We start from the raw sequence: 115,343 nt of genomic DNA, 5'->3' as shown, positions 1-115,343 counted from the left end.
CTGCGGGCTCTCAATTCTGGACTGAGCGCCGCCGGGCATGCGCTTCCAGTTCAGACAGTTGAACCCTCCGATGAGATCGACGCCGGAGGGCAGCCTAATGGGATCGAGATAGCTGTCGTAGCATGCGAACACGCGCCCTCGTCCCGTGCGCGCGAGCTCTACGGCGCGCTGAAGTGTGAGTACCGGTTTGTCCTTCGTTCCTGGGTTCGCATCATCACCGCGGGCCAGGGGACCGCCGACGAACACGCCGCAACCGTCATCAAGCACATCGGCGGCGAGATGCTCGAGACACACCGACTCTGCCGGCGCCTCGCCCTGGCACGCCATCGTGTTATCGCATGGGGCGGGGCCAGCGTCTTGCACGTCCGTCGTCGTGCCACAGCCGACTGCAGCGAGCGACACGACGACGAAGAGGTGAATTAGCAAGGTCAGTTTCATGATTTTTCTCGATGCACCGCCACGCTTGCGAGGCCAATCAATGGGGTGGCTCCGGGTTGGATACATCAAACTGACGCCAGGGCATCGCCCGGCCAAACTCGCCCCTACCCGCGTCGTCGTCGGACGATGCATTGCCCGCGGCTCCGCCATCGCCAGGGGTACCATGCTCCAGGGTGGCATCCGGCCCGAAGCTCACATAGGCGCCGACGGACGCGACGCCGTACGACGGGCCTCCGAGGCCACCGCCAGCATCGCCCCCGCGGCCGCCATTACCTCCAGAGCCGCCGCGGCAACCTTCCCACAGCACACCGGTGGTTCCATCGAAACCAAGCCCGCCCTGGCCACCAGGCCGACCCCTACCGCCCGTTTGACCCGTGCCGCCGACCCCGCCGTTACCGCCCTTCCCAGTGGCCACTGCTGTCGCCTCGAGCGTCAGTGCGCTGCCCTGCAAGGCAACGATGCCGATGCTCGCGCCGCCGTAGCCGCCGCCCTTACCTCCCAGACCACCGCAGCCCCCGCCGCCGCCCGAGCCTCCAGCTGCTCCTCCCTGGGGTCTGTTTGCAGGGCACCCGATCATTTCGCCCCGCGCCTTGCTGCCGCCACCGCCGCCTCCCCCCTGCCCGACGCCGCCCCTCTTTCCATCCTCACCACGAACGCCGACCCATCCATCGATGCTGAGGTGACCTACGCCAACCGCGCCGCCACCCCGACCGGAATCGGCGCCCTTACCGCCCTTGCTCCCGTCGCTGCATCTCGCGATGTCCGCGCCCGTTCCTGCGCGGCCGTTGCCCTCCGGATTCTCGGCCGGATCCGGCTGTCCTGCACCACCATCGCCGCCCAACTCAGTCCCGCCATCGCCCCCATATCCCCCGATGGACTCGGTACCATCTTCGCACACCGTCACGACCGGGAGAGCACCCGTTGCGAAGTCCTCCGTGCAGGCGTCCGCCCCGCCGTTCCCCGTCACGCCGTCCTTCGCCCGCTCTCTGGGCGCGTCCTCGCCCGCCTCGCCATCCTTCCCGTTTCCCGCCTGGACCTCGCTCGCTACCACCTTCACCTTGGCGCCGGGGCTCAAGATCACCGCAATCGACGACTTGCCATCGCTCGCGGACGCATCCGCCGCCATGACGCGCGTGCCGAAGACCGTTGACGTCGCGCCATCATCCCCGACGACCCGCAGCGGAATTCCCAACGGGGGTGCGATGGTGGTCGGGTGATTGGATCCGTCGAACGACCACCCGTACGACCAGTCGCCGTCATCACAGCGACGGCCGCCCCAGAGGTGGACGCCTGAGATGAGGGTCACCTCTTCCTCGAACGTCTCGCCGCAAGCGTAGACGTGGTGCAGGCCTCGCGCTTGCGCCTCCACGATCGCCTGCTGCAGCGAGGTGAACGGTTCGAGCCGCGTGCCGGTGCGCCGACCGTCCCCCCCAGCGCTGGCGCTGACGAACACCCCGCATTCGTCCATCACGGGGCCCACGCTGGGCTCGAGCACCTCGCAGGGCGACTTCGGGGGTGCGAGGCACATCCGCTCGTCGCTGCACTCCTCCGCGTACATGCAGCCCGAGAGCGTTCCCGCGCCGCTCGTCGAGAAAGCAGCAAGGGCGCACAGCCGCCGCAGATATCGCCACCGGGGAAAACGCATGTCCCTGGCTCCTTGGTCACCAAGCGCCATACGCCACGAGTCCCACCTGCTGTGGCGCTGCGACCGGCGAGAACCCGACGCGGCCTCTCGCGGGCTCAGACCGGGTGAACGCGAGATCCGTGAAGAACGAAGCGACGGTCGCGGCCCCAATGACCCCGCTGGCAACCATCATCCCCGTGCCGAGCGCGGCGAACTGGTCTCGCTGTCGTCGGAGACGCGCCAGCTCAGAGCACGTTACAGGCGGCGATGGCTCCCGGCAAGCCCACGAAGTGAATCCGAGTTCATCCAGCTTGCTGTTGTGCTCGTCAAGGTCGCCGTCGGCTGCCCGCGCATGAATCATGAACAGGGCGCCGAAGGACGCTGTCGCCGTGGTCAGGCCGATGCCGGCGATGCGCAGCGTCCCCGGCCACGAAGCCCAGGGCCCGGGAGCGTTCACACGTGCCGTGGAGGAGGTGCTCAAGGGCGCCGGCGTCGGCCGCGCGGCTTGCTTGGAGCTGTCTACCGCACCGCGCGGCAGCTGCATCGAGATCTCGTGCTCCGCGCCCGCCTCGGCGCGCAATGAATGGAGCACCTCCTCCCGGCCCGGCGCTCGGGCCCGCACCAGATGTTGGCCAGGCTCCAAGAACAGCTTGTAAGTCTGCGCCGTCCGGCCGATGGATCTGCCATCAACGAACACCTCGGCATCCGGCGGATCCACCGCGAGGAGCAGCGTCCCGACGTGCGCCGCTGCTTTGCGCAGCCCTTCGCCGAATCTCCTTTGCTGCGCCAGAGGAGGCGCTTCGCGCTGCTCGAGGCTCCAGGCCAGATGTTCGGCCGCATCCCGGTACTGGCGCAGCGCGAGCTCACAGAGCCCGAGCTCTCCGGCGATCTCTGCCCGCTCTCGCTCTCTGCCAGACGCTGCGCCTATTGCCTCGAAGGCCGCCTTGTAGGCGGCGTGTGCCTCGGTCCACCGCCCCGCGTCGCGTGCCCTGCGGGCACGGCGAACATGCTCCTTCACCGTTGCATCGTCGCTCGATCCTGGCTTCGGGTAGAACTCCTCAGCGCTGGCCGAGCCTGTGAAGCTGGCTACGACGCCAAGCGCAAGAAGAATCGAGAACGCGTGCGCAGCCCAACGCATGCATGAACCGTACTTACGCCAGCCTCACGGCGTCAATCCCTCGGAAATCGCCGTTGAAGGACCTTTGGAACGAGAAAAGACAGCCCGAGGATGGAAGCGGTCGTCCGTCCCCCGCATAGGGCACCGTGCAGCGCTGCGCAACACTTGTCCCACATTCCCCCACCGAATTCGTCGCGCCGTGCATTTTCCTGAACCCATCCGGGCGGCTCAGGTGTGCTACCTCCCGTGGGAAAGCCAGCGACCATCTCCACGGGGTTCGCTCTCTTCCGGCGCCTCGCCATGCGCCAGGGCGTCCCGGCGCGAAACGCGGAGGACGTTGCGCAGGAAGCGCTGCTGCGTGGGTTGGAAGCGGACCAGCGGATTGAGGCGGGTCAGGACCCGGGGCCGTACCGCGTCACGATCGCCCTGAACCAGGCGCGCAACCATGTCCGGGCCGCGGGCCGCCGAGGTGAGATCCTGACGCCGTTCGACGAGCGCGAGCTCCAGGGAGAGTGTTCCACGCCCGAGGAACTGCTCCGCTTGCGCGAACGGGCAGCGCTCACGCGGCACCTGATCGCCCAGGTCAACCCGAAGTACCGGGACATCTTGATCAGGCACGAGCTCGAGGAGACGCCGCTCGTCGAGATCGCGGCCGAGCTCGGCCTCAACGTGCAGACGGTGAAGACCCGATACCGGCGGGCGCGCGAGGAGCTGGAGGCGCAGAAGCGACGGTGGCAGGCGCAGCAGCGTTCACGCGGGTGGGAAGAGGAAGCGTGTGTGCCGCTCGCCTTCGGGCTCCGCCGTGACGACTCCTGGCCGGCTTGGCTGCGACATCTCGGCGTGAAGGTCCTCATGCAGGGTGCGCTCGTCACGCTGACCGGCGCGCTCGTCTCCGCGGTGCCGCCCTTGCCCGGCCTGGACCCATGGCTGCAGCCGGCGGCGATCCGCGCGACTGCGACCACGCCCGAAGCGCAGGACGCCATGGCGCCTCCCGCGCAAGACGGCGCGCACAGCGCCGCGGCGTCTGCCCCGCGGCCCGCGGAACCGATCTCGACGCCGAGGGCACAAGGCAGCGCGCGCGCCGACGCCGTGGTGAGCCGCATGCCCGCCCCTTCGGCGGCCACGGCTGCTCGGGTCGCGTCGCCGCGGCGCGCCGATCGACCGGCCTTCAACGAGCGCGAGCGGGGCCTGGTCAACCGGGCCCGAAGGGCGATCGAGGCGCAGACCGCCTTCGCCGCCGTCGAGGCGCGCCGGCTGCTCGAGGCCCATGCGCGGGAGTTCCCGCAAGGGCAGCTCGCCGCGGAGCGCGAAGCGCTGCTCAGGCGGATTCGCTGAGCCATCGGTTGCTCATGAAGAGCGAGTCGTCGATACGGCCGGTGCTGTCTTCGTACAGCATACACTTGGTTCGGTCGCGCGGCATGACACATGGAATCCGAAAGTAAGCGGTTAACCGCGCCAGCGCTTCAGAGTCACCGCGCTCGGCACGCGACGACGTCAGGAAAGCTGAGGTCGACGACCTGGACGCGGTGCGCCAGCAGACCGCTGGGACACGAGGGATCATCATCGCTCTTGGATCGCACTCCAGCGATCCCACATCTGCCTCCCGTGCCAGCTCCACTGCTCGGTCTCCTCTGGCGCCAGGCGAATCGCCTGGATCTCATCCCGTAGGATCGGGAGGGCGAGCCCGGCCTCGTCCCTCGTCATGACGACCTCCCGGAAGCTGATGTCAACGATGCGGACGCGCTGCGCTCTCCACCACGGATCGGCCCACCCCGGCGCCGCTCCGATCACCAGGTCGACGGTCTCGTCCTTCTCGTGAGCGCGCTTCAGCTGCTGGTGGAGGCTCACGTCGCCGGGCAGAGCCCAGTCGGTCGCCAGGGCGTCGTCGACGAAGCCCCAGCGAAGCCGAACGGCGCCATGGAGGACGCCGTACTGGTAGAAGGCGTGGAGCGCCTTGACGTCGCTCTCGAGCCGGCGCGCAAGCCTCTGGTGGTCCCCTTCGGACAGGTAGCGCGCCACCTTCTCTGGATCGCCGAAAGGACGGCGGATGCGGGTGGTCCCCGCGATGAGTAGCTCCGGCGTGATCTGCAGCGTGCGGCCCGCGCGGTTCAGGCGTCTGGATTTCTGTGGCGGATTGAGATCCACAACCCGGCAGCGGCCCGCATCGAACCCCAGCGAGCGTAGCGTGTCGCGGATGTCGAGCCCCGCGATCACATCGAATCGCTCCAGCAGGCCGGCGAGCTCGGCGACGTCGCGACCGATGAAGGCCCTGATCGATCGGTGGCCCACGTCGAGCAACGCCACGGCCTGCGGATCTTCCGCGGAAGGTACCGCGCGAAGGACGGCGCGGCGGGACGAGCGCGCGATCTCGGCGTTGCGTTGCGCCTCCGGGTCGAGCTCCACGCGGCGGACCACGTTGCCCTGCTCCCGTGCCGTGCGGTGCGCGGGCTCCACGAGCACCGGCTGCGGCAGCCCGCGGATCGCCCGCCGCGTCGCGATGAGGCCCGGCGCGACAGGGTTGAGCGTGAGCCGCCCGTCGTTCCCCGTGACGAACAGATCGCTCCTCCCTGGCCCGTTGCGCGGGCCGAGCTTCTCTCGATGGCTCGTGAACCCGGCGAGGAGGGTCTCGATCTCCTCTGCTGCCATCGGCATCTGCCAAGCGTCCAGCACGGCGGCGGCCTGTCGGATCCATGGCAAGCTCGTCACGGAGCGGCCGCGAAAGGCCGCCGCCACCTCCTCGATCGAGAGCGGGACGTCATCACCGGGTACAGGTAACGTGGGCGTCGGGGGCTGCGGCTCCACGCGCTCGTCGGGGGGGTCGGCCGCCCGCAGCAAGGCACGCATCAGGCCGAGGTCGACGACCTTGCGGCGTATCACGTCCCCCAGGATACCGCGCGTGTTCCGGGCGACGGGACGGGGCTGAGGATCCTTCGCGACTCGGGGATTCGGCTTCGCCATGCCTGCGCACCCTACCGCAAGGTCTGTCCCGAGACTCGCGTGATCGGATGGGAGGCAGCCAGTTGCTGATGCGCAAACCGGGTGAGAAAAAAGGCGAGCCCAACCGGAATGGGTCGAAGTTGACAGGCAGCCCCGTGGCGCACCGAGACCACCGGGTGCGGTCCGGGTCGCGTCGGCCGCGACCTCCGGGAGGTGGACGCCGCAGCCCAGAACCACCGCACCCATCCAGTGAACCAGCACACAAACAATTGCACTCTGCTAGCCCGTCTCCTCGGGCGCTCCGAGATACAAAATCGAACCCTCCAAATGGGCCTCCCGGCGGGCGTCCTGCTCACGCGCAACGGCGCGTTCCGGTTCGGTTTTTCGCGGCCGTGGAGGAAGGCATCCCCCATCGATAGACGCTGCCGCCAGAGATACCTTTCTGCGCATCGCCGCAGGCTGCGCGTCAGGCTCGCCTTGAACCGATATCCCGGCGGGCCACGCCCTCACCCCGCGCACGAGCTGCCGGTGGCGCAAGGGACGGAGCCGCTCACGCTCTGCTGGCCACGCATGCACGAGGAAAAGGAACGACGATGAAAGGCGATGCAGCAAGAAAGAACCTGGTCGGGCACGAGGATCGGCCCCTCACGCCCCGCGAGCTCGCGCGTCTCCTCCGCGCCTTCGCGCACATGATCGAAGCCGCTGCGAACGATCCCGGTCCGGAGCTCCCTCGCCCGGTCCGCCGGCCCTCTCGCGCCGCGGCTCTGCCCGCAGCGTCTCCGCTGACGCAGGCCCGGGCCGCGGCCGCGCTGAAGAAGCTCGGCGTGCTACCATGAGGCGCGTATGGGCGAGAAACGCAACGGCCGCCACCTGGTCCGCGTAACCATCAACGGCGAACGCCGCCGGATCGGCTCCTGCGCCACCGGGGAGGAGGCCGAGGAGCTGCGCGCCGCCGTCTAGAGGAGCTGCGCGCCGCCGTCTATTCGCGCGCCGGCGACGTCGCCGGCATCACCCTCCGAGCCTGGGGCGAGCAATGGCTCGACCGCCGAGAGCGCCTCGACGGCATCCGCAGCATCTCGAGCGACCGTGGCCGCTGGCGGACGCATATCGAGAACTCCCCACTCGCCAGCATGGCACTCGTCATGATCACGGCGAACGACGTCGACGCCTGGATATGCGCCCTCCAGAAGAAGCTCACCGCAACACCCTATCGCGCGCCAAAGCCTCTTTCCCCGCCACGGTCAAGCAGGTCATCGGGCTGCTCCGGCAGATGCTCGACGACGCGATGCCGCAGCACATCACCACGAATCCCGTGGCCGCCCTCAAGAAGCGCGTCCAGAAGGCCACCAAGCGCCGCGCCCGCGACGCCACTGTCGAGCCCTGGACCTACCTGGAGCCGGAAGAGCAGCACCGCCTCCGCACCAGCGACGCCATCCCCGAGGCGGACCGCCTGATCATCCTCTTCGCTCTCCTCACCGGCCTCCGCCAGGGCGAGCAGTTCAACCTCGATCAGGCCGATCTCCGCCTCGACGCCGACGCCCCGCACGTCGTGGTCCGCTTCGGCTCGAAGAACCAGCCCCCCAAGAATGGCAAGATCCGCCGCGTCTACCTCTCCGCCGACGCCGTCGACGTCTGCCGCCGCTGGCTCGCTCTCCTCCCGAGCTACGCCCCCCACAACCCCGAGGCTCTTGTCTTCCCCGGCGCCCGGGGCGGCCGCGTCTCGAAGGGCAAGACCCCGCTCATCCGCAGCGAGATGGTGACCCTCCCGACCGGCCGCCGGAAGCAGAAGAAGGTCGACCTCTTCGACCGCCACCTCGCCGCCGCGGGCGTCACCCGTCCGGTCCGCTGGCACGACCTCCGCCACAGCTGCGCCAGCTCGCTCGTCGCCGACTGGTGGGGCCGTCGCTGGACGCTCGAGGAGGTCCGCGAGCACCTCGGCCACACGTCGATCGCCTCGACGCACCGCTACGCCCACCGGAGCGAGACGGCCATCAAGGGCGCCGTCCGCCAGACGCCCGGGTGGGCACCGTTGCTGCCCACCTCCCCCTCGATTCCGCGTGAGCTTTCGGCTCTAACCCCTCGGAATCATTCAGTGGGTCGACAGGGACTCGAACCCTGGACCTACGGATTAAAAGTCCGCAGCTCTACCGACTGAGCTATCGACCCGATTCAGCGGCCGGCGAACCTAGCAGAAGCCCCTGGCAGATTCCACCTTCTCTTTCCGTCCGCCTCCTTGCCCATCCCTCGGCCCGTCGCCCCTTCCAGCTCGCCGCCGCCCCCTTCCCGCCGCCACGCCACGCCGCGTTCCCTTGCGCCCGGCCGTCTCCCGCCGCGCCGCGCCACGCCCTGCGCCCGCCCGCCCGGCCCCCACCTAGTTCCCCCGTCCGCCCCACCTCCCCCTCTCCCCCGTCTCCCCACCCCCGGCTCTCCGTCCCGTCCCTCGCTCCCCTCCCTCGCTCCCCCTCCCCGCTGCCCCTCCCCTCGCTTCCCCCTCACCGCCGCCTTCCTCACGCCCTCGCCTCGCGCTATGAGGTCGCGCCATGTCGCCGTCACGCCCTTCCGCCGCCTCCAAGGAATCGTTCGCTTCGCTCTTCGAGCAATCGGAGGGAGCTGGCAAGCAGCGTCGCCGCCAGTACCACACAGGTGAGACTGTCGAGGTGACCGTCGTCGCGATCGCTCGCGAGGCGGTCTTCGCGGATCTCGGCGGCAAGCAGGAGGGCATGTTCGAGCGGGCGGGCCTCATCGATGGCGAGGGCAAGCTCCGCGTGGCGGTCGGCTCGCGCGTCTCCGCGGTGGTCTCCGGCGTCGATTCGGGCACCGGCCAGGTGCGCCTCACGCCGGTCGTCGTGCGCGCGAGCGACGACGGCGCATCGTCGATCTCCGTCGCCTCGCCTGCCGCGGGCGGCGCGCCGCTGCTCGTCGAGGGAGCGCGGGTCAAGGGCAAGGTGACGGGCATCGAGCGGTACGGCATCTTCGTGCAGATCGCCGGCACCTCGGGCCGCTCGGGCCGTGGGCTCGTCCCGACGGCCGAGACGGCGACCCCGCGCGCGGCCGACCTGAAGAAGCACTTCACCGTGGGTCAGGACGTCGAGGCGAAGATCCTCAACGTGGACGAGTCCGGCAAGATCCGCCTGTCGATCTCCGCCCTCCGCGCCGACGAGGAGCGCGGCCAGTTCGAGTCGTACGCCAAGGCCGAGCGCTCCGGCGACGCCGGCGACAAGGGCGCCAAGCAGCCGACCCCGCGCAATTTCGGCACGCTGGGCGACCTGCTCGCAAAGAAGGTCAAGCGCTAGCGCGCCGCTTTCCCATCTCCCCGCCCCGCGTTCCCGCGCCGTCTCCCGCCTTCCCGCACCGTCTCCTCGCCCTTCCGCACCGTCCCGCTCGCCCTCCCCACCCGCCCCACCGGCAGGACATTGCATCTCCCCCTCGGTTGAGCGTACACCTCGCCCGCTCAGCCCCTTGCAACCCCTGCGTTCGCTTCTCCTCGCCCCCTGGTCTCGCGCCCGCGCCCGAGCCCACGCTCGCACCCGCGGCCCAGCTCGCCCTGCCTTCGCCTTCGCGCCGCCGATGCTTCCCCTCGCTCGTGCTCGTGCCTCCGCCCTCGCCTTGCTGGCCGCGGCCTGCTCTCCGGCCCAGGATCCCCCCGGCAGGGCGACCGACGATCACCGCGCCGGCTCCCCTGAAGCGACGGCCCCGCTCGCCCTCCCCGCCGCCTCCGCCGCTCCCGGCTCCTCCGCGGCCGACCCCGCAGCGCCCTCGGCGGCCGCGCTCTCGCCCTCGCTTCGCCCGCTCTCCCCTGCGCTCGCGGGCCAGGCTTCCTCTCCGGGTTCCCCTGCTTCCCCTGGCTCCCCCGCGCCCGGCGCAGTGTCTCCTGCGTCCCTCACGTCGGCGGTCGCCTCCTCCCCCGCCGCGAAGGAGGCCACCCTCCCGGGCCAGGGCGCGAAGATCGCCAGCATCGCGATGCGCACCTGGATCTACGTCGCCCCCGACGAGCGCTCGACGAAGCTCGGCTACCTGCGCGCCGGCGCGGTCGTCGATCGGGCCGAGCTCCCCGCGGGCACCGACGGCTGCGCCGGCGGCTGGTACCGGATCGCGCCGCGCGGCTACGTCTGCGTCGGCAAGGGCGCCTCGCTCGCGCTCGAGCACCAGGTGGTCGCCGCCGCCGTGCGCGGCCCGCGCCGCGGCGCGCCCGTGCCGTACCACTACGTCATGTCGGGCTCGCCCCCGCCGCACCTCTACTTCCGGCTCCCGACCCTCGAGGACCAGCGCCGCGTCGAGGGCTCCACGCTCAGCGTCCACCTCGCCCGCACCGCCGGTGCGCCCTCGACGTTGCCGCTCGACCCCGTGCCCGACTTCCTGCTCGCCGGCCGGGATCTCCCCAAGCCCTACGGCGCCGAGGAGAAGCTCCACTACTCCGTGCACACGGGCCGCGCCAAGGAGAGCTCGGCGTTCGGCCTGATCACCACCTTCGAGTGGACCAACCGCCGCTTCGGCCTCACGACCGAGCTCGACCTCATCCCGCTCGATCGCACGCGCCCCGCGCGCCTCAGCGCGCTGCGCGGCGTGATCATCAAGGACCTCGACGCCGACGTCGCCGACGCTCCCGCGAGCGCCTCGGACGCCGCGCCTCCGCCCGGCGCGCCGCCCCCGGCCGCCGCGCCGCCCCCGCCCGCCGCGCCGCCCCCCGCCGGCAGCGCCTCCCCGATCGCCAGCGCCCCTTCCTCCCCGGCCGCCCCGCAGACCGACTCCGCGAGCTTCTCCATCGCCGAGCGCCCGGCCGACGAGCTCCCGCCCGCGCCGCCTGGCACCGACCCGCGCGTCGATCCCAGCCTGAAGGGCGCCCCGGCGTTCGTCCGCGTCCACGGGGCGAGCCGGCAGCGCGTGTCCGCCTCGGGGCGCGCGCTCGTCGACGCGGGCGCTGCGCCGTTCCGCTCGGGCTGGGTGCTCACCGGCCGCACGCGCGGCGGCGCCAAGGGGCTCGTCGAGACCACGGAGGGCTCATGGCTCGCCGGCGGCCACCTCGTCATCGCCGAGCTGCGCAAGGACCCGCAGGGGTTCGCGCGCGACGGCAAGAAGTGGATCGACGTCTCGATCCGCCGCCAGATGCTCGTCGCCTACGAGGGCACCCGACCCGTGTTCGCGGCGCTCATCTCCAGCGGCCGCAGCGGCATGGCCGACCCCGAGGAGACCGACGCCACCGTCCGCGGCTCGTTCTACATCCACGCGAAGCACGTCTCGACCACCATGGACGGCGACGACGAGGCGGCCGAGGCGTTCGATCTGCGCGACGTGCCGTACACCCAGTACTTCCACGAGGGGTACGCGCTGCACGGCGCCTACTGGCACGACGAGTTCGGCAAGGCGCGCAGCCACGGCTGCATCAACCTGGCGCCCGCCGACGCGGCCTGGCTCTTCGAGTGGACCGAGCCCGCCGTCCCGCCCGAGTGGCACGGAGCCGTCAACATCGAGGGCGGCGGCACGCTGGTCTACGTGCACGGCTGAGCTACGCGCACGGCTGAGCTGCGTGCGCGGCTGAGCTGGCTTCGCGCAGCCCAGCGCGCCGGAGGCCTCCGGCGAAGGGCCGCGCGCCGCCAGCTCGCCCGGCGCACGCGCTGGCTCTCCCGTCCCGGATACTACTGGCAGCTCGCCGGCATCTGCGCGCCGAGCAGGAGGCCGCGCAGGGTCGAGAGCGCCTGCCGGCCCTGCGGCGAGTTCGCCAGGCCGTCGCAGGCCGAGGCCGCCGCGAGGTAGCCGCCCTGCTGCTCGGGCGGCGCCGACTTCGCGTTCTGGCGCAGCGCCGCGCAGCACTTCCGGATCCCGCTCGGATCGCCCGTGGCGACCGGCTTCTTTCCGGCGTCCGCGTCCGCCGTGTCGGCGTCCGCGTCCGCCCCGGCGTCCTCTTCGGGCACGATCTGCGTGGTGGGCGTCGGCGTCGGGGCCGGCGTCACCGCGGCCGGCGCCGAGGGCACCGGCGGCGGCTCCTCCTCCTCCTTCTTGCACCCGTTGCTGACCAGAGCCACCGCAAGGGGGAACGTCAGCGCCCCCAGAACCGTGAAGAGCCGTGTAGATTTCATCTCACCTCAAGTATCCGATTCGCGTTTGCGTGGGAACTTCTGTTCGACGAGGAACGCCCCGATCGCAACCAACTTCCCCGAGCGCACGCGGTCATGATACCCGCCGACTGCACGCCCTCGGCGATCCGAGCGGTCGAAGTATGGGCGTCGCGAGCCCGGTCGCAAGATCGCGAACGCCGCCGACGGCCACGCCTCAGGTGCGCCCCGACCTCGTCTGCAGGCGCCTCCGCCGCCGCGACGCGCGCGACGCGCACGACGCATGACGGCGCGCGTGTCGCGACGCACGACGGCGCGCGCGCAGGGCGGAACCGAGCGCAGCGACGCGCGACGGCCGCCTCGAGAGGCGATCCCGCGCGCGCCCCTGGCCCAAGCGCGCGCTCGTGCGCATGTCCAAATCACGAAAGGACACGCCGACCGGCCGCCTGAGCGTCACGACTCCAGCGTTCGACCGATACGGCTGAAGCAGAAGCAACCATGAGGAGCACGCAGCACAAGGAGTGGAAGAACGAACACCCATCCGTTGTCAACAGCCCCGCAGACGACACCTCGGTCACGTTCTCGATCGACGCTCCGGCGGCCGGTGACGACACCGCCGACGCGACCTCGCCCGCGGCGCGGGCCGCGAACGACGACCGCGACGTGCCCTCGGGGCAGATCGACCTCACCGTGCTGAGCGCCGGCGCGGCAGGCGCTCCGCCCAAGGTCCTCGACGTCTTACCTATCTTCCCGTTCGGCGAGCCGCCCGCGTCCACGCGCGGCCCCGCGTCCATGCGCGGCCCCGCGTCCGCCCGCACGCCAGCGGCGCCGTCGCCCGAAGCGCCGAGGCGCGCGTGGCGCGTCCGCTCGGCCGCCGCCCTGCTCGCGGCCGCCGCCGCGGTTGCGGCCCTCACCGCGGGCATCTCGACCCCGGACACCGCCCCCGGCCCTGCCGCAACGGCCGGGCTCGCGGCCGCGGCGCGCGCGATCGAGGCGCGGCTCCCGCGCATCGAGCCGACCGCCGTCGCGGCGACGGCCGTCGAGGCGACCGCCGCCGCGCCGGACGCGGCGGCAGAGCGCGCGGCCGCCTCGACCGACGCGCCCGGCGCCGCCATCGCCTCGCACCGCGCGCCCGAGGGCCGCGCGCGGTCCACCGGCGCAGCCGCCCCGCCGCGCGCCAACGCCGGCCCCGCGGCGCCGAGCTCGACCGACCGCCGCGCCCCCGCCGACCCTTGCGGCGGCGACCTCATGTGCGCCATGCGCCGCGCGACCGGCGGCTGAGCCGCCGCAGCGGAAGCGGCGCGCGGGCCGCTGCTGAACGACGCCGATCGGTCGCTCAGCGGCGGCCCCTCCTTCACCACCGCCCAGCGATCCCCTCCACCGCCGCCCCGCGGCCTCTCCTCCACCGCCGCCCCGCGGCCTCTCCTCCACCGCCGCGCGCACCTCCGCAGCCGATCACCTCAGGCCGGGATCCCGCCCGGCCCGGCCCGACCGGCTGCGCCGCTCAGGCCGAGGCCGGGCTCGGGCCGCACGCCGAGCCGGCGTGCACCGCGATCGAATCGAGCAGGCGGTTCAGGTCGAACGGCTTCGCGACCGACGCGCACGCGCCGACCTCGCGAGCCCAGGTGCCGGCGTCCACCGCCGCCGTCATGACCAGGATCGGCGCGCGCGGACCGGGGCACGACGCGTACGCCCGCGCGAAACCCCAGCCGTCCATGACCGGCATGCGCATGTCGAGCAGGATGAGGTTCGGCCTGTTGCGCTCGAGCAGCGCCAGCGCGGCCTCGCCGTCGCTCGCCGAGAGGACGTCGTACCCCTCCTCCATCAGGGTGATCTCGAGCATTTCCCGGATCTCCTGGTCGTCGTCCACGATCAGGATCTGCTTGCGCCGTGTCACGCGGCTCCTTTCGGTCTGCAGCTTGGATCCATGCTCGGCGCTCGCCGGCCTCTCCGCCCCGGTTTGACAGGTTCCGTCTGCCACGAGTTTCCCCCCGCACAGGCGCTCCCCGTGCGATCTCCACCCAGGCAAACGATGTCACGCCGGCGTCCCACGTCGCACGTGACAAGCGCAATCTCGATCGCGGCGCCCGTTCGGGGCAGAAGGTCACGGCCGCGGACGCGCGCCGGCCAGCGAGGACGCCGCGCGCTCCCCCGCGATCTCCATCCTGGGCACGAGCGACGCGTCGAGGTCCGTCCTCCCCTCGCGCGCGAGCTGCTCGATCGCGCGCGCCGCGCGGGCGACGTCGCCGGACAGGAGGCCCACCGCGAGCCCGCCCATGCCCTCCGGCACGCCCGCGAGCCGCGCGTGCGCCTTGTCGAGCAGGCGCACCGCCCCCGACGGGCTCCGCATCCGCGTGAGCTTGTGCAGGGCGGCGGCGACGAGGATGAGCCCCTGGAGGAACGCCTTCCGCACCGGGTCCGGCTCGGCGCGCCACCCGTCCTCCCACAGCTCGTGCGCCTCGTAGAACAGCCCGGCGCGGTAGGCGAAGAGCCCCCGCTGCACGATCGCTTCGAGCTCGGCGTCGGACGGGTTCATGGCGCGGACCGGCGAGAGGAGGCGCGGAGAGGCCGGCGGAGGCCATCGACGATAGCACGCGGGCCGGCGCCCCCGCGCTCCGGCCTTCCGGTGCTACGCTCGGCGCGTGCAGCGGTGGATCCTCGTCGCGGTGATCGCTGGGCTCCACCTCGTGGCGTTCGCGATCGGCCTGTTCCTGCGCCGCCGCCGCCGGCGCCGCGCCGAAGCAGCGCGCGCCGCCGCCGCACCTCGCCGGGCTGACGCTGCGCGCGCCGCCGCCGCACCTCGCCGCGCGCAGCGCTGACGCTGCGCGCGCCTCGCCGCGATCGGCCGCGCTCAGCGCGCGAGCAGGCTGCGCAGCCGGTCGAGCGCCGCCGGGTGCGCCCGCACCGCGAGCCGGCCGCCGGCGTCGTCGTACTCCTCCGAGAGCACGCGCGCGTTCTCGTAGATCTCCCCGATGAGGCTCTGCTTCGCGTACGGCAGGAGCAGCTCCGCCTCCACCATCGACTGCTCGAAGAAGCCGATGATCGCCTCGCGCAGCGCCGCCACGTCGCCCGGGATCTTCGCCGACAGCAGCGTCGCCTCGGGGAACTCGAGGCGCAGCGCCTCCCGCTCCTCCTCGGAGAGCCGGTCCACCTTGTTGAGCAGGAGCCGGCTCGGCACCTCGCTCGCGCCGATCTCCGAGAGCACGCTGCGCGTCACCCCGAGCTGATCGCGGAACGTCGGGTCCGACGCGTCGGCCACGTAGAGCAGGAGCGACGCCTCGAGCGCCTCGTCCAGCGTCGACCGGAAGCTCGCCACGAGATCGTGCGGCAGCTTCTTGATGAAGCCGACCGTGTCCGAGACGAGGATCCGCGGGCGCACCTCCGGGTGGAGCGCGCGCACCGTCGTGTCGAGCGTCGCGAAGAGCTTGTCCGCCACGAGCACCTCGCTGCCCGTCAGCGCCCGCATCAGCGAGGACTTGCCGGCGTTCGTGTAGCCGACGAGCGCCACGCGGCGCTGCCCCTGCCGGAGCGCGCGGCGCGTCGACTGCTCGCGCTGGACCCCGGAGAGCTCCTGCTTCAGCTCCGCGATGCGGTCGCGGATCTTGCGCCGATCGAGCTCGAGCGCGCTCTCGCCGGCGCCCTTGCCGCCGATGCCGCCGCGCTGCCGGTCCCCGCCGCCGCCCGTCTCGCGGAGCCGCGGCGCCACGTAGTTGAGCCGCGCGATCTCCACCTCGAGCTTCGCCTCGCGGCTCCGCGCGTGGCGGTGGAAGATCTCGATGATCACGCCCGCCCGATCGAGCACCTGCGCGCCCGTCGCGCGCTCCAGGTTGCGCGCCTGGCTCGGCGAGATGTCGTGATCGACCGCCACGACCGTCGCCCTGCGCGCCTCCCGCCCGCCCGCGTCCGGCGCCGCGCCGCCGCCGTCCTCATCCGCGTCGTCGACCTCGTCCTCGCCGAGCTCGCCGTCGTCGCCTTCGCCGCTCTCGGCGGCCCGGCGCGCGCGCGCCTTGTTCTTCCGCTCCGGCGCGCCCGACGGCACGACGCCGCTGCCGCCCGTGAGCTCCGCGAGCTCCTTGAGCTTGCCTTCCCCGAGCACCGCGGCCGCCGCGAGCGCGCTGCGCCGCTGCGACACGGTCGCGATCACGTCGAAGCCGAGCGTGTGAACGAGGCGGCCCAGCTCGGCCAGATCCGCGGCGTGCTCGACATCGTCGACGCCGGGGAGCTGAACCCCGACGAGCACCGCGAGAGGACGTTCCTGTTGAGTCGTGGTCATACGGTGGTGTTTGAGGGCGGGAGCTTCGCCTCATCCCCCCCCGCGACGCAAGCCGCCACGCGCTCTCCGGCGCGCGCCCCGGGCCTCCCTGCGGCGTTCCCCGCGCTCCCCCCGGCCCTGCCACGACGCCGCGCAGGTCCCCCCTGACGCCCTTCTACCCCTCCGCCCGGCCGCCCCGTCTCCCCGTCTCCCGTCTCCCCTCTCCCGTCTGCGTCTGGCCTCCGCGTGCGCGTGCGCGTGCTCGTGCGCGAGCCGCTCCGGCATGACTTCGCCGCCCGCACGCCCTCACCCCCGCCCGCCGCTCACCCCCGCCCGCCGCGCTCGCTCCGCCTCACCGCCCTCGGGCCGCCTCGCGGTGCAGCCGCGCGGCCTCGATGGCCATCGACGCGAGGCGCCCGAGCTCCGTCGCGACGCTCGCGTCCTCCTGCCGGAGCTCGCGCTCCACCGCCCACAGGCTCAGCAGGCCGAGCCTGCGGCCGCGCGCCGCGAGCGGCACGAGGATCGCCGAGCGGGCGCCGAGCTCCCGCAGCGCGGCCAGGTGCTCCGGCCCGCGGGCGATCCGCTGCAGCCACGGATCGGTGACCAGCGGGATCAGCGTGGCCTCGCGGCGGGCCGCCGCCTCGGCCATGGGGCCGGCCTCGCTGAGCAGCAGCGGCGGGTGCTTGAGGAGCCGCGGCACGAGCGCCCGCGCCTCCGGCAGCCGCGCCGACGCGACGAGCCGCGGCAGGCCGCCGTCGTCGTGGTCGAGCGCGCACAGGTCCGCGAAGCGCTCGCCGCCGAGCCGCACCAGATGCTCGACCGCCGCGTCGTGATCGGCCGACTCCGCCAGCGCCGCGCTCGCCGCGACCAGGAGCTCGCGGCCGCGCTCGGCCTTCCGGGCCTCGGTCACGTCGTCGACGATCATCACGGCCGCGGTGATCCGCCCGTCGGCGTCGCGCACCGGCGTCGCGCTGAAGCTCCCGAGGCGGCGCTCCCCGTCGCCGCGGACGAACTCGAGCTCCTCGCGGGCGACCGTCTCGCCGCCGTGCAGCGCCCGGAAGAGCAGCCAGCGCGCGCGCTGGTCGTCGTCCGCCTCGCTGAGCAGCGTCCGCAGCGGGGCGTTGCTCGGGGTCTCCTCGGGGCCGCGGACGATCTCCGCGAAGCGCCGGTTGCTCAGCGCGATCGTGCCCCCCGTCCCCTCCGCGACGGCCACGCCGACCGGCAGCCGCTGGATCGCCGTCTCGAACCGGCCGCGCTCCGCGGCGAGCTGCTCGCGCAGCTGCGCCTGGGTCGCGAGCGCGGCCGCGCGCTCGGCCGCCTTCCGGAAGAGCAGCCGGTCCCCCTCCGAGAACTCGGACACGCGGCGCGAGCTCACGACCGCGACCCCGACGAGGCGCCCCTCCGACAGCATCGGCACGCCGTAGAGCGCGTGCAGCGCGTCGCTCGGGCGCTCGCTCTGCGCGCCCGACTCGGGCCCGGCCGCGCCGCCCCCGGCGTCGGTGGCCAGCGGATCCGGCGCCGCCGAGCGCAGCGCCACCGGGCGGCGCTCGCGCACCACGCGGCCGACGAACCCCTCGGCCAGCCGGTAAGCGCGCAGGCCCCAGAGCGCCTCGTCGACGCCCATGGCCGCGCGGATCCGCAGCACCTCGCCCTCGATCAGCAGCATCACCGCCCAGTCGACCGAGCGCGCCGACTCGAGCAGCACCTCGAGCAGCCGCCGCAGCAGCCGGTCGATGTGCACGCTGCCCATGCCCTCGGCCGAGACGCGATCGAGCGCCCCGAGCGCGCGCTCGCGGCCGGCGGCGCTCCGCGTGGCCGGATCGATGATCACCTGATCGAGCGCCTCGTGCAGGACGGTCATCTCGAGCCACGACGCCTGCGTGCCGGTCCGCTCGAGGAGCCGGAGCACGCAGCGGCGCAGCACCGAGTACTGGGCCGTCACGTCCTCCAGATCGAACCCGTCGCGGAGCCGGTCGAGCACGCGGAAGCCGAGCAGCGGCTCGGGGAAGTCGGTCGACAGCGACTCGACGCCGGTCCACGAGTCGCGCGCGTCGTCGCTCTGCGGCACGACCGCCGACGACACGGCCGCGTCGAGGCGCTCGGCGATGCGCTCGAAGACGGTGGGCAGCTCCTCGCGCAGCGCGAGGTAGCCCGGGGACTGCTCGCCCGGCGCGCGGCGCCGCTCGGCGCGCTCCCACGCCTCCAGGATCCCTGCGCCGTGGGTGCGGAGGAAGGCGGCGAGCGGCGACTTGGGAAGGTCTCTGGGAGCCATTCACGCGCTGGCCGGAGCCTAGGCCCTCTCAGTCTACGCCAGCCCGCGAGGGCGTAGATCCAGAAACGAACCGGACGCGGCCTTCAGCGCCGCCCGCCCCGCTCCCGCACGGACGGCGCGGCGCCGGGACCGAGCGCAGCGCCCGGTCGCTTCGATCGGCGCTCGGGCCGACGCTCGCCGCGCCCTTCCATAAGCGGTTGATGAAGCCGCGCGCGGTCGTTCGCGCGGGCACGGCCTCGCTCGCCCGCCGTCGCGCCGCCCTGCTTCAGCCCGCGCGCCTCGCGGGCCCGCGTGCGCTCGATCGCGCGCGGGCCCGCGAACGCCGCGCCAGCGCGAGCGCGCCGGCGGCCGAGAGCGCGAGCGCGAGCGCGCGCCGGCCGCCGGGCGGCGCGGCGGCGTCGGCGCTCGCCGCGCCCGGCGCGCCGAGCTTGCACCCGCACCCGCCCGCCTCCTCCGCGGGCCCCGCGGAGGATCCGCCGCTGCCGGCGCCGCTGCCGCTGCCGCTGCCGGCGCCACCGCATTGACGGGAGCCGATGGTGAGCTCGGTCGCGCCCCAGAGATCCGTGCAGGTCGAGGCCGCGCCGCTCTCCGGCGCGCACTCGATCGGGCCGCAGAGCCCGTCGAGGTGCAGGAGGGGCTCGAAGCTCTTTCCCTCGTCGATCGAGCGGCCGACGGTGAAGCCGTCGACGAACTCGTCGCCGCAGGCGAAGAGCGCCGCGTCGGTCCAGGTCAGGCACCGCGCGCCGATGCCCGACATCCTCGTGAACTCCAGCGAGCTCGCGGCCGCGCGCCAGATCCCGTCCTGCGGGCCGCCCACGAGCACGGTCGCCCCGTCCGGCGACAGCGCGAAGCCGAGGAGGTCGCCCTGGCTCTCGAACACCGTCGCGAAGCTCTGCCCGCCGTCGCGCGAGACGAGCAGCGCGTCGCTGGGATCGCCGTCGAGGCGCACGTAGATCGTGTCGGGGTCGGCGGGATCGATCGCGCCGATGTACGGCAGCCGCTTGTCGTCGCTCCCCGGGATGTCGAAGCGCTCCCAGGTCGCGCCGCGGTCGTCGGTCCGCTGCAAGGCCCCGGCGTAGTCCGGCCCGCCGAAGCGGCCGCTCAGGTAGATGCGGTCGCGGTTCGAGGGGGCCGCGTCGACCGTCTGCGCGAGGAAGTCCTCGGGCAGATCGGCGCTCGACTTGGTCCAGCTGTCCGCGTTGTCGCTCGTCTCCCAGAGCTGGGTCAGGAACCGCCCAGCCCCGAGCCCCGAGCTGATGACGAGCACGGCCCGCGAGGGGTCCTCGCGATCGGCGGAGAGGTCGATGACGTAGCTATCCGAGAGCTCGCCCGGGGCGAACGACCAGTCGCACCCGCCGTTCTTCGACGCGCTGAGCCCCTCGAAGACGCCGGCGATGATCGTCCCGTCGGCGAGGAACGCGACCATCGGGTCCTCGTTCCCGCCGAAGCCGACGACCGGCTCGCAGATCCAGCGCCACTCCTCGCCGCCGTCGCTCGTGGAGAGCAGGCCGTAGGTCGCGCGCACCAGGAGGCGCGACGGATCGCTCGGGTGGCTCGCGATGAGGCCCGCGGCCGGGAAGCGGCCGTTCGCCGAGGCCGGCGCGGCGAGCCCCAGCGCCGCGACCAGCGCCGCGGCCGACAGCGCGAGCCGGCGGCCCCGCGGCGCGCTCGTTCCCCTTCGCGGTCGAGGCGTCTCCTCTGCTGAGCTGTGCACGGGGCGGAAACTTAGTACACCTCGAACGAGAATTCCGCCTCGTCGATGAGGGACGCGGCCAGGGCGCGGAACTGCATGTCGTAGGTGCCGGTCATCGAGAACGGGACGTTGGCCACCTCGTACAGGCCCGGCTCGATCTCCACGGCGTCGTGCACGGACTCGTGCCGCATGCCGAGCATCGTCGAGTAGACGCGGAGCTTGATCCGCTGCACCGGCTTCCTCGAGTCGAGCCAGGTGAGCCGCACGTGGAAGGTGTTGGCGCCGACCGCGAGCGGCGCGGTCGACGCCACCGAGAACTCGATGCGCCCGTTCATGCCGGCGTCCAGCCGTCTCCCGGGATCCGGCTCCCACCCCTCGGCGCCGCAGCCCTGGAGCGCGAGGAGGGCGAGCGCCGCGACCGCCGCGAGCGCCGCGCGGCGTGCCCGCGCCCCGCGGCGCTCCCTGGGTGATCTCGTCGACGGCCGATCGCGCGGTTCAATCATGTCTCCCCCACACGTAACGGAGGCCTGCGGACAGGGCGGCGAAGGCGCCCTCGCTGCGGCCGATCCCCGCGATCGGCACGTCCACCTGGAGGTTGCCGACGGCGGTCCAGCGCGCGCTGACGTCGTGGGCCAGCACGGCGAGCAGCGCGGTCCGCTCGTGCGCGCCGCCCTTGCCCGGGCGGCCGGCCTGGCGCGCGTATCCCTCGCGCTCGTAGACGCCGCCCACGCTGAGCGAGGTGCCGGAGGCCCACACGGGCCCCGCCGCGGCGAGGAACTGCATGCGCGGCGCGGCTTGCACCTCGCGATCTCTCGCGGCGTAGTAGCTCGTGCGGACGCTGGTCGAGAAGGAGAACAGTGCCTGGAACGAGCCCCACGACTTCTCGAGGAGGATCCCCGGCCGGAACTCGGCCACGCCGAGGCCGGTCGTGTCCGCGCTGGCCGCGCCGAGGCCGATCGCGCCGGCGCCGCCCGTGCCCACGCCGGTCGCGCTGACGCCGACGGGCTCGATCGCGTCGTTCTGGCCGTGTCCGGTCGGGAGCGTCACGCCGAGCGTGAACGCGGCGGACGGGAGCCACGGGGACATGACGCCGTCGACGAGCGCGACCCGACCCGAGGCGCTGATGTCCCCGACGCCGCCGCCCGCGGCCGTGTCGCCGGGGCCGGCCCCGGCCCACGTGCGCAGCAGCGGGACGGAGATGCCGAGCTGGAGGCGCTCTCCGGCGCGCACCGTCCACCCGACGTCCGCCCGCAGCTCGCGGTGGTAGACGCCCTCGCCCTGCGTGGTGAAGTCCCGCGCCGGCGACCAGCTCCCGAGCTGCTCCGTGAACCGGAGCGAGAAGCTCGCCGCGGCGCGCTCCGAGGGCGCGAGCCACTGGGCGATCCCGTGCCCGGTCCCGCAGCAGGCCGACGCGCGCGCGGTGCCCGGAGACAACGCGAGCGAGAGGAGGAGCGCGGCGCCGGCGACGGCTCTGGGCAGCACGGCCGCTGCTATAGGCGACGCGGATGGCCGGCGACAATGCGTCATGTTGTCGCGCGGGAGGCGCCGCAGCGCGCTCGGGCCGCCCCTTTCCGGCGCGCCCTCGGCGCCGCGCGTCTCGCGCTGCCGCGGACGCTCCGCTGTCCGGCGCGCCCTCCGGCGCCGCGCGTCTCGCGCTGCCGCGGACGCTCCGCTGTCCCGCGCGGGCGCTCCGCCCCGGCGCGGGCGCTCCGCTGTCCGGCGCGGGCGCTCCGCTCCGGCGCGGCAGGATCAGCGGGCGAGCGCCTGCCGGTAGACCTGGACGTAGCGGCGCGCGGGCCGGTCCCAGCCGAGGTCGAGGCGCATGATGCGGCGCTGGACCGCGGGCCAGCGGGGCGACGTCAGGGCCGCGAGGGCTCGCTGCACGCCGCCGACGAGCGACGTGGCCGTCGGCTTGTCGAACAGGAACCCCGTGCCGGTCTCCAGGGCCGCGTCGAGGTCGACGATCGTGTCGACGAGGCCACCGGTCCGGCACGCCACCGGGGCGGCGCCGTAGCGCTGCGCGTACAGCTGCACGAGGCCGCACGGCTCGAAGCGCGACGGCACGACCACGAGGTCGGCCGCGGCCATGAGCCGGTGGACGACGGCCTCGCTCACGCCGCCGAGGAACTTCGCGCGCTCGGGCGCCTTGGCGGAGGCGGCGGTGAGCTTCTCCATGAGCTCGGGGTCGCCCTCGCCGGCCACGACGACGCTGACGTCGCCCTTCAGGATCTTCGGCAGGGCGCTCGCGAGCAGGTCGCTGCCCTTCTGCGCGACCACCCTGCCGATGGACACGAGCAGCGGCCGATCCGGCCGGATCTCGAGCCCGATCTCCTGGAGGAGCGCGCTCTTGCAGCGGCCCTTGTTGCTCACGTCCTCGGCGTCGTAGCGCGCGATGATGGCCGGGTCGGTCATCGGGTTCCAGACGGCGTAGTCGATGCCGTTGACGATGCCGGTCAGCTGGTTCGTCCGGGTGCGGAGCACGCCGTCGAGCCGCTCGCCTTGCTTGGGCGTGAGGATCTCGTTCGCGTAGGTGGTGGAGACGGTGGTGAGCGCGTCTGCGGCGAGGATGCCGCCCTTCAGGAAGTTGAGCTGGCCGTAGAACTCGAGCCGGTCCGGCCGGAAGTGGTCCTCGTCGAGGCCGAGGGCCCCGAGCGTGTCCTTGGGGAAGAGGCCCTGGTGGGCGACGTTGTGGAGGGTGAGCACGGTCCGACCGGGCACGGACTGCTGGTGGCGGAGCAGGTACGCCACCATGGCGGTGGGCCAGTCGTGGGTGTGGACGATGTCGAACGGCGCGCCGGACCTGGCGCGCTGGCGGACGAGCTCGACGACGGCGCGGGAGAACAGGGAGAACCGGCGCGCGTTGTCCTCGTAGTCGCGCCCTTCCTCGCCGTAGATGCCGGGCCGATCGTGGAAGCCGGGCACGTCGAGGACGATGAGCTCCACGCCCGTGCTGAGCCGCCCGTCGAAGAGCGTCACCTGGATCGGCCCGCCTGGCGACACCTTCGGGTCGACCTCGAGCGGCATCGGGGTGAGGCGGCGCGCCATCATCAGCCCGCTCGAATCGAGGGCCTGGTAGCGGGGCAGCGCGATCGTCACCTTGTGGCCGAGCAGCCGGAGCGCCTTCGAGAGCGACGACACGACGTCAGCCAGCCCGCCGACCTTGACGATGGGCGCGATCTCGGAAGCAGCGAAGAGGATGTCCATGCGGGCGCCGTGTGTAGCACGAACCGGGGGGCGCACGGGGCGGCTTCCGCACACCGGGGGCGGGGGCCGGGGGGCGGATCCGGCCCCTGCGACGGTCGGCCCGCTGCGCGTCAGCGGGAGTTCGCGCGTCGGTGCTCACTGAGTGTCGTCGTCATCGCTCTCGCTGGGAGATGCCCGGGTGCCCTGGCGGGCGCGGTACGCCTGCTCGGGATGGCTGGAGCTCTCGGGGTGCGTGCGCAGCAATCGCCCCTCGTTCACCATGGCTGACAAGTGGCGCTTGGTGAGATTGTCTGGCCGCATTCCGAGCAGGACTCCGAGCTCCGCCGGACGTAGCGCCCGCCAGGCACACAGCCGCTCGATCGCTGCCCGGAGCGGTCCCTGCCGTGGCCGCTCCCCGAGCGCCTCGATCATGGCGCTCAGGTCGTCCGGAAGCTCCGGTCGATCCGCCTCCAGCCCCGGTCGATCCGCCTCCAGCCCCGGTCGATCCGCCTCCAGCCCCGGTCGATCCGCCTCCAGCTCCGGTCGATCCCGAGCGCGCTCGTCCTGAGCGTGTGACCGTTGCTCGTCAGCAGACCGCGAGGAAACGTCCGTGTCATCCTGATCGCCGGCTCCAGCTGCTTCGGTTCCCTGCTCGCGAGTGCGCAGCTCGTAGAAGCTCGCCGCGCCTGCCGCGTGCAGCCTCAGGAGACCGCGATCGCGAAGTTTCCGGAGCAGCTGGCTCGCCCCCAACGTGTCCAGTCCTGAGATCTGCCGCATGCGAGCGTTGTCGATCCGGCCGTGCCGGTGCGCTTCGAGCAGCGCTCGGAAGTCCAGGTCCGTCAGCTCCTCGTCGGCGAGCGAGGCGACGAAGGTCCGATCCTCTGCCGTCAGCGTCGGCGTGTTGCGGAGCGTGATCCGGAACTCCCGCGGCGACGGCTCCAGCAGGGGCGCCGGCAAGAAGAGCCCCTCCATCTCCGCGAATATCCGCGGAATTCCCTCGCCCTGATCGCGCATGAAGCCAAGGTCGACAAGCGCGCGCACGGTACGCGGGTTCCTGCTCACGTGGACGCGACGCAGGCTGAGCAGATCCTCGAGGGCGATGTCGGGAACGAGCCCGCCCGGGTTGGTCACCTCGAGCCGGTCGTCGAAGAACCAGACCTCCGTGGTGCGTCCCTCCGTGGTGTAGTCCCGGTGCGCAACGGCGTTGAGGATCGCCTCTTTCCAGGAAAAATCCGGATATTCCGGTACCGCGCGGAAGCGGTTGCCGATGAGGCGCGAGGGCCGCCGGACGAGCCCGTCGATCGCCGCAAAGACCGCCGGCAGAACCTGGCCGAGGTTCCCCTCGATCCGCGGGCGCTCCTCGACGTTGTGCTCGGCGCCGAGCCGCCGCTCGGTACCGACCACCCGGAAGATCCGCACACCGGCGTTCGGATGATCCGGCCCATCGATCGCGAAGAGCAGCTCGGCCCCTCGGCGCAGCGCGATGTCGCGGCCCCGGCGATCTGCGAGCTTGCGTTTGAGGAGGTACTCCTCGTCGGAGATGGTCCCGAGGCCGCTGCCGGTCTTCGCGCGCGCGAGCAGCGCGGGATCGAGATCGGCCAGCGTCATGCGCGACGGACGAGACTCCCAGCTCTCGACGAGCCCGCGGAACTTCAGCCTCTGGATCTGCGATTCGCTGGCCTGCACCGTCTTGTCGCCGATGCGCAGTGGGAACCCATCGCCATCGACCTGCACCGGGACGTCGGAGATGGGTACGTCGAAGACCAGGAGCTCGACCCCCGCATGGTTGACGAGGAAGCCTTCGGGTTGAGGCGGGCGCAGGCGCGCTCGCGGCGTGTCGAGGATCGCGCGCACGGCGTCCGCCGGGTAGCGGTGGCCGGTCGAGGTTCCATCGTCCTCGAGGCCGAGGACGAGGACGCCTCCCTCCGCGTTGGCGAAGGCGGCGACGTACTCGGCCACCTGGTCGCGGACGCTCCGCCGGTCGCGAGGGCGCTTCTGCCCCTCCGGGCCTTCGAAGAGCGACTTCCGATCGAAGTGCTGACCTTCGTCCTGGCCGATGAACGGCCCGACCTCGAAGGGGGCACGCGTCACACCAGCCGCTCCTTCGCAGCGTCAATCCCGACGGTTGCCGCGACGGCGAGGGGTACCGGGAAAGTCGCGAAAGAAGGTGGAGCGTGCGGGCGGAGCATGAGCGCGCCTCGATTTGCGGCGGACCCATCGTAGTCCTGGCCGCTGGCGCTTGCACCGGAAGAAGTCGATGCGGCCAAGATGTGGGCCGGAGCAGCAGATGCTCATCGTGACAGGGCAGCGGGAGGCTCAGCTGAATCGCCCGCGACCCGTGAGGAACGAAGCCGCAGCACGAATCAGGGCGTCACACCACCCCCTCACCCCCCGCATCGGCAGCGCCGCCCCCGCCCTCGCCCGCCTCCTCCACCGCCTCCTCGTCGAGCTCCTCCTCCGGCTCCGCGCCCGCCTGCGCCGCGTGCGCCCGCGACAGGAGCCGCGGCGTGATCTGCTCGAAGTCGTCCCCGTGGAAGTAGTACCCGATCTTCCGGACATGCGCGTACCGCTGCACGACCAGCGTCCACAGCCGGTCTCGCGCGTCCTCCGCCGGCCCCTTCTCCCGCTTCTTCGGCTCCGCCCGCGCGCCGGTCGGGGTCAGGTTCTCGAGCAGCCACTCGCTCGTTCGCCCGAGCTTCTCGATCTCCTCCCGCGTGAACGGGTGCAGCCCCTTCAGCGCCTCCGCGTGCGCGGTGAACAGCGCCGCGAGCTCCATCCCGTCCCGGGCCGCGTCGTACTTGCCGGAGCCGGCCCGGATCTGCGCGACCCGCTCCCGGTCCAGCAGCCCCCGCCGGGCGAAGAGCTCCGCCTGGGTGAGCAGCTCCTCGCGCGGCCCGCTGATCTCCGCGAGCGCCTTCTCGATCTCCTTCGGGCTCGCGACCCGCGGCAGCGCCTCGCGCGAGGCGAAGAGCAGCGCACGGGCCATGTCCGGCAGCTCCTGCACTTGCTTCACCGGGATCTTCGGCAGGTGCTCGCGCACGGCCTGCACCTGCTCCTTCGTGCCGAGCACCGCCGCGACGCCGCGCTTCGCGTTCACGAGCACGAGACGCGGATCCGCGCGACAGACCTGCACCTCCTCGGCGCGGAGCTCCGCGCCGATGGGCTGGTAGTGCTTGTAGAGGGCCTGGTAGCTCAGGACCCGTTCCTCTCCCGCCGCACGCGCCGACGGGGCCTTTTCAGGTCGGTTGGTAGGTTTCGCCATGGTCGCCGAAGCTAACCAGGGTCGCTCATGGCACCAGATTCCCGGCACGAATCGGACACTCGGCGCTCCGCACCCACCCGCCGCAGCAGCAGGACATGCTCAACACACTCCCGCCGCGGCGTCCGGACACGCTCCGCACCCACCCGCCCCTGCGCCGGCACGCATCGGACCGCCGCCGCACACAAATTTGTAAGCTGAACTGCATACGGGAGTTCCTCCCGTACACATTTCTGAATGATGGCTTACTTCCAGGTGCAGTTTCGCAGACACTTCTGTATGATTTTTTACTTCAAACTCGACCCGCGCAGACCCTCCTGCATGTTGCGCTACTCCCAGGTGCCCCTGCGGACGCGCTCCTGCGCAACCGCCCGCTCCGAGACGCAGCCATGAAGACAGCGCTGCGCGCTGGCCGGCGCCCGGGTGTCGCCGCAGGGGTGGCGCTGCGTTCTCCGCGTGGAGCATCTTTCCACCCGCGCCGCATCCGCCGCCGGGGTCGTGCGCGGCGCAGACACGCCGTCCCGGCCTGTGTATCTTTACCTCGTGAGCAGCACACTTATCTTCCCCAGGCTCTCTTGGTCCCTCGCCCTCGTCGCCGCCGGCATCGCCTTGAGCTGTAGCGGCACGAACGACGGCGATTCCTCCTCCCAGGGCTCCGGCGCCTCGAGCGGCATCAGCGGAAGCGGCGGCGGCGCGACCACCAGCGGCGGCGATGCGACGGGCAGCGGCGGCGAGGAGCCGATCTTCGTCGGCAGCGGCGGCGGCCTGCTCGCCACCAGCGGGAACGGCGGCGCCGGCGGCAGCTGCCAGCAGCTCGACATCGCCTTCGAGCCGCAGACGCCGACCGTCATGATCGTCGTCGATCGCTCCGGCAGCATGTACGACAGCGGCTTCTGGGACCCGCTGAAGACGGCCGTGCTCAACGTGGTCGAGAGCCTGCAGGCGAAGGTGCGCTTCGGGTTCCTCACGTTCACCGGGATCGCCCCGGATCAGTGCCCGCTGCTCGCCGGGACCGACGCCATCGCCCTCAACAGCCACGCCGACATCGCGGCCGCGTACGAGTTGGCCTCCATGCGGCCGGGCCAGAAGCTCGAGACGCCGACCGGCATGACGTTCAACGAGACGATCATCCCCGATCTCCTCGCGTTCGGAGAGCCCGGCCCCAAGTACATCCTCTTCGTCACCGACGGCGAGCCCGATCGCTGCGACGACGGGCCCTCCGTCTGCGCGCGCGACGACGTCGTAGGCGCGGTGCAGTCGGCGTACGAGCAGGGCATCGGGACGTTCGTCTTCGGCCTCGGCGACGGCGCGTTCGCCGAGCACCTCCAGGACCTCGCGAACGCCGGCGCCGGCCAGCCGGTCCGGCGACCGCAGAACACGACCCAGTCCTGCTTCACCGGCGCCGGCACCTACGCCGACGTGGGCGGCACCGCGATGTACTACACGCCGGACCCCACCAACGCGAACGCCCTGGAAAACGAGCTCAACGCGGCCATCTCCGGCGCCAAGAGCTGCACGTTCGACCTCCAGGGCTCGATCGCGGTCGATCTCGATCACGCGTCGGAGGGCCAGGTGCTCATCGACGGCATGCCCGTGCCCTACGACGCGCAGAACGGCTGGACCATGGAGAGCCCCACCCAGCTCGTCCTCGTCGGCGACGCCTGCGAGAAGCTCAAGGCCGCGACGCAGGGCATCTCGTTCAACTTCCCCTGCGAGATCATCGACCCCCGCTGAGCGACGCGCCGCCGCGCGCTCGACGCCGCGCGCGCCGCGCACGCCGGCGGCGCCTTTTCCGCGCACGCGGGCGGCGCTTTTGCTAAAGCCGTACGCCAACCTCGACCCATGACCAGGATCAGCGCGCGGGAGCTCGCCGGGACGAGCGGCCCCTTCGGCCGCGGCACCCAGGTGGTGCGGCCGGAGGAGGTGCCGGAAGGGTCGGTCGTCACCGTGCTCCGCGTGCCGCCCGAGTCGGCGGGCATGCGGCTCGACCGGTTCGTGCAGTCGCAGCTCAAGCGGACCAGCCGCACGCGCGCCGCCGAGATCGTCGCCCGCGGCGCCTACTCGCCCGAGGCGCGGCGCCTGCGCGGCAGCGATCGCGTGCGGCCGGAGCAGTGCATCCTCCTCTGGCGCGCGCCGTGGGACGAGCAGGCGCCCGACACGGCGATCCCGGTGCTCCACGAGGACGACGCGCTGCTCGCGGTGAACAAGCCGCCGAGCCTGCCCGTGCACCCCACGGCGCGCTACCACAAGAGCACCGTCATCAAGATGATGGAGGCCGCGCGCCCCGGAGAGCGGCTGTTCCTGGCGCACCGGCTCGATCGCGAGACGAGCGGCGTGCTCCTCCTCTGCCGCACGCCCGAGGCCGATCGGACGGTGAAGGCGCAGTTCGAGGAGCGCACCGGCGTCCTCAAGCGCTACGTGGCGATCGCCTGGGGCTGGCCCGAGCGCGACGACTTCCGCGTCGAGCTGCCGCTCGAGCTCGACACCGGGAGCCGCTACAAGGTGAAGATGCGCGTCGCGCCGCCGGGCCGCGGCCTCGCGTCGGCCACCGCCTGCGAGGTGCTAGGCCGCCGCGCCGACCCGCTCACCGGCCGGCGCTACTCCATGATCCAGTGCACCCTCGAGACCGGCCGGCAGCACCAGATCCGGGTCCACCTCGCGTCGAGCGGCCTGACGCTCGTGGGCGACAAGCTCTACGGGCCGGACGAGGGGCTGTTCGCGCGCGGCGCCGACGGCGAGCTCACCGACGACGACCGCCGCGCGCTCGAGCTCGACCGCCACGCCCTCCACGCCGCGCTCCTGGAGCTCACGCATCCGGCGACAGGCGAACGCGTGCGCATCGAGGCGCCGCTCTCGGACGATCTGCGCACCTTCTGGGACGCGCTCGACGCTTGATCGGCGCCGATCGGCGCTTGATCGGCGCGCCAATGGGTGGACGACGACGATCGCGGCGGGCGAGCGGCCGCGGATCTTGTGCCGTCGCGCCGACTTACGTACGATGGCCCGGATGACGCGTGCGCGAGACGACCTCGAGGCGCTGCGGGATCCAGCGCTTCGGTCCACACCGCTCGAGGCCGAGAGCACCGCCCAGAGCACGACGTCCGGTCCGGTCGAGACCGGTCCGGAAGAGACACGGCAAACCGCTGGGGCGCCCGCTCCGGAGGAGCGCCCGCGCGCGGAGGGCGAGCCCCCCGAGACGGACCGGCCGCAGCAGGCGGGCGCGGAGCAGGCGAGCGCGGAGCAGCCGGGCTCGGAGCGGATGGAGCCGGCCTCGTCCGCCAGCGTCGGGCCGCTCTCCGTCGAGCCGCGCTCCCGGGGCGACGAGAGCCTGGATCGGGAGCGCTACGAGCGGTACGCGATGCCGGCCAGCGACCTCCCCGCGGCGAACGTGCAGGCCTTCCGCGGGGACGCGGGCGGGGTGCTCGCGATCGTCCGGCGCGCCGTGCAGTCCGTGACGCGCGATCCGGCGCGCCACCGGCGCCGGCTGCCGAAGTCTCGCTTCGACGCGATCCGCAGCTTGCCGGAGCTCGCGATGGCGCTCGACTACGCGGTGGCGCGGATGCAGCCCGAGAGCGCGCCGCCGGCCGAGGTGACGGAGCGGCTCGACCAGCTCTACGAGGCGCTGCGCCCGACGCTCGCGGCGGCCGAGGCCTGCTTCCCGCGCGGCATCGTCCCGGAGACCTACGGCATCGTCCGCCGCGCGCTCGTCGCCGGCGATCCCGCGAGCGCGGCGGCCACCATCACCAACCTCATCCTGGACCGGTGGAACCACGTGCAAGGCCGGATCTCCCTCACCCGCGACGAGGTGACCCGGATCAACGGCACCGCGAAGTGGCTGCTCAGCAACACCCGCGCGCCGGAGCGCCTCGACTCGCGCGACATCCGCGATCGGCTGTGGTCGCTGCTGCGCGAGCGCTACGAGCAGCTCCGCGCGATCGCCCAGGAGGTCTCCGGCGACGACTCGCGCGACTACGCCCCCGAGCGCCTCGCCGCAGACTGAACACCTCCCCCACCCCGCCGTAGGCCCCCGGGGAGGGGGCCGGGCCGCTCTTCGTAACCACGGCCTACATCGCGACAGACACCTTGGTCTGCGATGGAGACGAGTGCACGCCCGCGGGCATGTTGGCGTTCGTGCCGTTGTGCGCGGTCATGCACGTCTGGAAGACGACCGGCTGCCCCTCCACCTTGACCTTCGCCGACCCCTGCTTGAACTGCACGGGGCCCTTGATCGTGCCGGAGACCACGCCGCCCGCCGCCCCGGCCTCGTCGCCGGCGCTCATCGGGATCACCGTCTGCTTGGTGATCACCGGCTGGTTCAACACCTTCACCTTCTTCGCGCAGGTCCCCGGGTTGGCCTGCACGAGCTGCGCGGTGTTCGGGTAGGGCACCGGCACGGGCGGGGCCGGCGGCGCCGGGGTCTTGCACGTGTCCGGGAAGGCCTCGCACGTCCCTCCCTGCCTCGTCGCGATGGGAAACATCGGCCCTCCTCCGCTCACCCGAGGTGGATGCGCTTGCCGTCGATCTTCACGTCGTCCTCGGCCTCGATCGAGGCGTGACCCCCCTTGACCGAATAGGCCCCGGAGACGCGCGCGCGCACGCGCCCGGCCAGGAGCTCGTCGAGGTCCTCGACGCGGCGGAAGGAGCGCTTGAGCCGCTCGAAGACGTGGGCCGCGACCGTCTCCATCCGGTCCGCCACCACCTTCACCTGCTCGACCGCCGCCGAGAGCTGGACGCCTCGATAGCTCGCCTCCGCGAAGAGCACCTCGGCCCGCTCGCCGACGAGCTTCAGCGCGCGGGCGCCGAGGCGCGCCTCGGTCTGCCCCAGCGCGAGCGACGGCCGCGCGCCCGCCTCCCCGTCGCCGGCCTCGAGCGTCACCCCGCCCGCGCCGCGGCACCGGATCGCGCCCCCGGCGACGAGATCGATGTTCCCCTGCGGCGCGGCGAGCGCGAGATCGCCGACGGGCACGGAGAGCAGGCCGCGGCCGAGATCGGGGCGATACTCGAAGACCAGGCGCCCGCCCGGGTCGCGCACCTCGATGCGCTCGCGCTCGCCGTCGGCGGACACGGCCGCCGAGGCGCCGGACCGCGTGGTGAGCCGCCGCTCCGAGGCAGGGACCGCCTCGTCGCCGAGCACACCGACGACGTAGCAGCGCTCGAGGTCCTCTCCGGTCACCAGCACAGGATGACCCGCCTCGAGCCGGGGCAGCGGGGACATCGCCACCACCGCGCTCAGCTCGAGGGCGCGGCCCTCGTGCTCGACGCGCACGACGCATCGCCGCTCGCTCGCGACCTCGACCACGGCGGCGCGCCTCACGTAGCTCGCGGTCGCTTCCTTCGGGCTCACGCTGGACAAGGCAGGCTTCGACATCGTCCCTCCGCTTCGGGTGACTACGCGCTGGGCGGCTGCCAGTCCTCGGCAGCGGCCAGCTCCGGATCGGTGCCCCGGGCCTGCTCGCGGTCCGCGAGCGCCCAGAGCGCGCCGGGATCGTCGATCCGGTGCAGGTTGGCGCCCGCCACGTCGGCCTGCGCGAAGTCCGCGTCCGCGAGCCGCGCGTGCGAGAGATCGGCGTAGCCCAGCCGGGCCCTGCAGAAGAGCGCGCGCGGGGCGTCGGCGCGCACCAGGATGGCCTCGCGCAGATCGGCCCCGGTCAGGTTCGCGCCCCCGAGCGCCGCGCCCTCGAGGTACGCCCTGCGGAGGTTCGCCTCGCGCAGGTCGGCCTGCTGCAGCTTGCTCCCGCTGAAGTTCGCGGCCCCGGCGTCGGCGCGGCTCATCGCCGCGCGGTGGAGCGCAGCGCCGCTCGCGTCCGCGCGGGTCAGCGTGGCGCCGTGCAGCCGCGCGCCCGTGAGATCGGCGCCGGAGAGATCGGCGTCGGTGAGATCGGCGCCCGACAGGTCGGCGCCGCGGAGGTCGGCGCCCGCGAGGCGGCAGCGCACGAAGGCGTTGGCCTCGAGCTTGACCTTCGAGAGATCGGCGCCCGTGAGATCGACGCCCGTGAGCCTGGCCCGCCGGAGATCGGCGCCCGCGAGCTTCGCGCCCGCGAGCCTGCTCGTCAGCAGGCGGGCGCCGGCGAGGATCGCGCCCTCGAGGACGGCGCCGCTCGCGTCGCACCCGTCGAGCACCGCGCCCTGGAGGCTCGCGCGCGAGAGCTTCGCGCCGGTGAGCGTGCCGTCGGTGAGCGCCGTCCGGTCGAGGACGGCGTCGGTCAGGTCGGCCCTCGTGAGATCGACGCCCTCCGCCGAGATCCCGCGCAGCTCGGCGCCGGCGAGGATCGCGCCGGTGAGGTCGGCCCCGTCCAGGATCGCGCCGTCGAGCCTGGCGCGCGAGAGCTTCGCCGCCGACAGCGAGGCCTTGGCGAGCCGCGCCCGCCGGAGGTCGGCGCCGCCGAGGTCGCAGCCGCGGAGGTCGGCGCCGGTGAGATCGACGCCCGCGAGCTTCGCGTCCGCGAGGTCGCTCCCCGCGAGCTCGGCCCGGGCGAAGCTGCCGCCGGTGAGATCCATGCCGCGGAGGTCGCAGCGCGCGAGCCGGCCGCCGCCGTGATCGCCCGCGAGCGCGCCGAGCGCGGACAGCGACGCGCCCCCGAGCCGGAGGCGGTCGACCCGCGCGCCCGCGAGCGGCGGCGCCGCGGGCGTGACCTCGACGAGGGCGGCGCCGTCGAGGTGCGCTCCGCGGAACGACGCGCCGCCGAGGTCGCAGCGCTCGATCCGGACGGCGCGGAGGGTCGCGCGGTCGAGGCGCGCCGCGGAGAGGTCGCAGCCCGAGAGCGCGGCCTCCGCGAGGTGCGCGCCGGAGAGATCCGCGCCGGCGAGGTTGCCGTCGCTGACGGAGGCCCGGTCGAGCCGCGCTCCCTCGAGCGACGCCGCGGTGAGGGTGCAGCGCTCGAGGATGGCGCCGGTGAGATCGGCGCCGGCGAGCCGCGCCCCGGCGAGATCGACCCCCTCGAGCACGGCCCCCTGGAGCCGCGCGCCCGTGAGATCGGCGCCCCCGAGGTCGAGGAGCCGGCGCTGCAAGCCGCGCACGCCCGCGCCGGCGAGCGCGTCGACCTGCTCGCGCGCGAGCCCGGCGGCGTCGAGCGGGACCTCCACGACGGCCTCGCGATCCACCGCCACATCGAGCGAGCTGAAGACCGCGCCCGCGAGATCGGCGCCCGCGAGCTTCGCGCCGTGGAGGTCGCACGAGATGAACATCGCCCCCGCGAGCCGCGCCCCCGAGAGATCCGCGCCGGCGAGGCGGACGCGGTGGAGCGCCACCTTCTCGAGGGGCGCGCCGCGCAGGTCGGCGCCGGCGAGATCGATCTCCGGCAACACCGGAGGGCCCGGCGCCGGGCTCGCGCGGAGGCGGTCGAGCAGGGCCGCCACGTCCTTGCCGGGGGCGACCGCGGTCATCCCGCGCTCCGCCCGGCGAGCTTCGTCGCCTTCAGGTTCGCGCCGTCGAGCCGCGCCTCGGCGAGGATCGCGTCGAGCAGCTCGCACCCGTACAGGTTCGAGCCGCGGAGGTCGGCGCGGGTCAGGTTGGCCTGCTCGAGCGTGGCCTGGAACAGGTTGACCGCGGTGAGCAGCGCCGCGTCGAGCTTCGCCTTGCTCAGGTTGGCGTGCTTGAGGACGGCGCGGTGCAGGTTCGCGCCCGACAGGTCGGCGCCCGAGAGATCGGCGCGGATCAGGGTCGCGCCGCGCAGATCGGCCTCGCGGAGCGACGCGCCGGTCCAGCTGGAGCCGTCGGCCCTCGCCGCGCGGAGATCGACGCGCCGGAACGACGCGCCGTCGACGGCGCGCGCGCCCGTGAGATCGGCCTCCGCCATGGAGACGCGCTCGCCCGAGGCGCCGTAGAGGGAGGCCTCGCGCAGCGACGCGCCGCCGAGCTGCGCGCCGTCCAGCGCGCAGCCCGTGAGATCGGCCGCGTCGAGCGAGGCGCCGCGCAGGTCGGCGGCGGTGAGCCTCGCGCCGCGGAGGCGGGCCCCTCGGGCGTTCGCCCCGCGCGCCCGGACCTCCGCGAGGTTGGCGCCGCCGAGCTCGGCCTCGCGCAGCGACGCGCGCTCGAGGTTCGCCTGCGCGAGCGTGGCGCCCGTGAGATCGGCCTCGTCGAGCCTGGCGCCCGGGAGCGCCGCGCCGCGGAGGCCGGCCTCCGAGAGGTTGGCCGCGGAGAGGTCCGCGCCCGTGAGATCGGCGCCGAAGAGCTCGGCCTGGACGGCGACGGCGCGCGCGAGCGAGGCGCGCGTGAGATCGGCCCGCTCGAGGCGGGCGCCCGTCAGATCGGCGCCGTCGAGGCGGGCCTCTCGGAGGCGCGCGCCCGTGAGATCCGCGCGCGTGAAGGCGAGCCCGCGCAGGTCGAGCTCCGACAGATCGAGGCCCGCGAGCCTCGCGCCGGCGAAGCTCCGCCCGCCCTTCGCGCGCGCCGCGACCTCCTCGCGCGTGAGCGCCGCCGCGGCGGCGGACCGGTCCTCGGGCCGCGCCGGCTCGTCGAGCAGCGCGGGATCGTGGCCGTGCTCGACGAGCAGCCGCCGCGTCTGCTCGCGCGAGTCGCGCTCGAGCCGCGCCGCGGCCTCCGGATCGTGCCGCAGCTCTCCGATCACGATCGCGAGGAACGCGTCGGGCGAGGTGACGCCGCGCAGCCGCTCGATCACGTCGCGCGGGATCCCGGATTTCTCGAGCATCGCGCGCGCCTGCTCGAGCCCGGCGATGATGTCGGGGTCGACGTCGCCGGGCTTGCCCGGCTCGCCGTCGGGCGCGCCGGGCACGCCGGACGCGCGCGGCTTCGCGGCGACCTCGGGCGCCTCCGGGCGCCGCCACCACGCGGGCTCGCGGTAGCGAGAGGCCGGGAGCGGCGGCTCCGCGAGCGGCTCGGCGACCAGCAGGATCCGGCGGAGCTCGTCGTGAGCGCGCGACGCGATCGGGGTGAGGCCGCGCCAGACGAGGGCGAGCCGGCCCGCGTCCATGTCGATCCACAGCGTGTCGAGGTGGAGCGGCACCTCGCGGATCTCGGCCCTGCCGCGCGCCGCGGCCTCCACGAAGCAGCGCGCGCGCAGGCCGGGCAGGCGCGATTCGTAGCGCGGGAGCTCGGGGTGCAGGTTCTCGAGCGCGATCGCCTCGTCGCCGCGCAGATAGCCCGCGATCTGCTGATCGTGCGGGGCGGCGTTGAAATAGCCCCAGTCGAAGTCCTCGGGGAGGCCGGGCCAGCGCTCGGTCAGCCAGCGATCGTCGTAGGTGCCGACGCCGGCGGTGCGCTGCGCCCACGTCCGCTCGATCGGGCCGAAGCCCGCGGGGTCCGGGGTCTGCCGCGGCGAGTCGATCAGGCTGCCGGGCAGCTCCAGGTTGGGCAGCGGCCAGCGCTCGACGCCGGCGGCGGTCTTGACCTTGCCGCGGCCGCGCCCGAGCGGGTTCTTCGCGAAGCCGTCGCCGCCGAAGCTCAGCTCGTACCGGAGCGGCATCGCGTGGAACGGCCGCGGCTCGGTGGCGACCTCGCCGTCCCAGACCCGGTCGCCGATCACCGCGATCCGCTTGCGGAGGCGGCCGACCTCCAGCGCGGCGTACGAGACCCGCTGCGCCTCGCCGCGGGGCGTGCGGCAGGTGCCGACCAGGAGGACGTCGGCGCGCGGCTTGAAGTAGGCGAAATCGGAGGCGTAGACGAGGCTTTTCCCGGGGTCGCCGTCGAGGTGGCGATCGCCCTCGAGCAGGAGCCGATCGCCCGGCGCGGCGAGCGCGGCCGGCGCGTTCGGGGCCAGCGTGAAGGTGCCCTTGACGATCACCGTCAGGCTGGGCGCAGGCGGTCGCACCCGGCCCACGAGCCAGCCGAGCTTGAGACCGGTGTCGTTGAGGATCTCCACGCGCGGCCTACTGGATGGTCAGCGCGTTGTTGGCGCCCAGGGTGATCTGTCCCTGGATGTTGGCGCTCGAGCTCTTGAGCCGGATGTTGCCGCCGGTCATCAGCTTCAGGATCGCCTTTCCGTCCTCGGTCTGGAGGTAGATATCCTTCCCCGCGTTGACGACGATGTCCGCGTCTGGATCGAGCTCTAGATAGGAGTCCTTGGAGTTCGCGAGGACCACCGCTCCTGGCCCGCCGTCGTGCTTCCCCACGTAAACCCCGCTCTGCGTCGCGCCCGTCGCGTCGTTCTGCCGGATGAGGATCCCCTCCTTGTCCATCTTGATCTCGGCCTGCGACTTCGGGTCCCCGGCCTTGTCCTTCAGCGCGACGACCACCGAGGCGACGAGGCCGACAGCGAACGCGGCCGCCGCGCCCCCGAGGCACCCGGCGGGGACGGCGGCCACGCCGCTGCTGTCGACGGTCCCCGCGGCGGTGCACCCCGAGAGGACCGCCACCGGGACGGCGGTCGCGGCCGCGATCCCCGCGAGCACCGCGTTCCGGCTCCCCCCGACGCCCTCGTGATCGGCCTTGATGCGCAGGTGGATCTCCTCGCGCGCCTTGAGCTCGTGATCGCCCGCCGTGCTGATGTCCTTGCCCGCGACGTTCGAGTACTTGAGGCCCGCGCCGAACTCGACGGTCATGCCCACGCTCGCGGTCAGCGCCAGCGCCAGGCTGAGATCGATCTTGCCGCCGAGGAACACCGTGTTCGTCATGCCGAACATCGCGTCGAACTTGTAGCCGCCGTAGAAGCTCTCGGTGTCGCCGAAGGTGTAGCTGTCGCTGGAGTTGTGGCCCATCTCGCGCTTGCGCCAGGTCTTCTTCCCGGCCGCGTACACGTCCTGCTCGAAGAACTCGACCCGATAGACGGGATCGGCGTTGTACACCTCGAGCGTGCCGGCGCCGAGGTTGAGGCGGTACTTGCCGGCGACCGTGTCGGTCTTGTTGCCGCCGATGAGGACCGTCTCGTCCAGCTGGATGCTCTCCCGGTTGTTGCCGCGGACCACGAGCGTCCGGTCGCCGTCGGTGTACTCGAACCAGCCCGGGTACGTCTTGGCCGGGTCTCCGGCGCGGAGGTCGTCGGCGTTCTGCACGCCCGGCTGCGTCTTCGCGCTGTCCGCGGGGTCGGGGTGCGTGAACGAGTCGAGCAGGGCGTTCTCGGTGGTCGAGTCCGACGCGCCGATGCGGAAATAGCTCGTCTGCGTGCCGGTGGCGTCGTCGTAGTCGGGGGTCTTGAGGATGAGCCAGGTCCCGGTGACGCTGAATTTCACGTACTCGATCGACGCGCTCACCACGCTCGACTCGTTCCCCGCGCTGTCCTGGAACTGGGCGCTCACCGTCTTCTGGCCGTAGCCGTCCGAGAGCGTCCACGACGCGCTGGCGGTCGCGGCTTGCCAGGCTCCCCACTCGCCCCCCTCGTTCTTGAGCCGCATCTTCGCGACGGGAGAGGTCCCGTCCGTCGCGTCGAGCGTGAGGGCGACCTCCCGCGTCGCCGTGTCCGCGGCCCCGCCGTTGATCGCGATCGAGGCCGCCGTCGGGGCCGCGGTGTCCAGCGTGATCGAGGCCGACCCGGAGCCGAGCACGGTGGACCCGCCGTCGCCGAACTCCACCGAGACCGTCTTCGCGCCGTCGCCCGACGGCAGGGCGTAGCTCGTGGAGGCCGAGAGCGGCGCCCACGCGCCGAAGGTCGCGCCGTCGCTGCTGAACCGCATCTGCGTCGCGCCCGCGGGCGCGGCGAGGGTGAGCGTGACCGACGTCGAGTTGGTGTAGCTGGCGCCATCGTTGATCGAGATGCTCATGGCCTGCTCCTCGGGGGTCCTCCGGTCCTCGCGGCGCCTATCCCTGCGCCTTCGGCGCGCCGGAGGGCGGCCGCGGCGCGCCGGCGATCATCCGCTCGATCCGGTCGCACGCCTCCTTGATCTGCCCGAGCGCCGGCGGCGCCACGTAGATCGTCGTGCGCTCGTCGCGGCCCCCGTCGCGCAGGCGCAGCGTCAGCACCGCGAGCGGCGCGTCGAGGTGCACGCCCCGGTCCGAGCCGGCGATGCGGTCGACCCGCCAGTCGAGCCCGACCAGCACCTTGCCGTGATCGAAGATCGACTCCTCGACGATGCCTCGCCGGATGACGGCCTTCGCCGCCTCGTACCACGAGAGCACGACGACGCCGCGCGCGTCGTCGCCCGAGAGCGCCGCGACGTCCTCGGCGACGTCGGTCGCGGCCAGATCGAGGCTGCTGGCGCGCGACAGCACGAAGCGGCACACGCGCAGGCTCGCTTGCAGATCCGGCGCCGAGAGGTCGTAGAGCCGGCAGAACGCCTCCGCGCGCTTCTCCATCGCCGCGTCGACGGCGCCGGCGAGGCTCGGCGCCAGGATCTCCCAGAGGCCCTGGCGGGCCTTGTCCGGCAGGTCGAGGAGCCGCCTCCAGTCGCGGACGACGTCGGCCGGCGCGGGCTGGCCGTCGAGGCAGCGGAGGCGCGCCTCGGGAGGGGCGGGGGCTCGGTTCATGCGGGGATCCTCCATCTCGTGTCAGCGTCGGTCGCGGATCTCGATCGTCGCCCCAGCGGCCGTCGTGATGCGGTGGCGATCGGCGACCGCGGCGTTGACGGCCGACGGCGCCGCCGCGTTCGGGACCGCGCCGACGATGATCGGCCGATCCGGATCGCCGTCGGCGAAGACGAGGAGCACCTCGGCGCCGGGCCGCAGCGGGAAATGCATGCTGTGGTTCGGCCCGGCGAAGGGCTGCGCCATCCGCACCGGGTGCGAGCTCTTCTGCTCCCCCGGGAGCGCCGTGTCGAAATGGAACTGCACGGTGTAGCGGCCGTCGCCGTCGAGGCGCGCGACGCCGCCGGCCTCGCCCTCGGGGCCGGGCTGCACGACGCCGGTGACGAACCCGTGGATGCGCGGCCTCGGCGTCCGCCGCGGGGGGCGGTAGTGGATGCTCGCGGGCACCGCCGTGAAGGTGTTCGCGTACGACGCCGTCACGTCCGCCTCGTCGAAGGCGGGCAGCGTCGCGGTGTGCTCGACCGCGACGAGGAGCAGGCCCTCGGGCGCCTCGAACCGCGGGTGCTCCCGCAGGAGGGTGCGGTGCCCGGCGCTGAGCTCCGGCCGCGCGCTCTTGCCCTCGTAGACGCGCTGCCCCGAGAGGCGCTCCTCGGCGCGGATCTGGGCGAGCTCCTTCGCCTCCTCGGCCGTCTTGACGTGGCTACCGTACTCGACGATTCCCCCGCCCGCCGCCCCCTCGAGCGTGTGATACGCGGCGAGATCGAGCAGCGGCTTGCGGTAGTTGTAGTCGTGCACCACGTACGCCGAGGGGACGAGCTTGCGGGTCACCTCGATGGCGAAGACGTCGGACGCCTCGCCGCGCGGCCGGAACTGCACCTCCGCGGCGCCCTCCACGGGGCGAAAGCCCCCCGGGTGGTCGGTGAAGACGAGGACGTCGCGGTCGCCCCGGTGCTCGAAGTAAAAACAGATCCCGAGGTGCTCGGCGAGGCGGCTGATGAAGGCGAGGTCGCTCTCCTTGTACTGCACGATGAGCTCGCGCAGCGGGTACGCCTTGAGGAGGCGGAGCTCGACGTCGCCCGCACCGAGGCCGTGCCGCTCGAGCTTGCGCCGGATCACGTCCGGCACGCTCGCATCCACGTAGATCTCCTGCGTCTCGACGAGCGTCAGCTTGAACGCGCGCGGGACGACGCGGAGGCGGTAGGCGCGGCGCTCGGCTTCCGGGTCCAGGCGATCGAGGATCTGGCCGAGGATGCCGTGGATCCGGCGGATCTCCTCGCCCTCGATGAGGACGACGACGCTGATCGGCGCCCCGGGCACGGCGTCTTCGGGCAGGTCCCGCTGCGGATCGCACACCACGTCGAGGTCGAACGAGAAGACCCGGGAGATCTCCTCGCGCCCCGCGAGCGCGCGGACCCGCACGCCCGCCCACGGGGCGCCGGCGGTTTCGACGAGGATTTCCATGGCTCGGCTGGCTCCCTTGAGCGTGGAGAAGGACCGCCGCCTACCGGCGCCCCTTGCTGGACCCGTAGATGACCTGCTGGATGTCGAGCTTCTGCGGCTTCGGGGCCTTGCGAGGCGGCGCGGGCTCGATCGTGCGGTCGCTCGCGGCGCCGCCCCAGGGCGACCGAGGCGCGGGAGCGGCGGCGGGCGCCGGCACGGGAGCGCCCGCCGCGGGCGACGGAGCCGCAGCGGCGGCAGGCGGCGCAGGAGCTGCGGCCGGTGGCGCGGGAGAAAGCCCGGTGCGTCGAAACGGGAGGAGGCTCTCGGCGAGGGCGTGCTCCTGTTCGCCGGAGGAGAGCGAATGGGTATCCGCGACGGAACGCCGCTGCGGCGGGCGAGGCGCCTGCGGGCTGGGCGCCGCCGCGAGCGACGGCGCGGCCCCCGGCCGGAACGGGAGCGGGGCCGCCGACGCGGCGGGGGCTCGGCTCGCCTGCGCGGCGGGAGCCTCGAGGCGCCGGGCGGGGCCGCGCGGTTCGCGCGCCTCGCCGTCCTCGCCGGGCAGCTCGACCGTCGCCCCGGCCTGCTCGGGCGTCGCGCCCGCGCGCGGGGCGACCATCGCCATCTCGGCGGGAGCCAGCGACGCGGGCGGGGCGCCCGGCAGCTCGACGCCGACGACGACACGCACCGCCGCGAGCGCGGCTTCGCCCGCGAGCGGGAAGCTGCGGCGCCAGAGCAGCGAGCACGCCTGCCGGTCGCCGTCGACGTGCAGCGTGTCGAGCACGAGCTCGAGCGGCTGCCCCTCCCTGACGCCGAACGCGGAGAGGCCCTGGACGCGCGCGAGGGCGCGCGCCCCGGGGAGGCGCGTCCGCAGCACCGGGAGCGTCGGGTGGAGCCCCTGGAGCGCGAGCCACTCGTCGCCGCACAGGGCTTCGACGCGCTGATCGGGGGGTGCCGCCTGGAAGTAGCTCCAGTCGAAGTCGTCGGGGATCTCGAGGATGGGCGCCTCGAGCGCCTTGCGGCTCGTGCGCCCGAGCAGCCGCGTGCGCGACGGCCACACGCTCCCGAGCGGCGCGAAGCCCGCCGGGCGGTCGCGCCGCGCGGGGTCCAGGACGGTCGGGGAACGGGTGCCGAACGGGTTGTCGGCCATGCCGATCCCCCCGAACGCGCGCTCGTAGGCGAGAGGGATCGCCCTGTCCGCGCCGCCGGGCTCGATCGAGAGCGCCTTGTCGAGGATCGGGCGCTCGCCGGCGAAGAGCGCGAGGCGCACCGAGAAGGGCCCCGCAGGCAGGCCCGGCGGCGCGTGCGCGTGGCCCGTGAAGAACACGTCGACGCGCGCGAGGTAGGGCGCGAGGTCGCTCGTCAGCCGGACGCTGCGGCCCGGGTTGTTGTGATGGTGGATATCGGCGTGGATGATCCCCTGCGGCTCGACGGGGATCATCTTTGCGCCGTCGACGAAGGCGAAGGTCGCCTTGGCGATCACCGTGAGGTTGAGCCGCCCCCGCGCGCGCCACGCGACCCCCGCCACGGCCACACCGGGAGGCGCCGCGATCGCGCTGGGAGTGAGCGAGGCCTCCGGCTTCACCGCACCATGAAACCACCGGCGCATCGCGAGGGTCAAGCCTGCCACCGACGACGCCGACACGCCGTCGCGACGTCCGCCCGGCCGCTCGCCGACGACGTTCCTCGGCCTCGCAGCGCGGGTGACGAGGGAGGGGCCGGCGACGACGGCAGGCTCCGAATCCGGTGAGGCGTCCAATCCATCCATCGGTGTTGGACATCGCTCTCTGTCGGACATCGCTCTCGGCGACAGAGCACCCATGTCCGACCGATACCGCTGGCGGCGCGCGATCGACGTCGGTGCCGGCACGCAGGCGCCCCCTCGCCGCGCTGGGCGACGCGGCGCCGCTCGGGTGTACGGCCGCGCGCGCCTGATCTAGACTGCCGCCGTGCAGGAGCTCCGCAAGACCGTCTGCAACCGCGACTGCCCCGACGCTTGCAGCATCGTGGCCACCGTGGAGGACGGCCGCGTCGTGCGCCTCGGCGGCGACCCGGACCACCCGATCACGCGGGGCTTTCTCTGCTACCGCACGTCGCGCTTCCTGGAGACGCAGTACTCGCCCGAGCGCTTGACCACGCCGCTGCTCCGCAAGGGCGGCGAGCTCGTGCCGGTCTCCTGGGACGAGGCGCTCGACACCGCGGCCGAGCGCCTGCTCGAGATCCGCCGCGCGTCGGGCCCGGCCGCGATCTTCCACTACCGGAGCGGCGGCTCGCTCGGGATCCTCACCGGGATGGCCGACGCCTTCTTCGCGCGCTTCGGGCCGGTCACGGTCAAGCGCGGCGACATCTGCTCCGGCGCGGGCGACGCCGCGCAGCTCGCCGATTTCGGCGAGGAGGACAGCCACGACCTCGCCGACCTGAAGAACGCCCGGCACATCCTCCTCTGGGGCAAGAACGTCTTCACGTCGAGCCCGCACACCCTGCCGGTGCTGCGCGAGGCCAAGGCGCGCGGCGCGGAGCTCGTGCTCATCGATCCGGTGCACCACAAGACGGCGTCGCTCTGCGCGGCGTTCTACCAGCCGCGCCCGGGCGGCGACTTCGCGCTCGCCATGGCCGTCGCCCGCGTGCTCTTCGACGAGGGGTGGCTCGATCCGCGCGCCGCGGAGTACTGCGATCACCTCGACGAGCTCCGCGCGCTCGCGCGGCGCCGCTCGGTCGCCGTATGGTGCGGCGAGGCCGACGTGCCCGAGCGCGCCGCCCTGGACCTCGCGCGCCGCCTCGCCGACCGGCCGACGGCGATCCTCGTGGGCTGGGGCATGGGCCGGCGCACCTCGGGCGGGGCGATCGTGCGCGCCCTCGACGCGCTCGCGGCCGTGAGCGGGAACCTCGGCATCCCCGGCGGCGGCGTCTCGTTCTATTTCAAGCGGCGCGGCGCGTTCGATCTCTCGTCGTTCCAGGGCGACCGCCCCCCGCCCCGCACGGTCTGCGAGCCGCTGTTCGGGCAGGAGGTGCTCCGGATGAGCGACCCGCCGATCCGCGCCGTCTGGGTGACCGCCGGCAACCCGGTCGCGATGCTGCCCGACTCGCGCGCCGTCGCGGAGGCGCTCGCGACGCGCGAGCTCGTCGTGGTCGCCGACTCCTTCCTCACGGACACGGCGCGGTTCGCCCACCTCGTGCTGCCCACGCGGACGCTCCTCGAGGCCGACGACGTGCTCGGCGCCTACGGCCACCACTACCTCGGCGTCGCCACGCCCGTGGTCCCGCCCCCGGACGGGGTGAAGAGCGATCTCGAGATCATGCAGGCGCTCGCGCGGCGCGTGGGCCTCGGCGACGCGCTCGACGGCAGCGCCCGCGACTGGAAGCGGCGGGTCGCGGAGCCGAAGCTCGCGCCGCTCGGCGTCACCCTCGAGGCGCTGGAGCGCGGGCCGGTGCGCAACCCGCTGGCGCCGAAGGTGCTGTTCGAGGACCGCAAGTTCCCGACCGCGAGCGGGCGGGTCAACCTCATCACCGAGGCGCCGGAGGAGCGCGAGGATCCCGACGCGCGCGAGCTGCCGCTCTTGCTCATGGCGCTCTCCACCGACAAGTCCCAGTCGTCGCAGTGGGCGAGGCCCGCGCAGGGCCCGGCCGTCGTGACGGTCCACCCCGACGCGGCGGGCGGCGTGGCCGACGGCGCCGTCTGCCGGATCGTGTCGCGCGTCGGGGCGATGACGGTGCGGCTGCGCCACGATCCCGCGCAGCGCCGCGACGTGGCGCTCATCCCGAAGGGCGGCCACCTCCACGACGGCCGCTGCGCCAACGCGCTGATCCGCGCCCGCACCACGGACATCGGCGAGGGCGGCGCGCTCTACGAGGAGCGGGTGCGCATCGAGCCGATCGCGCCGGCGGATCGGCCCGAGCCCGCGCCGTAGGCGGCCCCGTCCGCCGTCGTCCGCGGGCATGACGGCTCCCCGGCTTGACACCACCGCTCCGGTTCAGGAAGGTTGTCGGGATGTCCTCGATGGTGGCGATGCCCCCGATGCCGGCGAGCTCCACCGCGACCGCGGACGAGGTGGTCGGGCCGGACGTGTCGGCGCTCGTCACCGAGGACGACGCCTTGGACAACTTCCCTTCCGAGAAACAGCAGCGGCTGCTCACCGAGGCGCTCTACAGCTCGTGGTCCGGTCCGCCGCCGGCGCAGGAGGGCGAGCGGCGGAGCTTCCTCGCAGCGGCCAACGTCGGGCTCTTCGCCACGACGAAGGAGCCGCCGCTCGTGCCGGACGTGTTGCTCAGCCTGGACGTCGCGCTGCACGAGGCGTGGTGGCAGAAGGAGCACTGGTCTTATTTTCTCTGGGAGTTCGGCAAGCCGCCCGACGTGGTCATCGAGATCGTCTCGAACCGGGAGGGCGACGAGCTCGGCCTGAAGCGGCGCCGGTACGCGTGGATGCGCGTCGCTTACTACGTCGTCTGGGACCCGGCCGGCCACCTCGGGGGGCCAGCGCTGCGCGCCTTCGAGATGCGCGGGCACACGTACGCGCCGATGGAGCGGGCCTGGTTCGAGGCTGCCGGGCTGGGGCTCTGCCCGTGGGAAGGCGTCTACGAGGGCCGGCACGACCGCTGGCTGCGCTGGCACACGGCCGACGGCAGCGTGGTGCCCACGGGGGCAGAGCGCGCCGAGCGCGAGCAGTCTCGCGCCGAGCGCGAGCGGGCGCGCGCCGAGCGGCTCGCGGCGCAGCTGCGGGCGCTCGGCGTCGAGCCGGACGAGAGCGGCTCCTGACCGCGCGGCGCGCCGCCGCTCAGTCCTCCTGCGCGGGCGCCCGCATCGGCTCTCGCGGCGTGGCGCGCTCGGGCGGCGGCGCGGCCGAGCCCTCCACGGCGTCCCCGATCTCGCGCGCCACGTCCTCGACCGTGCGCAGGCTGATCCGCCCGGCGAGGACCAGGGTCGCGCCGATCTCCCGGCAGTCGATCGGATCCAGCCGCACGGGCGACGCGAACGCGTTGACGGCCGCCATCTGCCCCGCCGCGTAGTCGAAGCGCGCGCCGAACACGAGATCGCCGAACCGCGTGTAGGACACCAGGCCGAGCGACGCGTGCACGCCGCTCATCCGCTCCAGGAAGAGCTTCGACTCGGCGGACATGGGGCCGCGCAGGCCCGACAGCGCGTTGAAATCGGTGACGGCGCCGCCGAGCAGGCTGAGGTCGCGCGTGAGGAACACCTCGGCGCCGAGCCCCACGTTGACGATGGGCGCCGCCCCCTCGACGATGTCGAGCCGGCTCCGCCTCCGGCTCGTCACCGCGCCCCCGTCGACCGCGATCTCCTCCCGATCGATGGAGGCCCGCACGAACTCTCGCTGGCCCAGGTAGAAGAAGCCGTCGAGCTCCAGGCGCAGCCTGCTCCACTCCGCGCTCGCGCCCACCGCCAGGCGCGCCGGCGACGGGGCCACGAACTCCCCTTCCCCGGCCCAGGTGCGGACCGCCGCCGTCCCGGTGGCGCGCGTGTCGTGATAGCTCGCGTCCAGCGAATCGAAGAGGTGCACGCTGGGCGTCCGCACGCTGATCCCGGCGGAGAACACAGGGCTCAGCCGGTACGTCACCCCGAGGTGCGCGAGCCCGTCCCAGGAGTCGCCGGAGAGGGCGGCCTGGTACGTCACGCTGCTCGCCGAGCCCGTGCCGGTGTCCTCCACGAGGCTGGCGACGTCGAGCGCGCTCGTGTAGCGGGTGCGCACGGCCGAGAGCGAGACGCCCACGGCGAGGCGCTCGGTGGCGCGGTAGCTCCACGAAGGGCCGGCGCTGAAGCGGCCCCACGCGTAGCGGAACGTCTGCGCCTGGTTCACGCGGCGCGAGGCGGACTCCCCCGAGAACCGGAGCGCGTCGAACCCGAACTCGTTCTCCTCGGTCTTCGCGAGGCAGGCGGCGAAGGTCTGGCGGCCGACCCGCGCCCGCCGCGGCTCCGCGTCGCGCGCGCCGCGCTTCCAGTCGAAGAAGTAACACGTCGCGTCCGGGAGGGAGTCCAGGCCCTGATCGGTCACCGTCGCGCGATCGAGCCGGAGATCGCCGTACAGCGCGGCGTCGACCGGACCTGGCTGGTGCCACGCCTCCAGCGTGCGGTGCGCGTAGCGGAAGAACGCCGACGAGAACGCGATGTTGCGGTCCTCGATGCGGATGATGGTGGCCGGGTTCAGGAAGGGCGCGGCGCCGTCGACCCCCAGCACGACCCCGGTGCCCCCGAGGAGCGCCGACCGCCCGCCGAGGAGCGCGGACTCGTACCGCCCCTGCGCGTGCGCCGCGGAGGCGCCGAGCGCGCCGGCGACGCCGAGCAGCGCGCCGGCGACGCCGAGCAGCGCCCCGCGCGCGCCGGAGCGGCGGACGCGGGCGCGCGGGCTCGGCGGCATGGCGGGCGCCAGCATGGATCGCGGCGCCGCGACGGCAACGGCAGCGGCGCCCCGCTGTGGCAGGACGCGACGTGCGCGCTCCGGGATCGGCACTAGCGGCGCGCCGCCAGCGCGCCCAGGCCGAAGGCGATCGCGTCCTCGGCGACGGCGGCGAGCGGGCCGGGGATGCGCGTCCCGCGGCCGAGCCATGTGCGGGCGCGGTTCCCGACGAGCGCGCCGATCGCGGCGGCCGCCGCCCCGATCACGGCGCCGGCGACGCGCATGTTCTTCTCGGGGCTCTGCGTGCCGACGGCGGCGCCCAGGACCGCCCCGATCGCGAGGCGCGCGCCGAGCGGACCCGGGGCGAGCCGGCTCGGCGCCGAGGGCAGCTTGTCGAACAGCAGCTCGCCGCCCGCGAGGACGCTCAGCGCGCGCTGCGCCAGCGGCGAGCGGATCGCCCGCCAGAAGCTCCCGCGCTGGCCGTCGAACGCGCCGCGCCGCGCGCTGGCCGCGAGGATCCTCACGCCCAGCATGGAACGCATTCCCGTCACCAGCCCGAGCCCCGCGGCCTGCCCCAGGAGAAGAATCTCCGAGGTGCGCGACCGCCGGGCGCCTCCCACGACCGTTGTCGTCTCCATGGAGGTACCGCAGAAGCAACGCATATGCCCTGGTTGGCCTGGGGCGCGCGACGTACATTGCGAGGGAGAGCTCCCCCGAGCTCGGAGACCGGTCCGCCATGCCTGTGACCCCCCTCGCCACGCTGAAGACCGTCGATCTCGAGGACGAGCGGCTGAGGCGCCTGAACGCGCTCAGCCACTTCCTGGACAACGCGATCCGCATCCCCGGCGTCGGCTACCGGGTCGGCTACGACGCGGTGATCGGGCTGATCCCGGGGGTCGGGGATCTCGTCGGCTTCGGCCTCTCGATCTACATCGTGCTCGCGGCGACGCGTTACCGTCTCCCCGCCTCGACGGTGCTGCGGATGATGCTCAACGTGGGCCTCGAGACGCTGATCGGCACGATTCCCGTCCTGGGTGACCTGTTCGACGCGACGTACAAGGCGAACGCGCGCAACCTCGACCTCCTGCGGTCGCACCTCGCCGCGCGCGCCCAGGGCGGCGCGCGGCCCTCGGATCTGGGCTTCTACGCGGGGCTGGCGGTCGCGGTCGGGGGCGTCCTCGCGCTGACGGGCCTGCTGCTGTTCTCGCTGGTGCGAGCTCTCCAGGGTCTCCTCGGCGCGTGACGCGTGGGCCGCGCCCGCGGCGGCGGCGCGACCGCGCTACCGGGTCGACACCGACAGGTGGGCCTGCAGCGAGATCATCTGCGGCGTGTCCGCGCCGTCTCTCGGCTCGAGGGACGTGAAGTAGCCCTTCCAGGAGGGCCCGGCCGCCCAGTAGGTCCAGCCCACGTAGACGTCCTTGTTCTGCTCCAGGTAGATCGCGACGTTGGCGATGGCCTTCAGGCATACCGCGCTGGAGCCGCCGCTGAACTCGCCGAGGAATCCCTTCTTGCGGTGCTTCCTGAGCCATTCCGTGAACACCTTCAGGCGCTCGACCCCGACGGTCTCGCTGACGCAGGTGGGCGACTTTCCCGAGGAGTCCTCGTCGAGGTGCTGGTGGACCTCGAACGCGACGTATCCTTTCGGGTCGGCGATCTTGAGGAGCGCCTCGGCGTTCGAGGTCCCGTAGAAGGTCGCGTTGAAGCTGTGCGCGCCTGACCACCCGTTGCCGGGGACGAGGATGAGGTTCGTCGCCCCGGCGTCGCGGATGGAGACGATCGCGGCATTGGCCGCCTCGATCCACGTCTCGGTCGGCATGTCGTGCGGCTCGTTCATGAGGGCGAACACGACCTTCGCGTTGCCCTTGAACTCGACGGCCAGCCTCCCCCAGAACTCCGCGAAGTCCGCGATGGGGATCTCCGCGCCCACGACGCCCGTCCCGTAGCGAGCGTAGTTGTGCACGTCGAGCACCACGTAAGCGCCCTTGGCGGTCAGGGTGTTGACGGTGGTCGTGAGCCGGTTCAGCTCCGCTGCGTTGAGCGGCTGATTGCGCGCGGGCTGCAGGCGTTCCCAGCGGAACGGCACCCGGAAGGTGTTCATTCCTTTGGCGATGAAGTAGTCCGCGGACGTGTAGCCCTTGGAGAGCGCGGGATCGGGGTAGATGTAGTGGACCCCTGGCGTCCCTGGCAGGCTCCCCTTCCCGAAGGCATCCACCCCGAACTCGGCGCCAGCGAGGCTGATCCCACGCAGCGAGAGCGGCCTCTCGAGGAGCTCCGCATTCCCCGCGCCTTGCTTCTTCTCAGCCCCCTCCCCCCGGCACCCTCCCAGAGCAGCCCCGATCCCCGCCACCAGCGCCCACGCGACCGCTCTCCTCACAGGCCCACCTCGGCCCCGATAAGACCCCGGCCCCCCCACGACTGCAAGCCTTCCCACTCCGGTGCATCCCCCCACGAGCGCGACGGCGCCCGTCCCCGCGCCCCGCCCGTCTTCTTCGCTCGTCAAGACGCTGGCCGAGCGGCGCGCACCCGCACAGGAGACGGGCCCAGATCGGCGTTTTCGGCGCGCAGGCGTACTCCTGTACGCCGAGCACCGAAAACGCCGAGGTGGGCCCGTATCCGCAGCGGGTGCGCGTCGCTCAGTCGCGGGAGCTGGTGAAGAGGCGGAGCACGTACCAGAACAGCATGGCGACGGACGCGAAGAGCTCGAGCGCGGCGCCGACGTGCCGGTCCTCCGGGAAATGGTGCAGGACGTTCGACGTGTCGTAGAGGATCGCGGCGCCGGCGAACGCGACCATGGCGACGCTGAAGAACGTGCCGAGCTGGAAGCCGAACAGCAGCGAGGCGCCGATGAGGACGAGCGCGCAGATGCCGCCCCAGCGCAGGAGCGCCCCGAGGAACGAGAAGTCCTTGCGGGTCACGAACGCGATCGCGGTGAGCCCGGCGAAGCCGACCATCGTGACCATCGCGGCGCTCTGGATCGCGCCGGGCGCGACCATGTCCGCGATGTAGAGGAGCGGCACGAAGATGATCGCCTGGGCAACCACGTAGCCGACCAGCGCCGCGTATTGCACCGGCTTCGACATCGCGGTGTGCGCCGCGCGGCTGGCGAGCCAGCTCACGAGCATGAACGCTCCGAGCACCACCAGCCAGCTCGTGCCCATCATCGCCCTGGCGATGACCGAGGCGGCGCCGGTCTTGAACAGCGCGACCTCGATCCCGGCGAAGAGCACGATCGCCCCGAACAGGTGATTGTACGTTCGCACGAGGAAGCGCTCGCGCGAGTCCGCGGCGGCACGGATCACCGACGAACGGCTCCCGTATCCTACGTAGTTCTGGTCCATGTTCCCTCTCTGGTAAGCCTCGACGTTCGGCGCTAGGCTTTCGGCTTCGGCTTTCGAAGCTAGCACGGGGCATGCCCGGCCCGCACGCAACACGCCCGCGACACGGCGGCCCGCTGCGGACGCGCAAAGCCGCGACGCCGTGAGCAACGGCGCCAGAGCCCAGCGCTCCGCCGCTCGCCCCGAGGCAGGCCGGGACCGCCCCATTTTGCCCCACCGGTACCGCAGGGCACCGGTACGGCTCGTCCGGCGCCGCGGCGCGATAAGGAAAAGCCGGGCCGCCCCATTTTGCCCCACCGGTGCCGCAGGACGCCGGCACGGCCCGTCCGACGCCGCGGCGCGATGAGGAAAAGCTGGCCTCGATGTCTTCGCCGCGTCGAAGTCCCCTGAAGGATCGCTTAGATCCCCTTGGGGATCTTGTCGAGGTCCACCTGGGAGAGCGCATGTCGGATCAGCGCGCTCCGGTTGGCCTTCGTCATGCCGCGCGCCTTGAGGGCGCTGACCATCTCGTCCAGCCTCTCGAGATCCTCGGTGTACATCGAGATGCAGATGACCTTGTAGTGCTGCGGTCGCTCGGGCGGCGGCGCAGCCCCCGGCTCGGCCGCAGCGCCGGTCGCCCGGCCCTTCGCGCGCGAACGCGGCGCATCCGTGGGTGTATAGAACGCCCCCGACAGAACCCCTTCCACCTCGTCGCGATCGAGCAGCGCCCGCGCGGCGCCCCCGAGATCGCCTTCGCTCTTCATTGCTTCCTCCAGCTCCCTGCCCGGTCGGGGCGCCGCGAGTGCGGGCCCTTCATCCAGCGGGACCCCGCGGTCGCGGGTCCCTCCCTTCAGCGGGACCCCGCGGTTGCGGGTCCCTCCCTTCAGCGGAACCCCGCGGTCGCGGGTCCCTCCCCTCATCGGGACCGTGCGGCCCCGGATCCCTTCATGCGCCGGCCGCCGCAGCGCCCGGCCGCTCTGCTGCCGCGTCCGCCCGATCGACGCTCCACGACCCCGCGTCGCGCGCCGCCCCTGCCTCCGAGCCCGTCACGCCGCGCTCGCGGCTCTCGATGATGCGATCGACCACCGCCAGGTAATCGTCGGCCGCCGGCGTCCCCGGCGCGTACTCGAAGATCGTCTGCCCCTGCGCGGGCGCCTCCTTGACCTTGATCGCCTGCCGGATCGGCGCGAGGCAGCGCTCCCCGAAGTGCTGCTTCATCGTGCCGACCGCCTCGCGCGCGATCTTCGCGCGGCCGTCGAAGAAGGTCGGCAGAACGCCCCAGATCTGCACCGGGTGGTGCAGCAGGGCGTTCACGTTCTTCACCGTCTTGATCACCTGCCGGACGCCGACGAGCGACAGGTAATCGCACGCGACTGGGACGAGCACGCTGTCGGCGAACACCAGCGCGTTCTGGTTCATCAGCGACAGGCTCGGCGAGCAGTCGAGCACCACGTAGTCGTACGCGGCCGCCGCTGCGGACAGGCGATCCGAGAGCACGCGATCCCGGTTCTGGCGGCCCGCCAGGTAAAGCTCGGCCGCGGCCAGCGTCTCGTTGGAGGGCAAGAGATCCAGGTTCGGCCGCACCGTCCTCGTCGCGTCCGCGATCCGGAGCCCCATCACGAGCACGTGATAGAGCGAGCGCTCGGCGCTCGCGCCGAGCGAGACCGAGACGTTCCCCTGCGCGTCGGTGTCGACGAGGAGCACCCGCTTGTCGCGCGCCGCGAGCCCGGCCGCCACGCTCACGGCCGTCGTCGTCTTGCCCGTGCCGCCCTTGTGGTTGAACACGGCCAGATACCGCGGCACCCCGGCCGGCCGCTGCGGCGGCCGCTTCGCGCCCATCGCGGGCGACAGCGAGACCGCGACCGCCCCCTGCGCCCTGGGCTCGCCAGCCGGCGCGGCCGGCGGCGCGGCCGACACGGCCGGCGGCACGGACGGCTCCGCCGCCCCGCCTGGCGCGCCCGCGCGCGCCGCCGCCGCGGGCGACGCCGGCTCGCCCGTCTCCCCGGCAGCGCCGGCCGCGCCCCCCGCGAGCGGCGCATCGCGGCGGGTCGGCGGCAACCCCTCGGCCGGCGGCGCGGCGGCCGCCGAGGCCGCTGCCGCGATGTCGCCGAGCCGCGCCCCCTTGGCCTCGCGGACCAGCTGCGCCCGGCACTCCAGCGAGCACGCGTAGTTCCGGCGCCCGGCCACATAGAGCACCTGAGACACGAGCTGCGGGGAGAAGCGCTTGGCGCACGCGTCGCACGTGGCGAGCGAGGCGCCCCCGTCCCCGCCGAGCTGGCTCTTCTCCAGGCACTTCTGCGAGCAGAAGAAGGAGAAGCCGCCGTCCTTCTCCTCCATCTGGTACCGGAACTGGACCTCGAATCCGGTCCCGCACACGCTGCACGTCTCGCTGATTCCGCCCACAGCTCGCTCCTTCGCGCCGCGCACAGCGCTTTGCCCAGGCGCAGCCTTGACCATCATCACAGTCAAGGCACAAAGGTCAACTTTTCTGCGAGCACGGCTCACCCTTCCAGCACAAGGGTGGGAGCGCATCCCGGGAGGGGCCCGGGACGAGGGCCAGTCGGGGCGGGACCGGGGCGGCAGGCTCAGTGACGGAAGTGCCGGACCCCGGTGAACACCATCGCAACCCCCGCCGCGTCCGCCGCGGCGATGACCTCCGGGTCCCTCACGCTGCCTCCAGGCTGCGCGACCGCCGTGATCCCGTGCTCGGCGGCGAGCGCCAGGCCGTCCGGGAACGGGAAGTAGGCGTCGGACGCGAGGACGCTCCCGCGGGCCCGCTCTCCCGCCTTGCTGCAGGCGATGCGCACGCTCTCGACCCGCGACATCTGCCCGGCCCCGACCCCGACCGTGCTGCCGGGCACCGTGAGCACAATCGCGTTGGATTTCACGTGCTTGCAGACGCGCCAGCCGAGGTCGAGCGCCTCGAGCTCCTGCGCCGTGGGCGCCCGCTTCGTCACGACCTTGCCGCCGCGCACCTCGCCGCCCGCGGTCGCGTCCCGCTCCTGGACCACGAGGCCCCCGCCGACGCGCTTGAACGTGAGCTCCCGGTGATCCGCGGGCAGGAGCGCGCCGGTCGCGAGCACCCGGAGGTTCTTCTTGGTCCGGAGCACCTCCAGCGCCTCGGGGGCGTAGGCGGGCGCGATCACGCACTCCAGGAACGTCTCGACGAGCACCTCCGCGGCCGCGCGGTCGACCTCGCGGTTCAGCGCGACGATCCCGCCGAAGGCGCTCACCGAGTCGGCCTCGCGCGCCGTCCGGTAGGCGGTCGCGAGGTCGCCCGCGACGGCGACGCCGCACGGGTTCGTGTGCTTCACGACGACCGCCGCGGGCTGGGTGAACTCGCGCACCGCCTCGAACGCCGCGTCCACGTCGACGAGGTTGTTGAACGAGAGCTCCTTGCCGCCCGCGCCCAGCGACTCCGCGAGGGCGAGCGACCCCGCGGCCGCGCCGCGCTCGCGGTAGAAGGCGCCCGACTGGTGCGGGTTCTCGCCGTACCGGAGCGGATAGGCCCGCTCGAGGGCGAGCGTCAGGAAGCGCGGGTACGGCTCGCGCTCGGCGGCGTTCGGCTCGCCCTCCTCCGGCAGCGACGAGAGGTAGCCGGCGACCATCCCGTCGTAGGCCGCCGTGTGGGCGAACGCCTTCGTGGCCAGCCGGCGGCGCGTCGCGCTCGACACCTCACCCGCGCCGTCGATCTCGGCGAGCACGGCGTCGTAGTCGGCCGGATCGACCACCACCGCCACGCGCGCGTGGTTCTTGGCCGCGCTGCGCACCATCGACGGCCCGCCGATGTCGATGTTCTCGATGATCTCGGGGTGCGTGACCCCCGGCCGCCGGACCGTCGCCTCGAACGGGTAGAGGTTGCACACCACGAGATCGATCGGCTGGCCCCCGAGCCGCGCGAGGTCGTCCTCGTCGATCGCGCCGCGCATCAGGATGCCGCCGTGCACCCGGGGATGCAGCGTCTTCACCCGGCCGTCCATCACCTCGGGCGAGCCGGTATAGGCCTCCACGCCGACGACCGGCACGTTGGCGTCCTGGAGCGCCCGCTGCGTCCCCCCGGTCGAGAGGATCTCCACGCCCTTTTCCGCGAGCCGCCGGGCCAGCGGGAGCAGCCCCGTCTTGTCCGAAACCGAGATCAATGCGCGTCGAATCATCGCGACGCCAGCTAGTGCGTCTCGGCCCCCGCCGCCAGCCGATCCGTCATCGCTGTCCGCGGCGCGGCGCACGCACGCGCCGCGCTCGCGCGCTCCCCGCTCAGGCGCCCGGCGGGGCGGCCGGCGTCGGCTCGCCGGCCGCGGCCGGCGGCGCCTTGACCGGCGCCTCCTCGGTCACGAGCTCGCCGTCACGGTACTCCAGGACGCCCTTGGGCGGCCCGAAGACCGCGTAGGCGTCGGGCAGGATCAGCGCCTCGCGGAGCACGTCGTCCACGTGCTCCACGAGCACGAGCCGCAGCGCCTTCAGCACGCGCCGGGGCACGTCCCGGAGATCCTTCCGGTTCTCCTTCGGCAGGATCACGGTCGAGATGCCGCCGCGGTGGGCCGCGAGCAGCTTCTCCTTGAGCCCGCCGATCGGCATCACCCGGCCGCGCAGGGTGATCTCGCCCGTCATCGCGAGATCCCGCCGGACCGGCACCTTCATCAGCGCGCTCACCAGCGCGGTCACCATGGTCACGCCCGCGCTGGGCCCGTCCTTCCGGACGAAATCGGGGAAGTGAATGTGGACGTCGACCTTCTGATAGACGTCCGCCTCGAGCCCGAGGCGATCGAGGCGCGAGCGCACGTAGCTCATCGCCGCGTGCCCGCTCTCCTCCATCCCCTTCTCGAGCAGCCCGGTGATGACGAGCTTGCCCTTGCCCGGCACCACGGTCGCCTCGGCCGGGAGCAGGTCGCCGCCGACATTGGTCACGGCCAGGCCGTTCACGAGGCCGACCTCGTCCCGCTCCTCGCGCCGGCCGAGCCGGTACTTGGGGACGCCGAGGTACTTCGGGATGCTCTTCGCGACGACCTCGATCGGCTTGTCCTTGCCGTCGGACACGACCTTCCGGGCCACCTTGCGGCACACGCTCGCGATCTCGCGCTCCAGCGAGCGCACGCCGCTCTCCTTCGTGTAGTGGTGGATGATCGTCCGGAGCGCCCCCTCCGTGAAGTCGAGCGACACGTCCTCGAGGCCGCACTCCTTCCGCTGTCGGGGCACGAGGTACTTCACCGCGATGTTCAGCTTCTCGAACTCCGTGTAGCCCGAGAGCTGGATGACCTCCATGCGGTCCTGGAGCGGCACCGGGATGCCCGACAGCGTGTTCGCCGTCGTGATGAACATCACGTCGGAGAGGTCGTAATCGAGATCCAGGTAGTGGTCATTGAAGGTGTGGTTCTGCTCCGGATCGAGCACCTCGAGCAGCGCCGCCGCCGGATCCCCGCGGAAGTCGGTCGACATCTTGTCGACCTCGTCGAGCAGGAACACGGGGTTGTTCGTCCCGACCTTCTTGAGCGACTGGATCAGCTTGCCGGGCAGCGCGCCGATGTACGTCCGCCGGTGGCCGCGGATCTCCGCCTCGTCGCGCACGCCGCCGAGCGACAGCCGCACGAACTTGCGCCCGGTCGCGCGCGCGATCGACTTCGCCAGGCTCGTCTTGCCGACGCCGGGCGGACCGACGAAGCAGAGCACCGGGCCCTTCAGCTTCTTCGTCAGCGCCTGGACCGCGAGGTACTCGAGGATCCGCTCCTTGATCTTCTTCAGGCCGTAATGGTCCTCGTCGAGGATCTTCTCGGCCTCGACGAGGTCATACCGCTCCTCGCTCTTGTCGTACCAGGGGAGCTCCAGGATCCAATCGATGTAGTTGCGCACCACGGTCGCCTCGGCGCTCGTGGGGTGCATCATCTTCAGCTTCTTGAGCTCCTTCTTGACCTTGGCGGCGGCCTCCTTGCTCATCCGCTTGGTCTTGAGGGCCTCCTCGATCTCCTGGATCTCGTTCTTGAACTCGTCGCGCTCGCCGCCGCCCAGCTCCTTCTGGATGGCCTGCATCTGCTCGTTGAGGTAGTACTCCTTCTGCGTCTTCTCCATCTGCTTCTTGACGCGACTCCGGATCTTCTTCTCCACCTGGAGAATCTCGATCTCGGCCTGCATCAGCTCGATGAGACGCTCGAGCCGCTTCTGCGGCTCCTCCATCTCGAGCAGCGCCTGACGGTCCGTCAGCTTAATGGTCGGCAGGTTGGCGATGATGGTGTCGGCGAGCCGCGAGGCCTCGTCGATGGCCTGCACCGCCATCAGGACCTCGGGCTGGATCTTCTTGTTGAGCTTGACGTACATCTCGAACGTCGACTGGACCGAGCGCATCAGCGCCTCGACCTCGACGCTCGCGACGGAGCTCTCGACGATCTCGTCGTACTCGATCAGGAAGTACGCATCGCTCTGGACGTAACGGCGGATGCGCGCCCGGCGCTTGCCCTCGATGAGGACCTTGACCGTCCCGTCCGGCAGCCGGAGCAGCTGCATGATGGCGCCGACCGAGCCGACGCCGAAGATGTCGTCCGGCGTCGGGTCGTTCGTCTTCGCGTTCCGCTGCGCGGCGAGGAAGATCTCCTTGCCGCGGTTCATCGCCTCGTCGAGGGCGGCGATGCTGCGCTCGCGCCCGACGAACAGCTGGGAGACCATGTGTGGAAAGACGATGATGTCGCGCAGAGGGAGCAACGGGACGATGCCGCGCTCGGGTGCGTTCTTGCCGCGATCACTGTCGTTCTTGAAGAACATCCGCCGTCTTTCCGGGAGTATCGGGAGGCCGGGGCAGCCCCGCCTCGGTTGTCACACGTGGCTTGCTTGACTGCTGTACTTGCGCCGGAGCGGCGCGCGCCCCACGGGGGACGCGCGCGGCGCCGGCATCCTCGGAGGAGGCGCGCCCGACAAGGGCGCGCCGGACGCGCGCCGTCCAGCGCGGCGCGGGCCTGCGCCGCGCGCCCTGGACAGCGGCCCCCCTGGGGCGAGCGCTACGCGAGCTCCGCCTCCTTCGTGTACACGATGAGCGGCGGCTCGTGCTTGACGATCACGTCCTCGCTGACGACGACCTCCTTGATCCCCGTTCGGGACGGGACGTCGTACATGATATCGAGCATCGCCGACTCGAGGATCGCGCGCAGGCCGCGGGCGCCGCTGTTCCTCTCCAGGGCCTGGCGGGCCACCGCCACGAGCGCGCCCCGGGTGAACTTGAGCTTCACCCCGTCCATCTCGAAGAGCTTCTGGTACTGCTTGACCAGGCTGTTCTTCGGCTTCGTGAGGATGTCGATGAGCGCCTCCTCGTTGAGCTCGTGCAGGGTCGCGAGGATCGGCAGGCGGCCGATGAACTCGGGGATGAGCCCGAACTTGAGGAGGTCCTCCGGCTGGACGACGCTGAGCAGATCGCCCAGCTTGAAGTCCTTCTTCGCCTTGATGTCGGCGCCGAAGCCGAGCGTGTTCTGGCCGATGCGCCGCTGGATGATCTGATCCAGGCCGACGAACGCGCCGCCGCAGATGAACAGGATGTTGGTCGTGTCGACCTGCAGGAAATCCTGCTGCGGGTGCTTGCGGCCGCCCTTTGGGGGGACGTTGGCGATCGTCCCCTCGATGATCTTGAGCAGCGCCTGCTGCACGCCCTCGCCGGAGACGTCGCGCGTGATGCTCGGGTTGTCGCTCTTCCGGCTGATCTTGTCGATCTCGTCGATGTAGACGATGCCGCGCTGCGCGCGCTCGACGTCGTGATCCGCGTTCTGGAGGAGCTGGACGATGATGTTCTCGACGTCCTCGCCGACGTAGCCGGCCTCGGTCAGCGTCGTCGCGTCCGCGATCGCGAAGGGGACGTTGATGATCTTGGCGAGCGTCTGCGCGAGGAGCGTCTTGCCGGAGCCCGTCGGGCCGAGCAGGAGGATGTTCGACTTGGACAGCTCCACGTCGTCCGAGGAGACCCGGCTGTCGATGCGCTTGTAGTGGTTGTGCACCGCTACGGCGAGGATCTTCTTGGCGCGGTTCTGGCCGACGACGTACTCATCCAACGTCGCCTTGATGTCGGCGGGCTTGGGGACCGGGGTCGACCCGGCGTACGGCTCGTCCTTCTCGACCTCCTCCGCGATGATGTCATTGCAGAGCCCGATGCACTCATCACAGATGTACACCGTGGGGCCCGCGATGAGCTTCTTCACCTCTTTCTGCGACTTGCCGCAGAAGGAGCAGCTTAGATTGCCATTCGAGTGATCGTCCCGCCTTCGCTCCACTTCGACCCTCAGTGCGGTCTGCCAACGCTTCCGCTTCGATGAGCGGTGGGGTCACGCCGCGGCGGCCCCTTCCGCTCGGGATGGGGACGGCTTCCACCGTCCCCTGGATTTTCAGCGATGCGCAGCCAAACGCCGCGCTCGGATTCTAGTCCGGTGCCCGTACCGTCGCAAGCTAACGGGGGTGGTCTCCAGCCTGTGGCCGAAGTCAGGGAATCGCCCGATGGCGCCGCGACGCGCGCCGCCGATGAGGCTGCGCGCCTCGGGAAAAGCAGCGGATCGAGCGAGCGCAGCGCGGCGCGCTCGACCAGCACGGCGCGCTCGCCGCCGCTCGCCCCGCCGCTCGCCCCGCCGCGCGCACGCGCACGCGCGCCGCGCCCGGCGCGACGTGGCGGCGACGCGCGACACCGCCGCGCGCGGCGCAACGCCGCGGCCCGACGCGGCTCCGCGCCGGCCCTCCGCCAGAGCACGCCCGCCGGACGAGGGGGCGCGGGCACCTACTTGTTCCGCTTCGGGAAGACCTCGTCGATCAGGCCGTACTCCTTGGCCTGCGTCGCGCTCAGGTAGAAGTCGCGCTCGATGTCCTTCGCGAGCTCGTCCCGGTTCTTGCCGGTGGCGTCGACGAGGATGTCGATCAGCGTCTCCTTGATCTTCTTGATCTCGCGCGCCTGGATCTCGATGTCCGTCGCCTGGCCGCGCGCGCCGCCGAGCGGCTGGTGGATCATCATCCTCGCGTGCGGCAGCGCGAAGCGCCGGCCCTTGCGGCCCGCGCTGAGCAGCACGGCGCCCATCGACGCGGCCTGGCCGATGCACATCGTCGACACCGGGCAACGCACGTACTGCATCGTGTCGTACATCGCGAGCCCCGACGTCACCACGCCGCCCGGGCTGTTGATGTAGACCTGGATCTCCTTCTCGGGATCCTCGCTCTCCAGGAAGAGGAACTGCGCGATCACGGCGTTCGCGACGAAGTCGTCGATCTCCGTGCCGATGAAGACGATGCGGTCCTTGAGGAGGCGGCTGAAGATGTTCCACTCCCGCTCGCCGCGGTGGGTCACCTCCGTGACCGTCGGGAGGATGTAGGCCTTCTCGCGTTCGAGAAACTCGATGGCTTGGGTGCGGGTTTCGACTCGTCGGGTCATCCGGTGCTCCGGGGGGTTTCCTGCCGCGCGGCAGGGGTTCTACTCCTGGGCCAGACTGCGTCCGATCGCAAGACCGAACGCGCCCGAGGTTACCGGAAAATGGCGACCGCCCGCTGCGGTCGCGCACGGAACTAGCGCCGCGCCCGCGCCCGGCGCTGGCGCGCCGTTCGCTCGACGTGCGCTCGATTTTCGCTCAGCGCGCGCTCGACCTACGGGGTGCGGCGCGATGAGGGCGCCGCGCGCGTCCTGTGCGCGGGCGCGGCCGCGCGACCCGGACGAACCGCGCCGCCGGCGCCGAGCCGGCGGCGCGGCGCCGCGGCTAGCCCGCGTCGGTGACCTTCGCGGCGGCCTCGATGATGTCGAGGATCTTGTCCTCGAGGATCATCCCGGCGAAGAGCTCGCGCTTCTGCGGCTCGCGGTACTCCGCCTTGATCTTCGCCACGTTCTTGCCGGTCTGCTCGGCCAGCTCCTGGTAGCCCTTCTCGAGGTCGGCCTCGGTGATCTTGACCTCCTTCGCCTTCGCGATCTCGGCCATGACCAGCCCCGCGCGCACCTTCATCTCGGCGTCGAGCCGGACGCGGGCGCGGAACTCCGGCGTCGGATCGACGCGCTGACCCTGCCGGCGCGCCGTCGCGAGCAGCTCGCGCTCGGCGAGCTGCGCCTGCTGGTCGACGAGCGACGGCGGGACCGGGATCGGGTTCGCCTTGCAGAGCTCGACGACGAGCTGCTCGGCGACCGCGTCGCTCGCCCGCTGCGTCAGCTCCTTCTCGAGCTTCTTGCGGAGCGACTCGCGGAGCGCGGGGAGGCTCTCCTCGCCGCAGTCCTTCGCGAACTCGTCGTCGACCTCCGGGAAGATGCGCTCCCGCAGGTCCTTCAGCGTGATGTGGAAGACCGCCTGCTTGCCCCGCAGATCCGCGTTCGAGTGCTGCTCGGAGAACGTGACCGGGACGTCCTTCGCCTGGCCGGGCGTCATGCCGAGGAGCGCGTCCTCGATCTCCTTGAAGACCTGGCCGCTGCCGAGCTCGGTCTCGATCTCCTGCTCCTTCGTGTCGCGCAGGGCGCCGGCGACCTCCAGGGTGAAGGAGATCGTCGCCATGTCCCCCTTGGCGGCGGGGCGCTCCGGCTCCGGCGCCTGCAGCGTCGAGTGCTCGCGCCGGAGGGCGGTGATCTCGGCGTCGATCATCTCCTCCGACGGCGTCGTCGAGGGGCGCTTCACCTCGAAGCCCTCCCACTTCACCTCGGCGATGTCGGGCCGGACCTCGAAGCGGGCCTTGTAGGAGAACGCGTCGTCCGGGCGGAGCTCGGCGGGCGCGATCGCCGGCTGGGACAGGGGCTGCACCTGCTTGTCGGCGAGCGCCTGGTTCAGCGTGGCGTCGACGAGCCGCTGGGCGACATCGGCGTGGATGCGGCCGCCGTAGAGGTGCGCGAGCACCTGGCGCGGCGCCTTGCCAGGCCGGTAGCCCCGGACCCGGGCCGTCCGCTGGAGCGCCGTATAGGCCTTGTCGACCTCGCTCCGGACGCGGTCCGCGGGGACCTCCACCTGAAACTCCATCAGCACGGGAGAAAGCTTTTCGACGTTGACTTGCATGGCGTTTTTTTCGAAGGGCGGCACTCGTGCCACGCGCCGCCGGGGGGGTCAAGACGGCCGAAAGGACGCTGCTTTAAAAAAAGGAGCCCCGGCGGAGAGGCGGCCGCCGGGGCTCGGGGATCCCGGGAGGGATCGTGCAAGCTGATGCGGAGCGAGAGGCTCGCGCCGGTGCGGACGCCGCTGCGGCGCGCTTGCGCGGCAGCGGCGTCCGCACCGGCGCGAGCGCGGGGCCTGCGAGGCTGGCCCGCGCCGCGCGGCCGCGCTCAGTCGTCGTCCGAGACGTCGAAGGGGTCCTTCTCGAAGTCGAGCTCGGCGTCGAACGACGACTCCTCCTCGACGATGTCCTCGAGCGAGAAGCCCACGCGGTTCGGGCGGAGAATCTCCCGCTCGAACTCTGCAAAGTTCTGATACGACCTGGGAAGCGGCATCTGTCCTCCTCACATGTGCCGAGGCGACGTCGGGGCGTCGGTCTGCTCGGCGAAGCTGGGCACCACGTCCGTGAGATCCTGGGCGGTCAGCGCCGGCCCTCGACGCGCGTCGAGGGCGGACGGCGGCGCGAACCGAGCGTCGACCTGCGTTGAAGCGAAGGCGAAAGCACGAGGACCTGCGCGGGCGCGAGCAATGCAGGCTCGCGCCCGTCGCACCAGAACGCGCGGGCGAGGACCCGATCGACCGGGCCGGCGTCGCCGCAGGGCAACAGCGCCCCGTTGAGGCCGAAGCAGCGGCTCCGCCTCGAGGCTCGCCCGCGGGCCAGCGGCCCCGTCGTTCGTTTACCTACACCCACATCAAGCGACATGTGGGTCACTGTAGACGCCCCCGCCGTTCAGGCCAACAATCCGGCGAGCGAACGGTGAATCGGGCGTAAACGGGCGTGAACCGCGCGTGAACCGCGCGTGAACCGCGCGTGACCCGGGCGTGAACCGGGCATGAACCGGTCGTGCACCGCTCATGAATCGCGCGCGGATGAGCGGCGGGGACGCGTGCATCTCTCGACGTGCCGATGGGGGTCGTGTAAGCAGCCGGGTCGGACGCGACACAGCACGATGCCACCGCCCAACCAGGGGGGCGCGCCCGGCAAGACCGGCTCCGCCTCCAAGCCTTCGCCTGTCGTCCTCGCCGTCGCCAACCAGAAGGGGGGCGTCGGCAAGACCACGACCTCGGTCAACCTGGCCGCGAGCTTCGCCGCGGCGGAGTGCCGGACCCTGCTCGTCGACTGCGATCCGCAGGGGAACGCGTCGAGCGGCGTCGGCGTGCGGCGGGGGAGCTTCGAGCTGTCGCTCTACGACGTGCTGATCGGGCGGGCGGCGCTGAAGGAGGCGACCGTCGCGACCGAGGTGCCGCTCCTCGACGTGGTGCCCGCGACGCAGGATCTCGTGGCGGCAGAGCTCGAGCTGGTCGACGCGGACGACCGCGCGACGCGGCTGCGCCAGGCGCTGCGCCCGCACCTCGACGGGTACGCGTTCGTCGTCCTCGACTGCCCGCCGTCGCTCGGGCTGCTCACGCTGAACGCGCTCACGGCGGCCCACCGGGTGCTCGTGCCGCTCCAGTGCGAGTACTACGCGCTCGAGGGGCTGACGCACCTCATGGCGACGATCGACCGGGTGCGGAGCGCCTTCAACCCGGAGCTCACGCTCGAGGGCGTCGTCCTCACGATGTTCGACGGGCGCAACTCGCTCACCCACCAGGTGGCCGACGAGGTGAAGGCGCACTTCCGCGTGTTCGACGCGATCATCCCGCGCAACGTGAAGCTCAGCGAGGCGCCGTCGCACGGCAAGCCGGCGCTGCTCTACGACGCGCAGTCGAAGGGGGCGCAGGGCTACCTGAGCCTCGCGCGCGAGATCCTGGACGGCCCGCCCGCCGCCGCGGCCGATCCGAAGAAGCGGCAGCGCGGGGACGCGGAGGGGGAGCCGCAGGCCGAGGCCACGACCACCACCGGAGCGCGCGCGAGGGACGCACGACCGAGATCATGAATGCCGATCAGAAAGGGGCGCGGCGCGCGCTCGGACGGGGGCTCGACGCCCTGCTCCCGGCGGCGCCGCCGGCGACAGCGACGGCGGCCGAAGGGCGCAGCGTGTTCGTGTGCGCGATCGAGAAGATCGTGCCGCAGAAGGGGCAGCCGCGGCAGCACTTCGACGAGGCCGAGCTGGAGGAGCTCACCGGGAGCATCCGCGAGCACGGGCTCATCGAGCCGCTCATCGTGCGCAGGACGCAGGCCGGGAACGACAGCTTCGAGCTCATCGCCGGCGAGCGGCGGTGGCGCGCCGCGCAGCGCGCGGGGCTCCGGGAGGTGCTCGTCGTCGTCAAGGACGTCTCCCCCAAGGAGGCGTTCGAGCTGGCCCTCGTCGAGAACGTGCAGCGGGCAGACCTCAACCCGATCGAGATCGCCGAGGCGTTCGACCGGCTCCTGCGCGAGCACAGCTACACGCACCAGACGCTCGCGGAGCGCGTCGGCAAGGACCGCACCACGATCGTCAACTCGCTCCGGCTCCTCCGGCTGCCGCCGCGCATCCGCACCATGGTGATCTCGCGCGAGCTCAGCGAGGGCCACGCGCGCGCGCTGCTCGGGGCGCCGAGCGACAAGGTGATGGCCGACGTCGCCGAGCGGACCGTCCACGGCAAGCTCCCCGTCCGCAAGGTCGAGGCGCTGATCAAGGCGGCGAAGGAGAAGGAGAGCCGCGCCGCCGGGGACGGCGAGGATCCCGGCGAGAAGAAGCGCGCGGGGAAGTCGCCCGCGATCAAGGACCTGGAGGCGCGCCTCATGCGGCGGCTCGGGACCCGCGTCGAGGTGCGCGACGAGGGCGGCCGCGGCGAGCTCGGGATCACCTACGGCTCGCTCGACGAGCTCGACAGGATCATCGCGCTGCTCGGCGCGTGAGCCGCCGCGGGCGGGCGCGCGCTCGCCCCCGGCCGGCGAGCGGGATCGCCCCCGGCGGGCGGGCGCGCGCGGGCTCGCGCCGCGACCGCGCTACTTGATCCGGGCGCTGAGCTCCTTCACCTTGGCGCGGGCGCGCTTGCCGATCTCGGTGTCGCCGCCGTGCTTGCCCGCCTCGGTGAGCGCCGCGAGCGCGCTCTGCGGCCTGCGCTCGGCCAGGAACGACAGGCCGAGGTAGTAGTGCGCGGCCGCGAACTTCGGGTCCACCTTGATCGCGGCCTGGTAGTCCGCGCGCGCCCCCGGCTCGTCGCCGAGCTCGTGGCGGCACGTCCCGCGGCGCACGTGGAACTCCGCCTCCGGCCTCAGCTTGATGGCGCGGTCGAAGGCCGCCACGCAGTCGGCGAACGCCTTCGCCGGCCCGAGCATCCGCCCGATGGTCGCGATCGTCGCCACGTCGTCGCCGGTGGCGGCGAGCGCCTTCTTCAGCTCCGCCGCGGCCCGGTCGAGCTCCTTGGCCTCGAACAGCATCGCGCCGTAGGCGAAGCGCGTCGCGGCCGAGTCCTCGGCCTTGAGCGCCGCCTCGTAGTGCTTGCTCGCGTTCGCGACGTCGCGCTTCAGGCCGTACGCGTAGCCCAGGTTCTGGTGGAGCGCGGCGCGGCCCGGCGCCTGCTCGATCGCCTTCGTGAGCACCGCGATCGCCTCGTCCGGCCGCGCGGGCTCGTCCAGGTAGAACGCCGCCAGGTTCAGCGCCGCGGCCTCCAGCTTGGGATCGCGCTCGAGCGCCTTCTTGTACGACGCCTCGGCGCCGGCGCGGTCGTTCGTCTTCTCGTGCGCGAGCCCGAGGTAGTAGTGCGCCTCGGCGTTGCCCGGCTCGTGCTCGATCGCCCGGAGGAGGTGCGGCTTCGCCTCCTCGTACCGCTCGTTCTTGATGTAGGCCACGCCCCGATCGAGCGCGCTCGTCGACGTCCCCTTCGAGGTCGCCGCGTCGCTGCCGTCCGGCGGATCGGCGAGCAGCGGATCCCCGAGCTGCTCGCGCGGGGCCTCCTGCGCTCCACCACACGAGACGGCGCACGCCGCGACCGCCACCACCGCCACGCCCCGGCGCGCGGCGGCGGCCGCCGCCCGCGCCGCGCGCGAAAACCACCCCTTGTTCATCCGACACTCCCTTCGCCGTCCAGGCCCTGGAGCACCGCGTGCAGCCGCTCCTCGACCTCTTGCATCCGCTTGCCGTTCGCGATCTTCGTCCCGTCCGCCTCGCTCACATAGAACACGTCGGCCACGCGCGTCCCCTCCGTGTTGATCTTGGCGACCGAGATCGACAGGCCGAGCTGGTAGAGCGCGTCGGAGATCGCGAACAAGAGGCCCGGGCGATCGCGCGCGAGGACCTCGATCACCGTGTGGTGCGACGCGCGATCGTCGATGGAGATCTGCGTCTTGACCTTCGGCGTCGGGCGCTCGCGCAGGCCGCCGCCGCGGCGCTTCTTGGCGACGTCGGCGCCGGAGATCTGGCCCGAGAGCACCGCCTGGATGTCGGCCACGAGCTTCGGGATGGCGCGGGCCACCCCCCCTACCCCCTCGCCGCGGTCGCGCACCCAGAACAGGTCGACCGCCTGCAGGCGCACGCCCGCGGGCGGCGACGACCCGGTCCTCACGCGGAGCGCGACGCCGTCGTCGTCGCACGCGCGCGAGTGGATCTGCGCGGCGTGGACCTCGAGGCGCGAGGACGCGAGCGCCGCCGTGATCGCCGCCAGCAGGCCGGGGCGATCGGGCGCGACCACGCACACCTCCGCGGCCTCCGGGTGGCGCGACGGCACCAGCGCGACCGAGACGCTGTTCCCGCTCGACTCCTGCTGCCGGGCGAGCTCGGCGTGCGCCGCGATCGCGGCGGGGCTGTTCGCGAGGAGGTAGCGCTCGGGCATCGACGCGAGGTAGCGCGCCAGGAAATCGCGCTGCGCGCGCCGCTCCGCCTCGTCCGCGGCCGGGAGGTCCTCGAGGGCGCCCACCGTGCCGCTGATCGCGCGCGCCATGCGCTGATCGTCGATCCCGAGCGGCCCGCTCTCCCCGCGCGCGCCGCGCAGGGCCGCGTCCGCCGAGAGGTAGAGCTCGTCGAGCATCCGCGCCTTCCACGACGTCATCGACGTGGGGCTCGTGGTCGAGATGTCGGCGACCGTGAGCAGGTAGAGATCGCGCAGCCCCTCGCGGCCGTGCACCTCCTGGCAGAACTCCGAGATGGTCGCCGGGTCGTCGAGGTCGCGCCGGGTCGCGATGAGGTACATCACGAGGTGCTTCAGCACGAGGTGGCACGCCTCGTCGATGTCCTCCGGCGGGAAGCCGAGCCGCTCCAGGATGTCGCGCGCCATCTCGGCGCCGCGCCGGCTGTGGTCCTTGCCCCCGATCGCCTTGCCCACGTCGTGCAGGAGCGTGGCGAAGAACAGCATCGTCGGCCGCGTCGCCTCGGCGGCGAGCCGGCACGCGAGCCCGAACTCGCCCGCGAGCTCGCCGCGCACGAGCGCCGCCAGCCGATCGACCGCGGCGACCGAGTGCACGTCGACCGTGTACACGTGGTAGACGTCGTGGTGGACGCGCCCGACGACCGGCGAGAACTCGGGGATCATCGCGAGCAGGAGGCCGAGGTCGTGCAGCTCGCGGACGACCGAGCCGCTCTGGAGCGCCGTCTCCTTGCACGTGGCCACGAGGGTCCGGAACAGCGCGGCGGCCTCGGGGCTCTCGCGGAGCGCCGCGCAGAACGCCGCGTCGCCGGCGGCGCGGACGATCGCCCCGCGCGCGTAGGGCAAGAGCGGGACGCCGCGCTCGACGGCCGCGGCGACCAGCCGCAGCGCGATCGGCGGGTCGGTCCGGAGCAGATCCGGATCGCTCATCGTGATGCAGCCGTCGAACAGGCGGATGCCGCCGCCGAGGTCCTCGTCGCGGCGGCGGCGCCGCGTGAGCGTCGGCGTGGCGCGCGAGACGATCATGTCGAGGGCGCGCGAGATGGTCCGGGCGCTCCGGTAGTAATCGCTCATCATCCGCTCGATCGCCTCGGGCGACACCGAGGGCTCGTCGGGCGGCGGCGCGGCCTTCCGGGCGGCCTCGGCCGCCTCGTTGTAGCCGAGCACGCCGGCGACGAGCTCCTGCTCGTCGAACGTCAGCCGGTCGGTCCGCCGGCCGGAGTGGGCGTGGAGGAGGTTGCGGATGCGCCAGAGCATCTCGGCGGCGCCCTGGATCTCCTCCGCCTCGCGGGCGACGAGCGCGCCGAAGCGGACCAGCGCGGCGAACTCGCCGACGCCGTAGCGCGCCTTCGCCGCCCAGCGGGCGACGTCGAGGTCGCGCAGCCCGCCGGCGCCGTTCTTCACGTCCGGCTCCAGGAGGTAGACCGAGCCGCCGAAGCGCTCGTGGCGCTGCGCGATCTCCTTGCCGAGCCGCTCGATGAAGCGGGGCAGCTCCGAGTGCGCGAAGAGGCCCGCGGCGGCGCGCTGCCACAGCGACTCGGAGAGCGACGCGTCGCCGACGACGTGCCGCCAGTCGAGCAGGCTCGTCGCGGTGGGCAGGTCCTCGCGCGCGCCCTCGACGAGGTCGTCGATGGTGACGACCTGGTGCCCCACGGTGACCCCCATGTCCCAGAGCGGGTAGAGCAGCGCGTCCGCGATGGCGCTGGCGCGCTGGGCGTCGCGGGCGAGGATGCGCACGTCGAGGTCGCTCCGCAGCGCGACGGCGCCGCGGCCGTAGCCGCCGACCCCGGCGATCGCGACCGCGTCCCACGCGGCGCGGCTCGGGGCGCCGGACTCGCGCAGGAGGTGGAAGAGGCGCGTCAGGAGATCGTCGAGCAGGCGCGCGTGGCGCCGGCCGAGGGCGACCCCGAGCGCGGAGGGATCCGCGGCCGGCGTGGAGCCGCTCGGCACGGCGCGGTCGAGCCCGGCGCGCTCGCGCGCGTAGGCGGCGCGGAGCTCGGCGAGCCCGCTGGGCCTGGACGTGGGGGAGAGATCGACGCTCATGCGGAGGGCTTTCGCTTTCTCAGGCGCCCGGGGCGCGGAAGGCGGTGACGTGGGCGTTCACCCGGACGGGGGTGAGGCCGGCGCCGCAGAGGCGCGGCGCCTCGCTCGCGGCGGAGAAGAGGAGCCCGCCGGGGCCGAGCTCGGCGGCGAGGCGGCGGGCCACCGCGTCGCCCGCGGGCTCTGCGAGGTACAGGAGGACGTTCTTGAAGAAGATGATCTGGAAGCCGCCGCTCGGCACGGCGTGGACCAGATCGCAGACCTCGAAGGAGACGACCTCACGGAGCTTCTGGGAGACGTGGAGCGCGCCGCCCTTCTGCTCACAATAGCGCTGAAGCAGGGCCGGCGGGAGCTGGTCGGCGGCCTCGGCCGAGTAGACGGCCTCGCGCGCCGCGTCGATGGCCGGGGCGGCGCGGTCGACCCCGAGCACGCTGAAGCGGCGGCCGGCGCTGGCGAGGACCATCCCGAGGGTATAGGCCTCCTCGCCGGTGCTGCAGCCGGCCGAGAGGCCGGCGATCGGGACGTCGGGCGGGATCTTCGGCAGCACCGCGGTGGCGATGGCCTCCCAGATGATCGGATCGCGGTAGAACCGCGTCTCGCCGACGCGGAGCGCGCTGACGATGTCCTCGACCGCCTCCCTGTCCTCGTGCAGGCGCTCGGCGGCCGCGAACGGGGACACGCCGTGCCGCGCGGCCACGCCGCTCAGCACGGCGAGGACCCGCTCGCGGACCCACCCCGGGGCGGCGAGGCTGCGGCCCAGGCCGAACCTGCGCTCGAGCTCGGCGAGCGCGAGGTCGACGGCCCGCTCGGCGGAGCGCGCCGCAGGACCTCCTCCCGCTCTCGGCGATCTGGCCATCGGGGGCGCCGCGGTCAGCCGAGGAAGCCGGCCTTCCTGGCCTGGGCTCCCTTGCCGCCGCCGTCGAGGGCGATGGCGAACACGTCCTTCAGCGCGAGCACGAAGGTCTCGCCCTTGGTGCTGCGCGCCTTGAGGAGCCCGCCCACGCTGAGGACCGCGTCGATCTTGGTCACCGGGAGCGACACGCCCTCGTGGGCGGCGTAGAGCGTGAGCACGCGCCCTTCCGGGAGCTCGGCCCAGCCGTCCTTGTCCGTCTTGGCCTCGGCCGTGTCGAGGGCTGCTTTGAGGATGTCGTCGGTCATGAGCAACGTTTCCGCCCCGCGCCCGGCCGCGTCAAGCGCGTGCTGTCCCTTACTGGATTGAACGGCGATCGGGGTCGTACGGGACCTCGTCCGTGGTACCGTAGTGCGCCGATGTGGAGAAGGCCTCCCAGCCAGCCCCCCCAGGACGGGGCCGCCTCCGGGGCGCAGCCGGGGGGCGCGATGCCGCCGGGGTGGGAGCCCGGGGACCACCTCTTCGTCGACGACATCAAGAAGTCGTTCGGGCCGACGAAGGTGCTGCACGGCATCACCATGCACCTCAGGCGGACCGAGACCGCGGTGATCATCGGCGGGTCCGGCGCGGGCAAGACCACGCTGCTCCGGCTGCTCATCGGCCTGGAGCGGCCGACCACCGGGCACATCTGGGTCGACGGCGTCGATATGGGCGCGCTCGGCGACTACGAGATGAACCGGATGCGCCAGCGGTTCGGGATGGTGTTCCAGTACGCGGCGCTGCTCGACTCGCTCACGATCTTCGACAACGTGGCGTTCCCGCTGCGCGAGCACCGGAAGCACATGTCGAAGCGGGACATCCGCGACAAGGTCGTGGGGATGCTGAACTCGCTCGGGCTGGAGAACAAGGAGGACCGGATGCCGTCGGAGCTGTCCGGCGGGCAGCGCAAGCGCGTGGGCCTGGCGCGCGCGCTGATGCTCGAGCCCGAGATCCTCATCTATGACGAGCCGACGAGCGGTCTCGATCCGCTGACGAGCCGGATGGTCGACGATCTGATCGAGGAGACGCGGGCGCGCTTCAAGGTGACGAGCGTGGTGATCTCGCACGACATGGCGAGCACGTTCCGCATCGCGCACCAGGCGTTCCTCGTGATCCAGGGGCGGGTGGTCGCGTCGGGGACGCCGGACGAGCTGGCGTCGGGCGACAACGAGCAGGCGCGCCAGTTCATCGCGGCGGCGGGGGTGGCGCCGGAGAAGGTGTCGCGGGTGAACCGGCCGGCGCTCGCGGACAGCACGAACGGCGACGGCGGGCAGGTGATCGAGTTCCGGAAGGCGGCGGAGTAGGTCGCTGCGGCGCGCGGGGCGCTGCGCGCGGCGGCGCCGCTACAGGCGGAGCACCGCGGCGCGGCGGCCTCGCGGCGTCGTCGCTTCGGAGAACCGGGGCGCGCTCCGGGCGAGGCGCCCGCGGGCGTCGAAGATGACGAGCGTCCCGCGGCTTAGCCGCAGGCGCGCGAGGTACTCGTCGAGCTGGGCGAGGCCCTCGCGGAGCGGGTCCTTCTGGCCCTTGCGCCACACCTTGAGCTCGAGCGCGCGCCGCTGGACGGCCCGGGAGCCGTCGGGCTTGCGGTAGGGGAAGCGGACGAGCAGATCGATGCGCCCGCGGCCGACGCCGTACTCGCGATCGATGAAGCCGCCGCCATTCACCGCACGCTGGAGGAAGGCCATGAGGACGAGCTGCGGGGCGACCTCGGGGTACGGCATCCCGGATGCGAGCACCTCACCGTGCTCGTGCCAGAACGCGGCGAACGCGCGGAGCAGGCGCCGGAAGGCGAGGCGGCCGTCGGACAACAGGAAGCGCTGGCGCGGGGCGTCGATCCGCTCCTCGGCCGATGACGAGAGGACGCGGGCGATCACCTCGCGGTAGATGGGGTTCGCCACGCGCAGCGGCTTGCCCTGGGCCACGAGGCCGAGATCGCGGACGTAGGAGGCGTCGTCGTCGTAGGTGTCGCCGCCGCCCTCGTACGTTCCCGCGAGGATGGGCTCGAGCACGCGGCGGACGCGCGGATCGGCGAGCTTGCTGACGAGCGAGTCGAGGTGCGTGGCGCGCGCGAGGATGAGGCGCTCCTTGGCCTGCTCGACGTGCGCCCGCGTGATGGCCTCGCCGGGCGGGACCGCCATCTCCTCGACGATCTCGCTGCCGAGCGCGTTGACCAGCCAGGGCTGGCCGGCGGTGAGCTCGAAGGCCCGGGCGAGCGCCGCATCGTGGAAGACCTGGCCGGTGTCCTCGGTGTGCTGGGCATACAGCGCGCGCAGCTCTTCCTCGGAGAAGTCTCCGAGCCGGAGCGACTTGACCTTAATGTTGAACGGGCTCGCGGTGCCGAGGCGCTCGGGATCGCCGCCGCTCGCGGCCTTGTAGTCGCGGACGTCGCGCAGCCCGCAGAGGATGACCGAGGCGGGGAAGTGGTCGGGACGGCTCGGGAAGCCGGCGCGGAGCTGGCGCAGGATGCTGAGGAGGCCCTGGCCGCGCAGGGAGTCGATCTCGTCGAAGATGAGGACGAGCGGGCGCGGGCAGGCGCGCGCCCAGGCGGTGAGCGCCGCGGAGAGGAGGCCCTCGTCGCCCTCGAGCGAGAACGGCGGCGGCTGGAGCTCGGGCGGCAGCGCGATCTCGGCCGCGCGCGCGAGCTCGCGCAGGACGGCGCGCTGGGCGGAGCCGTAGTCGTCGCCCGCGGCGCTGCCCTCCTCGCAGGAGAAGAGGACGGCGGCGTGGCGGCCCGAGGCGGTGAGCCGCTCGGCGACGGCGCGGAGGGCGGTGGTCTTGCCGGTCTGCCGGGGGGCGTGGACGACGAAGTAGCCCATCTGCTCGACGAGGCCGGGGACCTCGGGCAGCCGGCTTTCAGCCGGGATCATGTAGTGCAGATCGGGACGGCAGGGGCCGGTCGTGTTGAAGCGGCGCTTCACCCGCCGAGCCTTGGGCCAGCGGCCGGGAAGAAGCAAGGGAGCAGCCGACGAGCACGACGGGCGCGATACAGTGAAGCGAATGGAGCGGTGGTTCTGGATCGGGCTCGGCGGCGCGGCGGGAACGCTGGCCCGCTACGCGCTGTCGACGTGGTGCGAGGAGCGCTTCGGCGCCGGGTTCCCGTACGGGACGCTCGCCGTCAACGTGCTCGGGTCGTTCTTGCTCGGCGCCATCGGCGAGGTCGCCGCGACGACGGCGCTCCTGTCGCCGACGCTCCGGCTCGGCCTGAGCACCGGCGTCATGGGCGGCTTCACCACGTACTCGAGCTTCAACAACGAGACGATCAGGCTCATCCACTACAAGTCGTTGGCCGCGGGGCTCGTCAACATCGCGATCACGCTGGTCGGCTGCCTGCTCGCCGGCGTCCTCGGGATGGTCGTCGCGAGGCGGATCGTGGCGAGCTAGGGCGCCGGAGGTCGGCCGTGTACCGCTGCGCGCGGCGTGCTTCGCCCCTGGGCCAGGGGACGAGGATCAGCCGTCGGCGCCGAGGATCGGCGTCGTCTCTTCGTTCACCGGCACCGGGGGCGCGTCGCCCTGCGCTCCACTTCCGCTTCCGCCGGGCGGGGGCTTCTGTCCCGGGGGCGGGGCCTTCTTGCCGGCGCTGCCGGAGCGGGCCTCGAACATCCAGGCGGCCTTGTTCAGCTCGGGAACGAGGATGGTTCCATCGACCCGGCGCGCCGCCCTGAAGGCGCGGAGGATCTTCTCGATCACGACCGCGACCCTCCCGTCCTGCAGATCGAGCGCCCGCTGCGTCACCCGGCGCCCGGCGGCGACCTGGACGCTGGCGATCCCGCGCACCCGCTGCGCCGTGGCCCGGAGCGAGGCCGCGCAGTCGGCGCCGACCCCGTAGTCCTCGAGGAGCTGCGCGTCCTGCAGCGGATCCGCCCGCCGGGTCTCCTCGATGAAGCTCGCGAGCGCCTCCAGGCCCTTGGCGAGGCTCTCCGGGGAATCCGCGCGCCCCACCACGGCGTCGACCCGCGCCATGCGGCGCGCGCCGAGCGCGTTGCGCAGGCCGTCGTAGCAGAGGTCGCGCTCGCCGATGCCGTCGCGCATCGCGCTCCGCCCCTGCACCTCGAGCGCGGCCCGCGCGCCGGCCGCCTCGGTCGCCTCGGCGTCGTGCGCCCGCTTCATCGCCTGGAGCCGGCCCGCCTCGGCGACGAGCAGCGGCAAGAGCGCGTCGGGCATGCGCACCTTGGCGCGCTGCGATCCGGAGAGCGAGCCCAGGATCCGCCGCGCGGACGCGACGAAATGCGGGGCGTCATCGATGAGGCTCTGCGAATCGATGCGCGTGCCCTCCGCGACGAGGTCCTCCTCGGGGATGCCCGCGTACGTCCGCGCGGCGAACGCGCCGTCCGCAGGGCCGAGCTCGCGCGCGAGCGCGTCGAGGGTGATAGTGCTGGGTGAAACGATGGGTGCCTCGGCCGGCGAGGTCGCCGGCGCGGGCTTCTTGGTCTTGGAAGTGGCCATGGGAGGAGAAGCTACGGGAGAGCGTCAACGAAGGGGAAGCGGGCACACCCGCTGGGCAAGATCACGTCGCGACGATGCGCGCCCGAGTACGCACGCCGGCGGGAAGGCGACACGAGGCAGGCGCCCGGAATGCGCACGACAGAGGGCGGCGCGCACGGCACACCGGGCAAACGGCGCCACTACGGCGGACGACGTGCGCGGGGCCGGCGGGGAAAGCGCGCGAGCCGGCGATCGGCAGCGCACCACCGGGCCGAGGGGCGCGCACGGCGCCGCGGCACGCACGCACAGGAGGAGCGGACGCTCATACTGCACAGGCGTGCCGCGCAGGAAGCCGCCCGCCCCCGCCGCGCCAGAGACCTCGGGGACGCGCACGACGCGCCAGAACACGCGCACGAGACGCCAGAACACATGCACGACGCGCCAGCAACGCACGCATGACGCATCAGGGACACGCACTCAACGCAACGCGTCAACTCTGCAAGCCTCCCCGATACATGGCAAACACTGCGAAGCATCGCAGCCTGCAAGGAATCAGAGCGAGCGCTCTGCTGCGCGGAGCACTTCGTCCCACGCGGGCACGCCGAGACCGCCAAGGGGCCGGGCGAGCGTCACGGCGCGTTGCGCGGCAGCTCGCGCATCGGCGGCACCGGCGCTCGTGAGGCGCCGCGCGAGCTCGCGATGAGCCGCAACGGCAATCACGCGGCTCATGTGGTCCTCCGCGGTGTCGCCAAGGAGCGCCTCGGCCTGATCGACGACGTCCCGCGCCGCCGCAAGCCAAGGCTCGCCTTGGGGCTGGACCGCGGTCCAGAGGAGCGCAACGGCCGCCTGCGCGCGCATGCGCGAGCGGAAGTCCAGGCCAGAGCGCCCCCACTCGGCGATGTGGCGGAGAGCGCGCTCGAACCACGTTGATGCGCCCTGAGCATCCTGCGTGACCCACGCGAGAATACCCGATGCAAGCGCATGGAAGGCGTCCGCCCGGCTACCACCGTCCGGCTCGCTCTCGAGAGACGGAAGCGACGACGCATTCATCGGGCGCGCGAGGAGCTTCGACGCCTCTTCTTCGTCCCCGCGGATGGTCTCGATGATCGCGGCGGTGACTTCACAACGGGCAGCGAGCCTTGCGTAATCCTCGAATAACGATGCGCTCGCGTCGTGGAATCCGGACCGGAGGGACGCGAGGCCAAAGCGCGCGGCCTCTATCGCACCTCTCACAAGGAGGACGTCGATGTACACGATCAGCGAGGCGTCTTCTGGGAACGCTATCAGCCGCGGGGGCGAGGGGAGCGGCCCGGGACCGAGCAGCGTCTCCGCAGCGCCCATCTGGCCGAGCTCTGCCAGCCGAAGGGCGCGCGAGAGGACACGCGCGCTCGATGGCTGGCTCACGAATCCCAGTGCCCGATCGAGCTCCTCTGCCGCGGTGAGGTGACCAAGGCACCACTGCACGAGCGCATTGGCGCGCAGCGCACGAGCTGTCACGTCGGGTGGCAAGCGCGCTGCTAAGTCATCTCCGCCGCGCTCGAAACCGACCAGCGAGAGCGCCCGAGCTCCGTGCCCGGAAGCCTCGGTCGCTCGGCCCATCGCGGCGAGCGCAATGGAAAGACCCGAGAGCGCGTGGGTCGTGAGCACTGCGTCGTCACCGTCAGTGCGAGCGACAAGCTCGGCGTAAAGCTCCTCGGCCTCGTTGAATCGCCTCGTGGCAAGCTTCCAGTCGGCAAGGCGTAGCTTGCGCCGTGCGACAAGCGGCGGCGCGATGTCTTCCATCCCGCGCTGCTCGTACTCACTGGGGTCGCTGATCTCGCGCGCGGCGACCGCGGAACGGAGGTCTTCCACCCAGGGCCGGACCACGAGATCGCCGCCGAACAGCGAGAGTGGCGGCGCGGCGAGCAAAAGCAACAGTGCGACATCGACGCGCGCCGCCGCGCTCTCCGAAGCCGTCGTCACGATGGAGGCGTCCGCAGGGGCAACGCGCGCAGTGGCCCTCGATCCCGGCTCGTGGGCCTCCGCGCTCCCGTCCTCGTCGATGACGTACTCCCCGCTCCGGATCGACCACACGTCTGGTGCCGCGGCCGCGAACGCAGACACAAGCGCGACCGGAAGCATCACCACGACCTCGCCGCGGGACGGGCCGAGGACGTTGCGCTTCTCGTTCCAGAGCGAGAAGAAGCGCGCCCACGCCGCGGTGTCCGCGTACACCGCGCGCGACGCGTCGACGAGGTGGATCACGCCGCGGAGTTCCTCGGGCGGGTCGAGGAGCGGGACCAGGACGCGCTCGGCGAGCTCACCGTCGGTGAGCGGCGTGTCCGACGGCCGCCCGCTGTACGGCTCCAGCCGTACCAAGCGGACGCCCGCGCGCCCGAGCCGCGGGAGCTCCGCCGAGAGCGCCGCGACCAGCTCGTCCGCCGCGCGGGGGCTGGCGCACCGCGCGAGGTAGAGGTGGAACCGCCGCGAGAGCGCGAGCGCCTGCATCAGCCGCGAGCGCTCCCCGCCCGCGGCGCCGGTCATGCGCCCTTCTCCGCCGCGGCGTACGTCGCGTCGGGACAGGGCCCCGCGAGCTCCTGCATCCCGGCCACCGACGGGTGGAGGTCCACCCACTCGTCGTCGTTGAGGTAACGCAGGATGACGTTGTTCTGGAGCAGGTGGTCGGCGGCCTCGCGCTCCTGCTCATTGCTCGTGATGAGCTGCTTCGTGCGGTTTACCTTCGCGAGCCACGGGATCGCGCCGCTGTCGTACACGATGCTCCGGTAGCCATTCCCCGCGCGGCGCAGCTCCCGCTCGAGCGTCTCCCTGTCGACGGGGAACGTCTCGAGCTCGAGCAGCGTCTGGAGCAGCCGGACGATCTCCCGCGGGTAGCCGCCCGACCACAGCGCGATGGCGCGGAGCCGGTCGCGGAGCGCCGATTCGCCGAAGATCTCCCGGAGCGCGTCGTCGTCGATGCGCCGCTTCACGAGCTCGGTGATGACCTCGACCCCCTCGGGGTGAAGCCTGCCCTCGATATCCCGCACCTTGATCATGGGCAGGAACGCCACGGGCGGCTCGACCATGCGGCGCGCGAGCGCCGGCGGGACCGTGTAGAGCACGTGCACCGGCAGCTGGAGATACGGCGCGCCGGTCGAGAAGATGCGCTCCGCGCTCTCGAGCACCGGCTTCCAGGTGAGGCTCGTGCCCCGGAGCTTCTCGAGCGAGTCGAAGAGGATCGCGATGCCCGAACGCCCGAGCTTGCGCGCCCGCCAGTCGAGCTCCCGGAGCTCGTCGTGCACGAACCGGACGAAGGTGGACAGGTGCCTGGCGACGATCTCGCGGACCCGGTGGCGGACGGTCGGGTTGGTCTTGAGGTTGAGCTCGATGCCCGCCTTGGCGCCCGCGCTGCCCGGCTTCGCCCCCATGTCGACGCTCGCGGTGATCTTGCCGATCTCCACGTCCGTCCGCGAGAGCCACGCCCAGAGCCGCCCGAGAGGCCCATCCGTCAAGGCATCGGTCGCGTCGCCGCCCTCGGCGGCCAGGACGGCACGCTCGGTGTGCTGCAAGACGAGCGCGAGCACGTCCGAGATGTCGATCTCCACCGTGAGATCGAGGACATCGTCGGCGTCGATCAGGACCGTGAGGAGGTTGCGCCGCTTCGGATCGGAGAGCCTCGCCTCGAGCCGCTGGATCTCGGTGCTCTTCCCCGTGCCCCGGAGGCCGGTGAAGAGCTGGCAGACCGGCGTCCTGGAGAGCTCGATCTGGCGCGCGAGCTTGTTCGTCCAGTGCGCCCCGCGGACGCCGCGGACGTCGATGTCCACGTTGCGCTCGTCGCCCGGCGACAGCGGCTCGTCGGGGTTGCAGCGGTTGTAGAGCTCCTGGAGGCGCTCGAACTCCATCGCCGGGAAGGTACCCGACGGCCCCATGCCCGTCAGGGAATTCGCGCCGCAGGCCCACGCCGGCCCCCCCGCTCACTCCACGAGCCCGCGCTCCCCGGCCGCCTCGTCCAGCCGCACGAACCTCGCTCCACCCCGCGCGACCTCCTCCACGAACGCCCCCAGCGCCTCCATCCGCCTGCCGAGCGGCACCCGGAGCTCCGGCTGGTACGGCGCGAGCGCCTCGAGGCCGTCCCCCCGGTCGAGGAAGTCCATCCCGTGCAGCTCCAGGTTGACGAGCGCCTCCCCGGCGCAGGCGCGCGCCAAGAGCCTCGCCCCCGTCGCGCCCGCGAGCCCCACGCTCGTCCCGATCACCGGCAGCCGCACCCCCGGCGTCACCTGGATCGGCAGCTCGACGAAGCGCCGCCCGCCGCGCCGGTACCACGGCCGCCCGGGCCGGTACGGCCGCCGCGGCGCCGCGAGCACCCGCGGGGTGTCCAGGATCGCCGCCGATCCCCTCCCCCTCGCGCGCTGCACCCCCATCGCGAGCGCCTTCGCCGCATAATAGGGCGGGCACGGGAACACCGAGGAGTCGAACGCGACCCCGACCGCGTCGAGCGCGTCGAACAGCGCGTCGCTCACCGTGTACCCCGGCGCGCGGAAGCCCGTGGGCCGCCGGCCGACCGCCTCCGCGATCGCCTCGGCGCCCAAGAGGACGTCGGCCGCGATCGCGGGGCGCGGGAGCCGCGAGAGGTCGTACCGATGCGTGTACGAGTGGTTCTCGACCGCGTGGCCCGCGTCGCTCAGCGCGCGCAAGGCCGCCGCGCTCGCGGGGCGCGCGAGATCGCGGCCGATCGCGAACAGCGTGACCGGGATGCCGTGGGACGCGGCGAAGGCCGCGATGCGCGGCAGCGCCGTGTCATAGACGGCGCTCGGCGAGACCGCCGCCCCGGAGCGCTCCGGGACGGCGAGCCCGTGAATGGCGAAGTAGTTCGGGACCTCGTCGAGATCGATCGAGACAGCGGCGAGGCGCCCCCCCATCGGACCGCGTCAGCTCGCGGCCATCTTCGCCACCTCGGCGGCGAAGTCGTCCTCTTTCTTGGCGATGCCCTCGCCGCGCTCGTACCGCACGAAGCGCGTGAGCTTGACCTCGCCGCCGGCCGCCTTCGCGGCCGCCTCGCGCAGCTTGTCGATCGTCTGGCCCGACACGCCGCGCGACGCCGCCTCCACCGACTCCTGCTCGATCAGCGCGACCTCCGAGAACCACTTGTTGAACTTGCCCTCGATGATCTTCGGCCACGCCGCCTCCGGCTTCGGCTTCGGATCCTCGCGCAGCTGCGCCTCGAAGATCTCCTTCTGCTTCGCCTTCAGCTCCTCCGAGACCTCGTCGCGGCGGAGGACCAGCGGGCTCATCGCGGCGGCCTGCATCGCCGTGTCCTCGACGAACTTCTGCACCTCGGGGTGCTCCGCCACCGCCTGGCTCGAGGTCTCGACCGCCACGAGCACGCCGATCTTGCCGCCGAGGTGCACGTAGGCGTGCGCGACGCCGTGCTTGCCCTCGGGGACGGACACCCGATCCCACCGCCGCACCGCGATCTTCTCGCCGATGCGCGCCGTCAGCTCCGTCGCGACGTCGGCGACCGGCTTGCCGCCGATCGACAGCTGCGCGACGTCCGCGCCGTCCGCCGCCTTCTCGGCCGCGGCGAGCACGTCGCCGACGAACTGCCGGAACGCGTCGTTGCGGGCGGCGAAGTCGGTCTGGATGTTGACCTCGACCATCGTCGCGCTCCGCCGATCGGCCGCGACCACCGCGCGAACCTCGCCCTCGGTGGCGGACGCACCGGCCCGCTTGGCGCTCTTCGCGAGACCCTTCTTCAGGATGATCTCGACCGCCTTCTCCATGTCGCCCTCGGCCTCCGTGAGGGCGCTCTTGCAGTCGCTCATCCCCGCCTGGGTACGCTCACGAAGCTCCTTGATCGCCTGCGCATTGATGCCGGCCATGGCTCTTTCTCCTTCAACCTAGATAGGAAGAGGCCGCGCCGAGCGGCCCCTCTTCATCGCACTTCAGACTGGTAACCACGAGGGCCCGCGCGACGAGCCGCCGGACCGCAGAGGCACAGAGGGCGCAGAGGCGTGAAATTTTCATTTCTGTCCCCGCGCCCTCCGCGCTCCCGCGGTCACCACCGCTCCGGGCGGGAGGCGACGTTGGTCACCCCGCCGCCCGAGCGCCGGGCCGCTCTCCGATGCGGCTCGCGCCGCGCTACGACGCCTGCTGCTGGCGCGGACCGCCGCGGCCGCCGCGGCCGCCCTGGTAGACGTTGATCTCGTCGCGCTGGCCGCGGCCGCCGGCCGGGGGCTGCGAGCCGTGCGCGCCCTCGCCGTGGTCCTTGCGGCGCTGCGCGCCCTCGACGCACGCGTCCGCGACGCGCGCCGTGATCAGCCGGATCGAGCGGATGGCGTCGTCGTTGCCAGGGATCACGAAGTCGACGAGATCCGGGTCGCAGTTCGTGTCCGTGATGGCCACGACCGGGACGTTCAGCTTGCGCGCCTCGCTGATCGCGATCGACTCCTGGTGCGGATCGATCACGAAGATCGCCGCCGGCAGGCCGCCCATGCCCTTGAGGCCGCCGAGGTACTTCTCGAGCCGCTCGCGCTCCTTCTCGAGGCGGACGACCTCCTTCTTGAGCAGCTGCTCGTAGGTGCCGTCCTCCTTCATGCGCTCGAGGGTGCGGAGGCGATCGAGGCCCTGCTTGATCGTCCGGAAGTTCGTCAGCGTGCCGCCGAGCCAGCGGTTCGTGACGAAGTACATGCCGGACCGGCGGGCCTCCTCCTGCACGATGTCCTGCGCCTGGCGCTTCGTGCCGACGAACAACACGTGGCCGCCGCGGCCGACGGCGTCGGTCAGGAAGTCGTACGCGCGCTTGAAGAGCCGCGTCGTCTGGTCGAGATCGATGATGTGGATGCCGTTGCGCGCGCCGTAGATGAACGGCCGCATCTTCGGGTTCCAGCGCTTGGTCTGGTGGCCGAAGTGCACGCCCGCGTCGAGCAGCGAGCGGAGCGGGAGCGGGAAATCCCCCGGCTGGGGGGCAACGGCCTGCATGGTGTCGGCCGCCGGGGCGGATGCGGAGATGCTGGTATCGGTCACGGCTGTGTCCTTTCGGTTGGTCCGCCGCTCCCCCTCCCGCCGCCAACCCCACGCACGGACAGGAGCGTCCGAGCCGATGGGGCACCGGGCCGCGGAATGCCGTGGGTGCCAGGAGAGCGTGTGGATTTCGTCGCAGCGACGGCGAGGATTCGACCGCCGCTGTCCCCCTCGTCACGAGACCGTGAGAAGGGGGCGGTTTGCTACCCCGATGCGCCGCGCTTGTCAAGCGGAGGCGGCCGTGAACACGGGGCCGATATTTTCAAGCATTTATGCAAGGTTACGGGGGGTTATCGCGTTGTCCGGGTCATCAGAGCAAGCGCGCCGCGGCGTTCGGTGAGCGCGCCGCGGCGTTCGGTGGGCGCGCCCGCCCGCGCGAGCGCGGGTCGTTCCGCATGATTCCGACGCGGCCGCGCTGCGCGGGCGCGACCGCGCGCGGCACGAAACCGCTGCGCCGCGGGCCGCGGCGCGCCGTGTCCCGGCATCCACGATGGCGTACACTCGGCGCGTGCGAACCGCGTCACGACGCTTCCTTCCTGCACGCTTCGCCCCGATCTGCGCAGGCCTCGCGGTCGTCTCCGCCTGCATCGCCACGGCCCCGAGCGGCATCCGCCGGCAGACCGACGGCGACGGGGGCGGCGGCGGCGACTTCGGGGTGGATCCGCAGACCACGTCCTCGTCGGCCAGCACCGGGCTCCCGGACGCCGATCCGCACGCCCTGCTCGGCGCGGACCCGACGCACGGCCCGTTCAACGGGGGCCAGCGCGTCCTGCTCCACGGAAACGGCTTCAGCTCCAAGGTCCGCGTCTGGTTCGGCGACGTCGAGGTCGATCCGTCCGCGATCGTGCCCATCGATCCCAGCCGGGTCCAGGTGGTGGCGCCGCCGGGCGCGGCCGGGCCGGTGGAGCTCGCGGCGCAGAACGGCGACGACGCCTCGACCCGACGATCGCTGCCGGGCGGCTACGTCTACGACGCGCTTTATGCGTCGCCGTCGAGCGGGCCCATCTCGGGTGGTACGGCGATCGAGCTCATCGGGCAAGGCACGCGCTGGGACGCGACGACCGTCGCCAGGATCGGTCAGAAGCCCTGCACGTCGCTCGCCGTGCTCGGGCCGACCCGGCTCGCCTGTACCGTGCCCCAGGGCACGCCCGGCGCGAAGACGATCTCGGTGACGACCGGCGACGAGACGATCCTCGTGCTCGACGGCTACACCTACGAGGACAGCCAGAACGGCTACAAGGGCGGGCTCAGCGGCGGCCCCCTCGCCGGTCGGCTCAAGGTCCTCGTCTACAACAACTTCACCGGCGACCCGATCCCGGGCGCGCGCGTGGTCGTGGGCAGCAGCCTCTCGTCCGCGCTGCTCGGCGAGGCCGACGCGTCCGGCGTCGCCGTGTTCGATGACGCCTCGCTCGACGCCCCGCGGACCGTCACCGTCGCCGCGACGTGCCACAGCCCGATCTCGTTCGCCTCCGTGCCGGTCGACACGGTGACCGTGTACCTCGACCCGGTGCTCACGCCCGCCTGCGGCGCCTCCGGCGATCCGCCCCCGCCCGTCGGCGGCAAGGTGGGCAGCGCGGCCGTGCTCGACGGCGAGCTCGTCTGGGACACGGCGCTGGACCCAGGGGCCGCCGCGTGGGGCAACATCCCGAGCCCGCAGCGCGAGACCGAGCGCAAGGCGGCGTACGTGTTCACGACGGGGGCCGACCCGCTCGCGACCTTCCAGCTGCCGCCCGAGTACCAGGCGATCACCCCGGACACGCCGGGAGAGCTCGGGCACGGGTTCACGATGTACCTCGCGCCCGGCAACCGCTCGATCTACGCGCTCGCGGGCGTCGAGGATCGATCGACGACCCCGCCCCGCTTCACCGCGTACGCGATGGGGATCGTCCGTGGGATCCCGCTGCTGCCGAACCGGGTGACGACGGACGTGTTCGTGCGGATCGATCAGCCGCTCGATCACGCCCTCACGATGGAGGTCACCGCGCCCGCGAAGGGGCCGAAGGGGCCGGATCGGATCAAGGCGAACGTGTCCTTGATGATCGGCAACGACGGGTTCGCCACGCTGCCCGCCGGCGCCCAGAGCCCGCTGATCCCGTTCGACGGGCGGCTGTCGTTCGTGGGCGTCCCGCCGCTCAACCGCGACCTGCTCGGCGCGAGCTATCACTCGTCGGCGCGCGCCGTCACCGGCCAGGCCGGGCTCGCGCCGCTGTCCGTCGTCGGCCGCGCGCTCTCGACCACCACGAGCGCGCCGGTGCGCATCGGCGATTTCGTGGGCGTTCCGACCCTGGAGACGCCGGCGCAGAACGGCGCCTGGGACGGAGCGCACCTCGCGACGTCGTTCGCCGCAGGCGCGCCCGTCGACCTCAGCGTCTACGACATCGCCAGCGGCAGCGGCCTCATCCGGTGGACCGTGGCCGTGCCCGCCGGGTCGCACGCCGTCGAGCTGCCCGACATCCGGCAGCTCGGGCTCGATCACGGCGCGCTGCCGCCGGGGCCGGTCACCATCGGCGTGTACGGGGCGCGGATCGACGGCTTCGATTACGGCAAGCTCGTCTACCGGCAGCTCACGCCGCAGGGGATGGCGGCCTACTCCCTCGACAGCTTCAGCGCGCACCTGTGATGAGCGAGCCGCCCCCCCCGACGCGATCACGCAGGTCACGCCGCCGCGCCCGCCCGCGGCGCGCGGCGGCCGCCGCCCTCCTCGCCGCCGCGGCGCTCGCGCTCGCGCCGAGCTGCTTCGACAGCGGCCTCCGGTGGGGCGAGGTCCCGGACGATCCGCCGCCGCCCCCGCCGTGCACGGCCGGCGAGATGCGGTGCGGCGCGGAGCTCTCGCGCTGCGAGGAGACCGCGGCCGGGCCGGCGTGGGTCACGCTCGAGGACTGCGCCGCGCAGGGGCTCGTGTGCGCGTCGATCGACCTCGGGTGCAGGGAGTGCGTGCCCGGCGTGACGTCGTGCCGAGGGCAGGACGTCGTGACGTGCGCGCCGGACGGCAGTTTCGGCGGCGTGCTCGAGACGTGCGATCCGGACGTCGGCGAGGCGTGCCGCGGCGGCGGCTGCCTCCACCTCTGCGCGGCCGCCGAGGTCGAGCGGAGCAACGTGGGGTGCGAGTACTGGGCCGTCGATCTGGACAACGCGCTGATCGACGCGACCAGCAACGCGGCGGCGCAGCAGTTCGCGGTGGTGATCTCGAACCCGCAGCCGGACGTGCCCAACGAGGTCCACATCTTCCAGGACGACGGCGCGCCGGGCGATCCGCCCGCCCCCGTGGAGATCGCGAGCGCGCTGATCGCGCCGCTCTATCTCCAGGTGTTCAAGCTCGGGCCGCGCGAGGTCGATGGCAGCCCGGAGGGCGAGTACAACGCGGGCACGCACACGGCGCTCACGCGGCACGCGTACAAGATCACCTCGAAATTTCCCGTCGTCGCCTACCAGTTCAACCCGCTGGAGAACGTCAACGTGTTCTCCAACGACGCCTCGCTCCTGAAGCCGCGCGAGGCGCTGACGTACAGCCCGGGCGCGCTGTCGACGGCGTACGTGGTCGCCGGCTGGCCGCAGACCATCGCGAGCACGGACGATCCGGACACGAACTTCGATCCGCTGAACCCGACCGATCTGCGGGCGTTCTTGACCATCGTCGGGACGCGCGAGGACACGACGGTGCAGGTGAAGACGACGGCGAAGATCGTCGGCGGCGGGCCGGTCCCGGAGACGCCGGCGGGCGGGTCGATCGAGGTCAAGCTCGGCGCGTTCGACGTGCTCAACCTGGAGACCGGCGGGTTCAACGAGGACTTCACCGGCTCGGTCATCAAGGCCGACCAGCCGATCGCGGTCTTCACCGGCGGCGAGGCCTCGGACGCGCCCCACTTCCCGAAGCTCGCGGATCGGCGCTGCTGCGCCGATCACCTGGAGGACCAGCTCGACCCGATCCGCGCGACCGGCAAGCGCTTCGCCGTGCCGCACACGCCGAACCGGTCGCAGACGGTGAAGCAGGCAGGCGCGCAGATCGAGGTCGTGCCCGAGCCGGAGTTCGTCAGGATCATGGCCGTGAGCAGCAAGGGCGCGGCGATCACGACGACGCTGCCTCCGCCGGACGACCGGATCACGCTGTCGTCGCAGGGCGAGTTCCACGAGGTGATGGCGTGGGGCGACTTCGTGATCGACAGCTCCGAGCCGGTCATCGTGTCGCAGATCATGGCCAGCCAGAACGCGACCGGGGTGCGGCAGGGGCTGCCGGGCGGAGACCCGAGCCTCGTCATCCTGCCGCCGATCGAGCAGTTCCGGCAGGACTACGTGTTCCTGACGCCGGACAAGTACGCGTTCGACTTCATTTCCGTGATCGCGCCGCCGTCCGCCGTCGTGCGGCTCGACGGCGTCGCGCTCGGTCCGGAGGAGTGCGAGATCGCGCCCGCGGACGGGCTCACCGACGAGCAGCGCGGGGGCCGCGCGCCGCCGTTCGTCGTCTACCGCTGCCAGCTGAGCTTCGCGTCGATCGATCCGACGCTGCCGGCGCCGGACAACGTCCGGCCCGGGCGGCAGCGCGACGGCGTGCACCGGATCGCGGCCTCCGCGCCCGTGGGGCTGCTCGTCACGGGGTTCGACTCGTTCGTGAGCTACGCGTACGCGGGCGGCACCGAGCTCCGGGAGATCGCGGCGCCGGACTGAGGAGCGGCGCCACCGCGGGCCGACCTGGCGCGGCGGTCATTTGCCGGCGCCGCCGAGCAGCCCCTTCAGCTTCGCCACGAGGCGGAGCGCGTCGAGCGGCGCGAGCCGATCGACGTCCACGGAGCGGAGGGTCTCGAGGACGGCCGCCTGCTCCGGCGTCACGGCGGCCTGCGCCGGGACGAACAGGTCGAGCTGCGCGGCGCCGCCGCGCGTGCGGCCGCGGAGCGAGGCGTGCTTGCCGCCCGGCAGCGCGGCGCCCGACTCCAGGGTCGCGAGGATCGCGCGGGCGCGCGCGAGCACGCCCTCGGGCACGCCCGCGAGCCGCGCGACCGCCACGCCGTAGCTGCGGCTCGCGGGGCCAGGCTCGAGCTTGTGCAGGAAGATCACGTCGTCGCCGTGCTCGCGCGCGGCGACCGAGTAGTTCGCGATGCCCGGCGCGCGCGCCGAGAGCTCGGTCAGCTCGTGGTAGTGCGTCGCGAACAGGGCGCGGCAGCCGATCGCGTCGAACAGGTGCTCGGCCACCGCCCAGGCGATCGCGAGGCCGTCGTAGGTGCTCGTGCCCCGGCCGATCTCGTCGAGGATCACCAGCGAGCGCCGCGTGGCGTCGCGGAGGATCTCGGCCGTCTCCCGCATCTCGACCATGAACGTGCTCTCGCCCCGCGCGACGTTGTCGCTCGCGCCCACGCGCGAGAGGATCCGGTCGACGAGGCCGATCTCGGCCTCGCGCGCCGGCACGTAGCTGCCCATCTGCGCGAGCACCACGATCAGCGCGACCTGGCGCATGAGCGTCGACTTGCCGGCCATGTTGGGGCCCGTGATCAGCCAGAGCCGCTCGCCCGAGAGATCGAGGCGGGTGTCGTTCGGCACGAAGTGCCCCGCGGCCGCGTAGCGCTCGACCACGGGGTGGCGGCCGTCGCGGATCGCGATCGCCTCGCCGGCCGTGACGTGCGGCCGCACGTAGTCGTTGCGGTGGGCGACGTCGGCGAGGGCGGCGGCCACGTCCCACGCCGCCAGCCTGCGCGCGAGGGCGCGGAGGCGGCCCTCGCTCTTCGCCACGAGGCCCCGCAGCCGGTCGAAGAGCGAGGCCTCGCGCTCCAGCGCGCGCGCCCCGGCGTGCTCGATCTTGTCGGCGAGCTCGTCGAGCTCGTCGCTCGTGTAGCGCTCGCCGGTCGCGACGGTCTGCTTGCGGCGGAAGCTGTCCGGGACCTTGGCGACGTGCGCGCGCGTCACCTCGATGTACCAGCCGAAGACGCGCGTGTACTTGACCCGGAGCGACGGCGCGCCCGTCTGCGAGCGCAGCTTCGCCTCGAGCGCGAGGATGAGCTCGGTCGCGTTCTTCTCGACGGCGCGCGCCTCGTCGAGCTCCTTGTCGTAGCCCTCGCGGAAGATGCCGCCCTCGCGCGCGTTCGGCGGCGGCCGCTCGATCAGCGCGGCGGTGAGCTCGGCGCAGACGTCGGCGGCGACGTCCACGGCCGCCGCCTCGGCGAGCAGCGGCGCCGCGCCCCCGTCGCCGAGATCGGGGATCGACCGGACCGCGGCGACCGCCGCCGGGGCCGCCGCGAGGCCGTCGCGCAGGCAGCCGAGGTCGCGCGGCGTGGCCTCGCCGAGGAGCGCGCGGACGCTGAGGCGCTCGAGGTCGCCGACGCCGCCGAGCGCCTCGCGCAGCTCGCCGCGGGCGCGCGGGTTCGCGACGAAGAGCTCGACCTCGTCGAGGCGGCGGCGGATGGCCGCGACGTCGGCGAGCGGCGTGAGCAGGCGGCGGCGCAGGAGCCGGGCGCCGCCCGGGGTGACCGTGCAGTCGACGACGTCGAGCAGCGTGCCGCGGCGGCCGCCGTCGGCGGCCCGCGCGAGCTCCAGGTGCGCCTGGGCCGTCTCGTCGATGCGCAGCGTGCCCGAGGTGTCGTGCGGGGCGATGCGCCGCACCGGGATGCGCGCGCCGGGGCTGCAGCGGCGCGCGAAGCGCAGCGCCCGCGCCGCCGCGCGCACCGCCGGGAGCGGGTGCTCGGCCAGCGCCGCGGCCGAGATCGGCTCGATCGCGGCGTCGTCGAGGATCGACGCGACGTCGGCGCTGTCGAGCTCGTCGTCGTCGCGCAGCGCCGCGCGGCAGGAGAGCGAGGTCGCGGCCGCGCGGATGTCCGGCAGATCCCGGGCGATCAGCGCCTCGCGCGGATCGGCCCGGGAGAGCTCCGCGAGCAGCGTCGCGGCGTCCGGGACCGAGGTGGCCGAGAGCTCGCCCGTCGAGAGATCGAGCAGCGAGAGGCCGTACGGCCCGCTCGCCGCGCCGGCCTCGCCGGCGTCGCCCCGCCGCGCGCCGCCGCCGTCGACGGCCGCGAGGTAGTGGTTGGCGCGCGCGTCGAGCTGCTCGGTGTCGGTCACGAGCCCCGGCGTGACGACGCGCACGACCTGCCGCGGCACGAGCCCCTTGATCTTCGACGGATCCCCGCACTGCTCGCAGATCGCCACCTTGTGGCCGAGCGCGAGGAGCCGCGCGATGTACCCGTGCGCCGCGTGGTGCGGGACGCCGGCCATGGGGACCTCCTCGGGCTCCCCCTTGTTGCGGCTCGTGAGCGTCAGGTTCAGCGCGCGCGACACGAGGACCGCGTCGTCGTTGAACATCTCGTAGAAGTCGCCCATCCGGAAGAAGAGGATCGCGTCCGGGTGGAGCGCCTTCGCGTCCTCGTACTGGCGCATCACCGGCGTGAGCTTCTTCCTGGCCGCGGGCTGCTCGGACAGTTGCATCGCCGGGGTTTTAACCGCGACGCCCGGTGAGGTCTACGCGGGACTCGCGCGTTTGCGGCGCGTTTATCCCGCGGTTTTCGTGGAAAACTCGGCGCAGAAACCGGAATGGCGCGCGGGCTCGGCGACCGGCTCAGTGGAACTGGCGCACGACCTCGGCGCCGTTTCCGCCGAGCAGGATCAGGCCCTCGAACGAGCCGTCGGTGACGGCGATCTCTCCGGTCGCCGGGACGGGCCGGATCGCCTGGGGCTGGAGCTCCACCTTGTTCCTGACGAGGTCGATGAAGAGGGGGTTGAACGCGCCCTGGGTGGTGAAGCGGAACTGCATGTCCTGCTCGGGCACGCCGCCCGTGATGGCGAAGCGGAACATCGGGTTGACGAACGCGCCCAGCGCGCCGTCGGTCACCCGCCCGTCGACGAGCGTGTGCGCGACGCGCCCGTTGAGCCGCGCGAGGCGCGCGTCGCACGAGTTGCGGCACCTGCCCGTCTCGGGATCGGCGATCACGTGGTGCAGGAAGCCGGTCGCGTTGCTCCGGACCACCCACTGGCGCGCCGGGCGGACGTCGAGCTGCACCTCGCCGGGGAAGCAGCACGCCGCGAACGCGACCTCGTCGACCGCGGGATCGCGCGACTCGAGCGCGAGGCGGTCCTCGTAGGCCTCGACGACGCGGAGCCCCGGGCGCGACGTGATGACGCTGCCGTACTTCGCGTTGCAGCTCTCGAACGAGCACACGGCCGGATCGACCTCGTCCCAGTAGCCGGCGTCCTCGCCGGGGAGCTCGGAGGTGATCTGCACGAAGTCGGCGAGCTCGGCGGCCTGCGCGTCGACCTCGTCGTCGGGGGCGCCGGCGGCGAGCAGCTGCTCCCTGACGCTGGCCCGGCTCTGCACGCCGCGGCGGCAGAAGCGGGCGTCGCCGCTCCTCACGGCGGCGCCCTCGTCGAAGTGGACGAAGGTCCGCGTGAAGCCGGGGAGCGTCCCCTCGTAGGTGACGGTCCACGCCTCGTTGACGAGGTGCACGCGGGGGTCCTCGAGGTTCATCGCCAGCGCGTGCTGCGGCTCGCCGGACCTCAGCACGAGCCCCTGCTCGTCGAGCGCGCTCTCGCCGGTGTCGGCCGACGCGATCGCCTCGCGCTGGGCGCCCACCGCGAGCGCGAGCGCCGGCGCCTCCGGCTCGGGCGGGAGCGTGGCGCGCATCTTCGGGCTCTCCGCGGAGAGCTGCACGACCGCGCCGATGCGATCGTAGAGGATCGGCAGGCTTTGCACGCCGGGCTCGAGGACGCCGGCGGCGTCGTTCGTCGCGACGTAGTCCTCCGAGCGGAGCGCGTGCGGGAGGACGACGTTGCAGGAGACCTCGCCGCTCGTCTTGAGCGGATCGCCGCTGGCAGGCGCCCCGGCGCAGCCCGCGCGGGCGCTCTGCTGCTCGGGCCCGCGGCAGGCCGCGTCGAGGTCGTCGACGTCGACGACCGCGACCTGGCCGTTCGTGAGCGCGAGGTACGCGAACGAGCCGCGGAGCTTGAGCGGGCCGGCGCCGGCGTCGCGGCCCGGCGACGTGCGGTACAGCGTCTCGAGGTCGCACGAGGCGACGTTGATGTCGCACTGCTTGAGGCCCGGATCGGGATCGCACCGGAGGCCCTCCGGCGCCACGCCCGTCGCGGGGAGGATGGCGGGGGCGTCGCGATGGACGATCGCGAGATCGCGGACCGGCGCGGTCAGCCGGATGCGGTCGGGGGGCTGGAACGGGTTCCACTCCGGATGGGGGCGCGCGAGCGGCGACCGGCTGGACGCACCGTCGCTCACGTCGAAGACCATGACGCTGCCGTCGCCCGCGTCGACCGCGTAGAGGTAGCGGCGGAAGTCGGGCGGCAGCGCCTGGCTCACCGCGATGCGGCTCGTCGTGACGACGCGCGCGGGGTCGAGCGTCGACGCGGGCAGGAGCGGGGGCAGCTCGGCCGGCGCGCAGGGCGTCGGGAGGTGGACGACGTGGATCACCGGCGCGTCGAGATCGCCGATGAACAGCCGGTCGCCCGCGAGCGCGAGCCCCGCGGGCCGGGGCGACGCGACCGCCTGCGCGGGGGTCGCCGGGGTCTCCGGCTGGACGCACGCGGCGGGGCCGTCCGGCGCCTCGTCGGGCGCCGGGGCGGGCGGCGAGAGGGGCAGCGAGACGTCGAGGGGGACCCACCGCTCCACCTCGCACGGCGCGAACCCGCCCTCCTGGTACCGCTCGTCCTGGAGGAGCGTCTGCGCGTCGATCACGGCGAAGCCGCCGAGCTCGGGCATGCTCACGAGGAGCTTCTGCCGGCCGAGCCCCTCCTGGCTCAGGTCGCCGCCCCCGCCGCCGCAGGCGTCGCCGCCCGCCTCGGCCTCCTCGGGGCTCGCCGGCTCGACGTCGTAGGCGCCCGAGCACGAGGCCCGCAGCTTGCCGTCGGCATCCGGCGGATCGGAGGCGAGCAGCACCTCGCCTGGCGCCGAAGGGAGCGAGCACGCCGGCCACGAGGTGAGCGACGGGACGGGACATCCTGTGCGCGGCACCACCTTCGCCGACGGGAGCGCGAAGATGCCCGCGCGCCCCGGCTCGGCGACGGCGACGAACGACGCGGTGCCGCCCGGCGTCGCGATGATGTCGACCGGCTGCGCGCCGACCGGCAGGAAGCTCGCGCCGGGCGTGCCCGTGTCCTGATCGAGGATCGGCGCGCTCTCGGTGGTCATGTCGATGACCGCGATCTCGCCGCGCAGCGTCTGCGTCACGAGGGCGTAGAGGTGCGGCAGCGTGGCCTTGCCCCCGCTGGCCGCGTCGACGCCGAAGTCGCTGGGCGACTTGGCCGTGCGGTCGCCGCAGTCGGTGATCGGCAGCGAGCGCACCACGCCTGGCGCGTTCGGATCCGGCCGGTCGACGGCGAGGCAGACGAAGGCGCTCTGGCCGGACTGCGACAGCGCCTCGACGGCGACGGGCTCGGGGTCCTCGGCGCACCCGGCGAGCGCCAGGACGGAGGCAGGGGCGATGACCGCGACGCGCAGCTTCATTGGGACTCCCGGGGCGGGACCGGCGTGCCCACCGTGAGGATCATCGATGGGGTCAGGTTCTTGCGCAGGTCGAGGTCGACGACGCCGAGGTACGAGTCGGTAAAATGCGCGATGTACATGAGGGAATAGGGTTCGCAGCCGTCGCTGCCCGGCGCGCAGTCGCAGCGCTCCTTCTCGTCGCCGCAGGCGTAGCCCGTGTCGAACGCGAGCGCCTGCGGCCCGCGCCCGGTGGTGATGGTGGCCTCGATGCGGCGCGCTTCCGGGTCGTAGGAAAAGACGAGCCCCGAGTCGAACACGGTCGCGAAGACCCGCCGGTGGCGCTGGTTGTCCTTCCCGATCACCTCGCCCACCTCGACCCGCGACGGGTAGGCCCCGAGCGGCGCGGCGTCGCCGATCTCGACCCTCTCGTACGCCGATGTCCACCGCTCCTCGGGCCTCTCGGGATCGGCCGACGCGTTCTCGACCAGGGTCGTGATCACCTTCCCGATGAGCAGCGAGTTCGGGAAGCGGTGCGCCACGTACAACTCGAGCGGGATCTCCGTGCACCGCGCGAGGCACGCGTAGTCGGCGTCCCCGCAGCCCGCCTCGCACGCCTGCCGCTCGTGCGCGTCGATCGCGATGCCGCGGGAGTCGGTGCCGTTCGCGAGCGCGGTGATCTGGGTGGCGTTCGACTGGGAGAGGAGCGCCGCCGCGCCCTCGGACGCTTCCCGGTAGCTGATGAGGTCGAGCTGAGGCGACGCGATGTACGTGAGCGCGAACGCGGGCTGGTAGTCGATCTCCTGGTCGGCCGCCTTCAGCTGGGTGATGAGGCGCGGGCGCGGCACGGCCGCGAGCTCCGTGGGGCCGAGGGCGAGATCCGTGAGGACCGCGGCCAGCTGCGGCCTCTTCCCCCTCTCCCACGGGTTCACGATGACGCTCGCGGTGTCCTCCGTCTGGTGCGAGACGACGACGCTCGTCCCGTCCGGGCCGGCGGCGATGCCGAACGGCTCGAGCGGCAGCTTGCGCCGGAGGAGCTCCTGGCCCGGATCCTCGCCGATGCGGTGGTCTCGGCCGCAGCGCCCCCCCGCCTCGGCCGCGCCGCAGTCCAGCTGAAAGCAGGCGTCCCCGCTGCAGCGCTGCGCGTCGGGGGCGTCGAGCCGATCGTCGGCGACGTCGAAGAAGGTCACCGACGGGTCGCCGCGGACGGGCACGAACAGCCGCGCCTTGGGCGCGTCCGCGTCGCCGCCGGCGTCGCCGAGGAGCGGCCGGTGCACGAGGAGGATGTTCGACGCGAACGCGCCGATGACGGCCGAGCTCCGCACGACCTCCTCGTCGCCCTGGAGGGAGGAGAGATCGAGGGGCGCGCACGGCCCCGGGTAGAGCAGCGGCGCAGGGTTGGCGCCGAGGCCCACGGCCCCGCACGCCGCGCTCACGGTGACGCCGTCGCCCGCTTCGGCCGGCGCGAGCGACGCCTGGAGCGCGAGCGCCCGCTTGCGCAGCCGCTGGAGATCCAGCGCCTGGACCGTGCCGCCGTTGTACTGGAGATCGAAGTCCGAGTTCGCGACGTAGAGGACCCGGCCGCCCGGGGACGCCGCCAGGCCGGTCGGGAAATAGAGCCCTCTGCCCGGCGGCGGGAGCCCCTCGCTGTCGACGAAGCAGCCGGCACCCCCGAGCCCGCCCAAGATCGAGGCCGCGAGGCCCACGCCGACGATGCGAGGTGTCTGGAGAAGTGCGCGGCCGAGCTTCATGCGGGCGCGGAGACTAGTCAGCGGCACGAGCACTGGCAACCCGCTCCACGAGTTCGTTTGCGGCGGACGCGCGCGGCGCACGCCGGCGCCAGCGTCGGCGCGCGAAGCCGGCCCCCGAGAGCGCGCGGCGCCGAGCGGCAGCGCGACGTCCCGAGCGCGGGCCCGTTCCGTACGAGCGCTGGGCCCTCCCCGCGCGATCACGGCGCGCCCTCGAGCGCTGGGCCCTCTCCGTAGGAGCGCCGCGACGCCCCTCTCGTCTTCCCAGGGGCGCAGGCGAGGCGGGCCGTGCGCCGCGCGGCCTCGCCGCGGCCTCCGCGGGCGTCTCGGCGAACAAGGACCGAGGCGCTCGCTCCTCCGGTGGCCGCGGGGCGTGCCGCGACGCAGCACGCCCCGCGGCCGGCGCCGGCGAGCGCACACAGCGTGGCGGCGCCGCCGCCCGCGAGGTGTGCTGTGGCGCCCGCCCGCCAGAGCGCGCCCGGCGACAGGACGCAACGTCGCTCTCCTGCGCCGATTGTTACCCAAGGTGCGCCCTTCCGGCGCGGGCTCCGCTGCCGAGGCCGGGGCAAGATCGATCGCCGTCGTCCGTCCCCCTGCATGTTGATCTCGGAGACGCGGCGCGCCTTTGCTACGTTGGTCGCCGGGACATGGCCGATCTCGCAGCCGCCCTTGTCATGGGAATCGCCCTTCTCGGGCTGATCTATTGGTATTTTCGTTCGAACAACGGCGACCGGGCACGGCCGCGCGCGGCGACGACGCCGTCGCACGGTGGCCCAGGCGCCGAGGCCCTCGATGAGGGGGAGGCAGATCTCGAAGGCTCAACCGGCGCAGCAGGCCCGCAGGAAGGCGTGCCCGCGGGCGAGAGCTCTCACGCGAAGACCACGGGTGGACACGGCCGCGCGGAGCGCGTCTCGGGCGCCGACTGGAAACGTGCGAACGGGCCGGCGCGCCGCGACGACGACGATGACGCCTTCGACGACGACGACGACCTGACGCTGATCACGCTGGCGCCGCCGGAGGTGCTGCAGAGCACGATCAAGCGCCCGAGCGCGCCGTCGTACGGCGGCGACGACGACGACGACGACGATGACGACGAGGAGCACGAGCGCGAGGAGCCCTCCGCCGTCCCGATCATCTACGACGACGAGGCGGCCGTGGACGAGCCGACGAGCTCGTCGCCGCTCCTGCTCATCAGCGCCGTCGGGCAGACGGATCCCGGCCAGAAGCGCAAGAAGAATGAGGACTGCTACCTCTGCCTTGACGAGCACTACCTGTTCGCCGTGGCGGACGGCATGGGCGGCCACGCGGGCGGCGACGTCGCCAGCCGCCTCGCGGTCGACACGATCGCGCGGGCGTTCAAGGACCCGTCGTTCGTGGACAACGACGCCGAGAGCCCCTACCCCGACGTCCCCCGCCGCGGCAGCGAGCTCGCCGTGGCGATCCAGCGGGCGAACCAGGCCATCTACGAGCGCGCCCACGCCGAGCGGAGCCTCACCGGCATGGGCACGACCCTCGTCAGCGCCCGGTTCTCGCCCAACAAGCAGCGCCTCTACATCGGCCACGTGGGCGACAGCCGCTGTTATCGCCTCCGCGACAACGAGCTGACGCAGCTCACCACCGATCACACGATGGGCGCCGCGGGGATCACCGGGCCGATGGCCAACCACCTGAGCCGGGCGATCGGGATCTCCCCCGCGGTCAAGGTCGACCTGATCATCGCTCGCCCGCACCCCGGCGACGTCTATCTCCTCTGCTCCGACGGCCTGTCGAAGATGACGACGCACGAGGCCATCCGCGACATCCTCCTCGCCGAGCCCGATCCCGAGAAGGCATCGCAGGCGCTCATCGAGAAGGCGAACGCGGGCGGCGGCCGCGACAACATCACCGTCATCCTCGTCCGGGTCAGCGACCCCAAGGATCTCGCGCGGCTCGCCTCGCGCGCCGGCGCGGGCGCCGGCGCCGGCGCCGGCGCGGGCTGATCGCCCGGCGGCCTCTCCCCTCCTCCCCCTCCCTCGTCTTCTCCCCCTCCCATCGAGATCGACCCCGCGCAGCGCCGGCCGAACGGCCCGCGCTGTCGGCGGAGCGCGCGCACGCGCTCGTCGCGCGCCATTCGCGCGCCGTTTGGCCGCTCTTACGGACAGCGTGCCTTGATTGCCACGAATACGGCCACGTTCGCTCGATGGACCGCACGATAGCCACATACGTACGCTGGCCAGAATCGTCACAGATTCGGATCTCGGCCGCTCGCAAATCACGCCAACGAGCCCATTACGCATCATCCTCCTCGATTATCACGCTGCGTGGGGCTCGCCGGGCTCGAGATTGCGCGCCAAAGAAGCGTCATGAGCTCTTGACGCGCTATGCCTCGAGAGCTCTCAATGGCCGCCGCCAACAGCCCATCAGCGGAGCCATCGAACCGGAATGCCACGCTTCTCTCTCTGCAAGATTGTTTTCGCCACTCTCCTGCTCAGCGCGCCCGCGCCGGCCGCGGAGCCGGCGCGCCGCACGCTGCGGATGCATTACAGCGAGGATCCGCGGGCGGCGTCGTGCCCGGGAGAGGGCGCGCTGCGCGAGCAGGTCCGGCGGCGCACGGGTTACGATCCCTTCCGCGACGACGCGCCCGAGGCGGTCGACGTGGCGATCGCGCCTCGCGGCGCGGCGCTGGTCGCCACCCTCACGTACCGGGACGAAGATGGCAGGGAGTCCGCCCCGCGCGATTTCAACGTTCCGAGCGGCGACGCCGCCTGCGCGCTGCTCACGAGCTACGTCGCGCTCTCGATCGCGTTCACGCTGACGCCGTTCTGGCGCGACGAGCAGGTCCCCGCGACGGCGCCGCCTCCCCCCGAGCTCGCGCCGCCTCCGGCCCCGCCGCGGCCGCGCGCGCCGCCGGCGCGCCCGCTCCCCGCGACCGAGCCCGCCGGGCGCCGGAGCGCGATCCGGGGCGGCACCGGCGTGTTCGCGCAGATCGGGCTGACCGATCAGCTGGTCGGCGGCGTCTCCTGGTTCTGCGAGGCGCGCTGGTCGGACCGCCTCTCCGTCGGTCTCGAGGTCCAGGATGCGTTCCTCCCGCTGAGCGCAGGCCCGAGCGAGGGGGGGTGGAGCCTGGGCGCCTCGAGCGCCGGCCGGCGCTCGGACGGGCAGCCGGTGCACACCCGCATGCTCGTGACGACCTCGCTCGTCCCCTGCCTCCACACGAACGACCTGCTCGCCACCTGCACCGTCGTGGAGCTCGGCGTGCTGACGCTCGCCGGGCAGCCCGGCGGCCAGAGCGGGCTGCTCCTTGTGTTCGTGGCGCTGGGGCTCCGCACCGGGGTCGAGCTCGCGCTGAACGACCGGCTCTCGCTCTCGACCCACCTCGAGCTCCTCACGGCCGTGAGGCTTCAGAAGGCCCCCCCCATCGATGTCCTGAGGGCTCCTCATCTGAGCGCGTCCGTGGGCGCCGGGGTGATCGCGGCGTTCTGAGCGCGCCGGTCGGCGCGAGCGCGCGCGGCGGCTCCGGCGCACGAAAAGGCGCGCGGGAGGCTTCCGGCAGGGCTCATGACGGTGAGGACGGCGCGGCCGCACGGATTGTGGCTGGAATTTTCGACCACCGGCCCGGTCGTCGACGCGCGCGCTCGGGCGCCGCGCGCCGCGCCGCACGGCGGGGCGCGCGTCGGCCCAGGTCGCCCGCCGGCGCGCGTCCCGCGGCGCAGAACGCCTTCTCTCTGGCACGAAGCCGCGAAATTCGCGTAGCCTTTCCTGACGGTGCTCCCGGAGTTCACCGATCCGACCGACCGCTTCATGATCGAAGCCCGCAGCCGAAGCGGCGGCATGGGCGATATTTTCAAGGGCACCGATCAGACCACCGGCGCCCCGGTCGCGATCAAGGTCCTGCGCGCCGCCGCGTCGCCCCAGGAGCGCGCCCGCTTCGCGCGCGAGATCGCGATCCTCGCCGATCTGCGGCACCCGAACATCGTCCAGTACATCGCGCACGGCACCTGGCTCGACGGGCGCCTCTTCTTCGCGATGGAGTGGCTCGACGGCGAGGACCTCGGGCAGCGCCAGCGGCGCGCGCCGCTCGGCCTGCGCGACTCGGTGGAGGTCGTCCGGCGCAGCGCGGCCGCCATGGCGGCCATCCACGCGCGCGGCGTCGTCCACCGCGACCTCAAGCTCTCCAACATCTTCCTCGTCCGCGGCAAGGGCACCGCGATCAAGCTGATCGACTTCGGCGTCGTCAAGCTCGCGACCCCGGACGACTGCCCCACCGAGCGCGGCACGATCATCGGCACCCCGCACTTCATGGCGCCCGAGCAGGCGCGCGGCGAGCCCGTGGACGCGCGGGCCGACGTCTACTCGCTGGGCTCCGTGCTGTTCCGCCTGGTCACCGGCAGGAACGTTTTCGAGACCGAGCACGCGATCGCCCTGCTCGGCCGCCTCGTGCTCGAGGACCCGCCGCGCGCGCAGCAGATCCGCTTCGACGTGCCGGAGGCGCTCGACGAGGTGATCACGCGCGCCATCGCCCGCGATCGCGAGGTGCGGTACGAGAACGGCGGCGAGCTGGCGCGCGCGCTCGCGCGCGTCGGGGAGCTCAACAACGACCCCCCCGCGACCGACAGGTCCGCGTCGGCGATCCGCCGCGCGGCGGCGCCGGAGGTCCGGTCGAGCCCGGCGAGCCCCGCCGGGCCGAGCGACGAGCGGCCGCAGGTGCGCCTCGCGACGAGCGAGCGGCGCGTGGTCGCGTGCGTGCTCTTCGAGCTCGGCGCCGGCCCGCTCCGCCCCGAGGTGGACGCCGCGCTCCGCGAGGTCCTCGGCGACGACGCGCGGCTCGAGCCGCTCCTCAGCGGGAAGATGGTCGCGGTGCTCGGCGTGGAGCGCTCGCGCGGGGACGAGGCGATGCGCGCCGCGCGGGCGGCGCTGACCGTCGCCAGGTCGACGCCGGGCGCGCGGGTCTCGGTCGCGGTCGGGCACGCGGTCCGCGGCCGCGCGAACCTCGCCGGCGAGGCGCTCGAGCGCGCGGCGCAGCAGCTGGAGTCCGCGGTGCCCGGCGAAGTCCGCATCGACGGGTACGCGACCGCGGCGCTCGAGGGGCGGTTCGTGGTGCAGGAGGACGCGCGCGGCGGCGTGCTCCTCCACGAGGACGCGGCCGGCTTCGACGCGCGCAAGCTCCTCGGGCCCCCCACGCCGACCATCGGGCGCGAGCACGAGATCGCGCGGCTCCAGGGCATCTACAGCGACATCGCCGAGGACGCGGTCCCGCGCGCCGCGCTCGTGACCGGCCCGGCCGGCATCGGCAAGAGCCGCGTCCGCGCCGAGCTGATCCAGCGCCTCGACATGGCGCCGCACGCGCCGGTCATCCTGCTCTGCCGCGGCGATCCGATGAGCCAGGGGTCGGGGCTCTCCGGCCTCGGCCGCGCCCTGCGCGCGCTCATGGGCATCCACGACGGCGAGCGCCTCGACGAGCAGGTGCAGAAGGTGAACGCCCACGTGGCGGTGCGGCTGGCCCGCCCGCTGCGGTTCCTCGCGGGCTTCATCGGGGAGCTCGCCGGCGTGCCCTTCCCCAACGACGGCAACGAGCCGCTGCGCGCCGCCCGCGAGAGCCCGCAGCTCATGGAGTCGCGCACGCGGATGGCGATCGAGGCGTTCTTCCGCTCGAAGTCCGAGAGCACGCCGCAGATCCTGGTCATCGAGGACATGCACTGGGCCGACAGCACCACCGTCGAGCTCGTCGACTGGCTGCTCGGCTGCACCGACCTCCGCTTCGGGGTCTTCGGCTTCGCGCGCCCCGAGCTCGCGAGCCGGTTCCCCTCGCTGTGGCAGGAGCGCAACGTGACCCGCGTCGCGCTCTCCCCGCTGTCGCCGCAGGCCGCCGATCGCCTCGTGGCGACCGCCCTCCCCCAGGCCGACCCGGCCACGCGCGGCGCCATCGTGCAGCGCGCCGGCGGCTACGCGCTCTTCCTGGAGGAGCTCATCCGGCACGCGGCCGAGGGGCGCGACGACGTGCCGCTCAGCGTGCAGGCGCTGGTGCAGCACCGCGTCGATCGCATGTCGAGCGGGGTGCGCGAGGTGCTGCGCGCCGCGTCCGTCTTCGGCCCGGTCTTCTGGACGGCGGGCGTCGAGGCGCTGCTCGAGCGCGCCGTGGGCGCGGAGCTCGCCGAGCTCGAGGCGGGCGAGATCATCGCGCGCCAGCTCGAGCCGCGCGTCGCCGGGCACGCGCAGTGGACGTTTCGACAGTCGCTCGTGCGCGACGCGGCGTACGCCTCGATCCTCGAGGAGGACCGCGCCGCGCTCCACCGCGCCGCGGCCGCGTGGCTCGAGTCCGCGGGCGACGTCGACCCGGGGCTCGTCGCGCGCCACGCCGAGGCCGGCGGCGAGAAGACGCGGGCCGCGCTGCTCTACGCCCGGGCGGCGCGGGCCGCGGTGGCGAGCGGCGAGGAGCTCGACGCGGCGCTCGATCTCGCGACGCGCGGGCTCGCCTGCGGGGCCGAGGGGACGACGCGCGCGACGCTCCTCGTCCACCGGGGCGAGGTGTGCGAGCTCCTCGGCCGCGCCCCCGAGGGGCTCGACGCCGCGGAGGAGGCCGCGCGCCTCGCGCTGCCCGGCTCGGACCTGTGGGGCGAGGCGCAGCTGCTCGCGGTGCGGTGCATGATCGCGGCCGGCCAGAGCGCGGAGGCGGACGCGCGCGCCGCCTCCGCGCTCTCGCCGCAGTTCGCGGCGGCGCTCTCGCCGCAGATCCGCGCGACGCTGCTCGCGTCGCGCGTGCGCGCCCTCGTGGACCTGAGCCGGCCCGCCGAGGCGCTCGGCGCCGCGGAGGCGGCGGTCGAGGTCGCGCGCGCGAGCGGCTCGACGGCCGCGCTCCTCCACACCCGGGAGGCGCACCTCGCCGCGCTGATGCACGTCGGCGACCTGTCCGCCGCGGCCTCCGCGGGCGCGTCGCTCGTCGCCGACGCCGACGCCGAGGGCGACGCCGTCATCGCGGCCAAGGCGCGCCTGAACACCGGGTCGGTGCTGAACCAGCTCGGTCTGTTCGAGGAGGCGCAGGCGCTGCTCGAGCGCGCGCTGCAGGGCGCGCGGAGCCGGAAGCTCCGGGCGCTCGAGGGCTTCGCGCTCCACAACCTCGGCATGTCGTACGCGCGGCTCGGCAACCTCGAGGAGGGCATCGCGCACGAGCGCCAGGCGGGCCGCATCGCCGACGAGTGCCACGTCGCGCGCCTCAGGATCGCCGGCCGGCTGTACGAGGCGATCTTCCTCGTCTGGCGCGGCGCGCCCGGCGACTACGGCACCGCCCACTCGATCGCGCGCTGGCTCTGCGAGGAGACCGCGCGCCACGCGACCGCGCTGCAGGCGATGGCGAGCTTCGCGCTCGCCCGCGTCCAGCTGGCGCGGCGCGAGCTCCGGGCCGCGGTCGACGCCGCGCGGGAGGCCGCGCGCCACCTGGAGGGCGGGCCGATCGAGGAGTGGAACGACGCGATCCGCCTCACGCTCGTGGAGGCCCTCCTCGCGGCCGGGGAGGAGCGCGAGGCGCACGCGGCGCTCGACGCCGCGTTCACCGCCCTCCGCGCGCGCGTCGACGCCCTCCGCGATCCCCGCCACCGCGAGGCGTTCCTGCGCGGGAGCGACGATGTCGGGCGGCTCATCGCCCTCGCCCGCGAGCGCCTCGGCCGCTCGCTGCCCGCGGCCTCGGCGGCGCACGCGGCGGACGCGTCCGTCCATCGGGCCGCTGCAGCGCCGTCGCGGGGCAGGAGCGCGACGAAGACCGCCAGCGCCGTCTCGCGGAAGGATCGCGCCGACGCGCCGGGCGGCGACCCCGCGGGGCAGCGCGGCGCGGGGCCGGCGCAGGGCAAGGAGGCGCACGGCGACGGCGCGGCGGCTCCGGCGCGCGAGAAGGGCGCGCCACGTTCTTGACGTTGGGTGGCCAGGTAGCTAAGGCCATGCCCGATGCAAGACAACGCTCCTGAGCGGCCCTCCGCGCGCTGTTCCACGCTCTCCAGCTCCGTGCGTTCGGCCGACGCGAGCCGGTGTGCTGCGCCCCCTGCCCGCCGAGCCGCGGGCCGACGCCCCGCGGCGCGCCTCCTGCCGCTGCTCGCCGCCGCGGCGCTGGGCGGGGCGGCGCTCCTGTCGTCCGCGCCCGCGTCGGCGCAGTCGAAGATCGCCGTCGTCGACGTGCGCCGCGCCATGCTGGAGACGGAGGAAGGGCTCCGCGTCCAGGCGACGCTCAAGAAGCTGTTCGACAGCCGCCAGGTCGAGCTCGACACGAAGCAGCGCGCGCTCGCCGACGAGCGCGACAAGCTCGACAAGGAGGCCCAGGCGGGCAAGACGCCGAAGGACGCGCTCCAGCGCCGGTTCGAGACGTGGCAGCGCCAGGCCGCCGAGCTCCAGGCGACGATGGTCGACTACCAGCGCGAGATGCAGCGCAAGGAGAGCGAGCTGACCACGCCGATCCTGCAGAAGGTCCTCGGCCTGCTCCGCCGCCTCGCCGCGCAGGAGGGGTACGACCTCATCCTCGACAAGTCGGCCGCGCCCTATTACCGCGCCGATCTCGAGCTCACCGATCGCGCCATCCAGATGTACAACAGCGGGCAGGTCGGCGACGCGGCGCCCGCGAAGGGCGCGCCGCCGGCCAAGGGCGCGGCGCCCGCGGCCCCGGCGAAGCCGGCCGCGCCGGCCAAGAAGTAACCGAGCCGCGTCGGCCCTTGGAGCGGCGCGCGCCGCTCCGTCGGGGAGGTGATCCGGTGAGCTCTTCTCTCGTCGGCCGGGGAGCGCGCCTCGCGGCCTGGATCGGGCTCGGCGCCGCGGGCGCCCTCGCCGCACCCACGGCGTGCCTGTACCCCGACTACACCTTCGACGAGCCGGAGCCCTCGGGGAGCGCCGGCACGGGCGGCGATGCCGGCGCGGAGGACTGCTCGAACGGCGCCGACGACGACGGCGACCGGCTTGTCGACTGCGCGGACCCTGCGTGCGGCGACTTCGTATGCACGACGGCCGTGCCGGAGGGCTGGAGCGGCTACTTCGCGCTGTTCGACGGGGAGCCCGCGAGGGACCCAGGCTGCCCCGACGCGTTCGCCGCGGGGGAGCCGTTCATCGGCAACCGCGGCCTGTTCGCGCCGCCGGCGAGCTGCACGTGCTCGTGCGGCCCCGTGCAGGGACAGCGGTGCGCGGCGCTGGAGAACATCGCGATCAGCGTGAGCGACGCGCCGTGCGATTCGCCCTGGGTCTGCGCCTGGAACCTGGAGCCCATCCCCGGCTGGATGCCGGATCAGTGCGCCGGGCCCGACGGCGTCTTCGGCGGCGGGGCGGCCTGCGAGCCGGCGGAAGACCTGTGCGATGCGAGCGCCGAGGCGCACCCGTGCGTCGTGTCGGTCTCCGCGGAGCCGCTCGGCGCGACCGGGGGGAGCTGCACGCCGAACCCCGTGCAGATCGATGCGCCGCCTCCGCGATGGACGGGGCTCGGGCGCGCGTGCCCCGCGCCGCCGGCTGGCCAGGGCTGCAACGTCGGCCGGGTCTGCGTGCCCAGGCCGGGCGCGCCGTTCGAGGGCGGGCTCTGCATCGCGAAGGACGGCGACAACGCCTGCCCGCCGGGCGCGTACACCGAGAAGCACGTGTTCTTCACCGAGATCGAAGACGACCGCGCCTGCAAGGACGACTGCTCGTGCGGCGATCCGTCGAACGGCACGTGCCGGACGACGATCGCCCTCTACGCCGACAACGCGGAGGACACGTGCGAGACGCCGGTGGTCGAGGTCCTCGCTGGCGGGTGCGAGAACGTCGAGGGAAACCCCACGATCGTCGGGCGCAAGGTGACGTCGGCGACGCCCACCGGGGGCGCGTGCGCGCCGAGCGGCGGCGCTGCGACGGGGACGGCCCGGGGCGCCGCCCCGAGGACGTTCTGCTGCCAGAGCCAGGGCTGAGGGGCCCGGAGGGCGCCGACCGGCCCGCGGGCGCCGAGGCGACCCGGCCGGAGCGGCCCCGGCGGCCTCAGAACCTGCCGGCGACGCTGAGGCCCGCGAGGTCGGCGCCGGGCGCCCGCGGCAGGACCTCCGCGCGGCGGGCGCGCCCGCCGGCGCTCCGCCGCGCCGCGGACCGGGCAGCGGCGGCGCTCGAGTCCGGCTCGGCGGCGGCGCCCGCGGCCGGCTCGGCGGCGCCGCCGCTGCTCGTCGCGAGCAGGACGATGCCCGCGGCGACGGAGGCGACGCCGAGCCCGATCGCCGCCTCGGCGACGCCCGTGTAGAGCCGGCCCCGGTCGGCGGTGGGCCTGGCCGAGGGAGGGCAGCTCCTGTCGCCGCCGCACAGCGCGTCGAGATCGCTCAGCGTGCCGGCGCGGAGGCCGAGGAAGACGCCGCCCGCGGCGCCGAGCGCGATCCCGGCGCCGAGCGCCACGAGGCCCGGCACCTTCGACGGCTGCCCCGCCGCCGGCGGCGCTCTGCTCTCCGTCGCCGCCGGCGCTCCCGGCGGCGGCGCGCCCGCGGTGGGCGCGGCGGCCGCCGGCGGCTCGGCGATCGAGATCTCCACGGTCTTCGCGTGCCCCTCCTCGAGCGTGACCGTCTCCCGCACGACCTCGCGGCCGCCGATCCGGGCGGCGACCACGTGGGGCCCGGGGTCGACGGGGATGTCACCGCTCATCTCCGCCGCGCCGAGCGCGGTGCCGTCGAGCAGGATCGTCGCGGTGAGCGCCCCCGCGCCGCGGCGGATCGCGAGCCTCGGGACGCGCGCCTCGAGATCCTCGATCCGCGCGCCGACGTTCGCGGTGACGTCGTTCGCCCTCGGGTCGCCCGCGGCCGCGGCCGCGGCCATGCGGTAGTTGCCGAGCGCCGAGACGAGCTTGCCGAGCCGCGCCTCGCACTCGGCGATGTTGAACAGCACCTGCGGCGTGCGCCGCACGCTCGCGACCGCCTGGAACCTCGCGAGCGCCGCGGCGCAGTTGTTCGCCGCGCTGAGCGCGACGCCCTCCTGGAAGAGCACCCGCGCCGCCGCGAGCTCCTCCTTCGTCTGGGCCCTCGCCGGAGGCGCCGCGACCAGCGCGGCGCCGAGCGCCGCGGCCGCGAGGATCCGCCTGCCGGTCTTGCGAAGTCCGCCCTGGTCCATGATCCCCTCGGCGGGCGCAGGGCCCCGCTCGGGCCATGGTCCCTCCATGGCGCGCGGCGCGGCAAGGCCGGCAGACCGCGCCGCCTGCGCGGCGCGACGGCTCGGCGCTGGAGTTCCTCCTGCTGCCGTGGCCCGCGCGACGAACGAGGCGCTCCGCGACGCCGCCCGCCCCCTCGCTCACCCCGCGCGCCGGCGCGGCCGCGTCCAGCGCCCCGGCGCGCCCGAGGCGCGCGCGGCGATCGGCCGCCACGCCGCGATGGCCTCCTCCTGCGCCACCACGAAATCGTGCGGATCGAAGCGCACGAAGGCCCCGGTGCGGACGATGAGCTCGCGCTGGAGGTGCCGCCGCTCCGCCGGGGTCACCCGGCCCGCGTCGAGCTCGTCGAGCACGACCTCCGGCGAGTACGGTCGCCCGCGCCGGTACCGCGCGCCGAGGTCCCAGCCCTGGCAGCGCTCCATCCAGAACGCACGCCAGCGCGCGGCGTCCACCGTGGGCAGCTCCACCAGCTCGGGCGCCGGCGCCGGCGGCAGATCGCGGGGGTCGCTCACCAGCTGCGCGAGCTTGAGCTCGCGGGGCTCGCCCACGTCGGGGTCGGGCGGATCGGCGACCACGATCTCCTCGTCCTCCACCGCGACCTCTTCCCACATCCCGGCGCCGGTGATCCGCTCCAGCGCGAAGGCCGCGGCGAGCTTCACCGCCTTGTCCCCGTCGCGCTCGAGCAGATCGATGAGCGGCGGCACCGCCGACGCCGCGCCCGTCCAGCCCACGGCCGCGAGCAGGCCCTCGCGCGGCGCCTCGAAGGCGCGCGCGACGAGGTGCCGCGCGTCCGCCTCGTCGCCCGCGATCGCGAGCAGGAGCGCCGCCGCATCGCCGCCCTCCGGCGCCTCCATCGCGCCGCGCAGCGCGATCGAGGCGTGCGGGTGGTCCGAGAGCGCCATGGCCGTCCAGGCGGCCTCGCGGAGCGCCGGGTCCTCGGCCGCGAGGGCCCGCTGGATCAGCTCGGGCAAGCGCTGGCTCGCCCCGCAGCCGAGGTGGTAGAGCGCCCGCGCGGCGACCGGGGCCGCGTCGTCCGAGGCCGCGGCGACGAGCTCGTCCTCGGTCGCGAGGCCGCGGTACGCGAGGACGTCGATCGCCATCGCGCGGACCAGCGGCTCGGGCTCGCGGAGCAGGCCGCGGAGCGCGAGCGGCAGGAGCTCGTGCGGGACGAGCTTCAGGGCGGCGCCGAGCCCCTCGATGAACGCCTTGTCCCGGCCGCTCCGGAGCAGCGCGAGCTCCGCCGCGGCGAGCGCGTCGCGGCCCGCGAAGCAGCCGAGCACCATCGCGCTCGCGAAGGCCAGGCTAGGATCCTTCACCGGGGCCTCGGCCACGAGCCGCGGCACGTGCTCGAGCGCCGGCGCCCCGATCGCCGCGACCACGTCGATGGCCGCCAGCATGCGCCGCTCGAGGACCAGCGCCCCGCGGAACGGGTCCCCGAGCAGCGGCGCCCGCTGCATGCCGACCATCGCGACCTCCTCGAAGCACTCGCGGGTGCGGGCGCGGAGGAAGGCGAGATCGTCGATCGCGGCGCCGACGTCGCGCGCGAAGCCCGGCGGCGGCGGACGCGCGGGCGGATCGTCGTCGCGCCGCGCCGCGAGCGGCCGCGCCTCCGCCGCGGCGGGGAGCGCGCCGGGCGCGGGCGCCCGCTGCTTCAGCGCCTCGACGGCCGCCTTGAGCTCCTCGAACGTCTTCGGCCGCGCGATCGGCGGCGGCGGCTTGGCGACGAGCTCGGCCGGGGGCGGCTCCGGGACCTTGATCCTCGGCGCGAGCGACGCGCGCGGGACCGCGTGCAGCCGCGGCCGATCGCGGCTCGCCCGGATCGGCGGCGGGTCGAGCGGCGATGCCGGCGGCACGGCGGCGAGCCGCGCCTCGGCGCGCTCGAGCCAGGCGCGCGCGCTCCGCAGCAGCTCGCCCACCGCCGCGAGGCCCGCCTCGAGCCCCGCCGCCTCGCCGACGGCCGCAGCAGCGCCGTCGACCGCCGCCGCGGCGGCGCGCACGGCCGCGACGCGATCGGCGCGGCCGTCGAAGGCGTCGTAGATCGCGCCGAGGGCGCGTTCCAGGGCGCGCGCGGGCCCGGTCAGGTCGGTGACCGGCTCGACGTCGTGCTCGAGCGACAGCGCCGCGCGGCGGAGCGCGGCGTGCGCGCTCTCGAGCGCGTCGTGGGCGAGCAGGTCGAGGCTGCCGGGAGCGGAGGGCTGCCCCTCCTGACCGCCGGGCGCGACGAAGGGCAGGTACGAGAAGGACACCCGCCATGGATACACCCACGCGGAGGAGGCCCCAAGCCGCGCGCTGAGGTAGCCTGGCCGCGCGATGAAGGATCCTGCGCAGGACGTCGAGGTCTACGCGACGCTGGCCGCCCGGCTCGCGGACCCGGGCGAAGACCGCGCGGCGCTCCTCGCGGAGCACGGGCTCGACGAGGCGGGGTGGGAGGCGCTCGACGACGCGTGGCAGGCGCGGCTCTCCGAGGCGGACGAGGACGACGGCGATGAGGTGGGCGTGCCGCCGCTCGTCGCCGCCTTCGCCGAGACGTTCGCCCGGGTCCAGCGCGGCCGCGCGAAGGGCGAGCTGTCGTTCGAGCGGTTCCTCGAGGCGGCGCGCGCGATGAAGCGGGGCACCGACATGGCGACGGTGCTGAGCCGGCTGGACCTGACGCTGGAGGACTACCTGAGCGCGCAGCAGCGATGGACCGCGGCGATGCTGGAGGACGACGAGCTCATGGCGCAGTTTCAGCGGGCGATGAGGTAGCGGGGATGGCCGCGGGGCGAGATCGGCCGGCGCGACCGGCGCATCGCTGAGCGGCGAAGGGGCGTAGGCTCGGGGGAGGCATGGTGGAGAGCGAGGGGCGCGAGGGGACGGTCCGATCGATCACGCTCGAGGAGCTCGCCGCCATCGCCGGGGCCCTCGAGGCGGGGTTGCCGCGGGACGAGGTGCTCGTCGGGGCGGGGCTCTCGGTCGAGGCGTGGGAGGCGGCGCGGGAGCGCTGGATGTCGAGGCTCGCCGCGCAGGCCGCCCGGGGGCAGCTGCGATCGAGCCAGCGGTACCTGGAGCTCGTCGCGGAGCAGAGGGGCCGCGCCGAGGCGAAGGCGCGGGATGCGCGCCGGAAGCTGGAGGGGCCGGTGCCGGTGGCGCCTGCGGCGCACCTCTCCCCGCTGCGGAGCGCGCCCCGGGACGGGGCGGCGCCGACGTCCGCCGCAGGCGCGGGCGGCGAGGCGGCTGCGCGCTCGCCGTGGGCCAGGATGGGCGCCGGCGCGCCGCCGGTGCCTGGCCGCGTGGAGGTGCCGGCGCTGGCGTCGGCCGTGCCGTCGCCGCCCCCGCCGGCCATGCCGCCGCCGGTGCCTGCGGTCACCCCCGCGGCGAGCTCGGAGCCGCCGCCGACGGCGCCGAGGGGCGGCGTGACGCTCTTCGGCATGCAGGCGGTCGCGCCGCGCGAGGCGCTGCCCTTCCGTCGGGACGCTTCGAGCGCACCTCCGGCCGAGAGCGCCGCGACCCCGGCCGCAGCGAGCCTGAATGCCACGCGCATCGGGGCGGTCAGCCCGCTGTCGGCCGACAAGGCCTTGCCCTTCGCTCGCTCGGCCCCTGTCGCTCCGACCGACAAGGCCCTGCCCTTCTCGCGCCCCAGCCCTCCGCCTCCAGCCGACAACGCCCTGCCCTTCGCGCGGACGGGCCCTATCGCTCCGACCGACAAGGCCCCTCTGCCCTTCGCGCGATCCGCGCCTTCACCCCCGGCCGACAAGGCCCTGCCCTTCGCGCAATCCGCGCCTTCACCCCCGGCCGACAAGGCCCTGCCCTTCTCTCGCCCTGCCTCCTCGCCTCCGGCCGACAGCGCGCTTCCCTTCGCGCGCTCCGCCCCTGCGCAGCCCGTCCGTGACGAGACCGCGCCGCTGCCGCCTCAGCGCTCGTCGGGGAGCTGGGCCCTGCCCTTCCAGCAGCCGAGCTCCGCCCCCGGCACGCCCGCGATCGCGTCGACCTCCCCGCCCGCCGCGCGGGCGCAGGCCGAGGTCGACGAGCAAGAGATGCGGCGCGTGGAGCGGATCACCCTCGGAGAGTACGCGCACATCTGCGCCGACCTGCGAGAGCGCCCGGGACACGAGCAGCAGATCCAGAGCCGTATTGGGCTCAGCCCGCAGAGCTGGGCCGCGCTCCACGCGATGTGGCACGAGCGCTTCCAGGCCGATCCGGCGCTCAAGGCGCGGTGGCAAGCGCTCATCGAGCAGAGCGCGCAGCGCTGAGCCACGAGCGCCGAGGCGGGGCTCCTCCTGCCCTGACGCATGAGCAACCAGGGCGCGGGCTCTGGGATGACGAACCGCTCGTCCCGCAGGTTCAACATTACATGGACGGAGCCCGCAGGGCTCGGCCGATCCGGCTGCACGCCCCGTCTTCAATCTCGGTCCTATTCGCGGTAGATCAACACGTTACCATGGCACGCACCGCTCCTGTCCCGAACATACCTGCCATTCCCGGCATGAATCCTGGAGTCTGGGTTATGGGAGGAGGAGCCGGCGCCGGAGGTGGTCGCGGAGGAAGAGGCACCGGAAGCGGCGATCGGCAGGGCGCTGGTCCGAACAACGGCGGCAATGGCGCCGGAGGCGGGGGTAGAGGAGCCGGGAGCTGCGGACAGGGCAGCGGAAGCGGCTGCCCTAACCCGAGCCACGGCAATCGAGGCGGCACCGCAGCCGGAGACCCGGTGGATGTCACCACAGGGCGCGTCTACACCATCCCGGCGGTCGACCTTGCGCTGCACGGGCGCATTCCTCTGTTCATCGAACGTTCTTACTCCACGGCGCGCGTCGATCGTGACATCGGCCTGGGCTACGGCTGGAGCCACTCCCTTGCATGGGAGATCGAGCTACGGCAGCGCACCCTGTTGATATGGAAGCCCGACGGGACTTTCATCCGGCTGGACATCCCGCCCACGGGTGAGGTGATCCCGGTCGAGGGCGGGATGTACTTCGCCCGTCAGGAGGAGGGCTACGCGCTCACGCTCGACAACGGCTCGATGCTCATCTTCCGCGCCGTGGAGAAGGTGCGTGGTGCCATCCCGCTCTCGCGCATCGCCGACCGAGCGGGGAACTCCATCGAGCTACGGTACGAGGCGGGGCTGCTCCACACCGTGATCGACAGCGTAGGGCGGGTCATCCGCGTGCGCCGCCACCAGGACGGCCACATCGCAGCGTTCGAGGTGAGGAACGCTGCGGCGCAGGGCCGCTGGGTCGCGTTTCGCCGCTACGAATATGACACTCACGGCGACCTGGTCGCCGCCATCGACGCGCTCGGCTGCCGATCCACGTTCGCTTACCAGGACCACTACTTGACCGGGCGCACCTACCCAGGCGGCCTCCGCGTGTCGTTCCGGTACGACTCGTCCCATCGCTGCGTCGAAACCTGGGCGGAGCACCCTGGGCGCGCCGACCCCAGCCTCGCGGCTGGCTCACCCGAGTTCCTTGCGGACGGGACGACCCGCGCGCTCGGCGTCCTCCACTGCGCGATCACCTATGGAGACGGCTTCACCGAAGTCGCCGATTCCCGGCAGATCCGCCGATACCATGTCAACGGCTTCGGCGCCGTAGATCTAAGCACTTGGGGCCCCAGCGCTCACAGGCTCGAGTACGATGCGCTCGGCAACATCACCGCCTACGTCGATCCTACCGGCGCGCGATGGGCATGGCAGCGCGACGCCGACGGGCGCGTGATCGCCGCCGTGGATCCGCTCGGCGCTGTCACGCGCTACGAAAGCGATCCAGCCGGTCAACTCGTCGCCGAGGCGGACCCGCTCGGCAATGAGATCCGATACGAGATGACGCCGTTCGGCAAGCTGCTCCGCGCGCACGATGCCTCGGGGCTCCTCGTGGAGTACAGCTACGACAAGCACGGGCAACTCGTGAGCGCCACGCTGCCGAACGGCGGCGTCACCCGGTTCGTGCTGGACGAGCACGCGAACCGCATCGAGGTCCACGAGCCCGACGGCTCGATGCGGCGTATCGCCTACGACTTCCTCGGGCGACCGGTCGCCGTAAGGGACGAGCGCGGGTTCGAGACGCGTTACGGCTACGATGAACGGGGCGCCCTCGTGGCCATTCACCTACCTGACGGCGGAGTCCACACCTTCGACTACGACGAAGACGGCAATCTAGCGCGCCTGACGAACGCAGACGGCGCGCGCTGCGAATTCGCCTGGGCCGGCTTTCACGTCGTCCACGAGCTTCGCCGGCCGGACGGCAGCCGTCTGCGTCTGCGGTATGACCGCGAGGGGGACCTCGTGACGGTCATCAACGACGCCGGCGAGGTCCACCGGATCGTCCGCGACAGCGGCGGGCGCATCGTCGAGGAGCGCACGTTCGACGGCAGGACGCTGCGCTACGGCCACGATGCGATGGGCCGCGTCACCTCCATCGAGAACGGCTGCGGCGAGCGTACGCAGCTGGTTTACGATCTCGCCGGTCGCCTCACCGATCGCGTGTACCCGGACGACACCAAGGATCACTTCGAGTACGATGCGATGGGTCGCGTCGTGCTGGCTGAAAACCCTGCGGCTTCCTGCGCGTTTTCCTATGACGAACGTGGTAGATGCGTCGAGGAGAGGTCGACCGTGCTCGGCGCCACGATCTGGGTGCGCAGCGGCTACGACGGGCTGGGCAGGCGCGTGGCGCGCGAGACGAGCCTCGGCTATGTCGAGCGCATCGCGCGCGACCCATCGGGGGCGCCGCTCGAGCTGACGCTCGGAGGGACCGAGGCTCTGCGGCTGCGCGGCGATGCGATGGGCGCGGAGCTCGAGCGGGGGCTGCCGCTCGGCGGCGTCATCCGCCACGAGCACGACGCGCTCGGGCGCGTCGTGCGGCGCAGCGTCGCCGCGGCGCTCGATCGCCCCCTTCGCCCCGGAGAGCCGGCGTGGGTCGGCCGGCCGCTCCACCTCGTGCACGATCGCGCTTATGCGCTATCCCACGCTGGGGTCCTGCTCGAGGCGATCGACGTGGACACGAAGCGGACGCGCTACGAGCACGATGCCTGCGGGCGAATCGTGGCGCGCATCCGGGAGCGCTCGACGGGCGAGCGTTATCGTTACGACGGTGATGGCAACCGGTACGGTGCGCCGGGCGATACATCCACGTATGGCCCGGGCGGGCGGCTGCTCGCGCACGGCGACATGGGGTATGCCTATGACGGTGAGGCGCGGCGGGTCGAGAAGCGGAGACGGATGCCGGACGGCGGAACCGAGCGGTGGCGGTACGAATGGGGGAATCACGGCCTGCTGGATCGGGCGGTGGGGCCCGACGGACGCGTCGTGCGCTTCGCCTACGACCCGTTCGGCCGCCGCGTGTGGAAGGAGGTGAGCAGCCCAACTGGGCAACGCATGCTGACCCGCTTCGTCTGGGACGCGGACGTGCTCGTCCACGAGAGCCAGGAGTCGCAAGACGAGGCTGGGGCGCCGATCGTCGAGCGGCGCACGTACGTCTTTCGGCCCGAGACGCCCTTTCCGCTCGCGCATCGGGACGAACGAGTCGACGGCGGCGGGCGAAGGGAAGGCGGCTGGGTGCACTACGTCAACGATCACGCCGAGCGCCCCGAGCTCCTGGTCGATGGCGCCGGACGCATCCTCGCCGAGCTCAATCCCGCGGTGTGGGGTGACGTCGCGCCGCGCCCCGGCGCGGAGGCCGACACACCGCTCCGCTTCCCGGGGCAGTACGCCGACGTCGAGACCGGGCTCTTTTACAACCGCTACCGGTATTACGATCCGGCGGAGGGGCAGTACATCAGCGCGGATCCTCTCGGGCTCGCCGGCGGGCTGGAGCCGTTCGCCTACGCGACGAACGCGCCCCTGCTGCGGATCGACCCGAGCGGACTCGTCTGGTCAACGGTCAGCGGCAGGGCGGGCTCGTTCGAGCGAGGGAGTCAGGGAACGTACCCGTTCGGGGACCCTGAGCGCGATCCGGGAAACATCCACCCCATCGTGCAGCAGGCGATGCCGCCGAACATGGGGACGGAGCGGCAGCCACTGTACCCGGATCGCGACAGACGTCCCCCGACGACGTGCGCCGAACCCCGTGCGCTGACCGCCTACATTCGTCAGTGGGAACGTGACAACAACGGGGGGCGTCCACTCGACCCGGAGAATCCCCGTGACCACGAAAGGATCCGAGAGTGCCTTGGCTCGATCAGGTCCGTCCGCGCGCGTGAGGAGGACGGGACGCCGAGAGCTCCCTGCGCCAACTGCAGCCAGACGCTGGCAAATCTGAACGCACGCTGGGGGGCGCCGCGGACCGATGGGAACGGGATCATCCCGGGCTACGGTCCGCCCGGGGAGCGCGGCGGTCGCTCCAATTGGTCGCGGCCGGATCCGGCATGGCTTCGCGCCGCGATGGCGAGCGACACAGGGACCTTCACACCCATGGTCGGTTACGGACAGCCCGCACGGAGAAGATGATGCCGATACCCGAGGACATCCTAGAACACCTCTCGGAGCGCGCGCGGCGCGTCCTCGCGTTCGAGCCCGATCAGCACGACCCCCGGAGCCCCGACGAGCTGCGCATCCTGCTCGAGGCGCGAGGGCTGCCTGTCTACGATGCCGTCCTCGCGGCGCAGCGCGAGCTCGGCGGCGTCCGTTCCCGGATCCTGACGATCAATCCTGCTGACACACTCGACGCCGACGCAGCCAAGCCGCAGCCGACCCCGGATGGAGAGCTTGCGATCCCCATCGGATCGAGCACCCACGATCCCGATGCCGTCGTCGAATACCTGATGGATTCAGCCGGCCGGATCTACCGCCCCAGCTTCCTCCCGAACGGCAAGCCGGCCCCGCAGTGCGTCCCGACGGCAGGCTCGCTGCTCGTTGCGCTCGAGCAACTCGCGCTTATTGCCGAGGTGCAGCCGCTCCGCCAAGGAGCGCTCTGCGTCACGGCACACGTTCGCGCCGGAGATGCCATTGCCGAACGGCTCAGCGCAGAGATCGTCGAAGAAGCCTCGGACGAACTGCATCATTTCTGGCTGCGTGGCGGGTTGCTCGTCGCGGAGGGCGATCCCCACACCGCCGGGCGCGACAACCTCACGCGGATCTTCGCGCCCTCGGTCGAGGATGCCGCTCTGGTGGTCGACGTGCTTGTGACGCTCGCGCCGCGGCCTGCGGCGGCGATCGAGGCTGGGTGGATGGACGTCGAGGAGCGTGTGGAACGGTCTCGCCCAGCCGAACCGCGGATCCCCAGCGCTTCGCTCACAGCTCGGTTCGATGACCCGACCGAGCAGGGCTCCCTCTGGGCAGAGCGCGGGACGCAGGCGGGAACGACGATTCACCTCATCCGTAAGGTCGGCGGCGCGCTCGCAGCCCGGACCACGTTCAGTACGCGAGGCTTCGTCCGGCAGATCTTCGCCGACCCGCCGAGCTGGCTCGACGCGCTGCTGAGCGAGCGGGCGGTGCGTGTGTTCGAGCGGGCTGGCGCACGGCGCGACCCGTCGTTGATGACCGACCGCAACGACCTCGTGCGGCGCCTGCGTGCTCTCCAGCTGCCGATCTCCAAGGAAATCCTCGAGATGGAGGAGGCCATCGGCGGGCTTGTTGTTAAAGACTACGTTTATGGAATCTTTGCGCAGATGAAGCGCGGTGTCGGCGTAGCCCGGACGTATCAAGGCACGTCACTCGTCTTGTTCTCGGATAGACACCGCTATATCGATGCCAGCGGCCAGATCTACCTCACAGACGACATCGCGCTCGGCGGCATCATCGCCGACTCGTGGCAAGTATATCTCGAGCGGGAAGCGCTCGCGATGCTCGACTTCGAGTCGGCCCGCCGGGTGCACTCCCTCCGGCTAAACGCGCGCTGGGGCGAGCGACTCGCCGAAGCGTTCGGCGCGACCGCGCTACCAGAGTGCAGCGACAGCCGAGAGCGGTGTTGGCGGAGCCTGGACGTCTGGCTGACCGAGAAGGAAGAGGCCCTTGACTTCTGGCTCGCCGGCACGTGGATCGAGAGCTTCTCGCTGGATCCGCTCGTTGACGCGCTGAAGCTCGCGGCGAGCGCGGATCCGCCTATTCTCGTGTGCTACTCCCGCGCGCGCGAGGCCCCGGCGCGTCCGCAAGCGCCGCACGGCCCCCCCATCGCCGTCGCGCCCCGATGCGGGCAGCACTCGCTCACGCTCCTCGGCGAGCTCGCGGCCTGCGGCGAGCCGGGTCGCTACGACCTCGTCGAGCGCTGACCACCGCCGGCGCGCATCAGTTCAGCCTCAAGAGCCTCCCCACGATCCGGAACAACCCGCGCGACGCGGCGCTGATGCGGCTGCCAACGATCTCGATGAAGCCATCCTCGCGGATGCGCAGGGCGCCCGTGCCGGCGCGCAGCAGCACCTCCCTGCCCTCGATGGCTATCGTCTCTGCCTTCAGGTGGATCGCCTGCGGTCGGCGCGTCCGCAAGGCCCCCACGATGAGCGGCGCCTCCCCCTCGCAGAGCTCGACGAGCACCGCGTCCCGGTTGACGTGAGCCTCGGCGATCACCTCAGGGTCGACGTCCGGGGCCACCTCGGCGTCAATAGGATCGTCTGCTCCCCGCATCAGGATCTGCGCCGCCCGCCCCGCGATGGACGCGACGCGCGCGGTCCGCATCGCAACGCCGAGCGGCTGCGCGCCCCGCGCCGGGAGCGGCGCCGCGGCCTCCGCGGCCGGCTCGGCGAGCACGTCGTCCAGGGTCACGCGCGGCGCCCCCGACGCCCCCCCGGGCTCGCCCTCGGGCTCCAGCTCCTCCACCGCGGCCGGCGCGCCGGACCGCCCGGGATCCCCGTCGAACGAGGCCGCCATCACACCTCCGAGACCTTCTTCGGCAGCTGGATCTTCGGCGCCAGGAGCGCCACGAGCGGAGAGCTGATGGTGACGCCGCCGCCATTGATCACCACCTCGCTGGCGCCGCACTTGAACACGATGGCGCCCTTCGCCTCCACCTTGTGGAACGCCCCGATGAACGTCGCGGGCCCAACCGCCTGCACCACGTGCGACCCCTTCAGCTTGTCGACGACCGCGCCGCCCACCATCGCCGTGCGCGAGCCGGTGATCGTCTCGCTCTCGCCCGCGTTGCTGAGGACCACGAGCCCCGTCGCCTTCTCGCTCTTCGAGCCGGTGACGCTCTCCGCGTAGCTGCCGAACGCGACCTGCACCGTCGCGGCGCCGACGTCGATCGTCTTCTTGCCGGTCACGTTGTTGTCGATGTCCCGGATCGCGCCGAGGATCTTCATCGAGCCCACGTCCTCCTTGTGGGTGCCCGCCACCTTCGCGGTCGAGTGCCCGGGCCCCTTCTCGCGATCGGTCGCGTCGACGCCGTCGACGTTGCCCTCCGGCCCGGCCGCGTTCGCCATCGACTCGCCGCCGCCGCCGCCCGCGTCCATGCCGAGCGCCGAGGCGAGCGCCTCCGGCTGGACGAAGACCCGCCCGGCCAGGCTGCTGTGCACCGCGTTCGAGGCGATCGACGCCAGCATGTTCGGAGGACCGGAGCCGCCCGGCGCGCCGCCGCCACCCCCGCCGCCTCCGCCCATCGAGGCCGCGAGCTGGCTCGCCCCGGGGATGCCCGACGCGCCCGCGATCATCGCCGGCATGCGGCCCATGTCCCCGCCGGCGACGGCCCGCATCGCGCCCGCGACCCCCTGCGCCTGCTGCGTCAGCGCGTTGATCGGCGCCATCACCTGGTTGATCGCGCCGTCGACCTGCCCCTGGATCGCCGAGATCGCGTT

At 73.0% G+C, this 115,343-nt stretch carries 79 protein-coding genes, 1 tRNA gene and 1 pseudogene (2 of these 81 cut by a window edge); 27 read left to right on the top strand and 54 right to left on the bottom strand.

The window, feature by feature from the left end; all coding sequences use genetic code 11:
* The 3 genes in view from WMF33_RS18835 to WMF33_RS18825 are tightly spaced (at most 37 nt apart) and all read right to left on the bottom strand, a layout consistent with a single transcriptional unit that may run on beyond the window.
* Window positions 1-438: the beginning of a hypothetical protein gene (locus tag WMF33_RS18835; RefSeq protein WP_437338419.1), read on the bottom strand. 1,104 nt of this gene lie to the left of the window's left edge; 438 of the gene's 1,542 nt are visible here — the first part of the coding sequence; the start codon lies at window positions 436-438; its stop codon lies off the left edge, out of view.
* Between the two features lie 37 nt (window positions 439-475).
* Complete coding sequence (locus WMF33_RS18830) at window positions 476-2,083, bottom strand: hypothetical protein (RefSeq protein WP_437338418.1); 1,608 nt, start codon at window positions 2,081-2,083, stop codon at window positions 476-478.
* Window positions 2,084-2,099: 16 nt separating this feature from the next.
* A complete protein-coding gene (locus WMF33_RS18825) occupies window positions 2,100-3,200 on the bottom strand; it encodes a PEGA domain-containing protein (RefSeq protein ID WP_437338417.1) in 1,101 nt (366 codons plus the stop codon).
* Window positions 3,201-3,413: 213 nt separating this feature from the next.
* Between WMF33_RS18825 and WMF33_RS18820 the strand changes: the two genes are divergently transcribed.
* A complete protein-coding gene (locus tag WMF33_RS18820) occupies window positions 3,414-4,514 on the top strand; it encodes an RNA polymerase sigma factor (RefSeq protein WP_437338416.1) in 1,101 nt (366 codons plus the stop codon).
* 225 nt (window positions 4,515-4,739) lie between these two features.
* On the opposite strand, the gene WMF33_RS18815 is transcribed toward WMF33_RS18820, so the two are convergent.
* Window positions 4,740-6,377: a hypothetical protein gene (locus WMF33_RS18815; protein WP_437338415.1), complete on the bottom strand. Its 1,638-nt coding sequence runs from the start codon at window positions 6,375-6,377 to the stop codon at window positions 4,740-4,742.
* A gap of 772 nt (window positions 6,378-7,149) precedes the next feature.
* Between WMF33_RS18815 and WMF33_RS18810 the strand changes: the two are divergent.
* A pseudogene (locus WMF33_RS18810) lies at window positions 7,150-8,040 on the top strand (tyrosine-type recombinase/integrase); the annotation flags it as partial.
* A gap of 169 nt (window positions 8,041-8,209) precedes the next feature.
* On the opposite strand, the gene WMF33_RS18805 reads toward WMF33_RS18810, so the two are convergent.
* A tRNA-Lys gene (locus WMF33_RS18805) sits at window positions 8,210-8,282 on the bottom strand.
* 374 nt (window positions 8,283-8,656) lie between these two features.
* On the opposite strand from WMF33_RS18805, the gene WMF33_RS18800 reads away from it, so the two are divergent.
* On the top strand, window positions 8,657-9,409 hold the full coding sequence (locus WMF33_RS18800; RefSeq protein ID WP_437338414.1) for a S1 RNA-binding domain-containing protein: 753 nt from the start codon (window positions 8,657-8,659) through the stop codon (window positions 9,407-9,409).
* A gap of 571 nt (window positions 9,410-9,980) precedes the next feature.
* Window positions 9,981-11,618: a L,D-transpeptidase gene (locus tag WMF33_RS18795; RefSeq protein WP_437338413.1), complete on the top strand. Its 1,638-nt coding sequence runs from the start codon at window positions 9,981-9,983 to the stop codon at window positions 11,616-11,618.
* 131 nt (window positions 11,619-11,749) lie between these two features.
* Here WMF33_RS18795 and WMF33_RS18790 read toward each other — a convergent pair whose 3' ends face one another.
* Window positions 11,750-12,190, bottom strand: a complete 441-nt coding sequence (locus WMF33_RS18790) for an acyltransferase (protein WP_437338412.1) — start codon at window positions 12,188-12,190, stop codon at window positions 11,750-11,752.
* Between the two features lie 474 nt (window positions 12,191-12,664).
* Between WMF33_RS18790 and WMF33_RS18785 the strand changes: the two genes are divergently transcribed.
* Complete coding sequence (locus WMF33_RS18785) at window positions 12,665-13,447, top strand: hypothetical protein (RefSeq protein ID WP_437338411.1); 783 nt, start codon at window positions 12,665-12,667, stop codon at window positions 13,445-13,447.
* A 223-nt stretch (window positions 13,448-13,670) separates the two neighbouring features.
* On the opposite strand, the gene WMF33_RS18780 is transcribed toward WMF33_RS18785, so the two are convergent.
* Both WMF33_RS18780 and WMF33_RS18775 read right to left on the bottom strand, forming a co-directional pair.
* Window positions 13,671-14,063, bottom strand: a complete 393-nt coding sequence (locus WMF33_RS18780; RefSeq protein WP_437338410.1) for a response regulator — start codon at window positions 14,061-14,063, stop codon at window positions 13,671-13,673.
* 207 nt (window positions 14,064-14,270) lie between these two features.
* Window positions 14,271-14,702, bottom strand: coding sequence for a DUF309 domain-containing protein (locus WMF33_RS18775; RefSeq protein WP_061629656.1), 432 nt, complete (start codon window positions 14,700-14,702; stop codon window positions 14,271-14,273).
* A gap of 106 nt (window positions 14,703-14,808) precedes the next feature.
* Between WMF33_RS18775 and WMF33_RS18770 the strand changes: the two genes are divergently transcribed.
* Window positions 14,809-14,985: a hypothetical protein gene (locus WMF33_RS18770; RefSeq protein WP_020735772.1), complete on the top strand. Its 177-nt coding sequence runs from the start codon at window positions 14,809-14,811 to the stop codon at window positions 14,983-14,985.
* Between the two features lie 32 nt (window positions 14,986-15,017).
* On the opposite strand, the gene hflX is transcribed toward WMF33_RS18770, so the two are convergent.
* From hflX to WMF33_RS18730, 8 genes are all read right to left on the bottom strand, one after another.
* Window positions 15,018-16,439 carry a GTPase HflX gene (gene hflX / locus WMF33_RS18765; RefSeq protein WP_437338409.1) on the bottom strand — a complete coding sequence of 474 codons (1,422 nt, stop codon included), beginning with the start codon at window positions 16,437-16,439 and terminating at the stop codon, window positions 15,018-15,020.
* A gap of 331 nt (window positions 16,440-16,770) precedes the next feature.
* Complete coding sequence (locus WMF33_RS18760) at window positions 16,771-18,690, bottom strand: GAF domain-containing protein (RefSeq protein ID WP_437338408.1); 1,920 nt, start codon at window positions 18,688-18,690, stop codon at window positions 16,771-16,773.
* A 265-nt stretch (window positions 18,691-18,955) separates the two neighbouring features.
* Window positions 18,956-20,404 carry a WD40/YVTN/BNR-like repeat-containing protein gene (locus WMF33_RS18755; protein ID WP_437338407.1) on the bottom strand — a complete coding sequence of 483 codons (1,449 nt, stop codon included), beginning with the start codon at window positions 20,402-20,404 and terminating at the stop codon, window positions 18,956-18,958.
* Between the two features lie 11 nt (window positions 20,405-20,415).
* Window positions 20,416-20,886: a FixH family protein gene (locus WMF33_RS18750; protein WP_437338406.1), complete on the bottom strand. Its 471-nt coding sequence runs from the start codon at window positions 20,884-20,886 to the stop codon at window positions 20,416-20,418.
* On the bottom strand, window positions 20,879-21,865 hold the full coding sequence (locus WMF33_RS18745) for a hypothetical protein (protein ID WP_437338405.1): 987 nt from the start codon (window positions 21,863-21,865) through the stop codon (window positions 20,879-20,881). The genes WMF33_RS18750 and WMF33_RS18745 overlap by 8 nt, the downstream gene beginning before the upstream one ends.
* A 267-nt stretch (window positions 21,866-22,132) precedes the next feature.
* Window positions 22,133-23,587 (bottom strand): glycogen synthase GlgA, encoded by a 1,455-nt coding sequence (gene glgA / locus WMF33_RS18740; protein ID WP_437338404.1) that lies wholly within the window; start codon window positions 23,585-23,587, stop codon window positions 22,133-22,135.
* 135 nt (window positions 23,588-23,722) lie between these two features.
* The gene (locus tag WMF33_RS18735) at window positions 23,723-25,657 is read right to left on the bottom strand and encodes an ATP-binding protein (RefSeq protein WP_437338403.1); all 1,935 of its coding nucleotides are present in this window, start codon (window positions 25,655-25,657) and stop codon (window positions 23,723-23,725) included.
* Between the two features lie 280 nt (window positions 25,658-25,937).
* Entirely contained in the window at window positions 25,938-26,828 is an 891-nt protein-coding gene (locus tag WMF33_RS18730; RefSeq protein WP_437338402.1) for a hypothetical protein, read from the bottom strand.
* Between the two features lie 540 nt (window positions 26,829-27,368).
* Between WMF33_RS18730 and WMF33_RS18725 the strand changes: the two genes are divergently transcribed.
* The 3 genes from WMF33_RS18725 (at window position 27,369) to WMF33_RS18715 (ending at window position 30,825) form a co-directional block, all read left to right on the top strand.
* Window positions 27,369-28,559, top strand: coding sequence for a vWA domain-containing protein (locus WMF33_RS18725; RefSeq protein ID WP_437338401.1), 1,191 nt, complete (start codon window positions 27,369-27,371; stop codon window positions 28,557-28,559).
* Between the two features lie 108 nt (window positions 28,560-28,667).
* Window positions 28,668-29,720, top strand: coding sequence for an RluA family pseudouridine synthase (locus tag WMF33_RS18720; RefSeq protein ID WP_437338400.1), 1,053 nt, complete (start codon window positions 28,668-28,670; stop codon window positions 29,718-29,720).
* A 112-nt stretch (window positions 29,721-29,832) separates the two neighbouring features.
* Window positions 29,833-30,825 (top strand): hypothetical protein, encoded by a 993-nt coding sequence (locus tag WMF33_RS18715; protein ID WP_437338399.1) that lies wholly within the window; start codon window positions 29,833-29,835, stop codon window positions 30,823-30,825.
* A 64-nt stretch (window positions 30,826-30,889) separates the two neighbouring features.
* On the opposite strand, the gene WMF33_RS18710 is transcribed toward WMF33_RS18715, so the two are convergent.
* From WMF33_RS18710 to WMF33_RS18675, 8 genes are read right to left on the bottom strand one after another with little or no spacing between them, the layout of a single operon-like run.
* The gene (locus tag WMF33_RS18710; RefSeq protein ID WP_061624628.1) at window positions 30,890-31,303 is read right to left on the bottom strand and encodes a PAAR-like domain-containing protein; all 414 of its coding nucleotides are present in this window, start codon (window positions 31,301-31,303) and stop codon (window positions 30,890-30,892) included.
* Window positions 31,304-31,317: 14 nt separating this feature from the next.
* Window positions 31,318-32,193 (bottom strand): DUF3540 domain-containing protein, encoded by an 876-nt coding sequence (locus tag WMF33_RS18705; protein WP_437338398.1) that lies wholly within the window; start codon window positions 32,191-32,193, stop codon window positions 31,318-31,320.
* Window positions 32,194-32,213: 20 nt separating this feature from the next.
* Window positions 32,214-34,208, bottom strand: a complete 1,995-nt coding sequence (locus tag WMF33_RS18700; RefSeq protein WP_437338397.1) for a pentapeptide repeat-containing protein — start codon at window positions 34,206-34,208, stop codon at window positions 32,214-32,216.
* Window positions 34,205-36,643, bottom strand: a complete 2,439-nt coding sequence (locus tag WMF33_RS18695; protein WP_437338396.1) for a DUF2169 family type VI secretion system accessory protein — start codon at window positions 36,641-36,643, stop codon at window positions 34,205-34,207. The genes WMF33_RS18700 and WMF33_RS18695 overlap by 4 nt, the downstream gene beginning before the upstream one ends.
* Window positions 36,644-36,650: 7 nt before the next feature.
* A complete protein-coding gene (locus WMF33_RS18690) occupies window positions 36,651-38,477 on the bottom strand; it encodes a hypothetical protein (protein WP_437338395.1) in 1,827 nt (608 codons plus the stop codon).
* 37 nt (window positions 38,478-38,514) lie between these two features.
* Window positions 38,515-39,180, bottom strand: a complete 666-nt coding sequence (locus WMF33_RS18685; protein WP_437338394.1) for a COMM domain-containing protein — start codon at window positions 39,178-39,180, stop codon at window positions 38,515-38,517.
* A gap of 21 nt (window positions 39,181-39,201) precedes the next feature.
* Window positions 39,202-40,638 (bottom strand): type VI secretion system Vgr family protein, encoded by a 1,437-nt coding sequence (locus WMF33_RS18680; RefSeq protein WP_437338393.1) that lies wholly within the window; start codon window positions 40,636-40,638, stop codon window positions 39,202-39,204.
* A gap of 40 nt (window positions 40,639-40,678) precedes the next feature.
* Window positions 40,679-42,244 carry a DUF2169 family type VI secretion system accessory protein gene (locus WMF33_RS18675; RefSeq protein ID WP_437338392.1) on the bottom strand — a complete coding sequence of 522 codons (1,566 nt, stop codon included), beginning with the start codon at window positions 42,242-42,244 and terminating at the stop codon, window positions 40,679-40,681.
* Between the two features lie 319 nt (window positions 42,245-42,563).
* Here WMF33_RS18675 and WMF33_RS18670 point away from each other — a divergent pair, with 319 nt between their 5' ends.
* Together WMF33_RS18670 and WMF33_RS18665 are read left to right on the top strand one after the other, a co-directional pair.
* Entirely contained in the window at window positions 42,564-44,522 is a 1,959-nt protein-coding gene (locus WMF33_RS18670; protein ID WP_437338391.1) for a molybdopterin-containing oxidoreductase family protein, read from the top strand.
* A gap of 80 nt (window positions 44,523-44,602) precedes the next feature.
* Window positions 44,603-45,367 (top strand): Uma2 family endonuclease, encoded by a 765-nt coding sequence (locus WMF33_RS18665; RefSeq protein ID WP_437338390.1) that lies wholly within the window; start codon window positions 44,603-44,605, stop codon window positions 45,365-45,367.
* Between the two features lie 19 nt (window positions 45,368-45,386).
* On the opposite strand, the gene WMF33_RS18660 is transcribed toward WMF33_RS18665, so the two are convergent.
* The gene (locus WMF33_RS18660) at window positions 45,387-46,982 is read right to left on the bottom strand and encodes a hypothetical protein (RefSeq protein WP_437338389.1); all 1,596 of its coding nucleotides are present in this window, start codon (window positions 46,980-46,982) and stop codon (window positions 45,387-45,389) included.
* A gap of 92 nt (window positions 46,983-47,074) precedes the next feature.
* Window positions 47,075-47,503 carry a DUF4126 domain-containing protein gene (locus WMF33_RS18655; protein ID WP_437338388.1) on the bottom strand — a complete coding sequence of 143 codons (429 nt, stop codon included), beginning with the start codon at window positions 47,501-47,503 and terminating at the stop codon, window positions 47,075-47,077.
* Window positions 47,504-47,697: 194 nt separating this feature from the next.
* Here WMF33_RS18655 and WMF33_RS18650 point away from each other — a divergent pair, with 194 nt between their 5' ends.
* A complete protein-coding gene (locus WMF33_RS18650; RefSeq protein WP_437338387.1) occupies window positions 47,698-48,204 on the top strand; it encodes a DUF4112 domain-containing protein in 507 nt (168 codons plus the stop codon).
* Window positions 48,205-48,240: 36 nt separating this feature from the next.
* Here the strand turns inward: WMF33_RS18650 and WMF33_RS18645 are convergent, their stop codons facing one another.
* The 10 genes from WMF33_RS18645 to WMF33_RS18600 all read right to left on the bottom strand — a co-directional run bounded on the left by WMF33_RS18645 (window position 48,241) and on the right by WMF33_RS18600 (window position 61,667).
* On the bottom strand, window positions 48,241-49,335 hold the full coding sequence (locus WMF33_RS18645) for a glycoside hydrolase family 5 protein (protein WP_437338386.1): 1,095 nt from the start codon (window positions 49,333-49,335) through the stop codon (window positions 48,241-48,243).
* A 259-nt stretch (window positions 49,336-49,594) separates the two neighbouring features.
* On the bottom strand, window positions 49,595-50,299 hold the full coding sequence (locus tag WMF33_RS18640; RefSeq protein ID WP_437338385.1) for a Bax inhibitor-1/YccA family protein: 705 nt from the start codon (window positions 50,297-50,299) through the stop codon (window positions 49,595-49,597).
* Between the two features lie 395 nt (window positions 50,300-50,694).
* Window positions 50,695-51,039, bottom strand: a complete 345-nt coding sequence (locus WMF33_RS18635) for a hypothetical protein (RefSeq protein WP_437338384.1) — start codon at window positions 51,037-51,039, stop codon at window positions 50,695-50,697.
* 181 nt (window positions 51,040-51,220) lie between these two features.
* Window positions 51,221-52,678: a ParA family protein gene (locus tag WMF33_RS18630; protein WP_437338383.1), complete on the bottom strand. Its 1,458-nt coding sequence runs from the start codon at window positions 52,676-52,678 to the stop codon at window positions 51,221-51,223.
* Between the two features lie 182 nt (window positions 52,679-52,860).
* Window positions 52,861-54,429 carry a bifunctional phosphoribosylaminoimidazolecarboxamide formyltransferase/IMP cyclohydrolase gene (gene purH / locus WMF33_RS18625; protein ID WP_437338382.1) on the bottom strand — a complete coding sequence of 523 codons (1,569 nt, stop codon included), beginning with the start codon at window positions 54,427-54,429 and terminating at the stop codon, window positions 52,861-52,863.
* Between the two features lie 100 nt (window positions 54,430-54,529).
* Window positions 54,530-57,022 (bottom strand): endopeptidase La, encoded by a 2,493-nt coding sequence (gene lon / locus WMF33_RS18620; RefSeq protein WP_437338381.1) that lies wholly within the window; start codon window positions 57,020-57,022, stop codon window positions 54,530-54,532.
* A 233-nt stretch (window positions 57,023-57,255) separates the two neighbouring features.
* The gene (gene clpX / locus WMF33_RS18615) at window positions 57,256-58,512 is read right to left on the bottom strand and encodes an ATP-dependent Clp protease ATP-binding subunit ClpX (protein WP_020735740.1); all 1,257 of its coding nucleotides are present in this window, start codon (window positions 58,510-58,512) and stop codon (window positions 57,256-57,258) included.
* Between the two features lie 494 nt (window positions 58,513-59,006).
* A complete protein-coding gene (locus WMF33_RS18610; protein WP_061626654.1) occupies window positions 59,007-59,651 on the bottom strand; it encodes an ATP-dependent Clp protease proteolytic subunit in 645 nt (214 codons plus the stop codon).
* Window positions 59,652-59,970: 319 nt separating this feature from the next.
* On the bottom strand, window positions 59,971-61,239 hold the full coding sequence (tig, locus tag WMF33_RS18605) for a trigger factor (RefSeq protein ID WP_437338380.1): 1,269 nt from the start codon (window positions 61,237-61,239) through the stop codon (window positions 59,971-59,973).
* A gap of 263 nt (window positions 61,240-61,502) precedes the next feature.
* Entirely contained in the window at window positions 61,503-61,667 is a 165-nt protein-coding gene (locus WMF33_RS18600; RefSeq protein WP_020735736.1) for a hypothetical protein, read from the bottom strand.
* Between the two features lie 615 nt (window positions 61,668-62,282).
* Here WMF33_RS18600 and WMF33_RS18595 point away from each other — a divergent pair.
* A complete protein-coding gene (locus WMF33_RS18595) occupies window positions 62,283-63,209 on the top strand; it encodes a ParA family protein (protein WP_437338379.1) in 927 nt (308 codons plus the stop codon).
* A complete protein-coding gene (locus tag WMF33_RS18590) occupies window positions 63,206-64,114 on the top strand; it encodes a ParB/RepB/Spo0J family partition protein (protein ID WP_020735734.1) in 909 nt (302 codons plus the stop codon). The genes WMF33_RS18595 and WMF33_RS18590 overlap by 4 nt, the downstream gene beginning before the upstream one ends.
* 90 nt (window positions 64,115-64,204) lie before the next feature.
* On the opposite strand, the gene WMF33_RS18585 is transcribed toward WMF33_RS18590, so the two are convergent.
* The 4 genes from WMF33_RS18585 to WMF33_RS18570 are packed head-to-tail and all read right to left on the bottom strand — an operon-like array spanning window position 64,205 to window position 69,258.
* Entirely contained in the window at window positions 64,205-65,266 is a 1,062-nt protein-coding gene (locus WMF33_RS18585) for a tetratricopeptide repeat protein (RefSeq protein ID WP_437338378.1), read from the bottom strand.
* On the bottom strand, window positions 65,263-68,103 hold the full coding sequence (gene glnD, locus WMF33_RS18580) for a [protein-PII] uridylyltransferase (RefSeq protein WP_437338377.1): 2,841 nt from the start codon (window positions 68,101-68,103) through the stop codon (window positions 65,263-65,265). The genes WMF33_RS18585 and glnD overlap by 4 nt, the downstream gene beginning before the upstream one ends.
* A gap of 19 nt (window positions 68,104-68,122) precedes the next feature.
* Complete coding sequence (locus tag WMF33_RS18575) at window positions 68,123-68,956, bottom strand: CheR family methyltransferase (RefSeq protein ID WP_061624872.1); 834 nt, start codon at window positions 68,954-68,956, stop codon at window positions 68,123-68,125.
* Window positions 68,957-68,970: 14 nt separating this feature from the next.
* The gene (locus WMF33_RS18570) at window positions 68,971-69,258 is read right to left on the bottom strand and encodes a hypothetical protein (RefSeq protein ID WP_020735730.1); all 288 of its coding nucleotides are present in this window, start codon (window positions 69,256-69,258) and stop codon (window positions 68,971-68,973) included.
* 111 nt (window positions 69,259-69,369) lie between these two features.
* On the opposite strand from WMF33_RS18570, the gene WMF33_RS18565 reads away from it, so the two are divergent.
* Window positions 69,370-70,293: an ABC transporter ATP-binding protein gene (locus WMF33_RS18565; protein ID WP_437338376.1), complete on the top strand. Its 924-nt coding sequence runs from the start codon at window positions 69,370-69,372 to the stop codon at window positions 70,291-70,293.
* Between the two features lie 39 nt (window positions 70,294-70,332).
* Here WMF33_RS18565 and WMF33_RS18560 read toward each other — a convergent pair whose 3' ends face one another.
* Window positions 70,333-71,907 (bottom strand): AAA family ATPase, encoded by a 1,575-nt coding sequence (locus WMF33_RS18560; RefSeq protein WP_437338375.1) that lies wholly within the window; start codon window positions 71,905-71,907, stop codon window positions 70,333-70,335.
* Between the two features lie 79 nt (window positions 71,908-71,986).
* On the opposite strand from WMF33_RS18560, the gene crcB reads away from it, so the two are divergent.
* A complete protein-coding gene (crcB, locus tag WMF33_RS18555; RefSeq protein WP_437338374.1) occupies window positions 71,987-72,370 on the top strand; it encodes a fluoride efflux transporter CrcB in 384 nt (127 codons plus the stop codon).
* Window positions 72,371-72,436: 66 nt separating this feature from the next.
* Here crcB and WMF33_RS18550 read toward each other — a convergent pair whose 3' ends face one another.
* The 6 genes from WMF33_RS18550 to rpsB all read right to left on the bottom strand — a co-directional run bounded on the left by WMF33_RS18550 (window position 72,437) and on the right by rpsB (window position 80,410).
* Window positions 72,437-73,432, bottom strand: a complete 996-nt coding sequence (locus WMF33_RS18550; protein WP_437338373.1) for a hypothetical protein — start codon at window positions 73,430-73,432, stop codon at window positions 72,437-72,439.
* A gap of 531 nt (window positions 73,433-73,963) precedes the next feature.
* A complete protein-coding gene (locus WMF33_RS18545; RefSeq protein WP_437338372.1) occupies window positions 73,964-75,934 on the bottom strand; it encodes a hypothetical protein in 1,971 nt (656 codons plus the stop codon).
* Window positions 75,931-77,316, bottom strand: a complete 1,386-nt coding sequence (locus WMF33_RS18540; RefSeq protein WP_437338371.1) for a hypothetical protein — start codon at window positions 77,314-77,316, stop codon at window positions 75,931-75,933. The genes WMF33_RS18545 and WMF33_RS18540 overlap by 4 nt, the downstream gene beginning before the upstream one ends.
* A gap of 45 nt (window positions 77,317-77,361) precedes the next feature.
* Window positions 77,362-78,306, bottom strand: coding sequence for a polysaccharide deacetylase family protein (locus WMF33_RS18535; protein WP_437338370.1), 945 nt, complete (start codon window positions 78,304-78,306; stop codon window positions 77,362-77,364).
* A 9-nt stretch (window positions 78,307-78,315) separates the two neighbouring features.
* Window positions 78,316-79,266, bottom strand: coding sequence for a translation elongation factor Ts (gene tsf / locus WMF33_RS18530; RefSeq protein WP_437338369.1), 951 nt, complete (start codon window positions 79,264-79,266; stop codon window positions 78,316-78,318).
* A 259-nt stretch (window positions 79,267-79,525) separates the two neighbouring features.
* Entirely contained in the window at window positions 79,526-80,410 is an 885-nt protein-coding gene (gene rpsB / locus WMF33_RS18525) for a 30S ribosomal protein S2 (RefSeq protein WP_020735719.1), read from the bottom strand.
* 505 nt (window positions 80,411-80,915) lie between these two features.
* On the opposite strand from rpsB, the gene WMF33_RS18520 reads away from it, so the two are divergent.
* Window positions 80,916-83,027: an IPT/TIG domain-containing protein gene (locus WMF33_RS18520; protein ID WP_437338368.1), complete on the top strand. Its 2,112-nt coding sequence runs from the start codon at window positions 80,916-80,918 to the stop codon at window positions 83,025-83,027.
* Window positions 83,027-85,069: an IgGFc-binding protein gene (locus tag WMF33_RS18515; protein WP_437338367.1), complete on the top strand. Its 2,043-nt coding sequence runs from the start codon at window positions 83,027-83,029 to the stop codon at window positions 85,067-85,069. The genes WMF33_RS18520 and WMF33_RS18515 overlap by 1 nt, the downstream gene beginning before the upstream one ends.
* Window positions 85,070-85,105: 36 nt before the next feature.
* Here WMF33_RS18515 and mutS read toward each other — a convergent pair whose 3' ends face one another.
* The 3 genes from mutS to WMF33_RS18500 all read right to left on the bottom strand — a co-directional run bounded on the left by mutS (window position 85,106) and on the right by WMF33_RS18500 (window position 92,554).
* Window positions 85,106-87,808: a DNA mismatch repair protein MutS gene (gene mutS, locus WMF33_RS18510; RefSeq protein WP_437338366.1), complete on the bottom strand. Its 2,703-nt coding sequence runs from the start codon at window positions 87,806-87,808 to the stop codon at window positions 85,106-85,108.
* 130 nt (window positions 87,809-87,938) lie between these two features.
* Window positions 87,939-90,827 carry a hypothetical protein gene (locus WMF33_RS18505; protein WP_437338365.1) on the bottom strand — a complete coding sequence of 963 codons (2,889 nt, stop codon included), beginning with the start codon at window positions 90,825-90,827 and terminating at the stop codon, window positions 87,939-87,941.
* A complete protein-coding gene (locus WMF33_RS18500) occupies window positions 90,824-92,554 on the bottom strand; it encodes a hypothetical protein (protein ID WP_437338364.1) in 1,731 nt (576 codons plus the stop codon). The genes WMF33_RS18505 and WMF33_RS18500 overlap by 4 nt, the downstream gene beginning before the upstream one ends.
* Before the next feature lie 671 nt (window positions 92,555-93,225).
* Here WMF33_RS18500 and WMF33_RS18495 point away from each other — a divergent pair.
* The 5 genes from WMF33_RS18495 (at window position 93,226) to WMF33_RS18475 (ending at window position 102,435) form a co-directional block, all read left to right on the top strand.
* Window positions 93,226-94,530: a PP2C family protein-serine/threonine phosphatase gene (locus tag WMF33_RS18495; protein ID WP_437338363.1), complete on the top strand. Its 1,305-nt coding sequence runs from the start codon at window positions 93,226-93,228 to the stop codon at window positions 94,528-94,530.
* A gap of 442 nt (window positions 94,531-94,972) precedes the next feature.
* Complete coding sequence (locus WMF33_RS18490) at window positions 94,973-96,013, top strand: hypothetical protein (RefSeq protein ID WP_437338362.1); 1,041 nt, start codon at window positions 94,973-94,975, stop codon at window positions 96,011-96,013.
* A gap of 282 nt (window positions 96,014-96,295) precedes the next feature.
* Complete coding sequence (locus WMF33_RS18485; RefSeq protein WP_437338361.1) at window positions 96,296-100,432, top strand: serine/threonine-protein kinase; 4,137 nt, start codon at window positions 96,296-96,298, stop codon at window positions 100,430-100,432.
* 90 nt (window positions 100,433-100,522) lie between these two features.
* Entirely contained in the window at window positions 100,523-101,203 is a 681-nt protein-coding gene (locus tag WMF33_RS18480) for an OmpH family outer membrane protein (RefSeq protein ID WP_437338360.1), read from the top strand.
* Between the two features lie 56 nt (window positions 101,204-101,259).
* The gene (locus tag WMF33_RS18475) at window positions 101,260-102,435 is read left to right on the top strand and encodes a hypothetical protein (protein ID WP_437338359.1); all 1,176 of its coding nucleotides are present in this window, start codon (window positions 101,260-101,262) and stop codon (window positions 102,433-102,435) included.
* A 67-nt stretch (window positions 102,436-102,502) separates the two neighbouring features.
* On the opposite strand, the gene WMF33_RS18470 is transcribed toward WMF33_RS18475, so the two are convergent.
* Complete coding sequence (locus WMF33_RS18470) at window positions 102,503-103,609, bottom strand: hypothetical protein (protein WP_437338358.1); 1,107 nt, start codon at window positions 103,607-103,609, stop codon at window positions 102,503-102,505.
* Window positions 103,610-103,786: 177 nt separating this feature from the next.
* The gene (locus WMF33_RS18465) at window positions 103,787-105,892 is read right to left on the bottom strand and encodes a hypothetical protein (RefSeq protein WP_437338357.1); all 2,106 of its coding nucleotides are present in this window, start codon (window positions 105,890-105,892) and stop codon (window positions 103,787-103,789) included.
* 64 nt (window positions 105,893-105,956) lie between these two features.
* On the opposite strand from WMF33_RS18465, the gene WMF33_RS18460 reads away from it, so the two are divergent.
* The 4 genes from WMF33_RS18460 (at window position 105,957) to WMF33_RS18445 (ending at window position 113,825) form a co-directional block, all read left to right on the top strand.
* Window positions 105,957-106,391, top strand: coding sequence for a hypothetical protein (locus tag WMF33_RS18460; RefSeq protein WP_061621220.1), 435 nt, complete (start codon window positions 105,957-105,959; stop codon window positions 106,389-106,391).
* A gap of 80 nt (window positions 106,392-106,471) precedes the next feature.
* Window positions 106,472-107,875, top strand: a complete 1,404-nt coding sequence (locus WMF33_RS18455; RefSeq protein ID WP_437338356.1) for a hypothetical protein — start codon at window positions 106,472-106,474, stop codon at window positions 107,873-107,875.
* Between the two features lie 455 nt (window positions 107,876-108,330).
* Window positions 108,331-112,065: an RHS repeat-associated core domain-containing protein gene (locus WMF33_RS18450; RefSeq protein ID WP_437338355.1), complete on the top strand. Its 3,735-nt coding sequence runs from the start codon at window positions 108,331-108,333 to the stop codon at window positions 112,063-112,065.
* Entirely contained in the window at window positions 112,065-113,825 is a 1,761-nt protein-coding gene (locus tag WMF33_RS18445) for a hypothetical protein (protein ID WP_437338354.1), read from the top strand. Before WMF33_RS18450 ends, WMF33_RS18445 begins: the two co-directional genes overlap by 1 nt.
* Window positions 113,826-113,841: 16 nt before the next feature.
* On the opposite strand, the gene WMF33_RS18440 is transcribed toward WMF33_RS18445, so the two are convergent.
* Both WMF33_RS18440 and WMF33_RS18435 read right to left on the bottom strand, forming a co-directional pair.
* Window positions 113,842-114,420: a hypothetical protein gene (locus tag WMF33_RS18440; RefSeq protein WP_437338353.1), complete on the bottom strand. Its 579-nt coding sequence runs from the start codon at window positions 114,418-114,420 to the stop codon at window positions 113,842-113,844.
* Window positions 114,420-115,343: the 3' portion of a type VI secretion system Vgr family protein gene (locus tag WMF33_RS18435; protein ID WP_437338352.1), read on the bottom strand. The gene runs 1,827 nt beyond the window's last position; only the last 924 of its 2,751 coding nucleotides appear in the window; the start codon falls outside the window, past its right edge; it ends in the stop codon at window positions 114,420-114,422. The genes WMF33_RS18440 and WMF33_RS18435 overlap by 1 nt, the downstream gene beginning before the upstream one ends.

Origin of the sequence: Sorangium sp. So ce394, from assembly GCF_051474665.1 — a bacterium.
Classification (GTDB): domain Bacteria; phylum Myxococcota_A; class Polyangia; order Polyangiales; family Polyangiaceae; genus Sorangium; species Sorangium cellulosum_D.
The sequence above is the reverse complement of the archived record's forward strand: the minus strand, read 5'-3'. Positions and strand labels throughout refer to the sequence as shown.

Excerpts from the sequence above, each read along its gene's own strand:
- WMF33_RS18685 (WP_437338394.1), bottom strand. The coding sequence starts at position 39,180 with ATGAACCGAGCCCCCGCCCCTCCCGAGGCGCGCCTCCGCTGCCTCGAC.
- WMF33_RS18600 (WP_020735736.1), bottom strand. The coding sequence starts at position 61,667 with ATGCCGCTTCCCAGGTCGTATCAGAACTTTGCAGAGTTCGAGCGGGAG.
- WMF33_RS18470 (WP_437338358.1), bottom strand. The coding sequence starts at position 103,609 with ATGGACCAGGGCGGACTTCGCAAGACCGGCAGGCGGATCCTCGCGGCC.
- WMF33_RS18790 (WP_437338412.1), bottom strand. The coding sequence starts at position 12,190 with ATGAAATCTACACGGCTCTTCACGGTTCTGGGGGCGCTGACGTTCCCC.
- WMF33_RS18825 (WP_437338417.1), bottom strand. The coding sequence starts at position 3,200 with ATGCGTTGGGCTGCGCACGCGTTCTCGATTCTTCTTGCGCTTGGCGTC.
- WMF33_RS18705 (WP_437338398.1), bottom strand. The coding sequence starts at position 32,193 with ATGTCGAAGCCTGCCTTGTCCAGCGTGAGCCCGAAGGAAGCGACCGCG.
- WMF33_RS18565 (WP_437338376.1), top strand. The coding sequence starts at position 69,370 with ATGTGGAGAAGGCCTCCCAGCCAGCCCCCCCAGGACGGGGCCGCCTCC.
- mutS (WP_437338366.1), bottom strand. The coding sequence starts at position 87,808 with ATGCAACTGTCCGAGCAGCCCGCGGCCAGGAAGAAGCTCACGCCGGTG.
- lon (WP_437338381.1), bottom strand. The coding sequence starts at position 57,022 with ATGTTCTTCAAGAACGACAGTGATCGCGGCAAGAACGCACCCGAGCGC.
- WMF33_RS18535 (WP_437338370.1), bottom strand. The coding sequence starts at position 78,306 with ATGGGGGGGCGCCTCGCCGCTGTCTCGATCGATCTCGACGAGGTCCCG.
- glnD (WP_437338377.1), bottom strand. The coding sequence starts at position 68,103 with ATGAGCGTCGATCTCTCCCCCACGTCCAGGCCCAGCGGGCTCGCCGAG.
- WMF33_RS18490 (WP_437338362.1), top strand. The coding sequence starts at position 94,973 with ATGCCACGCTTCTCTCTCTGCAAGATTGTTTTCGCCACTCTCCTGCTC.
- WMF33_RS18680 (WP_437338393.1), bottom strand. The coding sequence starts at position 40,638 with ATGGAAATCCTCGTCGAAACCGCCGGCGCCCCGTGGGCGGGCGTGCGG.
- WMF33_RS18710 (WP_061624628.1), bottom strand. The coding sequence starts at position 31,303 with ATGTTTCCCATCGCGACGAGGCAGGGAGGGACGTGCGAGGCCTTCCCG.
- WMF33_RS18800 (WP_437338414.1), top strand. The coding sequence starts at position 8,657 with ATGTCGCCGTCACGCCCTTCCGCCGCCTCCAAGGAATCGTTCGCTTCG.
- WMF33_RS18720 (WP_437338400.1), top strand. The coding sequence starts at position 28,668 with ATGACCAGGATCAGCGCGCGGGAGCTCGCCGGGACGAGCGGCCCCTTC.
- WMF33_RS18445 (WP_437338354.1), top strand. The coding sequence starts at position 112,065 with ATGCCGATACCCGAGGACATCCTAGAACACCTCTCGGAGCGCGCGCGG.
- WMF33_RS18590 (WP_020735734.1), top strand. The coding sequence starts at position 63,206 with ATGAATGCCGATCAGAAAGGGGCGCGGCGCGCGCTCGGACGGGGGCTC.
- hflX (WP_437338409.1), bottom strand. The coding sequence starts at position 16,439 with ATGACCACGACTCAACAGGAACGTCCTCTCGCGGTGCTCGTCGGGGTT.
- WMF33_RS18665 (WP_437338390.1), top strand. The coding sequence starts at position 44,603 with ATGTCCTCGATGGTGGCGATGCCCCCGATGCCGGCGAGCTCCACCGCG.
- WMF33_RS18655 (WP_437338388.1), bottom strand. The coding sequence starts at position 47,503 with ATGCGTTCCATGCTGGGCGTGAGGATCCTCGCGGCCAGCGCGCGGCGC.
- WMF33_RS18550 (WP_437338373.1), bottom strand. The coding sequence starts at position 73,432 with ATGGCCACTTCCAAGACCAAGAAGCCCGCGCCGGCGACCTCGCCGGCC.
- purH (WP_437338382.1), bottom strand. The coding sequence starts at position 54,429 with ATGATTCGACGCGCATTGATCTCGGTTTCGGACAAGACGGGGCTGCTC.
- WMF33_RS18440 (WP_437338353.1), bottom strand. The coding sequence starts at position 114,420 with ATGGCGGCCTCGTTCGACGGGGATCCCGGGCGGTCCGGCGCGCCGGCC.
- WMF33_RS18545 (WP_437338372.1), bottom strand. The coding sequence starts at position 75,934 with ATGACCGGCGCCGCGGGCGGGGAGCGCTCGCGGCTGATGCAGGCGCTC.
- WMF33_RS18760 (WP_437338408.1), bottom strand. The coding sequence starts at position 18,690 with ATGGCTCCCAGAGACCTTCCCAAGTCGCCGCTCGCCGCCTTCCTCCGC.
- WMF33_RS18460 (WP_061621220.1), top strand. The coding sequence starts at position 105,957 with ATGAAGGATCCTGCGCAGGACGTCGAGGTCTACGCGACGCTGGCCGCC.
- WMF33_RS18640 (WP_437338385.1), bottom strand. The coding sequence starts at position 50,299 with ATGGACCAGAACTACGTAGGATACGGGAGCCGTTCGTCGGTGATCCGT.
- WMF33_RS18750 (WP_437338406.1), bottom strand. The coding sequence starts at position 20,886 with ATGATTGAACCGCGCGATCGGCCGTCGACGAGATCACCCAGGGAGCGC.
- WMF33_RS18540 (WP_437338371.1), bottom strand. The coding sequence starts at position 77,316 with ATGGGGCCGTCGGGTACCTTCCCGGCGATGGAGTTCGAGCGCCTCCAG.
- WMF33_RS18570 (WP_020735730.1), bottom strand. The coding sequence starts at position 69,258 with ATGACCGACGACATCCTCAAAGCAGCCCTCGACACGGCCGAGGCCAAG.
- WMF33_RS18700 (WP_437338397.1), bottom strand. The coding sequence starts at position 34,208 with ATGACCGCGGTCGCCCCCGGCAAGGACGTGGCGGCCCTGCTCGACCGC.
- WMF33_RS18575 (WP_061624872.1), bottom strand. The coding sequence starts at position 68,956 with ATGGCCAGATCGCCGAGAGCGGGAGGAGGTCCTGCGGCGCGCTCCGCC.
- WMF33_RS18610 (WP_061626654.1), bottom strand. The coding sequence starts at position 59,651 with ATGACCCGACGAGTCGAAACCCGCACCCAAGCCATCGAGTTTCTCGAA.
- WMF33_RS18730 (WP_437338402.1), bottom strand. The coding sequence starts at position 26,828 with ATGGCGAAACCTACCAACCGACCTGAAAAGGCCCCGTCGGCGCGTGCG.
- crcB (WP_437338374.1), top strand. The coding sequence starts at position 71,987 with ATGGAGCGGTGGTTCTGGATCGGGCTCGGCGGCGCGGCGGGAACGCTG.
- WMF33_RS18505 (WP_437338365.1), bottom strand. The coding sequence starts at position 90,827 with ATGAAGCTGCGCGTCGCGGTCATCGCCCCTGCCTCCGTCCTGGCGCTC.
- WMF33_RS18455 (WP_437338356.1), top strand. The coding sequence starts at position 106,472 with ATGGTGGAGAGCGAGGGGCGCGAGGGGACGGTCCGATCGATCACGCTC.
- WMF33_RS18495 (WP_437338363.1), top strand. The coding sequence starts at position 93,226 with ATGGGAATCGCCCTTCTCGGGCTGATCTATTGGTATTTTCGTTCGAAC.
- tig (WP_437338380.1), bottom strand. The coding sequence starts at position 61,239 with ATGCAAGTCAACGTCGAAAAGCTTTCTCCCGTGCTGATGGAGTTTCAG.
- tsf (WP_437338369.1), bottom strand. The coding sequence starts at position 79,266 with ATGGCCGGCATCAATGCGCAGGCGATCAAGGAGCTTCGTGAGCGTACC.
- WMF33_RS18830 (WP_437338418.1), bottom strand. The coding sequence starts at position 2,083 with ATGCGTTTTCCCCGGTGGCGATATCTGCGGCGGCTGTGCGCCCTTGCT.
- WMF33_RS18635 (WP_437338384.1), bottom strand. The coding sequence starts at position 51,039 with ATGAAGAGCGAAGGCGATCTCGGGGGCGCCGCGCGGGCGCTGCTCGAT.
- WMF33_RS18775 (WP_061629656.1), bottom strand. The coding sequence starts at position 14,702 with ATGAACCCGTCCGACGCCGAGCTCGAAGCGATCGTGCAGCGGGGGCTC.
- WMF33_RS18650 (WP_437338387.1), top strand. The coding sequence starts at position 47,698 with ATGCCTGTGACCCCCCTCGCCACGCTGAAGACCGTCGATCTCGAGGAC.
- WMF33_RS18500 (WP_437338364.1), bottom strand. The coding sequence starts at position 92,554 with ATGAAGCTCGGCCGCGCACTTCTCCAGACACCTCGCATCGTCGGCGTG.
- WMF33_RS18660 (WP_437338389.1), bottom strand. The coding sequence starts at position 46,982 with ATGCCGCCGAGCCCGCGCGCCCGCGTCCGCCGCTCCGGCGCGCGCGGG.
- glgA (WP_437338404.1), bottom strand. The coding sequence starts at position 23,587 with ATGGACATCCTCTTCGCTGCTTCCGAGATCGCGCCCATCGTCAAGGTC.
- WMF33_RS18585 (WP_437338378.1), bottom strand. The coding sequence starts at position 65,266 with ATGAACAAGGGGTGGTTTTCGCGCGCGGCGCGGGCGGCGGCCGCCGCC.
- WMF33_RS18690 (WP_437338395.1), bottom strand. The coding sequence starts at position 38,477 with ATGAGCATCTCGATCAACGATGGCGCCAGCTACACCAACTCGACGTCG.
- WMF33_RS18595 (WP_437338379.1), top strand. The coding sequence starts at position 62,283 with ATGCCACCGCCCAACCAGGGGGGCGCGCCCGGCAAGACCGGCTCCGCC.
- WMF33_RS18515 (WP_437338367.1), top strand. The coding sequence starts at position 83,027 with ATGAGCGAGCCGCCCCCCCCGACGCGATCACGCAGGTCACGCCGCCGC.
- WMF33_RS18785 (WP_437338411.1), top strand. The coding sequence starts at position 12,665 with ATGAGGAGCACGCAGCACAAGGAGTGGAAGAACGAACACCCATCCGTT.
- WMF33_RS18715 (WP_437338399.1), top strand. The coding sequence starts at position 29,833 with ATGACGCGTGCGCGAGACGACCTCGAGGCGCTGCGGGATCCAGCGCTT.